This is a genomic window from Sphingomonas sp. ASV193 (assembly GCF_040203355.1).
Taxonomy (GTDB): Bacteria; Pseudomonadota; Alphaproteobacteria; order Sphingomonadales; family Sphingomonadaceae; genus Sphingomicrobium.
Window position 1 is genome coordinate 219445 of sequence record NZ_JBEHBW010000003.1, and the last position, 108998, is coordinate 328442.

The following is a 108998-nucleotide window of genomic DNA, read 5'->3' on the forward strand; positions in this document are numbered from 1 at the left end:
TCGGCCGACACCGCCCCGGTGCCGCGCAGCGACGCGCGGCGCGAATAGTCGGCGCGCGCCTTGGCGAGATCGCTCGCGGCGGCGTCATATTGCGCGCGCGCCTGCCCGACCGCCGCGCCCTGCGCCGCCGCCTGCTTCGACTGCGCATCGCCCTGCGCGCGGATGGCGAGGAACTGGCGCTGCGCGGCGGCGAGGTCGGCCTCGGCCTTGGCCACCGCCAGCTTCTGGTCCTGGTCGTCGAGCTGGAGCAGCAGCTGCCCCTTCCTGACCATCTGGGTCTCGACCACCGGGACGGCGATCACCTGACCGTTGGTCAGCGGGGTGACCATCGCGTTCTGGCCGTTGACGTAGGCATTGTCGGTCGAAACGCTGCGCGCGCCGACGATGCTGCTGTAGGCGAACCAGGCGATCCCGACGAGCACGACGACGATCGCCAGCCGGATCAGCAGCGACTTGCGCTTCGACGGGTCGACCACCGGCTGCTTGTCGGCCGGCGCTTCTTGATCGGGCGCGGGCGTGTCGGCGTCGGCGGCGGGCGCGTGCTCGGCGGTGGTGCTCATTTGGAATCGCTCCGGGTCGAGGTCATGGGCGCGTCGGGGCCGGCGAAGCCGCCGCCGAGCGCGCGAACCAGTTGGATGTCGGTGAGAAGCAGGCGCGAGCGGGTGTCGAGCGCGACGCGCTGCGCCTCGAGCAGGGTGGTCTGCGCGGTCAGCACGTCGAGATAGGTGGTCAGCCCCGACTTGTAGCGCAGCTCGGCCAGCCGGTAGCCCTCGGCCGCCGATTGCGCCGCCTTTTCGGCCTGCGCGCTCTGCAGCTCGACGCTCGCCCGGCTGTCGACCGCGTCGGCGACTTCCTTCAATGCCTGGACCACGGTCGCGTTGTACGACGCGACCAGCTCGTCATATTTGCCGCGCGCCTGGACGAAGGCGCCCTTGCGCCGGCCGCCGTCGAAGATCGGCAGGCTGAACGCCGCGCTGGCGGTGCCGAAGCTGCTGCCCGGATCGAACAGCTTGCCGATGCCGAGGGACATCAGCCCGACCAGCCCCGACAGCGACACGTTGGGCATGAAGTCGGCCTTGGCCGCGTCGATCCGCCGCCCCTGCGCCTCGACCCGAAGCCGCGCCGCGACGATGTCGGGACGACGCCCGGCGAGCGCGATGCCGGCATCGGCGGGCAGCGGGATGCGCGCGAACGGGCCGGTCCGCGCCGGGCGATGGATCGACAGCCCGCGATCGGGCCCCGCGCCGAGCAGCGCCGCGAGGACGTGCTTTTCGAGCGTGATCTTTTCGTTCACCGATTCGAGGTTGGCGGCGGTCGTCGCGACCGCGGCGTTCGCCTGGGTCAGCGGCAACTGGCTGTCGAGCCCCGCCTTGTAGCGCTTGGCGTAGAGGTCGGCGCTCTGCTGGCGCGCCTTCAGCGAGGCGGCGAGCAGGTCCTGCTCGGCATAGAGCACCCCCATCGAGGCATAGGCTTCGACCACGTTGCTGACCAGCGCGGTCGCCGCCGCCCGGGCATCGACCGCGGTCGCGACCGCTTCCGACGTCGCGGCGGCGAGCAGCGCCTTGTTCCTGCCCCACAGGTCGAGGTCGAAATCGCCGCTCAGCCCGAGCTGCCCGTAGGACTTCCACCCGTGGGGGACGAACTCGGCGGGGATGCCGTTGTTGTAGCTCTGCTTCTTGAACCCGGCCTCGCCCGATCCCTCGACCTGCGGCAGCAGCGCCGAGCCCGACTGGTAGGCGACCCCCTTGGCGGTGCGGATCTTGGCGACAGCCTGCGCCAGCGTCGGCGAATTGGCGAGCGCCTCCTCGACCAGCGCGTTGAGCTGCGGGTCGTCGTAGCGGGTCCAGAACTTGTCGCCGAGCCACTCGTTCGAGACCGGCCCGACCGCGAGCGACTGGCGCGAGGCGAGCGAGGCGGGCTGGACCAGCGTCGGGCGCGGGCCGAGGTCGGGCGCGCACGCCGCCAGCGCCAGCGCGACGGCGGTGAGGGTCGTCAGGCGGCGGAACCGGCGGCCTCGGTCGAACGTCTTCATCGTCTACCCCATCTGACCGCGCGCGACTCGCGAGGGTCAACGTCCGTTGAACTAGCCGCCGATTTGATTTTGTCAACGCTTGTTGATATTCTCGCGCCATGCAGTGTGACAGCGTGAAATGCGATCGCGCGAAGCGACGCGGCGCGGCGGATACGCAGGCGGCGATCCTGGTCGCGGCGCGCAAGTCGTTCGCCGAGCGCGGGTTCGACCGGACGACGATCCGGCTGGTCGCGGCCGAGGCGGGGTGCGACCCGGCGCTGGTGATGCGCTATTTCGGAAGCAAGCGCGGGCTCTTCTTCCAGGCGGTCGAGGTCGAGCTCGAGCGCATGCCCGACGCCCAGCCGGGCAGCCCTGTCGACCTCGTCGCGGCGGCCGAAAACCTGCTCGAAAGCTGGCACCGCGACCGTACCTTCATCAGCGTCATTCGCTCGGCCGCGTCGAACGAGGACGCCGCCGACATGATGCGCGACTTCTTCGAACAGCGGGTGCGCAAGCACCAGGCGCGGGTGTTCGGGCTGCCCCCAGACCAGGCGGTCTGCTTTGGCGCGATGCTGCTCGGGATCGCCTTCGCGCGCGAGATCTGCCGGGTCCCGCCGATCGCGTCGATGAGCTCGCGCGCGCTCGCCGAGCTGGTCGGCCAGCTCGTCACCGGCGGCAGCCGCGTTCCCGCCTAGAGCGAGCGATCCGCCCCGATCGTGCGGTAGAGGTCGATCAGGTTCTGGAGCGCGGCGAGGCGCACCGCGACTTCGCTTCGCTGGGTGCCGTAATAGGTGCGGCTGGCGTCGAGCACGGTGAGGAACGGGTCGATCCCGCCGCGGTAGCGCGCGTCGGTCAGCCGCGCAGTGTCGGCGGCGGCGGCGCGGTTGGCGGCAGCCGAGCGCAGCCGCTCGGCCATCACCCCGCGGCTGGCGAGCGCGTCGGCGACCTCGCGGAACGCGGTCTGGATCGCCTTCTCGTACGTGAACAGCGCGGCATCGCGCTCGGCCTTCGACTGGGCGACCCGCGCGTGACCCGCGCCGCTTTGGAAGATGGTATAGCTCGCGTTCGCGCCCGCCGACCAAGCGAACGCGCCCGCGCTGAACAGCGAGCCGAGCGCGTCGCTGGCAAAGCCGAGCAGCCCGGTCAGCGAAATGGTCGGGAACAGCGCCGCGCGCGCCGCGCCGATCTGCGCGTTGGCGGCGCGCATCTCATATTCGGCCTGGATCACGTCGGGACGGCGCAGCAGCACTCGCGAATCGAGCCCGGCGGGGAGCGCGGCGAAGCTGGCGAACACCTGGTCGATCGAGGCGGGGAGCAAGTTCGTCGCGACCGGCGCACCGACCAGCAGCTGAAGCGCGTTGATGTCCTGCGCCCGCGCCGCGCGCGCCACCGCGAGGTCGCCGCGCGCGGTCTCGAGGATCTGGGTCGCCTGGTCGAGGTCGGTGCGCGGCGCGATCCCGCCCTCCAGCCGCTCGCGGGTCAGCGTGATGCTCTTCGCCGCCGCCGCCGCGGTCGCTTCGGCGATCGCGAGGTCGCTCGAATCGGCGGCATATTGGACCCACGCGTCGGCGATGTTGGCGACCAGCGACAGCTTGGTCGCGCGCGCCCCCGCCTCGGTCGCCAGCAGCCGCTGCCGGTCGGCCTTGGTGAGCGAGCGAAGTCGTCCGAACAGGTCGAGCTCGAACGCGGGCACGCTCGCGTCGAGCGCATAGGACTGGGTCGTGGTGCCCTTGCCGTCGCCGCTGATCGAGGCCTTGCCGGTGGCATCCACCGTCGGAAGCTGGTTGGCGCGGGTGATCCGCACCTGCGCGCGCGCCGCATCGATATTGGCGGCTGCGACCAGCAGGTCGCGGTTGTTGACCATCGCCTGCGAAATTAGGGCCTGCAGCCGCGGATCCCTGAACAGGTCGCGATAGGTGACCGACGGCAGCGGCGCCTCGGCCGCGGCGAGATAGGCATCGCCCGCGGGCCACGACGGCGGCACCGGCAGCGCCCGGTTCGGCACCGGCGGTTCCATCGAGCAGGCGGTCACGCTCAGCGCCGCGACGAGGCCGACAATCCGCTTCATGCCTGCGCCTCGCTCGCCGGGCGGCGCCGCGCCATCCGCTCCTTGATCGCCTTGATCCCGTCGCGCGCGCCGCGCCGGACCAGCACGAAGAACAGCGGGATGTAGAATACCGCGAGGATCGTCGCGGTCAGCATCCCGCCGATCACCGCGGTGCCGATCGCGATCCGGCTGTTCGCGCCCGCGCCGCTCGCGATCGCCAGCGGCAGAACGCCGAAAATGAACGAGAAGCTGGTCATCAGGATCGGGCGAAGCCGGATCCGCGCCGCCTCGAGCGCGGCGTCGATGACGCGCTTGCCCTTCTTCTCTTCCTGCTCGGCGAATTCGATCATCAGGATCGCATTCTTCGCCGCCAGCCCCATCGTCGTCAGCAACCCGATCTGGAGATAGACGTCGTTCTGCAGTCCGCGCAGCGTCACCGCGATCACCGCCCCGACCAGGCCGAGCGGGATGACCAGCATCACCGCGAGCGGGATCGACCAGCTCTCGTACAGCGCAGCGAGGCACAGGAACACGACCACCAGCGAGATGGTGTAGAGCAGCGGCGCCTGTCCCGACGACAGCCGCTCCTGGTAGGACTGGCCGGCCCAGGCGACGGTCGTCCCGGGAAGCTGGGCGGCCATCGTCATCATCTCGTCCATCGCCTGGCCCGAGCTGACCCCCGGCGCGGGCTGGCCGGAAAATTCGAAGGTGGGCAGCCCCTCGAACCGCGACAGGCTGCTCGGCGCGGTCTGCCAGCTTTCACGCGCGAAGCTGTCGAACGGGGTCATGTCGCCGCTCGACCCGCGGACATACCATTGGCCAAGGCTCTGCGGGTCCGACCGGTAGGGCGCGTCGCCCTGGACGTAGACGCGCTTGACCCGGCCGTTGTCGACGAAGTCGTTGACGTAGCGCCCGCCCCACGCGGTCGACAGCGTGCTGTTCACGTCGTTCTGGTTGAGCCCTAAGGCGGTCAGCTTCTGCTCGTCGACCGAGACCTTGAGCGTCGGGACGTCGGGCAGGTCGGTCAGCCGCACCCCGGTCAGCTTCGGGTTGGCCATCGCCATCCCCAGCAGCTTGTCGCGCTCGGCCGAAAAGGCCTCGCGGCTCATCCCCGAGCTGTTCTGGAGCTCCATGGTGAAGCCGTTCGACTGGCCGAGCCCGCGGATCGCGCCGGGGACCAGCGCGAACACCTGCGCGTCGCGCAGCCCGCGAAACGCCCCGGTGGCGCGCTGGACGATCGAATCGGCGCTGTTCTCGCTCCCCTTGCGGTCGGCCCAGTCGCTCAGCGCGACGAATCCCTGGCCGGTGTTCTGCCCGCTCGCGCCGCCGCCGCCGCCGCCCGACACGGTGAACAGCGTCGCGACGTTCTTGCCCTCATGCTCGCTGAAATATTTCTCGATCGCCGACTGGACCTCGAGCGTCCGCTGCTGGGTCGCGCCCGCCGGCAGGCGAAACTGGATCTGCACCGCGCCCTGGTCCTCGGTCGGCAGGAAGCCGGTCGGAAGCCGCAGGAACAGCAGCGCGAGCAGCGCGACCGTGCCGAGGTAGATCAGCAGGAACAGCCACTTGCGATCGATTACCTTGACGATCGAATCGCGGTAGCCGTTGCTCATCCGGTCGAAGCCGCGATTGAACTTCTGCTGGAAGCCGTGGATTCGCCGCGCGGCCCCGGGAAAGCGGCGGTCGAACCAGCCGCCCTCGGCCTCGCCGTCCTTGCTGGGCGGCTTGAGCAGGGTCGAGGTCAGCGCCGGGCTGAGGATCAGCGCGACCAGCACCGACAGCACCATCGCCGCAATGATGGTCAGCGAGAACTGGCGATAGATGACCCCGGTCGATCCGCCGAAAAAGGCCATCGGCAGGAACACCGCCGACAGGCTGAGCGCGATCGCGACCAGCGCGACCTGAATTTCCTTCATCGATTCGATGGTCGCGTCGTGCGCGCTCATCCCCGGATTTTCTTCCATCAGGCGCGACACGTTCTCGACCACCACGATCGCGTCGTCGACCAGTAGCCCGACTGCCAGCGTCATGCCGAACAGGGTCAGCGTGTTGATGGTAAAGCCGAACAGCTCGAAAATGCCGAAGGTGCCGAGCAGCACGACCGGAATGGCGATCGCCGGCACCAGCACCGCGCGCCAGCTCTGCAGGAAGACGAAGATGACGATGATGACGAGGACGATCGCTTCGATCAGCGTCTTTTCGACCTCGCTGACCGACAGCTTGATGAAGTTGGTGGTGTCGAAGGCGTAGGCATATTTCAGCCCGTCGGGGAACGACTTGGACAGCTCGTCCACCTTCGCCTTGACCAGCTCGGCGGTGCGCAGCGCGTCGGCCCCTGGCGCGAGCGAAATGGCGATGCCCGCGCCGGGATGGCCGTTGACGTGGGTGATGCTCGAATAATTGTCGGCGCCGAGCTCGACCCGGGCGACGTCGCCCAGTGTCACCGACGCGCCCGACGAATCGGTCTTGAGCACCACCGCCTTGAACTGGTCGACCGTCTGCAGCTTCGACTGCGCGGTCACCGTCGCGTCGAGCATCTGGCCCTGCGGCTGCGGCAAGCCGCCGACCTCGCCCGCCGCGACCTCGGTATTCTGCGCCTGGATCGCGTTGATCACGTCGCTCGGCATCAGCGAAAAGGCCGCCAGCCGCGACGGGTTCAGCCAGATTCGCATCGCGTGCGGCGCGCCGAACACGTTGACGTCGCCGACGCCCTCGACCCGCGACAGCGGGTCCTGGATGTTCGACGCCAGATAGTCCGACACGTCCATGTTGGTGCGCTGGTTGGTCTCGTCGTAGACCGCGGTGATCAGCAGGAAGTCGGGGTTCGACTTGGTCACCACCACGCCCTGCTGCTGGACCTGGGTGGGAAGGCGCGGAAGCGCCTGCTGGACCTGGTTCTGGACCTGCACCTGCGCGGTGTCGGGGTTGGTCCCCTTGGCGAACACCGCCGAGATGCTGACCGACCCGCGCGAGCTCGAGGTCGAGGAGAAATAGAGCAGGTTGTCGATCCCGGTCAGCTGCTGCTCGATGATCTGGGTGACGCTGTTCTGGATCGTCTCGGCCGACGCGCCGGGATAGGTGGCGCGGATGTTGACCTGCGGCGGGGCGACGTCGGGATATTGCTCGACCGGCAGCGAGCGGAGCGCGAACACCCCGACCAGCATGACCACGACCGCCAGCACCCAGGCGAAGATCGGTCGGTTGATGAACAGCTTCGACAAGGGCTAGCCGCCGCTGCCGCGCGCGCCGCTCTTCTTGGCCGCCTTCATCTGCTCGGGCGAAGGCGGCGCGACCTTTTGCGGGGCGCTGGCCGGGACCGCCTTGACCGGCGTGTTCGGCTTCAGATTGTTGAGCCCCTGCGTGATCACCTTGTCGCCCGGCTTCAGACCGCCGTCGATCACCCACGACTGCTGGTAGGTGCGGGTCGCGTTGACGTTGCGCCGCATTGCCTTGCCGTCGGCGCCGACGACCATGACATAGGCCGCGCCGCCCATGTCGCGAAGCACCGCCTGCTGCGGCACCAGATAGACCCCGGTGTCGACCGCCTGGTCGAACGTCGCGGTGACGAAGCTGCCCGGAAGTAGCAGCCCCTGCGGATTGGGGAAGCGCGCGCGCAGCGTCACCGTCCCGGTCGCCTGGTTGACCACCATCTCGCTGAACTGGACGGTGCCGGCAAAGCCGTAGATCGACCCGTCGTCCATCTTCAGGTGGACCTGCGTGCTGCCCGGCGCGACCCCGCCGACCATCAGCGATTTCTTCAGCGCGGTCAGGTCGGCGGCCGATTCCTGCATGTCGACATAGACCGGGTCGACGCTGGTGATCACCGCCAGCGGGTCGGTCTGGTTGGCGGTGACCAGCGCGCCGACGGTGAACAGCGACCGCCCGATCCGCCCGTTGATCGGGGCGGGGATGGTGGTGAAGCGGAGGTTGATCTGCGCGGTCCGCAGCGCCGCGGCGTTCTGCGCGACCGACGCGCGCGCCTGCCGCGCGGCGGCGGCGGCGTCGGTATAGTCCTGCTTGGAAATCGCCTCCATCGCCGCGAGCGGGCGATAACGGTTGGCCTTGACCTGCGCCGCCTCGGCCGAGGCGCGCGCGCTCGCCAGGTTGGCGGCGGCCTGAGCGGTCGAGGCCTGGTAGAGGCTCGGGTCGATCTGGAACAACGGCTGTCCCTTGCGGACGAACCCGCCCTCGACGAAGCGCCGCGCGCGGATCAGGCCGTTGACCTGCGGTCGAACCTCGGAGCTCTGGAAGGCGACGATCCGCCCGCCGAGCTCGGTTGGCCGCGCGACCGACGACGGCTGCACGACGACATAGCCGACCGTCGGGGTCGGGCGCTTCTGGTCCTTCGACGAATCCTTCGAGCACGCGGCGAGCGCGAGCGCGGAAACGAGGGCGAGGGTCAGCCTTTTTTGCAAAGCAGCATCGGCCTAGGTAGCGAAACGGGACCGGTCAATCGGCCGTGTCGCCGGATCGACGAACGGTCGTTCCGCGTCGATGGAACCGCTTCCGAACCGATCGGCCCGAACCGCCTCAGCGAGCGACGCGCGCCAGCACCGTGGCGATCGTCCTTTCCATGATCGCATAGCCCTTCGCGTTCGGGTGGACCCCGTCGCTGGCAAGGTCGGCGGGGAGCCCGCGTTCGGGGGTCGCCAGCGCGCGGTAGAAATCGACCGTCGCGATTCCCCGCCGCCGGGCGTAGGCGCGGATCCAGTCGTTGACCTGGCTGATCCGCGTCGCCGGGTCGGCGGCGGGCGCCCACGGGTAGCGCGCGGCGGGCACCAGCGTCGCCAGCACCACCCGGATCCCGTTGGCCCGCGCCAGTTCGGCCATCGAGGCGATGTTGCCCTCGATCTCCTCGTTGCTCGCCGGGCCGGTATTGCCGGCGATGTCGTTGGTTCCGGCCAGGATCACCACCGCGCGCGGCTTCAGCGCGATCACGTCCTGGCGAAAGCGGACCAGCATCTGCGGGGTGGTCTGGCCGCTGATCCCGCGATTGACGTGATGCGGGTCGGCGAAGAAGCCTCTCTTGTCGTGGTCCCACCCCTCGGTGATCGAATCGCCCATGAACACGATCCGGCGCGGATCGGCCGTGGCGGCCAGCGCACGATCGGAGTCGCGATATTTGGCGAGGTTGCCCCAGTCCGGCGCCGCCTGCGCCTGCGCGCTCGCGGGGACCAGCAGCGCCGCGATCAGCGCCGCGCGGAAGAATGTCGTCATGGGCTTCTCCTCGTTCGTCGCATCCTCGTTGCCCTGTCCGCCGGGGCTTGCCAAGGAGGGACCGTGAACCGGGGAAGCGCGACGATCGACGATGTGGCGGCGGCGGCGGGGGTCGCGCGCGTCACCGTGTCGCGCGTCCTCAACAACGCCGCGAGCGTCCGCGCCGAGACTCGCGAGCGGGTTATGAGGGCGGTCGAGTCGCTCGGCTATTCGGTCAACCACCAGGCTCGCGCGCTCGCCAGCGGCGGCGCCCAGCCGATCCTGCTGGTCCACGCGCACAACCCCGATCGCGAACCGAACAGTTACTATCACTCGGCGCTGGAGCTCGGCGCGATGCGCGGCTGCGCCGGGGCCGGGCTCGACCTCGTCACCGCCTCGATCGACCCCGACGGCGACGATCCCGCGGGGCAATTGCGGCGGCTGGTCGAACGGCAGCGCCCGGCGGGGATCATCCTGTGCCCGCCGCTCGCCGACCAACCGGCGGTGCTCGCGCTGGCGGCCGAGACCGCGACGCCGCTGTTCGCCATCTCGGCCGGCCCCGAGGCCGCAGAACTGGTCCCGGCGATCGGCATCGACGAGCGCGCGGCCGGGCGCGCGGTCGGCGAGCACCTGCTCGCGCTCGGCCACCGGCGGATCGGGTTCATCAAGGGTCCGCCCGACCATCGCGCGGCGGCGCTGCGCTTCGACGGGCTGCTCGACGCGCTCGCCGCCGGGGGAGTCGCCGATCCGCCATGGACCGCGGTCGGCGATTTCAGTTTCCGCTCGGGGATCAATGCGGCCGAGCGGCTGGTCGAGCAGCAGGTCCCGATCACGGCGCTGGCCTGTGCCAACGACGACATGGCGGCGGGGGCGATGCTCGCGCTGCACCGGGCGGGGCTCGACATCCCGCGCGACATGTCGGTGTCGGGGTTCGACGACACGCCGTTGTCGGAAGTCATCTGGCCGCCGCTGACCACGGTTCGCCAGCCGATCAAGCAATACACCGAGCGCGCGGTCCAGCGGCTCGCCGACATCCGCGCCGGGCGCGCCGACGAGGCCGGGTTCGAACGCGTCGCGCACCGGCTGGTCGTCCGCGAGTCGACCGGGGCTGTTACCCAACCGCAACGGTGACCCCAAATCCGCGCGACGCCGGTTGACAGGAAAAGGACGGAAGCGCACCAATGGAAGCGCTTCCATCGACCCGGCATACCGGGCACCGCGAAGCATGACCGAGCGCGCCGTTCAAGAGCGCGCCGTTGGAGGGGAGACAGCCATGACCGATCGTTCGATTCGCCGCCGCCGTGCGTCCTTGCTCGCCGGAGGCTGCGGCACGTCGCTGCTGGCGCTGTTCGCCGCCGCGCCCGCGCTCGCGCAGGACGCCGCGCCCGCGCCGGCCACCGCCGCGACTCCCGCCCCGGCAGAAAGCGAAGGTCAGGCGATCGTCGTCACCGGCGTGCGCGCCAGCATCCGCAACTCGATCGCCATCAAGCGCCGCGAGAGCAGCATCGTCGAGGCGGTCAGCGCCGAGGACATCGGCAAGCTCCCCGACCAGTCGATCGCCGAATCGATCGCCCGCCTTCCCGGCCTCGCCGCGCAGCGCACCAACGGGCGCGCCAACATCGTCTCGGTCCGCGGCTTCGGCCCCGACTTCAGCACCGTCCTCCTCAACGGCCGCCCGCAGGCGAGCTCGGGCTACAACCGCGCGGTCGAGTTCGACCAATATCCGTCCGAGCTGCTGTCGTCGGTGGTGGTTTACAAGTCGCCCGACGCGGCGATTTCGGGGATGGGGCTCGCCGGCACGGTCGACCTGCGCACCGTCCGCCCGCTGTCCTACGGCAAGCCGGTGGTGGCGGTGAACCTGCGCGGCCAGCTCGACAGCGGCGGCGGGCGCAACGGCATGTCCAAATATGGCTGGCGGGGAAGCGCCAGCATCATCGGCAAGAACCATGACGGCACGATCGGCTGGTCGCTCGGCTACGCGCACCTCGACGCGCCGAGCCACGTCAACCACACCAAGGACTGGTTCTACGGCGACTACGGCAACGGGGTGCAGACGCTGTCGGGGCAGGAAATCCGCTCGTCCAACTCGCGCGACATTCGCGACGGGGTGATGGGCACGCTCGAATTCCGCCCGAGCGACCGCGTCCACAGCGTGCTCGACCTTTATTATTCGCGCTTCAAGCAGCGCACCACCACGCGCGGCGCCGAATGGTTCTCGTCGGCGTGGACCGACGGTGTCACCTACAGCGACGTCCAGACCAAGAACCGCGGCGGGGTGATCTTCGACGTCGCCGACCATGTCACCAACGTCGCCCCGGTGATCCGCTGGGACGAGGCCGACCGCACCGACCATTTGTTCTCGGCGGGCCTCAACAACGATTTTCGGGTCGCCGAGCACACCCACCTGCTCACCGACCTGTCTTACTCGTCGAACAAGCGGGTCGACCACGACGTCGAGATTTTCGGCGGCTACGGCGTCGGCCCGGCGATCACCCGCGTGTTCGACAGCTATGACCGCACCATCCCGCAGGACGGCTTCCTCCAGGTCAGCAACTTCGGGCTCGACTATGCCGACGCCAACCAGGTGTCGCTCGGCGACCGCTCGGCGTGGGGCGGCTACGGCTCGGACGGCCATTACAAGGCGCCGCGGATCAAGGAGACGGTCGTCTCGGGCGAGGCGCTGATCCGGCAGGACCTGCAGGGCGGCTTCTTCAGCTCGATCGAGGGCGGCTTCGACTACACCCACCGCAACAAGCACAAGACCGTCGACGAGCTCGACCTGTTCCTCAAGAACGGTCGCCAGCAGCAGCTGATCGACTCGCAATATCTGACCGACCCGACCTCGCTCAGCTTCGCCGGCGACATGAGCGTGCTCGGCGTCAACGTCGACCAGCTGCTCAACAGCGGCCGCTACTACGACATCGTCCAGCTGCAGGACGCCAACCACTACGACAAGTCGTGGCAGATCAAGGAAGGGCTGCTCACCTTCAAGGTCAAGGCGAACATCGATTCGGGCAATCTCCACGGCAACGTCGGCGTCCAGTATGTCGACGAACGCCAGTCCTCGTCGGGGCTTCGCATCGACGGGACCGGCGGCAACGGGCTGGTGGTCACCCCGCAGACGATTACCGCCCATTATCACGACGTGCTGCCCAGCCTGAACCTGTCGTACGACCTCGACGACAAGAGCAAGCTGCGCTTCGCCGCGGCGCAGGTGATGGCGCGCCCGCGGATGGATGACATGCGCGCCAACCTCGTCCCCGGCTACAACGGCAGCGTCTGCTCGAGCGGCAACGTCTGCACGCCCGGGCAGGTGGTCCACCCCTGGTCGGCTAGCGGCGGCAACCCCAACCTTCGCCCGTGGCGCGCCAAGGAGCTCGACGTCGCCTACGAATGGTACAGCGGCAAGGCGACCTATTTCAGCGTCAACGCCTTCTACATGCACCTCGACAATTACATCTACCAGCAGGCGATCGAGGCCGACTTCTCGAACTTCACCATCCCGCCGACCGCCCCGGCGCTGCCCGCGGGCGTGGTCTACAGCCCGATCGGCCAGCTCACCACCAACGCCAACGGCAAGGGCGGGCGGGTGCTCGGGGTCGAAATCAGCGGCGCGCTCGAGCTCAACCGCTTCCTCCCCGCGCTCGACGGCTTCGGCCTGCTCGGCAGCATCTCGCTCAGCGATTCGAAGGTGAAGCCCGAGGTCGCCGCGCAACTGCCGCGCCTCCCCGGTTTCTCGAAGACGGTCTACAACATCACCGCCTATTACGAGAAATACGGCTTCCAGGCGCGCGCCAGCTATCGCTACCGCTCGGCGTTCGAGGGCGAGGCGCCGTCGCTGTTCGCCAACCTCGGCTTCCCCAGCATCCTCGCCGACAAGCAGCTCGACGCGCAGGTCGGCTATACCTTCGCCGACAACGGCCCGCTGCACGGGCTCGGGATCCAGCTCCAGCTCAACAATGTGCTCGATTCTCCGTACCGGACCGCTTACGATGTGAACGGTATCAGGACGCTCGAAAACTATGAAAAATACGGGCGTCAGTGGTTGCTCGGGTTCAGCAAGCGTTTCTAGGGAGAGAATGATGGCGCATCGGTACGGGCGGCGGATCGCGGCCCTCGGGCTACTCGTGTCGGCGATTGCGCTGGCGTCGCCGGCGGGGAGCAAGCCGCGCGCGGCGACGCGCGCCCCCGCCATGTCGGTCGATGCCCGGGCCCGCGCGATCGTCGCGGGCATGACGCTCGAACAGAAGGTTGGGCAGATGACCCAGCCGAGCATCCTTGCCATCACCCCCGACGAGGTGCGCCGCTACTATATCGGATCGATCCTCAACGGCGGCGGCGGCTGGCCGAACAAGAACAAGCATAGCACCGTCGCCGACTGGCGCGCGCTTGCCAGCCAGTATCGCCAGGCCTCGCTGTCGACCGACATGAAGGTGCGCGTCCCCGTCGTGTGGGGCACCGACGCGGTCCACGGGCATAACAATATCTTCGGCGCGACGCTCTTCCCGCAGAACATCGGGCTCGGCGCCGCGCACGACCCGGCGCTGGTCCGCCGCATCGGCCGCGCCACCGCCGCGCAGGTCCGCGCGACCGGCATCCAGTGGGCGTTCGCGCCGACGCTCGCGGTCGTCCAGAACCCGCGCTGGGGCCGCACCTACGAAAGCTATTCGTCCGACCCGCGCGAGGTCGAGGCCTATGCGCAGGCGATGGTCGACGGGCTCCAGGGAACGCTCGGCTCGTCGACCAGCGTGCTCGCCACCGCCAAGCATTTCCTCGGCGACGGCGGCACCTGGCACGGCATCGACCAGGGCGAGACGCGGACCAGCATGGCCAACCTCGTCGCGACCCACGGGGCGGGCTATCGCGGCGCGATCCGCTCGAACGTCCAGACGGCGATGATCAGCTATTCGAGCTTCACCGACACCGCCACCGGCAAGGCGTGGGGCAAGATGAGCGCCAACCGCGCGCTCGTCACCGGGCTGCTGCGCGACAAGATGGGCTTCGACGGGCTGGTGGTCAGCGACTGGAACGCGATCGGGCAGGTCCCCGGCTGCACCGACTGGCACTGCCCCGCGGCGATCAACGCCGGGATCGACCTGATGATGGTGTCCGACGAGTGGAAGAAGTTCATCGAGTCGACCATCGCCGACGTGAAGTCGGGCGCGATCCCGATGAGCCGGATCGACGATGCCGCGCGGCGGATCATCGCGGTCAAGCTGCGCGCCGGGCTGTTCGACGAGAAGCCGGGGCCGGGGGCCGAGGTGATGAACTCGCCCGCGGTCGAGGCGCTCGCGCGCGAGGCGGTGCGCAAGTCGGTCGTCCTCCTGAAAAACGATCGCGGCGTGCTCCCGCTGCGGCCCGGCGGGCGGATCCTCGTCGTCGGGCGCGGCGCCGACAGCCTTCCGCTCCAGACCGGCGGCTGGTCGCTGACCTGGCAGGGGGACCAGACCGACAACCGCGACTATCCCAACGCGCACACGCTGCTCGCCGCGCTCCGCCAGCAGCTCGGCGCGCAGGCGGTCGATTACAGCGTCGACGGCACCGGGGTCGATCCGCGCCGCTATTCGGCGATCGTCAACGTCGCCGCCGAAAATCCCTATGCCGAGATGAAGGGCGACGTGGTCTTCCCCGCGCCGTTCGCGCACACCGCGCGCTACCCGCAGGACCTCGCCGCGCTCGAACGGGTCAGCGGCAAGGGCGTGCCGGTGGTGACGCTGCTGTTCTCGGGCCGCCCGGTGCCGGTCAACGACCTCATCAATCGCTCGGACGCGTTCGTCGCCGCCTTCCTTCCCGGCACCGAGGGCGAGGGGCTGACCGACCTGCTGCTCGCCCCGCGCGGGGGCCGCTCGCGCTTCGACTTCACCGGGCGGCTGTCGTTCGACTGGCCGGCGGGTCCGTGCCTGCCGCAATCGGGCGGGGTCCAGTTCCGCCGCGGTTACGGCCTGTCGCTCGCCTCGCGCACCAGCCTCGGCCAGCTGCCGGTCGCCCCGATCCCCGTGGAATGCCCCGCCGACAGCCGTTAGGCTGCCGGCGATGCGCAGGATCCTGATCGTCGGCGGCGGCACTGCGGGCTGGATGGCCGCGGCGCTGTTCGGCAAGCTGTTCCAGGGCCTGTACGACGTCGCGCTGGTCGAAAGCGAGGCGATCGGCACGGTCGGGGTCGGCGAGGCGACGATCCCGGCGATCAAGAAGTTCAACGAGCTGCTCGAGCTCGACGAGCCCGAGTTCATGGCGCGCACCCAGGCGACCTTCAAGCTCGGCATCGAGTTCGCCGACTGGTGGAAACCGGGCGAGTCCTACGTCCACGGCTTCGGGGTCATCGGGCAGGACTGGGAATGGCTGCGCTGCCACCATTACTGGCTCCGCGCGCGGGGGCGCGGCAACGCCCCCGCGTTCGACCGCTTCTCGATCAACACCGCCGCCGCCAAGGCGAACAGGTTCATGCACCCGCGCGCCGACATGGCGGGCTCGCCGATCGGCCAGATCGCGCACGCCTTCCACTTCGACGCCGCACTCTACGCGCGCTACCTGCGCGGTTTCGCCGAGGACCATGGCGTCGTCCGGCACGAAGGCAGGATCGGCGAGGTCCGGCTGACCGCCGACGGCGACATCGCCGGGGTGACGCTCGACGACGGGCGCGCGCTCGACGCCGACTTCTTCATCGACTGCTCGGGCTTCCGCGCGCTGCTGATCGGCGAAGCACTCGGCGCGGCTTACGAGGACTGGAGCCACTGGCTGCCATGCGACCGCGCGATCGCGGTCCCGTGCGCGCGAACCGAGCCGCTCGCCCCCTACACCCGCTCGACCGCGCGCGAGGCTGGGTGGCAGTGGCGCATCCCGCTCCAGCACCGTACCGGCAACGGCCATGTCTATTGCAGCCGCTACGTCGACGACGCCGCGGCCGAAGCGGTGCTGCTCGCCAACCTCGACGGCGAACCGCTCGCCGAGCCCAACCGGCTGCGATTCACCACCGGCAAGCGGGTCGGCGCGTGGACCCGCAACTGCGTCGCGCTCGGCCTTTCCGCGGGCTTTCTCGAGCCGCTCGAATCGACCAGCATCCACCTCGTCCAGTCGGCCGCGATCCGCCTCGTTCGGCTGTTCCCAGATGGCCCCGCCGACCCCGCGACGATCGCCGAGTACAACCGCCAGACCGACTTCGAATGGGCGCGGGTGCGCGACTTCATCATCCTCCACTATTGGGCGAACGACCGCGACGGCCCGTTCTGGGAATATTGCCGGACGATGGAACTGCCCGCCACGCTCGAGCGCAAGATCGACCTGTGGCGCGCCAACGCCCGCATCTTCCGCGAGGACGACGAGCTGTTCGCCGAGGAAAGCTGGATCCAGGTCCTTATCGGCCAGCACGTCATCCCCGCCGCGCCCGACCCGCTGGTCGCGATCAAGTCCAATGGCGAGATCGACCAGTTCCTCGGCAACATCGCCACGACGATCGACCGCTGCGTGTCGGTGATGCCCGGCCACGACGACTACCTCCGCCGCTATGTCGCAGGGGCAACCGCCGCATGAAACGCTTCGCACCGCTCCTCCTCGCGCCCCTGCTCGCCGCCTGCGCGACGCTCGGCGCGCCCAGCCCGCCCGCTGGGCAGGCGTGGCTGACCACCGCCGACGAAACCGCGAAGCTCGCCCCGCAACCCGCGCTCCGCCCGCTCGGGCCGGCAATCGGCGACGAGGACATCCGGCTCGATCCCGCGCGCCGGTTCCAGCCGGTGCACGGCTTCGGCGCGGCGATGACCGACGCCTCGGCCGAGCTGCTCAGCCGCCTTCCCGAGGCGAAGCGCCGCGCGCTGATGGCCGAGCTGTTCGGGCGCGCCAACGGCGGGCTCGGCCTCTCGTTCATGCGGCTGACGGTCGGCGCGTCGGACTTTTCGCGCACCCACTACAGCTTCGACGACAGCGACACGCCCGACCCGACGCTGTCGAAATTCACCATCGACCACGCCCGCCAATATATGCTCCCGCGCACCCGCGAGGCGCTGGCGATTAATCCGCGGCTGCTGGTCATGATCAGCCCGTGGAGCGCGCCGGCGTGGATGAAGACCAGCCGCAGCCTCATCAAGGGCCACCTCGACCCCGCCGCCTACGCCCCCTTCGCCGCCTATCTGGCGCGCACCGTCGAGGCATTCGGGCGCGAGGGCGTGCCGGTGTCGATGCTCACCATCCAGAACGAGCCCGACTTCGAACCCGCCGACTATCCGGGGATGCGGGTCGACCCGGCCGAGCGCGCGGCGATCGTCGGCGGCTTCGTCGGCCCGGCCTTCGCGAAGGCCGGAATCAGGACGAAAATCCTCGACTACGACCACAACTGGGACAAGCCGCAGCTCCCGCTCGGCACGCTCGCCGACCCGGCCGCGCGCCGCACCATCGCCGGGGTCGCGTGGCACTGCTACGCGGGTGACGTCGATGCCCAGTCGAAGGTCCACGACGCCTGGCCCGACAAGGAAAGCTGGTTCACCGAATGCTCGGGCGGCAACTGGTCGCCGAAGTTCGGCGAAGTCCTCGGCTGGATGACCGACAAGCTGGTGATCGGCGCGACCAACAACTGGTCGCGCGGCAGCCTGCTGTGGAACCTCGCGCTCGATCCGGCGCACGGGCCGCACAAGGGCGGCTGCGGCGACTGCCGCGGGGTCGTCACCATCGACCCGGCAAGCGGAGCAGTCACTCGCAACGTCGAATATTATGTCCTCGGCCACGCCAGCCGCTTCGTCCTTCCCGGTGCGGTCCACATCGCCGCCGACCGGCGCGGCGGCGACGTCGAGGCGACCGCCTTCGTCAACCGCGACGGCAGCCGCGTCGCGATCGTCCACCGCACCAAGGGTAGCGGCGCGGTCAGCTTCGCGGTCGACGGCCGGCGCTACCAGTTCGACCTTCCGCCCGGCGCGGTCGCGACGCTGCGCTGGCCCGGATGAGCCGCGCCGGACAGCGCCTCGCCTTCTGGACGGTCGCCGCGCTGTTCTTCGCTTGGGGGTTCGTCACCGCCAACAACGACCCGCTGCTGGTCGCGCTCAAGACCGCCTTCACGCTCAGTTACAGCCAGGCGCTGCTGACCCAGATCGTCTTCTTCCTCGCCTACGGGCTGCTCTCGCTCCCCGCGGCATGGCTCAGCGCGCGGATCGGCCCCGCCGACGCGATCATCGGCTCGCTCGCGGTGATGGCGGCGGGCTGCGCGGCGGTCGCGCTCGGCACCGGCGCGGGCGGATACGGGCCGATCCTCGCCGCCCTGTTCGTGATCGCCGCGGGGTTCACCGCGCTCCAGGTCGCCGCCAACCCGCTCGCCGCCGAACTCGGCGACGCCAAGGGCCGCCACTTCCGCCTCAACCTCGCGCAGGCGCTCAATTCGCTCGGGGTGGTGCTCGGGGTTCACTTCGGCTCACGGCTGATGCTCGGCGGCTCGCCGGACGTAGCCGGCGCCGCTTCCCGCGCCGCGCTGCTCGGCGCGGTCGCCAGCGCCTTCTGGACGATGGCGGCGATGCTCGGTGCGCTGCTGCTGCTGTTCGCGCTCCTTCGCCGACGGATCGCCGCCACCGCGCCGGTCCAGCCGGTCCCCGCGGGCATGTTCGACGCGCTCCGCTCGCGCTGGGCGATCGCCGGGGCGGTGGCGATCGGGCTCTACGTCGGGGCCGAGGTGTCGATCGGCAGCATCCTCATCAATTTTCTCGGGCAGCCGTCGATCCTCGGCGTGTCCGCCGCCGCCGCCGGCGCGCTTGCCGCCAACCTCTACTGGGGCGGCGCGCTGGTCGGGCGGATCGTCGGCACCGCGCTGCTCACCCGGCTCGCCGCCGCCCCGCTGCTCGCCGGCTGCGGAGTCGCGGCGGCGGCGCTCAGCCTCGTCGTGCTCGTCGCCGACGGGCCGGTCGCGGGCTATGCCGCGCTCGCGATCGGGCTCGCCAACTCGATCATGTTCCCGACCATCTTCAGCCTGACGCTCGAACGCTCGGGCGTCGCGCAGAGCGCGACTTCGGGGCTGCTCTGCCTCGCCATCTTCGGCGGCGCGCTGCTGCCGTGGACCGTCGGCCGGATCGCCGACCGGCTCGGGCTCGGCGCGTCGTTCGCGGTCCCGCTCGCCGCCTATCTGGTCATCGTCGCCTTCGCCCTCGCCGCCAACCGCCGAAAGGAAAGCCCATGCTGAGCCTCGCCCTGCTGATCGTCGCCCAATCCTCGTTCACGGTGACCAACGCGGTCTATCGTGGGCCGGTCGATCGCCCGCGCGGGGCGAAGCTGGTGTGGCACGACGAATTCTCCGGCGCGTCGCTCGACAAGCGAAAGTGGCGTTACGACACGTCCCACAACAAGACCGGCTGGTTCAACAACGAGAAGCAATATTATGCCGCCGACCGGCCGCAGAATGTGAAGGTCGCGAACGGGCTGCTCACCATCACCGCGCGCAAGGAAGACCTCGACCCGCGCCGCTACCCCGACTGGGGCGGGCAGCATTATACCTCGGGCAAGCTCGTTTCGCGCGCCGCCTGGACCTACGGCTATTACGAGGTTCGCGCAAAGCTGCCCTGCGCGCGCGGCACCTGGCCGGCGATCTGGATGCTCCCGCAACAAATGGTCAAATGGCCCGACGATGGCGAGATCGACATCATGGAACAGGTCGGGGCCGAGCCGAACCTCATCTATTCGACCCTCCACACCGGGCTCTACAACCACACCCGCAAGACCCAGCGCAGCGCACAGCTCGCGGTACCGACCAGCTGCACCGCCTTCCACACCTACCAGCTCGACTGGCGCCCCGACCGGATCCTGATCGGGGTCGACGGCAAGGGAATCCTGCAGGTCGCCAACGACAAGCCCGCCGAAGGGAAGGGGGCGTGGCCGTTCGACGTCCCGTTCGACATGATCCTCAACCTCGCGATGGGCGGCGACTGGGCGGCGGCCAAGGGGATGGACGACGCCGCGCTGCCGCAGCGGATGGAGGTCGATTACGTGCGCGTGTGGAAGGCGCCGTCCAGCAGCCGTTGAGCGCGACGCGGGGAGGGGCCATGGTGGCGGCGATGTCGACCCACGCGTTCCTCGCCGCGCTGCTGACGCTGGTCCACTTCGCGGCGATCGTCCGCGCGCTGCTGGTCGACGGGCGCGATCCCTATACCCGCGCGGCCTGGGTGATGGCGCTGATGCTGTTCCCGGTGCTCGGCGTCGTCGCCTATTTCCTGGTCGGCGAGGCCTGGGTGTCGCGCGGCTTTCGCAAGCACGCCAACGCGGTCACCCGGCGGCTCGCCTGGCTCTGTCCCAGCCCGCTCCATGCCGAGGCGCTCGATTCGATCCCTCCCGAATATCGCACCGCCTTCCGCACCTGCGAGGGGATCGCGCGGACCGCGGTCGCGGCCGGCAATCGCGCGACGCTCGCCGCCGATTCGAATGCCGCGATCGAAGGCATGGCCGACGACATCGCCGCTGCCCGAGTGCACGTCCACCTGTCGACCTACATCTGGCTCGAGGACCATAACGGGCTGGCGATGGTCGAGGCGCTTTGCGCCGCCGCCGCGCGTGGAGTGACCTGCCGGGTGTCGGCCGACGCGATCGGCTCGCGCGCGATGATCGCTTCGGACCATTGGCGGCGGATGGAGCGCGCCGGGGTCCGGCTCTGCCCGTCGCTCACTCCGCCCAAGCTGCTCGGCCCGCTCGGCGCGCACCGGCTCGACCTGCGCAACCACCGCAAGCTGATGGTGGTCGACGGGCGCGTCGCCTGGTGCGGAAGCCAGAACCTCGCCGACCCCGAGTTCCGGGTGAAGCCCAAATATGCCCCGTGGGTCGACCTGATGGTCAGGCTCGAAGGCCCGGTCGTCGCGCAGCAGCAGCTGATCTTCGCCGCCGCCTGGACGGTCGAGACCGACGAGGATCTCGGCGCGCTGGTCGCCGCCGCGCACCCCGGAGCGCTGCCCGGCGGCTTTCCCGCCATCGCTTTCGCCACCGGCCCGCTCACCCCGCGCGGCGCGCGCAGCAACGCCTTCGTCGCGGCGATCGACGCGGCGCAGGCGCGGCTTACCGTCACCACCCCCTATTTCGTCCCCGACCCGCCGCTGCTCGCCGCGCTGGTCGGCGCGGGCCGGCGCGGGGTCGCGGTCCGCCTCGTCGTCCCTGCGCGCAACGACAGCCGGATGATCGGCGCGATCAGCAAGGCGCTCTACGCGCAACTCGTCGACGCCGGCATCGACCTGTTCGAATATCGGGGCGGCCTGCTTCATTCGAAGACGCTGGTCGCCGACGAGGCGCTGGTCATGCTTGGCTCGTCGAACATGGACCGCCGCAGCCTCGAGCTCAATTTCGAGAACGACCTGCTGCTCTGGTCGCCCGCCTTCGCCGCCGAGATCGCGCGGCGGCAGGAAAGCTACATCGCCCACGCGCGTGCCGTCGACCCCGACCGCGTCGCGCACCGGTCGATCGCCAAGCGGCTGGTCGAAAATCTGCTGACCATCGCCGGCGCGATTTTCTGACACGAAAACGGCGGCCCCCGCGCGGGCGCCGCCGTCGTTTCGTATCCGATCGACCGTCCTTAGTTGACGTTGACCTGGATCTTGTCGGGAATGTTGACCTCGGTCTTCTTGCCGAAGCCGAGCTGGTCGCGGAACAGGAACAGCAGCACCAGCACGACGATGATCAGCAGCACGACGGCGAGCACGCCGCCACCGCCGCCACCGCCACCGGTTTCGACGATCGTCGTATGCTCGCGGGGGGTGTTGTCGTCACTCATTACGCGTCTCCCTGTTGGATCTTCTGATTATGCTGGCGAAACGAACGAACCGTGTCGACGCCGGTTCCAATTCGCGTCCCCGTGCGTTGTCGGGACATCAACATCAAATGGGGACCGATAATGGCTGGATTCGAAGACATTCGCGAACATATGGAAGTGATCGGCGCCGACGGCGTCCACGTCGGTACCGTCGACGGGATCGAGGGCGACCGGATCAAGCTGACCAAGAAGGACAGCGGGATGGGCAGCCACGAAGGCCACCATCACTACATCAGCCGCGGCCTCGTCGCCGACGTCGAGGGCGACAAGGTCCGCCTGTCGGCCAATGCCGACGTCGCGGTGACGTTCGAGGAAGAAGGGCAGGGCTAAGCCTGCCCGCGTTCAGCCGATCGAGTCGATCGCGTTCTTGAGGTTCGATTCGTCCTGGTTGGTAACGGGATCGCCGAGCTGGTCGACCGTCTGGTCGTCGTTCTCGGCGGTCCCCTGTGCGTTGTCCGGCTGTGCGTCGTCCGGCTGTGCGTCGACCTGCGCGGCACTATTCGCCGACGCCTGGGCCACCTTGGCATGGCTGTCGTCGACCCCGACAAACTGGACCGCCAGCACGACGATGCCCGTCGCCCACGCGATCGCGGAATAGCGGCTGGTGAAGACCTTGGTGATCCCGCGCATGTCGTGATTGTTGCGTTTTCCGGTTAACTTCGCGTCAACATCGCCGCTTCCAAAATCGGAACGGCTGCGGCACTATCGGACCGATGGGGGACCGGGCCAAGCAGGCGCGCCGCAAGCGCTATCTCAAGATCCGCTACGTCGTGCTGCTGCTCGCGCTGGCCGTCGCGGGCGCGCTGATGGACCCCTATATCCTCGCCCCGCGCCCGCCGCTGTCGCAGCCGCCCGAGCGGGTCGTCACCCGCTTCACCCGCTGCAACGCGTCGGGCGATGCCGCCTGCGTGCTAACCGGCGACAGCTTCCGCCTCGGCAGCCGGACGATCCACATGCTCGGGCTGCGCGCCCCGGCGATCGACAAGGCCGACTGCCCGGCCGAGGCGGCCCGCGGCCGGCGCGCCGCCGACCGGCTGGTCGAGCTGCTCAACTCCGGCCCGTTCGACCTCATCGCCCATCGCTTCGTCGACCAGGACGGCGCCGGCCGCGACCTGCGCCTCGTCGTTCGCGGCGACCGGCGGATCGGCGACACGCTCGTCGCCGAAGGGCTGGCCCAGCCCTATGTCGGGCTGCGCCGCGGCTGGTGCTGAGCTAGGCCGCCGGACGCGCTTTACCCAAAATTCAGTCCCCCGCGCTATCGATCGACCGCGACGAAAGGCGATCGACGATGAAGCGACTGGGGACGGTGATGGCGATGGGATGCGCGCTCGGCGCCTGCGGCAAGGTCGGCGGGTCCGCCGACACGCCGGTCACGCTGCGGCCGGGCCAGTATGAGGTCACGATTACCGGCAACACGCTGGTCGAGCTCCGCAGCCACCGCCAGACCGACCAGGTCTGCCTCGGGCAGGACGCCGCCGAAAGCTTCGCCGACAACCCGCTCGGCCATGTCGCGCTCGACGGCGACGGCTGTTCGGACTCGGCCGACCCGGCGGGCGCCAACGGCTTCACCGGCAAGCGCAGCTGCGACGTCAGCGACATCCGCCACGCCAGCGCCGACATCGCCTATACCGGCGCCCACACGGCGGACTCGTTCGAGCTTCACGGCCATGTCAGCCAGGGCAACGACAAGCAAAGCGGCGGCGCCGACAACGGCTCGGGCGACTTCGCGATCACCGGCCACCGCACCGGCGACTGCCAGGGCTGAGGCGCGGCGCGCGGCGGGATCGCCCACCGCTCCTCAGTGCGCCCAGGCGTAGCGGACGAGCCCCATGCTTAGCGCGAAGGCGAAGGCGTAACCGAAGCGGTCGAGGCCGACGAGGTCCTGCCCCCGCTTCGCGCGCGCCCTCCCGATCAGCACCATCGCCGCGCCGACCAGGATCGGCGTGACGAGCAGGTTCACCAGCCGGAGCGTCGGATCGTGGATCGCGGAGTGGGGAAGGACCAGCAAGCTGACACCCCCTGCCGCGCTTCCCCAGACGATAAAGAGGACGGTCGAGGCGAACCGGTTCGTCGATCGCCTGAACAGGTCGCGCGCCCCGTGCAGCCCGAGTTCGGCAAGAAGCTCGAACAGCGCCTGAATCAGGATTTCGCCGAGGATCTGGAAAAGATATTCGAGGAGGAGTTCCACCAACAGCCTCAGCTCTCGGCCACGATTCTCGCCCACTCGGCCTCGGTCGCGACGCGGACGCCCAGCTCTTCGGCCTTTTTCAGCTTCGATCCCGCCCCCGGCCCGGCGACGACCAGGTCGGTCTTGGCCGAAACGCTTCCCGCCGCGCGCGCGCCGAGCCGCTCGGCCTGCGCCTTGGCCTCGTCGCGGCTCATCGTCTCGAGCGTGCCGGTGAACACGATCGTCTTGCCGGTCCACGCGGTCTCGCGCGCGCTCGACACGAAGGCGGCGGGGCGGGCGAGCGCGAGCAGGTCGGCCAGCTCCTCGCGGTTGTGCGGCTCGTGGAAGAAGTCGACCAGCGCCTCGGCGACCACCGGGCCGACGCCCTCGACCGCCGATAGCTGCGCCGCCCCGTCCTCGGCGCGCGCCGCCGCCTCGAGCGCCTCGACCGTCCCGAACGCCTTGAGCAGGTCCTTGGCGGTGACGATCCCGACGTGGCGGATGCCCAGCCCGAACAGGAAGCGCGCGGGGTCGAACCCGGTGCGCACGTCGATCGCCGCCAGCAGCTTGTCGACGCTCACCGCCTGCCAGCCCTCGCGCCCGACCAGTTTGTCGCGATGCGCCTTCAGTCGCCAGATATCGGCCGGGCCGTGGAGCCAGCCGAGCGACAGGAATTCGGCGATCGATTTCTCGCCCAGCCCGTCGATGTCCATCGCCCCGCGCGAAGCGAAGTGGCGCAGCCGCTCGAACCGCTGGGCGGGACAGATCAGCCCGCCGGTGCAGCGGACGTCGACCTCGCCTTCCTCGGCGACCGCCTCGCTGCCGCACTCGGGGCAATGGTCGGGAAAGACGAACGGCGCGCGCGGCGCGTCGCGGGTGAGGTTCTCGACCACCTGCGGAATGACGTCGCCCGCGCGCTGGATCCGCACCCGGTCGCCGACGCGAAGGCCGAGCCGCGCGATCTCGTCGCGGTTGTGGAGCGTGACGTTGCTGACGATCACCCCGCCGACCCCGACCGGTTTCAATCGCCCGACGGGGGTCAGCTTGCCGGTCCGCCCGACCTGGATGTCGATGCCGACCACCTCGGTCTCGGCCTGCTCGGCGGGGAATTTGTGCGCCAGCCCCCAGCGCGGCGCCCGCGCGACCTGTCCCAGCCGCTCCTGCCAGTCGAGCCGGTCGACCTTGTAGACCACCCCGTCGATGTCGAACGGCAGCTCGGCGCGCGCCGCCTCGATCGCGCGGTAATGCGCCAGCGCGTCGTCCAGCGTCACGCACCGCTTCAGCAAATCGCTCACCGGGATTCCCAGCGCCGCGATCGTCGCCATCGCCTCGGCCTGGGTTGTGCCAAGCGGCGCGTCGAGCTCGCCCCAGCCATGCGCGAGGAAGCGCAGCGGCCGCGCCGCGGTAACCCCCGCGTCCTTCTGGCGAAGCGAGCCCGCCGCGGCGTTGCGCGGGTTGGCGAAAATCTTGCCCCCCGCCGCCTCCTGCCGCGCGTTGAGCGCGGCGAAGTCGGCCTTCGACATATAGACTTCGCCGCGCACCTCGATCACGCCGGGCCGGTCGATCGCCTGCGGAATATCGGCGATGGTGCGCACGTTCGGCGTAACGTCCTCGCCCACCGCCCCGTCGCCGCGCGTCGCGGCAAGCACCAGCGCGCCGTCTTCGTAGCGCAGCGAACAGCTCAGCCCGTCGATCTTCGGCTCGGCGGTCAGCACGACCTCGGCCTCGGCGGGCAGCGACAGGAACCGCCGCACCCGCGCGACGAACTCAGCGACCTCCTCGTCGGCGAAGGCATTGTCGAGGCTCAGCATCGCCTTCGCGTGCGGCACCTTGGCCAGCGCCGAGGTCGGCGCGGCGCCCAGCCGCCGCGACGGCGAATCGGCGCGCACCAGCTGCGGGAACGCGTCTTCCAGCGCCCGGTTCTCCCGCACCAGCGCGTCATAGTCGGCGTCCGAAATCTCGGGCGCGTCGCGGTCGTGGTAAAGCCGGTCGTGCCGCGCGATCTCCTTCGCCAGCCGCATCAGCCGGTTGGCCGCCTCGGCCTCGGTCATCGCCGGCGTGTCGCTCAACCGAACAGCTCGCCCAGATAATCCTCGAGCGCGGCCCAGCTGCGCCGTGCCGCTGCTTCCTGGTAGAACACCCCGTCGATGCCGATCGCCTTGGCGTTGGGGTTGGTGAAGCCGTGCCCGGTGTGGCCGTAGGCGTGGATCTGCCAGTCGGCCCGGGCCTCGGTCAGCTCCTTGCCCAGCGCGACCACCGCCTCGGGCGGGACCATCGGATCGTCCCAGCCGTGATAGGCGGCGACCTTGGCCCTGATCGGCTGCGGGTCGAGCCCCGGCGGGTCGAACAGCCCGTGGAAACTCGCCACTCCGCGAACCTCGGCGCCCGAACGCGCGAGGTCGAGCGCGCACAGCCCGCCGAAGCAATAGCCGATCACCGCGACCCGGCCCGCGTCGACCCCGGCCTCGCCGCGCATCGCGTCGAGCAGCGCGACGACCCGCCGCCGAAGCGCCGCGCGGTCGCCCTTCAACCGCCCGAGGTGCTCGAACATCGCGTCGCGCGCCTGGCCGCGCGTCGCGGTTCCGAACAGGTCGCCGACCATCGCGTGATAGCCGAGCGCGTTGAGCTTTTTCGCGAACCCGATTTCGAGGTCGCTGACCCCCATCACCGTCGGGAAGATCAGCACCGCCGGCGCGCTGCCCTCGCGCGCGGCAAGGAAGGGGCTCGACAGTTCTTCGCCGTCGAAGTCGATCGTCACGTCGCGGGTCTCGCTCATTCCAGCTCCTCGGCCATCGCGGCCAGTTTCGTCACCGTGTTCATGTTGCGCGCGGTGCCGTGGGCCATCGCCGGCAATCGCAGTTTCGATTGGCCCATGCCCGCCTTGCCATAAGCGATAAACAGTTCGCGCGTTCCCGGCGCCAGCCGCTCGTCGTCGATGCCCCGCGCCGCCTCGACCATCGCCCTGCTCGCACGCTCGGCGAGGAACAGCACCGCGACGCGGTTGCCCGGCGCGTCGGCGAAGGGGTTGGCGTCGACGATCGCGCGCATCTGCGCCGCGCTCCGAACCATGACGTCCGTGTCGAGCCCGGCGCGTTCCTTGAGCGCCGAACGCAAGCTCCCCGCGATCGCGGCCTCGTCGCGGTTGGTCGAAAAGACGAGGTTGCCGCTGGCGATATAGGTCCTGGCGTTCTCGAAGCCGACCTCCCCGGCCAGCGCCGCCAGCGCCTTCATCGGCAGCTTGCCGGCCCCGCCGACGTTGACCGCGCGAAGCAGCGCGACCCACCCTTTCACGCCACCTCCAGCAACTTCGCCGCCTGCGCGCGCGCCTCGTCGGTGACTTCGGCCCCCGACAGCATCCGCGCGATTTCCTCGCGCCGCTCCTCGGCGGAGAGCCGGCGGACGCTGGTGCGGGTGACGGTGCCGTCGTGGCTCTTCTCGATCCGGTAATGATGCGCCGCGCGCGCCGCGACCTGCGGGCTGTGGGTGACGACCAGCAGCTGGCTCTTGGTGGCCAGTCGCGCCAGCCGCTCGCCGATCGCGCTCGCCACCGCGCCGCCGACCCCGCGGTCGATCTCGTCGAAGATCATCGTCGCCGCCGCCCCCGCCTCGGCCAGCGCGACCTTCAGCGCCAGGATGAAGCGCGACAATTCGCCCCCCGAAGCGATCCGGGTCAGCGCCCCGAACGGCGCGCCGGGGTTGGTCGATACCTCGAACTCGGCGCGGTCGACCCCACCCGCGCCCGGTTCGCCGGCTGACAGCGCGGTGCGGAACCGGGCGGCGTCGAGCTTGAGCGGGGGAAGCTCGCGCGCCACGGCCTCGTCAAGCCGCGCCGCCGCAGCGTGCCGCTCGGCCGACAGCGCCGCCGCCGCCGCGTCGTAGCGCGAGCGGGCCGCCGCCAGCTCGGCCTCGAGCGCCGCGATCGTCTCGCCCCCCTGTTCGATCGCCTTGAGCTTGGCCGCCATCTCCTCGCCGAGCGCGGCGAGCGCGTCGGGCTCGACCCGGTGCTTGCGCGCCAGCCCGCGAATGTCGAACAGCCGCGCCTCGACCGCGTCGAGCCGCCCGGGGTCGTGCGCCAGCGCCTCGGCGGCGCGCGCCACCCGGTCCTCGGCCTCGTGCCCCTCGATCAGCGCGCGGTCGAGGCTCGCCAGCGCCTCGGCGAGCAGCGGGTGGTCGGCCGCGCCGCGCTCGATCTTTCGCGCCGCCTGCCGCAGCTGGCTGAGCGCGCCGTCGGAGCCGCTCAGCAACTCGTCGATCCCGGCCAGTGCCTCGCCCGCCTTGGCCCCCGCCTGGATCCCCGCGCGCTCCTCGGCCAGCGCGCTTTCCTCGCCCGGTTCGGGGGCCAGCGCGGCGATCTCGGCATGGGCGTGGGAAAGGTAATCGCGGTCGCGTTCCGCCGCCTCGGCCTCGGCGCGCGCGCCCGCCAGCGCCGCCTCGATCCGGCTCAGCTCGGCCCACGCCGCGCCGGTCGCCGAACGGTCGATCCCGCCGAACCGGTCGAGCAGGTCGCGGTGCCCGCGCGGATTGAGCAGCCCGCGGTCGTCGTGCTGGCCGTGAATCTCGACCAGCTCGGCGGCGATCTCGCGCAGCGCGGACGCGCTGACCGCGCTTCCCCCGGCGAAGGCGCGGCTGCCGCCGTCGGCCTTGACCGTCCGCCGCACCAGCAGCGGCTCGCCCGGCTCGCGCTCGATCCCCTGCTCGTCGAGCGCGGCGAAGGCGGGGTGGGAAGGGGACAGCTCGAACGACGCGCCGACGCTCGCCTGCGGCTGCCCGGCGCGGACCAGCCCGGCCTCGGCGCGCGCGCCGAGCGCAAGCCCCAGCGCGTCGAGCAGGATCGACTTGCCCGCCCCGGTCTCGCCGGTCAGCACGCCCAGCCCCGCGTCGAACTCGAGGTCGAGCGCCTCGATCAGCACCACGTCGCGAATCGAAAGGCCGGTCAGCATCGGCCCGCCCGATCAGCCCTGCGGCATCGGCGCGTATTTGCGGACCAGGTCGTAGCTGTGCTTGTACCAGATGGTGTTGGGATAGTTCTTCGCCAGCACCGCCGCTGCCTTGGCCGCTTCCTCCTTCATCCCGAGGTGGAGGTAGCTTTCGACCAGCCGCTCGAGCGCCTCGGGCGTGTGGCTGCTGGTCTGGTACTGGTCGATCACCGTGCGGAACCGGGTCGCCGCGGCGAGCCACAGCCCGGCGCGCTCGTAATAGCGGCCGACTTCCATTTCCTTGCCCGCCAGATGGTCGTTGAGCAAGTCCATCTTCAACCGCGCGTCGGCGGCGTAGCGGCTCTCGGGATAGCGGCGGACCAGCTCGCCGAACGCGTCGGCCGCCTGCTGGGTGATCTTCTGGTCGCGGGTCACGTCGGCGACCTGCTGGTAATAGCTCATCGCGATGATGTAGCTGGCGTAGGGCGCGTTCTCGTTGCCCGGGTGGATCGTCAGGAAGCGCTGGGCCGAGCTGATCGCGTCGGGATATTGCTGCGCCATGTAATAGGAAAAGGCGCTCATCAGCTGCGCGCGGCGCGCCCACACCGAATAGGGATGCTGGCGCTCGACCTCGTCGAACAGTTTGCCCGACTTTTCGTAGTCGCCCTTGTCCATCGTCTCCTTCGCCAGCGAATAGAGCGTGTTGACGTCGCGGGCGATGTAGGCGGTATCGCTCGGCTTCTTGCCGCCGCCGCACGCGGCGAGGCCGATCGCGATGGCGGTGATCAGGAGCGGGCGGAGCGGGGCGCGAAGCGAGGAGATCGACATGGGGTCTTCCTTATCCGCCCCGGACGCCGAGGCCAAGGTGCTGCGGTTAGGCCTTGCCGGCTACGGCGGGGTCGCTGTCGTCCGCCTTAACGAAACTGTCGCCGGTCACCCCCAGCCACACCAGGATCGGGGCCGAGATGTAGATCGACGAATAGGTGCCGATGAGGACGCCGAGGAAGATCGCGATGGCGAGCCCGAAGATCACCGACGGCCCGATCGCCATCAGGATCGCCAGCGCGATCAGCACGGTCAGCGAGGTGACCACGGTGCGCGCCAGCGTCTCGTTGAGCGACTGGTTCAAAAGCGGCAGGATCGCCATCCGGCGATATTTGCGCAAATCCTCGCGGATTCGGTCGTAGATGACGACCGTGTCGTTGAGCGAATAGCCGATCACGGTGAGGATCGCCGCGACCACGTTGAGGTCGACCTGCAGCCGGGTGATCGAGAAGAAGCCGACGATCATCACCACGTCGTGGAACAGCGTGACCAGCGCGCCGACCCCGAACTGCCATTCGAACCGGAACCAGATGTACACCGCGATCCCCAGCATCGCGAAGCCGATCGCCATCGCGCCGTCGCGGCCGAGCTCTTCCGACACCTTGCCCGACACCGATTCGCCGGTGCCGACGTTGGCGCCGGGATAGGTCTGGGCAAGCATGGTGCGGACCTTCGACACCACCGCGTTCGACGCCGCGTCGCCGCCGCTCTCGGGCTTCGACAGGCGCACCTCGTAGGTCTTGCCGTCGCCGAACTGCTGGATGCTCGCCTCGCCAACGCCCAGCCCGTCGACCTTGGCGCGAAGCTGCTCGATCGGCACCGGCTGGGCGAAGGTCACGCGGACCATCTGCCCGCCGACGAAGTCGATGCCCAGGTTCAGCCCGCGCACCGCGGTCACCCCGATCGCCGCGACCGTGACGATCAGCGACAGGATCAGCGCGACGTTGCGCCACTTCATGAAGTCGAGGTTGGTGTTGTCGGGGACCAGCTTGAGCAGTTTCATGACGCCGCCTCAGATATTGATCGTGCGCGGGCGCGCCTTGCGCAGCCACAGCACCACCAGCATGCGGGTGAAATAGACCGCGGTGAACACCGAGGTGACGATGCCGATCGCCAGCACCACCGCGAAGCCGCGCACCGGGCCCGAGCCGAAATAGGCCATGATCGCGGCCGAGATGGCGTGGGTGATGTTGGCGTCGAAAATCGCGCGGAACGCTTCGCGATAGCCGTTCTCGACCGCGTCGAGCAGCTTTCGCCCGCGCCGGATTTCCTCGCGGATACGCTCGTTGATCAGCACGTTGGCGTCGACCGCCGCGCCGATCGTTAGCACGAAGCCGGCGATGCCCGGAAGCGTCAGCGTCGCGCCGAACACCGCCATCACCGCCAGGATCAGGAAGGCGTTCACCACCAGCGCGATGTTCGCATAGATACCGAAGCGGCCGTAGGTGACGAGCATGAAGATCATCACGGTCAGCACCGCGACGCCGCTGGCGATCGCGCCCTTGTGAATCGAATCGCGGCCGAGGTCGGGGCTGATCGTGCGCTCCTCGATCGGCACCAGCTTCACCTTGAGCTGGCCCGAATTGAGACTGATCGCGAGGTCCTTCGACGATTCGACGGTGAAATTGCCGCTGATCCGCGCCTGCCCGCCGAGAATCGGGCTCTCGATGTTGGGCGCACTCAACACCTTGTCGTCGAGGATGATCGCGAACGGCTTGCCGACATTTTCCTGAGTCGCGCGCCCGAACTTGCGCGCGCCCTCGGCATTGAAGGTGATGTTGATGTCGGGGCGGCCGTTCTCGTCGAAGCTCGGGCTGGCGCTGACCAGCTGGTCGCCCGACACCATCACCCGCCGCTTGACCGCGATCTTGCCCTTGCCGTCGGCCATCGGCAGCACCTGGCTGCCCGGCGGGGCATGGCCCTGCTGGACCTGGTTCGGGTCGGCGTTGAGGTCGACCAGCTTGAATTCCAGCCGCGCGGTCTGCCCGATCAGCGCCTTCAGCGCCTCGGGGTTCTCGACGCCCGGCACCTGCACCAGGATGCGGTTGTCGCCCTCGCTGATGACCGTGATTTCCTTGGTCCCGGCGGGATCGATCCGGCGCCTGACGACGTCGCGCGCGACGCTCATCGCGTCCTTCAGCGCCTGGTTGGTGCCCGCCGCGTTGGGCGTCAGCACGACCCGGGTCGAATCGACCACGCCGACGTCCCAGTCGCGCGTGCCGGTCAGCCCGCGCGGGTTCGACAGCGCGCGCATCCGCTCGACTGCCGCGTCGACCTGGGTCGGGTCGCGAACCATGAAGCTCAGCACCCCGTTCGCGGTCGACAGGTCGCCGGCGTCGATCTTGGGGTCGCGGCCCAGCTCGGCGGTGACCTCGTCTTCCTTGGCCTGCAGCCGGTGCTTCATCAGGTCGCCGGCGTCGGCTTCCATCAGCAGGTGGCTACCGCCGGCAAGGTCGAGCCCGAGGTTGATGTGGCTCTTGGGCAGGACGCTCCACAGCGGCCCGTTCTGGTAGGCGGGGGGAACCAGCGAGGGAATCGAGAACCACACCCCCGCCAGGATCACCAGCAGGACGGTCCACACCTTCCACTTCGGGAAATCGAGCATCGCGCGGCGGTCCTAGTCGTTCGCCGGCTTGGCTTTGGGGTCGATCACGTCGCTCAGCGTGCCCTTGAGCGCGGTGACGCGCATGTTGGGGCCAAGCTCGACCTCGACCTCGCCGTCGGTGACCCGAGTCACCCGGCCGATCAGACCGCCCCCGGTGACGACCTTGTCGCCCTTCTTGACCGCGTCGATCAGCGCGCGGTGATCGCGCATCCGCTTCTGCTGCGGGCGGATCATCAGCACCCAGAACACCACGAAGATCAGCACCAGCGGCGCGGTCTGCACCAGGAACGCGGTGGTCGACGACGGCGCGTCGGCGGCGGCTGGAGCTTGGAGGAGAGTCATCGGCGGTGCGAACTTCCAAAAAAGACGAAATGGTCGGGGCGACTGGATTCGAACCAGCGACCCCCACACCCCCAGTGTGATGCGCTACCAGGCTGCGCTACGCCCCGACCGGAACCGCGCCGCGCCTCGGTCCCGTGGGGGACTGGCCGCGCGGACGGCGCTGCGGCATCTAGTGGGGCATGGTCAGGAAGGCAAGCACGCGCCGCGCCCCCCGCCGCAGCCCGCCGCGCGCCGGGACGCGAAGGCGCGGCCGTCGCGGGCGGCGAATCGCGCTCGCGCTCGCCGCGATCCCCGCGCTCTACCTCCTCCCCGCGATTGTCGCCGCGCTGCTTCCCGCCAACCGCTCGTGGGCCGAGACGCCGGGCGGGGTGACGCTGTTCGTCGCCGACAACGGCATCCACACCGACCTCGTCCTCCCGGTGCGTGCCGCCGGGATCGACTGGACGCGGGCGTTCGACCCCGCCGATGCCCCGCGCGCCCCGCCCGCGCCCGCCTATGTCGCGATCGGCATGGGCGAAAAGGAGGTCTATCTCGACACGCCGCGCTGGCGCGACATCCGCCTGTCGACGATCTGGCACGCGCTCGCGGGCGGGGACCGGACGATGCACGTCGAATGGCTCGCCGCGCCGTGGGCCGCCAGCCGGACGCTGACCGTCTCGCCCGACGAATACCGACGCCTCGCCGCGGCGATTCGCGCCGACATCGCGCGCGACAGGGCGGGGCGGCCGATCCTCATCGACCACCCCGGCTATTTCGGCGACGACCGTTTCTACGCCGGGCTTGGCCGGGCGAGCGCGCTCGTCACCTGCAACCAGTGGACCGCCTCGCGCCTCCGGCTCGCGGGGATCAGGGCGCCGCGCTGGGCGCCCTTCCCGTTCGGAGTGACTCGGCAGTTCCGCCCGTCGCCGGCGGCTACTTAGCCCCGGCCTTGGCCTTTGCCGCGGCTTCGAACTCGGCCTTGGTCACCGCGACCACCAGCCCCTTCGCGTTCATGCCAAGGCTCGCATAGGGAAGCCGCGCGGTCACCGCGCCGGTCTTGATCGACACGCTGGTCGAATCGCGCGCGGTCACGGTGCCGAGCTTGTCGCCCGCCGAATCGTAGACCGCCGCCCCGACCTTCACGTCCGCCCGGCTGACCGCCTTGACCGCCTCGGTCGTGGTGGTCGTCGCGCTCGCTGTCGCGGGCTCGGCGGTCGGGGCCGCCGCAGCTGGGGGCGTGGCGGTGGTGGTGGTCGTGCTGCTCGTCACCGTCTCGGCCGGGGGCGGGGGCATCGACGCGTCGGTCGTCGGTGCGGCGGGAACCGTCGCCTGCGTGGTCGTGGTGGTCGAACTGGTCGTTGCCCCGCTGCTGTCGGTCGTGGTCGTGGTGGTCGCGGTCTCGCCCGCGGAGGCGGCGCTGGCCGACGCGGTTCCAGCCTTGTCGCTGGCGCAGCCGCCGAGCGCGATCGCCAGCGAGGCGGCCCCGGCGAGGATGATGGTCTTCGACGTCATGGTCTATCCTCCATTTGTTGATGGTCGGTTCGACCAACGAGGAGGAACGGCCGGGGCTGCCCGATTCACGGCGAACCGGGCAAAGGGGGCGGTAATCCGCCGCTTTTCTAGAGCACGTAGCGGCTCAGATCGGCGTTTTTCGCGATCCCGCTGAGCTGCGCGTCGACGAAGGCGGCGTCGATCCGCACCGTCTGCCCGGCGCGGTCCTCGGCGGTGAAGCTCACCTCCTCGAGCAGCTTTTCCATCACCGTCTGCAGCCGCCGCGCGCCGATATTCTCGAGCGCGTCGTTCACCTCGGCGGCGATCCGCGCCAGCGCGGCGATCCCCTCGTCGGTGAATTCGACCGTCACCTCCTCGGTTTTCAGCAGCGCGCGATACTGCTCGGTCAGGCTCGCGCGCGTGTCCTTCAGGATCCGCACGAAATCGCCTTCGGTCAGCGCCGACAGTTCGACCCGGATCGGCAGCCGCCCCTGAAGTTCGGGCAGCAGGTCGGCGGGCTTGGCGACATGGAACGCGCCCGAGGCGATGAACAATATATGGTCGGTCTTGATCGGCCCGTACTTGGTCGCGACCGTCGTCCCCTCGATCAGCGGCAGCAGGTCGCGCTGCACGCCCTCGCGGCTGACCGACCCGCCGCGCACGTCCGACACCGCGATCTTGTCGATCTCGTCGAGGAACACGATCCCGTTCGCCTCGGCATCGGCCAGCGCGACCCGGCTGACGTCGTCGGCGTCGACCCGCTTGTCGGCCTCCTCCTCGACCAGCTTGGCGAAGGCGGCGGGGACCTTGAGCTTGCGGCGCTTTTTCGGCGGCCCGCCGGTCATCTTGGCCATCATGTCGGTGAGGTTGATCATCCCGACCCCGTTGCCGGGCATGTCGAACGGCATCGCCGGCGCCTCGGCGACCTCGATCTCGACTTCGGCCGAATCAAGCGCCCCGTCGGCGAAGCGCTGGCGAAAGCTCTCGCGGGTCGCCTCGCTCGATCCCTTGCCGGTCAGCGCATCGAGCAGCCGTTCCATCGCCGCGCCCTCGGCGCTTCCCCGCACCCGCTCGCGCCGCCGCTCGCGCTCGAGCCGAACCGCCTCCTCGACCAGGTCGCGCGCGATCTGCTCGACGTCGCGCCCGACATAGCCGACCTCGGTGAACTTGGTCGCCTCGACCTTGACGAACGGCGCATCGGCAAGCTTCGCCAGCCGCCGCGAAATCTCGGTCTTGCCGCACCCGGTCGGCCCGATCATCAGGATGTTCTTGGGGGTCACCTCGTCGCGCAGGTCCGCCCCCAGCCGCTGCCGCCGCCAGCGATTGCGAAGCGCAACCGCCACCGCCTTTTTCGCCTCGGTCTGCCCGACGATGTGCGCGTCGAGCGCGGCGACGATCGCCTTGGGGGTGAGGCCCTTGTCGCGGACTGGAGTCACGGGGCGCTCGGCGGTGATGGTGTCGGTCATCGCCGCTATGTTGGAAAGCGCGCCCCCGCCTTCAAGCCACGCAGCGAAACCCGTCGAACAGTGCCTTCTGGCTCTTGAGGATGCCGGCGATCGCCGCCGGGTCGACCGACGTGTCCCACACGTCGCGCTGGTAGGTGCCGCCGAGCACGATCCCGTCGGGCCGCGGGAACATGTAACCCGCCCTGCCCTGGAAGGCGTAGCGCACCTCGGGCTGCGGCTCGAGGATCGCCAGCTGCCCCTTGACCGGGAACAGCAGCGTATCCCCGAACAGGTCGCGGGCGCCGATCCCGGTGCAATTGAACACCAGCCGCTCGGGCAGCGCGGCAAGGTCGGCGGGCGCGGCGAACCGGCGCACCGCGAAGGTCCCGCCCGCCTGCATCACGTCGCGAATCATCTGCCGCAGATAGCGCCCGACCTCGACGTACATGGTGTCGAACCGCACCACGCTGTCCAAGGGGAAGGGGTGCTCGCCTCGGCCCAGCAGCCGGTTGACCGGCGGGAAGCTCGCGATCGGCTTCGCCTCGGGCGCGTCGCTCTCGATATAGGTCGGCAGCCAGCGGATCCCGTAATCGTCGCCGACCATGATCTGGAACCGCCGCCAGCTATAGTCGAGCGCTCGCGCGAACTGGGCGCGGAAGGCGTCGTCGACATAATCCTCGCTGTAGACTCGGAACGGGTGGAACTGCCCGCCCGCGACATTGCTCGTCGTCTCGGGCGGAAGCGCGGCGGCGTAGACGGTGACCGGCAGCCCCGCCTCCTGCACCAGCCGCGCCATCGACAATCCCACGACGCCGCTGCCGATCACCGCGACCGGCCCCGAATGGCCCGGCAGGCCCAGCTCGGCGGCCAGCTTCGACGTGCCCCAGCTCATCGTGATGCCGCCGCCGCCGTGCCGGTAATTATGGACCAGCGCCTTGTCGCCCAGCGGCTCGCGCTTGACCACGAACCCCTGCCGTCGGACCGGCCGCAGCCCCGCCACGGTGCGAATCACCCGCGACGGATCGACCTCGACCCGCGCCAGCGGCGAACAGTCGGCGATGCGCGGCGTGCCGACCGTCGCGCACCCGCCCAGCACGGCGGTCGACGAGAGGGCGAACTGGCGGCGATCGAGGAGCACGGGCGCAGCCTAGCCGGATCGCGCCTCGCTTCAATGGGCGGCGAGAAAGCGCACCATGTCGCCCAGCGCCGGGGTCGATCCACGGAACAGCGGCGACAGCGACTTGATCGTGTCGATGTGGCTCTTGCCAGGATATAGCGCGAGCTCGACCGGCGCGCCCTTGGCGCGCAACGCCGCCGCCAGCGCCTCCGAATTGCGCGGGCGAACCACCTCGTCGGCGGTGCCGTGGACCAGCAGCATCGGCGGCGCGTCGCGGCGGGCGTAGTGCACCGGCTGGGTCGCCGCCGCGTCGGGCCAATTGCCGAATGCGGCGATGCTGCGCGGATCGTCGAACGGCGCGAAATCGTAGGGTCCTGACAGCAGCGCCGCCGACTCGATCGGCCCCGCCGCGAAGTCGCGGTCGAGCGCCAGCATCGCGGCAATGTAAGCCCCCGCCGAATGCCCCGACAGGTGGATCCGCCGCGGATCGCCCCCGTGCCGCGCGATGTTCGCGCGCACCCAGCGCACCGCCGCCGCCCCGTCCTCGACGAACGCCGGATAGCGCACCGCCGGGACCAGCCGGTAATCGGGAACGACGGTGACGAACCCGCGTGCCGCCAGCGCCCGCCCGACGAAGCCGTAGTCGCCCCGCTCGCCCGAATTCCACCCGCCGCCGTAGAAGAAGACCACTACCGGCCGCCCCGCGCCGCCGCCCTCGGGCACCCAGATGTCGAGCCGCTGGCGCGGGTCGGGGCCGTAGGCGATGCCGTCGCCCACCTGCCGCGCCCGGTCCCCGGCGACCCGGCTCGCCCCGTTGAGCAGGCTCACCGGCGAACATCCGCCCAGCCCGACCGCCGCCAGCGCCGATCCGAGCAGCGTTCGCCGGGGCATCATTCGCCGACGCGCTCGACGGTCAGCCGGTCGTTGGTGAACACGCACACCTCGGCGGCGATTCCCATCGCCTTGCGCGCCAGCACCTCGGGGTCGGGCTCGTAATCGACCAGCGCCCGCGCCGCCGCCAGCGCGTAATTGCCGCCGCTGCCGATCGCCGCGATGCTTGCCGTCTCCTTGGCCTCGGGCTCGAGCACGTCGCCGTTGCCGGTCAGGATCAGCATCGTCTCGGCATCGGCGACGATCATCATCGCCTCGAGGTTGCGAAGATATTTGTCGGTCCGCCAGTCCTTCGCCAGCTCGACCGCCGCCCGAAGCAATTGCCCCCGGTGCGCCTCCAGTTTCTTTTCCAGCCGCTCGAACAGCGTAAAGGCGTCCGCCGTCGCGCCGGCGAACCCGGCGATCACCCCGCCGTCGCCCAGCCGGCGGACCTTTTTCGCATTGGGCTTGATCACCGTGTTGCCGAGCGAGACCTGCCCGTCCCCGGCGATGACCGTCACCGCGCCCTTCTTCACCCCGATGATGGTGGTGCCATGATAATTTTCCATCGCCGCCATGTGGGGAGGGGCGAGGCCGCTAATCAAGACTTGCCGACGAACATGAACCCGGCCGCCCCGACCAGGCAGGCGAACGCCCCGGCATAGCGCCAGCTCAGCGGCTCCTTCAAATAAAGGATCGCGAAGCCCGCGAAGATGGTCATGGTGATCACTTCCTGGATCACCTTCAGCTGCCCGCCCGACAGCCCGTGGGCATAGCCGAGCCGGTTGGCGGGTACCGCGAAGCAATATTCGACGAAGGCGATCGCCCAGCTGGCGACGATCACCACCGGCAGCCTGGCGTCGGGAAACTTGAGGTTGCCGTACCAGGCGATGGTCATGAATGTGTTCGAGATCAGCAGCAGGCCGATGGTCGGGAGTGCGTTCACTTGGCGCCTTTCCTGGACGAGCCGCGCTTGTCGCGGATGACCTGCTTTTCGATCCGCGGGTCGGGGATGATCCACGCGATCACCACCGCGACATAGACCGCGATCGCGAGCCACACGCTGACGAAGGCGAGCCCGATCCCCGACGCGAAGCCGAGCATCGACAGCTTGCCCTTCCAGTCGTCGCCGATCGCCTTGGCCAGCGTCCCGTCGTCGCCGTGTAACGCCACCAGCGCGCGCTCGATCAGCTGGTAGGACAGCCCCGCGCCGAGCAGGATCGCGCCGTAGGCCGCGACCGGCAACGCGCCGAAATGCGCCTTGTCGATCCAGCGGATGTCGAACGGCACCAGGCTAAGGAAGAACAGCATCGCGAGGTTGGGCCACATCACCCGCCCGTCGATATGCTCGGCGGTCATCATCACATGGTGATGGTTGTTCCAGAAAATGCCGATGTTGATGAACGACAGCAGATAGGCCGACAGGATCGGCAGCACCTCGCGTACCCCCGCCCAGCCCGCGTCGCGCGGCACCGGCAGCTCGAGCACGACGATGGTGATCGCGATCGCGACCACCCCGTCGGTCAGCGCGTTGAGGCGGTCGGGCTTCATCGGCTCCCCGGCTAGCGCGGACCGCGCCGGTCGTCGAGGGGGGCTTGCCCCGCGCGCCGCGCCGCCGCAGGGAAGGGCGATGCCGACCCGCGACCCGTTCCTCGTCCGCCTCGGGGCGCTGCTCGCCGGGCTTGGCGTCGCGCTCGGCGCGTTCGGCGCGCACGCGCTGAAGGCGCGGCTGTCGCCCGAAGCGCTCGGCTGGTGGCACACCGGGGTCGATTACCAGCTGTGGCACGCGCTCGCGGTCCTCGCGCTCGGGCTGGCGGGCGGGCGCCCGGCGCGCGCCCCCGCGCTGATGATGGCGGGGGGCAGCGCGCTGTTCGCCGCCAGCCTCTACGCGCTCGCGCTCGGCGCGCCGCGCTGGTCCGGGGCGATCACCCCGCTCGGCGGGCTGGCGATGATCGCCGGCTGGGCGCTGCTCGCGTGGCGCGCCCCCAGCCTCGGACCCCGCCTCGGGCGCCCGGCGGCGCGCGACGAGGCTTGATCGGACGCGAATTTCGACCCAAAGCCTTGCGCCGGCGCCGCTTCCCCCTGCCGGACGCCGACTGATAGGAGTTTCGATGACCCGCACCGCCATTGTCGCCGCGCTGCTCGCCATGACCGCGCTCACCGCCTGCAAGAAGGAGGCGTCGGGCCCGACCGGCACCCCGGTCGACGACAGCGTCAACGTCACTCAGGCCGCCCCGCCCCCGGGCGGAAGCTGGGCCGACGTCGCCAACGCCACCGCCGCGGGCGGGGTGATGATGGGCAATCCCAACGCCAAGGTGAAGCTGATCGAGATCGGCTCGCTGAGCTGCCCGCACTGCAAGAAGTTCGACGACGAGGGCGTTCCCCCACTGATCGCCAACTACGTCAAGACCGGGCAGGTCAGCTGGGAACTGCGCCCCTACGTCATCCACGGCGCGCTCGACGTGACGCTCGACCTCATCGCCCGCTGCAACGGGACCAAGGGCTTCTTCCCGCTGGTCCAGGCGCTCTACCACGACCAGGACAGCCTGCTCGGCAAGCTGCAGACCGCGGACAAGGCCAAGCTCGACCAGATCCAGAACCTGCCCCCCAACCAGGCGTTCGTGGCGATGGCCGGGGTGCTCGGGCTCCAGGAATGGGCGGCGCAGCGCGGCGTCCCGCGCGACCAGAGCACCAAGTGCCTGACCGACCAGAAGGGGATCGACCAGGAGGTCAAGGTCGCCGCCGACGTCGGCAGCCAGTATCCCGACTTCTCGGGCACCCCCTCGTTCATCATCAACGGCAAGATGCAGCCCAACCCGCCGGTCGGCGAATGGGCGCAGCTCGAGCCGCTGCTCAAGGCCGCGCTCAAGTGAGGCTCGCCGCCGCGTTCGCCGCGCTAATCCTCTTTACAAGCGCCGCCTTGGCCCGGCCCGCGCACGTGCAGACGCACGCCGCCGTGCGCGACTGGTCGCGCACGGTCGTCGCGACGCCCGAAGGCGGGATGCGGATGGGCAACCCGGCGGCGCGCGTCCGGCTGGTCGAATATGGCTCGCTGTCGTGCCCGCACTGCCGCTATTTCGAACAGACCGGCTATCCGAAGCTGGTGAAGGACTATGTCCGCACCGGCAAGGTCAGCTACGAATTCCGCAACCTGCTGCTCGACGCCGCCGACATCGCGGTCAGCCGCCTCGCGCAATGCGCCGGCCCGGCGCGCTTCTTCCCGATGGCCGCCGCGGTGTTCGACGCCCAGCCGGGCTGGCATGCAAAGGTCGCGGCGCTCGACGATTCGGCGCTCGCCAAGCTGTCCGACACCGACCGGCTGGTGACGATCGCCAATACCGCCGGCTTCTTCCCGCTCGCCGCGCGCTTCGGGGTCAGCCCGGCCCGCGCCCGCGCCTGCCTCGCCGACCAGGCGGGGCTCGAGAAGCTCTACGCGGTCACCCGCGCCGCCTCGGGCATGGGGGTCGACGGCACCCCGACCTTTTTCGTCAACGGCAAGATGGTCGGCGCCCGCGCGTGGGAGCAGCTCGAACCGCTGCTGAAGTAGCGGCTTAGCCCAGCAGCCTCCCAAGCCAGCCGCGCCGCGCCCGCTTGACCGCGGCGCGGTCGCGCGCCTCGCACCGCTCGACGATCCCGATCGCGTCGCGGGTTCGCCCGTTGGCCATGTCGAGCCGCCCGGTCTGCGCGTCGGCGAAGGCGATCCAGTCCCCCGCGCTCGCCGCGTCGGGGGGCAGCGGCGCCCCCGCCACCCCCGCCTTCCACTCAGCGGGCAGCAGCCCCGCGCAATCGGCAGCGTTCGCCGTCACGATAGGCGGCGCGCCGGCACAGCCCGTCGATCCCGGCCCGAGTAACAGCATCGTCAACCCGATCGTTCGCCCCGCGCGCATTCCTGATCTCCTTCTCATTGGTCCGTGTCAGCGCCTCGTCGCCGGCATCGCGCGCGGCGGCGTTGGCGACCGTCTCGATCGCGTCGTGGCCGCTTTCGGTGGCGGCCGAATGCTGGCCCGCCTCGACCCGCGCCGCCTCGGCGCGGACCGCGCGGTGGCGGCATGACGTCACCCCCGCGACCAGCGCCAGCAGCAGCGCCAGCGTCAGCCCGGCGACCCAGCGCGGCGGGACGGCGATCACTTGCCCGCCCCCGCCGCGCCGCCCGCATGAGCGTCTGCGCCCACACCCGTCTCCCCCGCCTCGCCCCCGTCGGCCTCGACCAGCGCGCCGAACGCGCTCGCCCGGATCGATCGCCGGTTGATCGCGAGCCCCAGGCTCAGCAGCACCGTGCCGATGATCCCCAGCAGCCCGTAATTGCTCGCCGCCAGCGCCTCGACCACCGCGCGGCGCACCTCGCCATGCTCGCGCCCGAACCGGTCGAGCAGCCGCACCACCCACGCCGACAGCCCGGTCAGCACCGCCGCCCCGCCGATCGAGGCGATGAGCGCGATCCCCGCGCGCCGGTCGCGCGGGGCCATCGCCCGCCAGCTCACGACGTCGACCCCAGCCGGTTCGCCAGCCAGCCGTAGAGGAACGCCTCGTTGGCGGGCCGCTTCTCCGCGAGCCGCAGGTAGCGCTCGCCCTGCAGCGCCTCGAGCGAGCGAAGCAGCACCGTCTCGCCCCCCGCCCTGCCGCGAAGCGCGAGGAACGCGTCGAGCGCCGCCAGCGTCGCCGGCCCGACCCGCCCGTCGGGCACCAGGTCGGCATAGTCGCGCCCGCCGCGGTTGAGCGCGGTCAGCGCGCGCTGGAGGAAGGTCGCCGCCACCGCCGGGCCCATGTTGACCCCGGTATCGAACAGCTCGCCGGCCAGCCGCGCGCTCCGCTCGGCGATCCGGTCGAACCCCGGCCGCTGCCAGAACAGCCGCCGGTAGATCGCCTTGGCCTCCTCGCGCGGGAAGCTTCGCATCGCTCCACCATAGCCCTGCGCCCGCGCCACCGCCTCGCTGATCCCGAAACAGGTCGGCCCGCCGCGATCGGCCGGGTGGTTCACATAGCCCCCCTCGCGCTCGACCAGCGCCTCGACCAGCCCGTCGACATCCACTCTGTCCGCCTGCACCTCGTTCATCGCGCCTCCTTTCCCGAGTCGCGTGGAACAAACCAGAACGGTTAAATGTAGGAAAGCGAAAAGTTCCAATTCAAAGAGTGAGAAACGGCTTCCGACACCGCCGCCCGACTCAAGTTTTCAAGCCACTGTGGCTTTGGGGTGACTTGTGTTGCCCGTTCCGCCGACGCAGAATCCGCGCCACAGGATGCGCCGCCAACGGCGCCCGGGGAGAGGGACATCAACATGACCAGCCGTACGCTCATGGTCCGTGCGCTTGCCGCCGCGACCGCACTCACCGCCATCGCCGCGCCCGCCAGCGCGCAGCAGGTCGACCGCATCGTCTCGTTCGGCGACAGCTACGCCGACACCGGCAACGCGCTCTACATCATCGAGAACAACCCGCTCACCCCGGCCTCGACCGTCACCTTCCTCAAGACGATCTACCCGCAGGGCCGCTTCTCCAACAGCACCAACTATATCGACAGCCTGTCGCAGATCCTCAACGCGCCGGTGGTCAACTACGCGGTCGGCGGCGCCACCACCGGCACCTACAACAACGGCTTCCCCGGGCTTCCCGGGCTGACCCAGGAAACCGCCATCTTCCTGTCGAACACGACCCCGGCTGGGACCAACTTCCCGCGTGCCGGCGGGTTCAAGCCCGGCGACCTGCTCGCGCTTTCGATCGGCGGCAACGACGGCCGCGCCTTCGCCACCAACAGCGCCTCGACCGTCGCCGGCGCTTCGGCGGCGGCGGCGGTGTCGGTCGCGCAGGCGACCGCCAACCTCAACGCGCTGGTCGCTGCCGGCGCGCCGACGATCAGCTACCTCGCGCTCAACTCGGGCGGCTCGCCCGACTTCATCGGCAACACGACCTACCAGCAGCTCGGCACCGCCTTCTCGACCGCGTTCAACACCGGCCTGCAGTCGACGCTCGCGGGCTATGCCGCCAAGGGCGTGACGGTCCATTACCTCGACGGCACCACGGTGCTGAACAACATCCTCGCCAACCCGTCGGCCTATGGCATCACCAACACCTTCTGCCCGGCGTTCAACCCCTACAGCGTGCCGACGCTGGCCTGCGCGTTCAACGCCTCGGGCTACCTGTTCTACGGCGACGGGGTCCACCTCACCGCCGACGGCTTCCGCATCCTCGCCCAGTATACCGCGGCGCAGCTCGAAGCCCCGCTGACGCTCCAGGCGACCTCGGACAATGCGCTCGACACCGCCAACCAGTGGGGCCGCACGCTGACCACCCGGCTCGACACCAGCGCCCCGCACGACGGCGGCGAAGCGCTCGGCACCCACTTCTATGTGGTCGGCGACGAGGTCCAGCGCACCAGCCGCCAGAACGAGATGCACGACCAGTATCGCTCGTCGAGCGTCGGCGCGACCGCCGGCTTCGACGTCGGGCTCGGCAACGCCACGATCGGCGCGGCGGTCAACTATTCGCGCCCGCGCGCCAGCTTCAACAACCACGCCTTCCGCGCCCACGGCGACACTTTCCAGGTCGGTGCCTATGGCGCGGCCGGGTTCGCCGGCGGGTTCATCCAGGGCTATGCCGGCTATGGCTGGGACAAGCACAAGCTGACCCGCACCGGGGTGGTCTCGCCGATGACCGCCTCGCCCAAGGGCAACCACCTCGTCGCCGGCGCCAAGGCGGGCTATTTGCTCCCGCTCGGCATCGTCCGGGTCGGACCGGTCATCGGGCTCGACTACGCCCGCGCCAAGGTCGACGGCTATACCGAGGCCGGCGACGCCGCGCTCACGCTCAACGTCGACAGCGTCAAGGTCCACTCGCTGCGCGGCGATCTCGGGCTCGAACTGCGCGGCGATTCGGCGCCCGGCGGTCTCAAGTTCCGCCCCTATGGCGGGATGTTCCTCGAAAAGGACCTCGCCGGCGACGATCGCGCGATCTATTACTCGCAGACCGACGCGCCGATCATCGTCAACCACTGGGACGTCGCCAATTCGAAGAAGCTCTACGGCCGCTTCACCGTCGGCGCCGCCGCCGACCTCGCCAGCGCGGTCAGCCTCAACGTCAGCCTCTCGACCACCGCGGGCAAGCCCGAGGGGAACGAGAGCTCGGCGCACCTCGGCTTCCGCTTCGGCTTCTAACGCAGCACCTTAAAGGGGGGAGGGGCGGTCCGGCCGATGCCGGGCCGCCCTTTTTTCGTGTCGCGACCGGAAAGCGCCTAGCGACAGGCCGCGAACAGCCGGGTCACCATCGGTTCGGGCGACACGACGAGGTCGCCCGTGCCTGCCAACGTAATTTCGACCGGGCCGCCGCCGAACGCCTTTTCCAGCCCGCTGCGAAGATCGCCCATCGCCTCGGCGCGCCACACCCGCTCGGTGCCCGCGCCGCTGGCGACCATCGGCAGCGAGGCGACGTGCCCGCCCCCGGTCAGGCTCAGCGTCCCGACCCCCTTGTCGGGCGCCGCCGCCCCGCGCACCACGACCAGCCGCGCCGGCCCGGCGGCGCAGGCGATCGACAGCGCGGGGACCGCGCCGGGCGCGCCATAATCGACCTGCTTGCCGCCCGCGCTCGCGGTCCAGCGCATCCCGTCGGTCACCGGGGGCAGCGCCGACTTCTTCGCGACCTCGGCCGCGGCGGCATTGGCGGGGGCGGCAAGCCCGGTCGCGCTCGCGTCGCCGACGACATTGTCGGGCGGCGCGACCGCGTTCTTGGCCACCGGGTCGTTGTTCTTGCACGCGGCGACAAGCGCCAGCGCGATCCATAGGGTCCACCGCATCCCGCACGCAACGCGCGAACCCGCCCGAGTTTCCGGCCGGTCGATTGACATCCGAAACGAAAAGGCGCGCAATCGCCCGGTCATTCGAAGGGGGAAAGACGATGAACGAACCGCTCGAATCGCGCCGCGCGCCATGGCACCTGTGGCTCGTCGGCGCGCTGGCGCTGCTGTGGAACGGCTTCGGCGCGTGGGACTATGCGATGACCCGGACGCGCGGCGCGGCCTACATCCGCGATTCGATGCCCGGCGTCGATGCCGACCGGGTGATGGCGTACATCGACGGCTTCCCGCTGTGGGCGAGCATCGGCTGGGGGCTCGGCGTCTGGGGCGGGCTCGCGGGCGCGCTGCTGCTCCTCGGCCGGCATCGCTGGGCGGTCCCGCTGCTCGCCCTGTCGTTCGTCGGCGCGCTGCTCGGCATCGGCTACCAGATCGTGCGCCCGATCGACCTCGCGCAGGCGAAGCAGGGCTTCAATGCGGTGGTGCCCTACCTGATCATCGTCGTTGCTGGCGTGCTCGCCTGGTATGCCTCCGGCCTGCGCGCGCGGGGCGTGCTCCGCTAGCCGCTGACGACGACGCTCGGCACCCCAAGGCCGCGCCCCGGCAGGCTAAGGCCTTCCCCCGGTCGCCTAAGGGCGACCGCCCATCTTCTTGTAGCGCGTCTTGCCGAACCGGTCGCGCCGGGTCCCCGGCTTGCCCTGCGTCGCATTGCCGATCGGGCGCACCCGCTCCATCGGCTCGGAAATCCCCAGCTCGTCCTCCTCGAGCTTGCGGATCTCGTCGCGAAGCCGCGCCGCTTCCTCGAACTCGAGGTCCGCCGCGGCCTTGCGCATCCGCTCCTCGAGGTCGCTGATGTAGGCGCGAAGATTGTGCCCGACGAGGTGCGGCCGCTCCGCGTCGCCGGTATCTACCTGCACCGAATCCTTGTTCGACACGTGCGCGATGATGTCGCTGATGTCGCGCTTGATCGTCGCCGGGGTGATCCCGTGCTCCTTGTTGTAGGCTTCCTGCTTCTCGCGCCGCCGCTGGGTCTCGTTGAGCGCGCGCTCCATGCTCCCGGTCATCCGGTCGGCGTAAAGGATGACCTTGCCGTCGACGTTGCGCGCCGCGCGCCCGATCGTCTGGATCAGCGAGGTCTCGGACCGCAGGAAGCCTTCCTTGTCGGCATCGAGGATCGCGACCAGTCCGCACTCGGGAATGTCGAGCCCCTCGCGCAGCAGGTTGATCCCGACCAGCACGTCGTAGACCCCGAGGCGCAGGTCGCGGATCAGCTCGATCCGCTCGAGCGTCTCGACGTCCGAATGCATGTAGCGGACCTTCAGCCCCGCCTCGTGGAGGTATTCGGTCAGGTCCTCGGCCATCCGCTTGGTCAGCGTCGTGACCAGCGTGCGATAGCCCTTGCGCGCGGTCTCGCGCGCCTCGTGGACGAGATCGTCGACCTGGTCCTCGACCGGCTTGATCTCGACCGGCGGGTCGATGAGGCCGGTCGGGCGGATGACCTGCTCGGAAAAGACCCCACCGGTCTCCTCCATCTCCCAGCTTCCGGGCGTCGCGCTGACGAACACCGATTGCGGGCGCATCGCGTCCCACTCGTTGAAGCGCAGCGGGCGGTTGTCGATGCAGCTCGGCAGGCGGAAGCCATATTCGGCCAGCGTGATCTTGCGCCGGTGGTCGCCGCGCGCCATCGCCCCGATCTGCGGCACCGTCTGGTGGCTCTCGTCGACGAACAGCAGCGCGTTGTCGGGAAGATATTCGAACAGCGTCGGCGGCGGCTCGCCCGGCAGCCGCCCGGTCAGGAAGCGCGAATAATTCTCGATCCCCGCGCAGCTCCCGGTCGCGGCGATCATCTCGAGGTCGAAATTGGTCCGCTGCTCGAGCCGCTGCGCCTCGAGCAATCGCCCGTCCGCGACCAGCTCCTTCAACCGCTCGGCCAGCTCGTGGCGGATCGCCTCGCTCGCCTGCTTCAGCGTCGGCCCCGGGGTAACATAGTGCGAATTGGCGTAGACCCGCACGTCCTTCAGGCTCGCGCTCTTCTTGCCGGTCAGCGGGTCGAACTCGACGATGTCCTCGATCTCGTCGCCGAAGAACGAGATGCGCCACGCGCTGTCCTCGTAATGCGACGGGAAGATCTCGAGATTGTCGCCCTTCACCCGGAAATTGCCGCGCGCGAACGCCTGGTCGTTGCGCTTGTACTGCAGCGCGACGAGCTTCCTGATGATCTCGCGCTGGTCGACGCTCTGGCCCTTCTTCAGGTCGAAGATCATCGCCGAATAGGTCTCGACCGAGCCGATGCCGTAGAGACAGCTGACCGAAGCGACGATGATCACGTCGTCGCGCTCGAGCAGCGAGCGCGTGGCGCTATGCCGCATCCGGTCGATCGCCTCGTTCACCGAGCTTTCCTTCTCGATGTAGGTGTCGGTCCGGGGAACGTAGGCCTCGGGCTGGTAATAGTCGTAATAGCTGACGAAATATTCGACCGCGTTGTTGGGGAAGAAGCTCTTGAACTCGCCGTAGAGCTGCGCGGCGAGGATCTTGTTCGGCGCGAGGATCAGCGCGGGCCGCTGGGTCGCCTGGATCACCTGCGCCATGGTGTAGGTCTTGCCCGATCCGGTCACGCCCAGCAGCACCTGGCTGACCTCGCCCGAATCGCGGATGCCCTCGACCAGCTCCTTGATCGCGGTCGGCTGGTCTCCCGACGGTTCGAAGTCGCTGACCAGCTCGAAGCGCTTGCCGCCCTCGGCCTTGTCGGGGCGCGCGGGGCGGTGCGGGACGAAGTTCTCGCCGGTCTCGGGCTCGGCAAGGCTGGTGCGGATCTGGATGGCCATCGCCCCCGATATGGGGAGGGGCAGGGGGGCTGGCAATCGCCGCGCCGCGCGCTAGGCTCGCGCGCCACAGGGGAGCCTCGCCATGCACCGCATCATCGTCGCCGCCGCGCTGCTCGCCTCGCTCGGGGCCTGCAAGAAGGCGTCGGTCGACGTCCGCAACGCCAGCCCCGCCGAGGTCCAGAACGCGGTCGCGGTCAGCGGCGCCACCGACGACATCCGGCCGGGCAAGTGGCAGTATCGCCGCACCCTGCTCGACGTCGCCTCTCCGGGCCTCTCGCCCGAAATCGTCGACCATATGAAAAAGATGATGGGCGCCGCCCCGCCGACCGAACGCTGCCTCACCGCCGACGAGGCGAAGAAGCTCGACGCCGCGATCGCCGACGCCCCCGACAATTGCCGCTACGACCATTACCGCATGGCCGGCGGCCAGCTCGACGGCGCGATGCGCTGCACCAACCCCCACGGTTCGCAGGAACTGAGCTTCAAGGGCAGCTACTCGCCCGATTCGACCGACGTCACCGTCACCAACCGGATCGTCAACGCCGCCGACCCGTCGGGCAGCCTCGCGATGACCGTCAACATGAAGGGCAAGCGGGTCGGCGCGTGCGACGCGCCCCCTGTCCGGCCCGCCACCCCGGCCAGGCCCGCCAAATGACCTCCCGCGTAAAGGATAATCTCATGAACAAGCCGTGGTTGATCGCCGGCGCCCTCCTGCTCTCGCTGTCGGCCTGCGGCGACGATGCCGCTCCCGCCAACCAGGCCGAGGAAGCGCCTCCCACCCCGGTCGCCGGCCTCTACAAGGTGAATGCCGAAACGACCGTCGTCCAGCCCGCCGACAAGGGCAAGCCGCGCACCACCGCCAAGGTCGGCGACAAGCAGACGGTCGACAGCTGCGTCGCCGCCGACGGCTCGTTCGACCCGTCGCTGTTCGCCGAAAAGGGCGACCGATGCACCGCGCGCGGCACCCACTTGTCGGGCGGGATCATCTCGCTCCAGTACGACTGCAAGCGCGGCTCCGAAGGGGTCACGCTCAACGTCGCCGGCGAATATGGCAAGGACAAGTTCGAAGTGCTGGTCAATTCGGCGACCGGCTTCCGCGGCGACGGCGACTATACCCTCACCCGCCACCTCGTCGCGAAACGGGTCGGCAACTGCCCGGCCAAGGCCTGACCACCGCGCTCCACGGATGATCGGTCGGCTGAACCCGCGCGCCCCCCGCGCGTTGCGGGCGGCATGAAGGCGATCATCCTCATCAACCGCGGCGGCGGCAGCGCGGGCGACGACGCGAAGGACAAGGTCGCCGCCGCGCTGAAGAAAGTCGGCATCACCGGCAAGGTCGAGCTGCTCGACGGCGAGGGCGTGGTGAAGCGCGCCACCGCCGCGGCCAGGGCCAAGGCCCCGCTGGTCATCGCCGGCGGCGGCGACGGCACGATCAGCGCGGCGGCGGGCGCGCTCGCGGGCAGCGAGACGCGCCTCGGCCTGCTCCCGCTCGGCACGCTCAACCACCTCGCGCGCGACCTCGGCATCCCGTTCGATCTCGACCAGGCGGCCCGGATCATCGCCGACGGCAACACCAGCGAGATCGACGTCGCCGAGCTCAACGGCCGCACCTTCGTCAACAACAGCGCGGTCGGCCTCTACCCGCTGATGGTGCTCGACCGCGAATCGCAGCAGCAGAAGCTCGGCCGCTCGAAGAAGCTGGCGATGCTCGTCGCCTCGCTCCGCACCCTGTCGCGCTTCAGGCACCAGCGCCTGTCGCTGACCATCAACGACGGCGAAAAGGCGGTGATCGAAACCCCGCTGCTGTTCGTCGGCAACAACGATTATCGCCTGTCCTTTCCCTACGCCGGCCAGCGCGAGACGCTCGACGACGGCAAGCTGTGCGTGATGGTGCTGCGCAAGAACGGCCGGCTCGGGCTGTTCGCGGCGATGGCGCGCGCGCTCGTCGGCCGCGCCCGCGACAATGACATGATCCGCCTCGACGACGTCCAGCGGCTCAAGGTCACCGGCCACCGCAAGCACCTCACCGTCAGCCTCGACGGCGAGACCTGCGTGTTCGCCTGCCCGCTCGACTATCGAATCCGCCCCGGCGCGCTGACCGTGCTGGCCCCGCGCGCCGGGGCGAACGCCGCCCGGGCCTAGTCGAACAGCTCCTCGAGGAAGCTCTTGCGCCGTTTGTGGCCGCGATGGCCGAAGCGGTGGTCGTCATAGCCGTGGGGGATCGGCGCGGCGGGGCGCTCGGCGACCTGGACGGTCGCGCCGACGCTCCGCTCGATGATCTTGTCGAGCTCGCCGCGGTCGAGCCACACCCCGCGACACGAAGGGCAATAATCGATCTCGATCCCCTGGCGCTCGCTCATCGTCAGCACCGCCTGGCACGCGGGGCACTTCATCGCCCAGCGCTCCCCGCGCCAGCTCCACGGGCGACCCGCGCCGCAATCCGGTCCTTGATCGCCAGCTTCAGCTTCTTCAGCCGAAGCGTCAGCAACGGGTCGGGCAGCCGCCGCCGAAGCTCGCGGCGAAGCGCCTCGTCGAGCCGCGCGTGCCGCTCGAGCAGCTGGTAGTGGGTCATGCTCATCATCCGTCTCCTCGGTCAAACCATGGGTTCGATCGGGGGCGCCGGCGGGTCGGGGGAGGGCGGTCTGGCCCATCGAATCGCACCGGTTCTCCCGATGCGGTCCGACATCACGGGTGCCTCGCCATTAGTGGCGCGACGCCCGCCAGAGGGGCCCGGTCCGCGTGATGAAGATGCGAGGGCGCGCGGCCGGTTTCAAGCGGCTTGCGAGCCTCGTCGACGGGACGTGGCGCGGCGGCGGCGAAGCGTTTGTCGATCCGTTGCCCGTCCGCCACAGCGCGCCTTCGCGGACCCGTCCCGGACCATTAATTTTGCATGAACGATGATTTTGCCTCTTGTGTCTCCACGCGGTTGTGACACTATATATGGCGTTCCGGTGGGGGCCGTTCTCAATCTATTGTGGTTGGGGCTGAAGATGCCTATCTTCAGCAGGCACGCCCGTGCGCGCTGTGGATATCGGGGACAGCGCCCACAAAAGCCCCCGCGGGACGCGATTTTGGGCTAGGGTCGGACCCATGGCACCGAGTCGAACATTGCAAGAACAAGCGGTCGTCGAACCGCCGCAGATACGGGGACGGGATATGGATTTTTCGAGCTCGAGCAACGTCACCGCCGACGACCTGGTCGCGACTCCTGCCGCGCCCGCCAAGGAAGATTCGAAGACCGTCCACGCGCGCGCGTTCGACGTCGTCACCGACACCTCGCGCGACGCGCTGCTGACCGACTTCGGCAAGGACACGCTGACCGACCGCTACCTGCTCCCGGGCGAAAACTACCAGGACCTGTTCGCGCGCGTCGCGTCGGCCTATGCCGACGACGCGGCCCACGCGCAGCGCATCTACGACTATATCTCGAAGCTGTGGTTCATGCCCGCCACCCCGGTCCTGTCGAACGGCGGCACCGGCCGCGGCCTGCCGATCTCCTGCTACCTGAACTCGGTCAGCGACAGCCTCGACGGCATCGTCAACACCTGGAACGAGAATGTCTGGCTCGCCTCGCGCGGCGGCGGCATCGGCACCTACTGGGGCAACGTCCGCGGCATCGGCGAAAGCGTCGGGCTCAACGGCAAGACCAGCGGCATCATCCCCTTCGTCCGGGTGATGGACTCGCTCACCCTCGCCATCTCGCAGGGCTCGCTCCGTCGCGGCTCGGCCGCCTGCTACCTCGACGTCTCGCACCCCGAGATCGAGGAGTTCCTCGAGATCCGCAAGCCCAGCGGCGACTTCAACCGCAAGGCGCTCAACCTCCACCACGGCGTGCTGATCACCGACGAGTTCATGGAAGCGGTGCGCGAGGGCGCCGACTTCGACTTGAAGTCGCCGCGCGACGGCAGCGTCCGCGGCAAGGTCAACGCCCGCGCGCTGTTCCAGAAGCTGGTCGAGACCCGCCTCGCGACCGGCGAGCCCTACATCATCTTCGCCGACACGGTGAACCGGACGATGCCCAAGCATCACCGCGACCTCGGGCTAAAGGTATCGACCTCGAACCTCTGCTCGGAAATCACCCTGCCGACCGGGCGCGACCACCTCGGCGCCGACCGCACCGCGGTCTGCTGCCTCTCGTCCCTCAACCTCGAGACGTGGGACGAATGGAACGGCGACCGGCAGTTCATCGAGGACGTGATGCGCTTCCTCGACAATGTCCTCAGCGACTATATCGCCCGCGCCCCCGACGAGATGGCGCGCGCCAAGTACAGCGCCGAGCGCGAGCGCAGCGTCGGGCTCGGCGTGATGGGCTTCCACAGCTTCCTCCAGGCCCGCGGAATCCCGTTCGAGGGCGCGATGGCCAAGTCGTGGAACATGCGCATGTTCAAGCATATCCGCGCGCAGGTCGACGAGGCCTCGATGATGCTCGCACAGGAACGCGGGCCGTGCCCCGACGCCGCCGACATGGGGGTGATGGAACGCTTCTCGTGCAAGATGGCGATCGCCCCGACCGCGTCGATCTCGATCATCTGCGGCGGCACCTCGGCGTGCATCGAGCCGATCCCGGCCAACATCTACACCCACAAGACGCTGTCGGGCAGCTTCGCGGTCAAGAACCCCTATCTCGAAAAGCTGCTGACCGAAAAGGCGAAGAACAGCGACGCGGTGTGGAACTCGATCCTCGAGCGCGGGGGCAGCGTCCAGCACCTCGACTTCCTCACCAGCGAGGAAAAGGACACCTACAAGACCAGCTTCGAGATCGACCAGCGCTGGCTGCTCGAACTCGCCGCCGACCGCACCCCCTACATCGACCAGGCGCAGTCGCTGAACCTGTTCATCCCCGCCGACAGCGACAAGTGGGACCTGATGATGCTCCACTTCCGCGCGTGGGAACTGGGCATCAAGTCGCTCTACTATCTCCGCAGCAAGTCGGTCCAGCGCGCCGGGTTCGCCGGCGGCGTCGAGGCCGACAACACCCCCGACCTCAAGGAAATCCAGCTCGCCAGCACGACGGATTACGACGAGTGCTTGGCCTGCCAATGACGCTCGCCAACCGCATCATGATGGGCGTCGGCGCGATCGCGCTGGCCAGCGGGGGCACCATCCTCGCCGCCAGCCGCCACGGCACCGAGCGGCAGCGCTACGCCCGGCGCATCGGCGGGATGATGGGCTTCACCCTCGGCCTGCTGCTCATCCTGTTCGCCTTCGTCCTGTCGGAGCCCGCCCATGCGTAAGTGGCACCGCTCGCTCGCGATCGTCTTCGGGATCCTGCTGATCTGGATCGCCGCCACCGGCGTCGCGATGCAGGCGCTCGAGCTGTTCGCCGACGACGACCATGATTCCCCGCCCGCCGCCACCGCGGCGCGCGAGGGACGGCCGCCTGGCGCGGCACCTGCCCCCGCAGCGACAGGCGGCCCAGTAGCCCCCGCCGCCCGGCCGAAGCGCACCCCGATGCAGGAGCTCCACCACACGCTCCAGCACCTCCACTCGGGCGAGGCGATCGGCCCGGTCGGCCTGTGGCTCAGCTTCCTCGCCGGCCTCGCGCTGCTCTTCTTCGCCGCCTCGGGCCTCTACATGTACATCCAGATGTACCGCGGCCGCCTGGTCCGCGTCGAACAGGGCAAGACCGTCCGCGGCGGAAGGTTCTTCTGGTGAGCGGCTACGATCTCGACGCTGGCGAACGTTCCAGTGATCCGGTGCGTCGCTCCTATGGGCACCAAGAGATCGGCATCGCGCTCGTCGCAGCAGGGCTTCTGTCTTTCGTCGCCTCGCACTTTGGCTGGCTCCCAACTCGCTTCGCGCATTTCGGTGTCGCCTTGCCGCTTGTGCTTGTCGGCAGCATCCTCATTAATAGCCGACGCTTCTTTGCCGCAGCGCCGTTGATCGCCGCCGTCCTCACTCTCACCGCCATCCTGACTCTCAAAGGAGCCTGACCCATGTCCCTCCTCCAGGCCTCGCGCCAGTACAAGCCGTTCGAATATCCCTGGGCCTTCGAATATTGGAAGCGCCAGCAGCAGGTCCACTGGATGCCCGAGGAAGTGCCGCTGGGCGAGGACTGCCGCGACTGGGCGCAGAAGCTCAACGATAGCGAGCGCAACCTCCTCACCCAGATCTTCCGCTTCTTCACCCAGGCCGACGTCGAGGTGCAGGACTGCTACCACGACAAGTACGGCCGCGTGTTCAAGCCGACCGAGGTCAAGATGATGCTGACCGCGTTCAGCAACATGGAAACCATCCACATCGCCGCCTACAGCCACCTGCTCGACACCATCGGCATGCCCGAGAGCGAATACAGCGCCTTCCTCCAGTACAAGGAGATGAAGGATAAGCACGACTATATGAGCAGCTTCGGGGTCGACAACGACCAGGACATCGCCCGCACGCTCGCCATGTTCGGCGGCTTCACCGAGGGGCTCCAGCTGTTCGCCAGCTTCGCGATGCTGATGAACTTCCCGCGCTTCAACAAGATGAAGGGCATGGGCCAGATCGTCAGCTGGTCGGTCCGCGACGAAAGCCTCCACTGCGAAGGGATCGTCCGGCTGTTCCACGCCTTCGTCAAGGAACGCGATTGCCTCACCCCCGCGGTCCGCGACGACATCATCGACTGCTGCCAGAAGGTGGTGCGCCTCGAAGACGCGTTCATCGACCTCGCCTTCGAAATGGGCCGGGTCGAGGGCATGGATGCCAAGTCGATCAAGAAATACATCCGCTACATCGCCGACTGGCGGCTGGGGCAATTGGGCTTCAAGCCGATCTACATGGTCGACGACCACCCGCTGCCGTGGCTGACGCCGCTGCTCAACGGCGTCGAGCACGCCAACTTCTTCGAGACGCGCGCGACGGAGTATTCGAAGGCCGCGACCAAGGGCGACTGGAACCAGGTCTGGGATGCGTTCGATCGGCGGCAGAAGGCGAAGGCGGCTAATGATGCGCCGGTCGCGGGCGAGGCGGATACGGGGGATATGTTTGCCAGCGCTGGCGTGGCGGCGGAGTGAAGCCTCGGCGTCCTTCTTGGGGCGTAGCCGACTTCAAGGCTTCAGTGGCGCGTAGCGCCGCTGGCGAAGGCAGGCTTCAAGGCTCCGGGCGCGCTTGCGCGTCTGGAATGTCTGCCGAAGGAATGTCGGCGGAGGGGGCGGCGGAGTAGGGGGGCGGACCTGGCTGGCGCGTGGTTAGGTTTGCGACTTCGAATGCATTCCGCCCCTGCGGATGACAATCGCGCTCGAGATTACGTATTATGTCGTTGAATTGGGCTGATCAGCATAAAAAAATTTACGCCTCAATCGCGAAAGCTCTTTCATTTATTAAAAAGCACTGGCTCGTCATTGGCACGACTTTAGTTCTGTTTTTTGCCTCAGCTATCTGGTATAGAAATGGCGAGAACGATGCAGCTAGTATCGCCACATTCATCTCGGGTTTTGCTACTGCTTTAGCCTTTTTATGGCTTGCCGCAGGATTCCGGCTACAAACCGAGGAACTGAGCCTACAAAGACAAGAACTGCAACTCCAGAGAATTGCCGCGCAACAGCAAGCGACCGAACTTTTAAACGCGTCGAAGCTGTCGAGTCTTGGTCAAGTCCACACTCTGATCCGCGACGCCGAAGAGGTTGTGCGAATGTCTCCCCTCGACATTTCCGTCACCGATCTACCTGGCATATACATGTCCGCCATTGAGTATTGGACGGCCACAGAAAAGAGTAAAGATCCAAAGACCGTTATAAACAACTACAATGAGTGGCTAAAACGAGAGGTCGTCTGCAAGAACTACATAAAAAATATAGCTTCTGCTATGAAAATATACATAGAACATCATTGTCGTTCTCTCGTGATACAAGAAAGAGAGAAAGACGAGGAGTTCGTATATATTCACGAGTCCTGGGTCAGGAAGGCTCCATACATCTCGCAGCATATCGGAGTCGCTTCTCTACTCGGGAATTTCATGTTCATGCTATCTCCCGGTGTCGAACGTGCGCTTCTGGCTTTCTCGGTAGCTAACGCGAAATTAATCGGAATGGACATGTTCAAAGAAGGCGCTCTTGAAAGTATGCGTGACAAAGTCCTGGAAAGGAGCGAGTCATTGCCTGCAATTTGCGACCCATGGCCCAATCAAAAGTAATTGCATCAAAAAATTCGAATTCTAATAGTCTCTCGCGGGATTCCACAAGCCTATTGGCGCAGCGTAGCTAAGGACTTTTCGTTTCGGTTGCTCATTCCAACTTATATTGAATGCAAATCGCTTTGTTTCATTGAAGAATTCTAGCTCAGAATAGGGTAAGTTGTAGTGGACCCATTCCGCTATAATTCGCCAGTCTCCAGAATTCCGGTATGCATCCCAAAATGACGGCACTACGACGCACGCTGTCGCTCCGAGGCACTTATTCTCGTCTCGCCAATCCCAGATATGGCCAGCCCGGTTGGCTTCGTTCGATGAGCAACTGTAACCCTTTTCGTTGCCCAATTGGTTGACCAGGCGACTGCGGTAGGCGGACCGGATAGCGATGCGTCCCCAGTGATCCTGCAACGGCTCCAGCAGTTCTTGGCACAAGTGCCGCCCCGCCTCGATGGCCAAGTCTGGGTCATCGGGGACATTCACCAGCCCGTGGATTTGCGCGATCTCGGAATAGAGCATGTCGCGCATGAAGAAAGTCTTCGACAAGCGTACACGGCCTAGCGTTTCAAGCGTCGCGACACTCGTTGGCTTGCGCATGAAGATCCCCTTGTCGGGAGGCTATCACAGACCGTCACGGAGTAAATCCGTGACGTCGATCCGGTCGCTTCGCGCCGGTCGGCCGGACTTCGCCGTCTCTTCGACGGAAGCTCCCGATTGCTGCGCAATCGCTCCCTTCCGCTCGGCGGCTTAGCCGCCCAACGCCTTCAGCACTTTTCCCTTGATCGCGGCTCGCCACGCCTCGCGTCGGCGCTTCTCTCGCAGCCGCACCTTGTCGACGACCGGCCGATTGGCGAGGAGGCGGTTGCAGGGCGGGTGGCACAGCGCGAGGTTTTCGAGCTTCTCGGTCCCGCCATATTCCTTCGCCAGCAGATGCTCGACGCTCCATGCCTTCGCCGAGTTCGGCGTCGCGGCAAAATCGATCACCGCGCCACACAGCCAGCAATGGTCGCCATCCCTCGCGCGCAGGCGATCGATCTTGCTCAGATTGTCGGGGCCGGACATTGGGACAGGATAAACCGGGGCGACTTTCGGAATCGTTAGTCGTGGCGAGGGCAGGGGCCGCCACGGAGTAAATCCGTGACGTCGATCCGGTCGCTTCGCGCCGGTCGGCCGGCCCTCCGCGTCTCTTGCCTAAGCTCCCGATTGCTTCGCAATCGCTCGCTTAGGCGCGGCGCTTCGGGCTAGCACCAACCCTCCTTATACCCGCGATACTCATGCGCGAGGCCTTCTTGCACTAACACCTCGCCGACGTCGGTGCCGTTGACGGCGACGTTGCGCAGTAATCGGCCGTAGACGTCGCGGTCGCGGTCGATGGGGGTCAGGACGAGGGGGCCGCTGTTGAGCAGGTCGCGCAGCCGCGCCGCCGCTTTTTCGCCCAGCGCCAGCTCGCTTCGGCATTTGTAGAGGTCGTGGGTCTCGGGCGCGTCGATCCCGGCGATGCGGATCTTCTCGCCGTGCCAATAGAAAGTGTCGCCATCGACCACGCAGTCGGTCCGCCCGCCCCATTCGCACGACCCGAAATCGCCGCGCTCGCCCGCGCTTGGCCCTGGACTGGCGCGCGTCCCGGCGTCGCTCGCCGCGCTGGCCTCGGCGCCAGGCGCGGGGGCGGGGTGGCGGGTGGGGGTCAGCGTGTAGGCACCGATCCCCGCCGCCGCGATCGCCAGGCCGGTCGCCGCCCCGGCCCAGCCGCGCCGCCGCTGCCGCTTTGCCTTGCGGGCCAGCCACAGCGCGCGCTTCTCCTCGCCCGACAGCGAATCATAGTCGGCAGGGGTCATCCACCGCCCGTCGTTCCGGTCTCGCCCGTCGTTCCAGTTTCGATGGTCCAACGTCCCTCCCGCTCGGCGCGCAAAGCCTAGCAGGCGCCCGCGCGCAGGAAAGCCTGTCCTATTCGCCCCGCCTCTGCCACCATCCTCACACCCGGCCCCGAGTCGACCTCGCCGTCGTCCCCGCCGACGACCCGCTCCGGGAAGTTCGCGCGCCGTCCCCCTCGCTTAAGGTCACGAAAATGTCCGGGGTAACGCTGGCTTTTGCGACCTTAAGGCCTAGCGCCGCGCGGGCTCGCTATAGCTGAGCTTCCAGTCGGTGATCTTCTGGATTCCCGACGTGTTGAGCCCCAGCAGGATCGCGAACAGCGCGATCGCCACCCCGCCGATCCCCATGATCATCCGCCTCTGGTCGTGCTCGCGGATCTCGGCGCGCGACAGCACCCGCTCGGGCTTGGGCGGCGGATCGCGCCGGATCCGCGACCCGCGCACCCGCGGCGCCCCCATGTCGACGGATTTCTTCAAAGCGGCCATCCGCCCGATCCTAGGCGGCGACGCTTACCAATCTCTTATCGCGCCGCCCCGCGCGCCACCCCAGCCAGCTCGCCCCCGCGCCGATCGCCATGCCGACCGCGACCACCGCCGCGCTCGGCGCCGCGCCGATCGCCAGCAGCAGCGGGTCGAACAGTCGCGACCCCGCGGCCATCGTCATCACCACCATCTGCACCGCGATGAACGCCCCGGTGACGAGGAACGGCCGCGCCCGCTCGCGAAACCGGAACCACAGCCACGCCACGAACAGCAGCTCGAGCGCCATCGACCAGACGATCCCCGGCAGGATCCGGTCGAACGTCGCCGGCCCGGTGACCACGAATCCCGGCACGAACATCCCGAGGACCCGGCTGAACGGGCTTTCGAACAGGATCAGCGGGGTCGACAGCATGTAGCCCGCGTGGACCCACACCTTTCGCCGATATTTGAGCGCGCGGAAGAACACGGTGACATAGGCCGCCGCCGCGATCAGCATCCCAGTCGCGAAGGCGCCCCCGAGCATCGTCTCGACCGGGTCGTGGCTGCGGCTGAAGCTCTTGCCCGAATAATCGACGATCGCGAACAGCCCGCCGATCAGGAAGGGAAACAGGAACAGGCTCGCCGTCCCGATCGCGCGGTGGAGCGGAAGCTGCGCCTTGCCGATCAGGATCGACTGCGCCAGCACCATCGCCACCCACAGGCTCGCGGCGATGCCGTGGACGTGGAATTGCCACGGCACCCGGCCGACCGCCCCGAAATAGCTCGGCCAGAAACCGACCAGGATGACCGCGACGGTCAGCCCGACGAACCACGGCGCGCGGCGATACGGCATGTCCTCAAATCCCCCTGCCGCCTCGCATACACGCATCGCGCGGCAAGGTCACGGACCCGGCGCGCCCCGCGGACCGTTTGGGCGGCAGAAGGAGAGCATCATGTCGGACGAAAAGGGCCACGGCAGCCATGCCGCGAAGCGCGCCAACGCGGCGGCGGCGAAGGAAGGGAAATCGAATCCGCGCACCTCGTCGAAGGCGCAGTCGATCCTCGGCAAGAAAGGCGCCGCCGCGAAGAAGAAGGGCTAGTTCGCGCGAGCGAACTAGCTCGCCAGCGCCTCGGCGATCAGCCTGCGCGTATTGTCGATCCCGTAAAGCGCGATGAAGCTGCCCATCCGCGGCCCCTGCGCCGAGCCGAGCAGCGTTTCGTAGAGCACGCCGAACCAGTCGCGCAGCCGTTCCTTGCCGTAGTGCGCCTTGCCGACCTCGAACACGATGTTCTGCAGCGCCTCGGCATCGGCCTCGCCCGCGTTCGCCAGCTCGGCATCGAGATCGCGCAGCGCCGCCGCCTCGTCCTCGGTCGGGGCGCGGCGCTTCAGCGTCGGGACGACGAAGTCGCGCGCATAGTTGACCGCCAGCCCGATCAGCGCGTCGAGTTCGGGATTTTGCTCGGGCGAGGTGTCGGGTGCGTAGCGCTGGACGAAGCGCCACGCGACCGTCTTGTCCTGCACCCCGGGGAGCGAGACGAGGTTGAGCAGCAGTGCGAAATTCAGCGGCAACGCCCCCGTCGGCACCGCGCCGCCGTGGATATGGTGGACCGGGTTGCCGAGCCGCTTGTCGATTTCCTGACCGGCGTAGGCATCGCGGAACTGGTGATATTCGTCGACCGCGCGCGGGACGAGGCCGAGGTGGAGGTTCTTCGCGCGCTTGGGCTCGCGATAGAGGTAGAAGGCGAGGCTGTCGTCGCTGCCGTACTTCAGCCAGTCCTCGATGCTCAGCCCGTTGCCCTTCGACTTGGAGATCTTCTCGCCCTTTTCGTCGAGGAACATCTCGTAGATCATCCCCTCGGGCTTGCGCCCGCCGAGCACCGCCGCGATCCGCCCCGACTGGACCCCGCTGTCGGTCAGGTCCTTGCCGTACATCTCGTAATCGACCCCGAGCGCGACCCAGCGCATCGCCCAGTCGACCTTCCACTGGAGTTTGGAGAGACCGCCGAGCGCCGACTGCTCGACCTCGGTCCCGTCCTCGTCGGTGAAGGCGATCGTCCCCGCTTCGGCATCGACCACCCGCACCGGCACCTGGAGTACGCGGCCCGAGGTCGGCGAGATCGGCAGCACCGGCGAGTAGGTTAGGCGCCGCTCCTCGCGAAGCGTCGGCAGCATGATGTCGAGGATCGCCTGGTAGCTGCGCAGCACCCCGCGCAGCGCCTCGTCGAACGCGCCGCTGTTGTAGCGTTCGGCGGCCGAGACGAACTCGTATTCGAAGCCGTACTGGTCGAGGAAGCGGCGCAGCAGCGCATTGTTGTGCGCGGCGAAGCTTTCGTCTTCGGTGTCGAACGGGTTGGGGATGCGGCTCAGCGGCTTGCCGAGATTGGCCTCTAGCAATTGCGGGTTGGGGACGTTGTCGGGCACCTTGCGCAGCCCGTCCATGTCGTCGCTGAACGCGACCAGCCGGGTCGGGCGTCCGCCGCTCAGCTCCTCGTACGCCCTTCGCACCATCGTCGTGCGAAGCACCTCGGTGAAGGTGCCGATGTGCGGCAGCCCCGACGGGCCGTAGCCGGTTTCGAAGACGATCGCCGACCCGTCGGGCTTGCCCTCCGGCCAGCGCTTGAGCAGCCGCCGCGCCTCTTCGTAGGGCCATGCCTTCGAGGCCTGGGCCGCCGCGCGGATCGTCTCGTCGCTCGATGCGTCGCTCAACTGTTGCCCTTTCGTTCCGGTCCGCCCAAGGTCGCGCCGCCGATGGCCGCTCCTTTGCCCCTTCCCGCGCTCCATGCAACCCACGCCGGTATCTGGATCGCGCACGACGGCGTCACCCGCGAGGTCGATCGCGGGCAGGCGATCGCGCGGCTGGCCGAGACTCCGCACGTGCTGATCAACGCGCCGCTGGTCGGGCAGCGGCTCGGCTATGGCGACGTCAGCGGGCTCGACCTGCTCGAGCTGTTCGCCTTCGTCCACCCCGCGCGGTTCGCGGTGCCGACCGTGACCGGCATGGCACGCGCGGCGGGGGTCGCGGCGCCGGCAAGCGATTCGGACGGGGCGGGGGCGCTGCTCGCCATCGCAAGCGCGTTGCTGGCGCGGCTCGGCGAGGAGGATTGGCCCGAGCGCGAGGGGGCGTGGACCTCGGCGCAGACGCTGTGGCGGCTGGGCTGGGGCTGGTCGCCGCTGGTCGCCGAGCGGATCGCCAAGCCCGAGCGCGGCGAGCGGATGTTGTTTTCGCGCCTGCCGCAATGGGAGGAGCAGGCCGAGCGCGCGCCGCCGCGAACCGTGTCGGTCGCCCCCGAAGCCGCCGAGGCGAAGCTCGCCGATTTGACCGGGCGGGGGAGCGAGCCGCGCGAGGGCCAGAAGGCGATGGCGCGCGAGGCGGCGGCGATCTTTTCCCCGCGCCGCGCCGCGGGCGAGCCGAACCTGCTGCTCGCCGAGGCGGGGACCGGGATCGGCAAGACGCTCGCCTATCTCGCGCCCGCCTCGCTGTGGGCGGCGGAGGCGGGCGGGACGGTGTGGGTGTCGACCTTCACCAAGGCGCTCCAGCGGCAGCTCGACGGCGAAGGGGTGAAGCTGTTCGCCGATCCGGAAACCCGCAAGCGGCGGATCGTGGTTCGCAAGGGGCGCGAGAATTACCTCTGCCTGCTTAACCTCGAGGACGCGATGCAGGGCGCGTTCGCCGGGCGCGCGGCGGTGCTGGCGCAGCTGGTCGGGCGCTGGGCGGCCTACACCAAGGACGGCGACATGGTCGGCGGCGACCTGCCCGGCTGGCTGACCAGCCTGTTCCGCCGCGCGGGCGCGACCGCGCTGACCGACCGGCGCGGCGAATGCGTCTACGCCGGCTGCCCGCACTATCGGAAATGCTTCATCGAGCGCGCCGAGCGAGCGGGGCGCGAGGCCGATCTCGTCATCGCCAACCACGCGCTGGTGATGGTCAATGCCGCCCGCGCCCGCCCCGACGCGCCGACTCGGATCCTGTTCGACGAGGGGCATCACCTGTTCGACGCCGCCGATTCGACCTTTTCGGCGGCGCTGACCGGGCAGGAGGCGATCGAGCTTCGCCGCTGGATCGTCGGGCCCGAGGGCAAGGCGCGCGGGCGGCGGCGCGGGCTGTCGGCGCGGCTGCTCGACGTGATGAGCTATGACGAGCAGGGCGCCGAGGCGCTCGACGCGGCGGTCGAGGCGGCGCGCGCGCTGCCCGGCGACGGCTGGCTCGGGCGGCTCGGCGAAGGCGACCCGTGGGGGCCTCTCGAGACGCTATTCGGCGAAGTGCGCGGCACGGTCTATGCGCGCGCCAAGGCGCAGGAAGCGGGATACGGGCTCGAGACCGAGCTCGCCGATCCCGACGGCAAGCTGGTCGAGGCGGCGGCGAAGGCGCTGGCGGCGCTCGACGCGCTGGCACGGCCGCTGGCGGCGCTGTCGCGGCGGCTCGAGGCGATCCTCGAAGACGCGCCCGACTGGTTAGACGCGGCGGCGCGGGCGCGGGTCGACGGGGCGATCAACGGCCTGTCGTGGCGACGCGAGACGCTGGCGGCGTGGATCGCGATGCTCGGACGGATCGGCGGGAGCGCCGACCCCGACTTCGTCGACTGGCTGGCGATCGACCGGGTCGAGGGGCGCGAGTACGACATCGGGCTCCACCGCCACTGGCTCGACCCGACGCGGCCGCTGGCCAAGGCGGTGATGGCCCCGGCGCACGGGGTGCTGGTGACCAGCGCGACCCTGCGCGGCGGCGAAGGCTGGGCGGCGGCCGACGCGCGGACCGGGGCGGCGCACCTCGGCAGCGCGGCCGGCCATTTCGAGGCGGCGAGCCCGTTCGACTATGCCGCCCAGTCGGAGGTGCTGATCGTCACCGACATCGGACGCGGCGACATTCCCGCGCTGGCGGGCGCCTATGCCCGGCTGATCGAGGCGGCGGGGGGCGGGACGCTGGGGCTTTTCACGGCGATCCAGCGGCTGCGCGCGGTCCATGCGCGGATCGCCGACCGGCTGGCGCGCGAGGGCTTCCCGCTGCTCGCGCAGCACGTCGACCCGATCGATACCGGCACGCTGGTCGACATCTTCCGGGACGATCCGCGCGCCAGCCTGCTCGGCACCGACGCGCTTCGCGACGGGGTCGACGTGCCGGGCGAGAGCCTGCGGCTGGTGGTGATGGAGCGGGTGCCGTGGCCGCGGCCAACCGTGCTCCACGCGGCGCGGCGGCTGGCGGGCGGCGGCTCGGCCTACGACGACCGGGTGGTGCGCGCGCGGCTTGCGCAGGGGTTCGGGCGGCTGATCCGGCGAAGCCAGGATCGCGGCCAGTTCGTGCTGCTGTCGAGCGCCTGTCCGTCGCGCCTGCTCAACGCCTTTCCGCCCGGGGTCGAGGTCGTGCGGCTGCCGCTCGACGCTGCGGTTGCACGGGTACGTGCGTTCCAGCTTGGCGGAGGGGAGGGAATTACGAGCGCCCCGTCGGCGCTCGACGACGCGCTGCCCCCGGGCTGCTAGCCGCGCAGCGCGCTGACCAGCCGGTCGCGGAGCGCGGCGATCCGGTCGAGGTCGACGCCGGGCGAGGGCGGCGCGGCCGGTTCGTCGGACCTGGCATCCGACGGGAAGGCGAACGGGGCGGACGTCGGCGGGGGAGTAGCCGGTTCGTCAACCGCCGACTTGTCGCCGAGCAACTTCTGCACCCCGCGCACCGTATAGCCCTGTTCGTTGAGCAGCCGGTGGATCCGCCGCGCGAGCGCGACGTCGTCGGGGCGATAGTAGCGGCGGTTGCCCGCGCGCTGGAGCGGGCGGAGCTGGGGAAACTTGGTCTCCCAGTAACGCAATATGTGCTGGGCGACGCCGAGCTCGGCGCTCAGTTCGCCGATGGTGCGGAAGGCGTCGGGGGACTTGCCGTCGGCCAAGCCCGCGCGCCTTACTTCGAAATCCGGTCGCGCATGATCTGGCTGGCGCGGAAGGTCATCACCCGCCGCGGCGCGATCGGCACCTCGATCCCGGTCTTGGGATTGCGCCCGACCCGCTGCCCCTTGTCGCGCAGGATGAAGGTGCCGAAGCCCGAGATCTTCACATTTTCGCCGAGGCTCAAGGAATGGCACATGTGATAGAGCACGCGCTCGACCAGCCCGGCGCTTTCGGCGCGCGACAGGCCGAGGCGATTGTGGACCGTGTCGGCGAGGTCGGCGCGGGTCAGCGTGCCCTGGTGGATGTCGTTCTTACGCGCGATGCCGGCGTCGGCCATGGAAAACTCCGCCCCCTTGTGCGCCATTGCCCCCGGCGCGGTGATGATGCCGTCGCCACGAATGTCATGTCGACGAATCGACTTTTGCCAATTTTTTGAACGGGTTCAATAGCGAACTGCAGCCGCGCCCCAGGTAAAGCCGCCGCCCATCGCCTCGAGCACGAGGAGATCGCCGCGCCGGATCCGCCCGTCGCGGACCGCGACGTCGAGCGCGAGCGGCACCGAGGCGGCCGAGGTATTGGCGTGTCGGTCGACCGTCACCACCACTTTTTCCGGCGGGAGTCCGAGCTTCTTGGCGGTCGCGTCGAGGATGCGCGCATTGGCCTGGTGAGGGACCACCCAGTCGACCTCGGCGGCGGTCAGCCCGGCATCGGCGAGCACTTCGTTCATCACCTGCGCGAGGTTGACGACCGCGTGGCGAAATACCTCGCGCCCCTTCATGCGGAGCTTGCCGACCGTGCCGGTGGTCGAGGGGCCGCCGTCGACGTAGAGCAGGTCGTTGTGGCGACCGTCGGCGTGGAGCCGGGTGGCGAGGATGCCCTGGTCGCCCTCCACCGCTTCCAGAACCAGCGCGCCGGCGCCGTCGCCGAACAGGACGCAGGTGGTGCGGTCCTCCCAGTCGAGGATCCGCGAGAAGGTCTCGGATCCGATCACCAGCGCACGCCGCGCCGAGCCGCCGCGGAGCATCGAATCGGCGACGGTCAGCGCGTAGAGGAAGCCGGTGCACACCGCGTGGACGTCGAGCGCGATGCAGTCGGGGATGCCGAGCGCGGCCTGGACCTTGGTCGCGCTCGATGGGAAGGTCTGGTCGGGGGTCGCGGTGGCGAGGACGATCAGCCCGATTTCGGACGGGTCGAGCCCGGCGGCATCGAGCGCGCGGCGCGCGGCGGCGGTGGCCAGCGTCGCGGTGGTCTCGCCGTCGCCGGCGATGAAGCGGTTGCGGATCCCGGTGCGCTCGACGATCCACTCGTCGGAGGTGTCGACCTCAGCGGCGAGTTCGGCATTGGGCACCGATCGCGCGGGCAGCGCCGATCCGGTGCCGCGAATGACCGAGCGCAGGCTCAACGGCCCGACCCGTTGGCGAAGGCGCGGGCACGGAATTCGTCGAGATCCTCGCCGATGCGGCGGGTGATGTCGGCGCGGACCATCCGCGCGGCGACCGCGACCGCGTTGGCGACGCCCTTCACATTGGCGCTGCCGTGGCTCTTCACCACCAGCCCGTTGAGCCCGAGAAAGACCGCGCCGTTGTGGTTGTTGGGGTCGAGGTGGACCTTGAGCAGGTTGAGCGCTGGGCGCGACAGCGCGAACCCGGCCTTCGAGCGGAGCGAGGAGGTAAAGGCGCGGCGCAGCAGGTCGGTGACGAAGCGCGCGGTGCCCTCGGCGGTCTTGAGCGCGACATTGCCCGAAAAGCCGTCGCACACGACCACCTCGATGTCGCCGCGGGCGAGCTTGTCGCCCTCGGTGAAGCCGTCGAACTTGAGCGGAAGGTAGGTCGCCTCGCGAAGCATCGCGGCGGCTTCCTTCAATTCGTCGGTGCCCTTGAGCTCCTCGGTGCCGATGTTGAGCAGCTTGACCCGCGGCTTCTCGCGCCCGAGCACCGAGCGCGAATAGGCCGCGCCCATCACTGCGAACTGGACGAGGTTCTGCGCGTCGCACTCGGTGTTGGCGCCGAGGTCGAGCATGACGAGGTCGTGCTCCATCGTCGGCAGCAGCGCGGCGAGCGCGGGGCGGTCGATCCCCGGCATGGTGCGAAGCGCGAGCTTGGCCATCGCCATCAGCGCGCCGGTGTTGCCGCCCGACAGCGCGGCGTCGGCATGGCCGTCCTTCACCGCGTTGATCGCGAGGCCCATCGAGGTCGTCTTGGCGCGGCGGATCGCCTGGCTCGGCTTTTCCTCGGCGCCGATCGCGTCGCTGGCGTGGCAGACGGTGACCGCGTCGGCGAGCCCGCGATGCTTGGCGAGCTCGGTGCGAATCGCCGCCTCGTCACCGAACAGGGTGAAGGCGAGCGCCTTGTCCTTGCGATGCGCGCGCGCGAGACCGGCGACGATCGGGGCCGGCCCGGCGTCGCCTCCCATGGCGTCGATCGCGATCCGCGGGCCCACCTCTTGCGGGGTTCGCGCCACGGTCGTGAAGCCGCTCAGGCCTCGGTCGAGATGATTTCGCGGCCGTTATAGTGGCCGCACGCCGCGCACAGGTTGTGCGGCAGCTTGAGCTCGCCGCAGTTCGGGCATTCCTGGAACGCGGTCGCGGTCAGCGCGTGATGGCTGCGACGCATGTTGCGCTTCGAGGGCGACGTTTTTCTCTTCGGAACGGCCATTTCGGCTCAACCTCAATCTTGTGCACAAAAAAATCGGCGACTCTCCTCGCCCGGCTCATCGGAAGGATCCGAAGGCGGCGGATGGATCGTCGCAAGCGAGTGCGCCCTATAGCGAAAAGCGGTGGCGACGCAAGCGCCTAGGGCGCGGCGGCGAGCACCTCGTCGGCGACGAACGGGTTGGTGGCGCGTTCGCGGGCAAAGCTCGACATTGGCCCGTGCCCGGGAATGAAGGCGGTGTCGCCGCCCATCGGCCACAGCCTTTGGGTAATCGAATCGAGCAGTTGCTGGTGATTGCTGCGCGGGAAGTCGGTGCGGCCGATGCTGCCCTGGAACAGCACGTCGCCGACGATCGCCAGCTTCGATTCGGGATGGTGGAGGACGACATGGCCCGGGGTGTGGCCGGGGCAGTGGCGGATATCGAACGTCACCTCGCCCACGCTGACCGTATCGCCGTCGACCAGCCAGCGGTCGGGCTCGAACGGCTTGCCCGGCACGCCATAGGCGCGCCCGTCCTCGTCAAGGCGCGCGATCCAGAAACGGTCTTCCTCGTGCGGCCCCTCGATCGGCACGCCGAGCTCCTCGGCGAAGATGCCCGCCGCCCCGCAATGATCGATGTGACCGTGGGTGACGATAATCTTCTCGATCGTCACCCCCGCCTGCTCGGCGGCGGCGCGCAGGCGCGGCAGGTCGCCGCCGGGATCGACGAAGGCGCCGCGCATCGTCTTCGTGCACCAGACCAGCGAGCAATTCTGCTGAAGCGGGGTGACGGGGAGGATCGCGACCTTGAGCGGCGGGGTGTCGGGCATGGTCCCGAGCTAGGGAGCGGGGGGCAGCTTGTCCATTGCGGGCCCGACGCCCTGCATCGCGCGGGCGGTGGCCTCGGCGCCGCGCATCACCCGGAGCAGGTTGCCGCCCGCCAGTTTCGCGAGGTCGGCATCGGACCAGCCCCGGCGGATCAGCTCGGCGAACAGCGCGGGATAGCCGCCGACGTCGTTCAGTCCCTCGGGAGTCGCCTCGATCCCGTCGAGGTCGCCGCCGATGCCGACATGGTCATGGCCGGCGACGCGGGCGATATGGTCGATATGGTCGGCGACCTGGGCGACGGTGACCAGCGGCCTGGGGTGCGCGGCCTTCCACGCGGCGATGGCGGCGTCGCGGCCTGCGGGGTCGCCGGCGTGAAGCGACTTCTGCCGCGCTTCTTCGGCCGCCTCGTCGGCGTTCCAGCGCCAGAAGGCCTCGCTGACGTAGCCGGGGTAGAAGTTGACCATCACCAGTCCGCCGTTGGCGGCGAGGCGGCGGAGCACGCCGTCGCCGACGTTGCGCGGATGGGGGTCGAGCGCCTTCGCGCTCGAGTGCGAGAAGATCACCGGGGCGCGGCTGGCGGCGAGCGCGCCGAGCATCGTCGCCTCGCTGACGTGGCTGAGATCGACCAGCATGCCGAGCCGGTTCATCTCGCGCACCACCGCGACGCCCTCGGGCGAGAGGCCGCCGTGCTTCGGATCGTCGGTCGCGCTGTCGGCCCAGCCGGTGGTCGCGAAATGGGTCAGCGTCATGTAACGCGCGCCGAGCCGGTAGAACTGGCGAAGCGCGGCCATGCTCTCGCCGATCTGGTGCCCGCCCTCGATCCCGATCAGCGAGGCGATTCGGCCCGCCCCGTGGATTCGGACGATGTCGTCGGCGGTGGTCGCCGCCTCGAGGTCGCGCGGGTAGGCGGCGATCAGCCGCTCGACGAGGTCGATCTGCTCGATCGTGCGGCGGATCGCCTCGTCGCCGTGGACGCTTGCGGGGATGTAGACCGACCAGAACTGCCCGCCGACCCGTCCGGCGCGGAGCCGGGCGATGTCGGTCATCAGCGGCGGGTCGAACCGCGCGGCGCCGCTCGCCAGCCCGTCGACCCGCGACTGGCGGTGCTCGGCGAGTTGCTCGGCGAGGTCGTTGTGACCGTCGATCAGCGGGGTCGCCCTGAGGATACGGTCGATCCGCGCGCGGATGGCGGGGGTGGCAGGCGTGGCTTCTGGGGCCGCCGCGATCAGGGCCAGCGCGATCAGCATCTCTTCGTCTCCCCCTTGCCAGCATCCCAGGGTTTACGAGTCGGCGGCGGCGGGTCAATGGCGGGGCATGGAGCCGCCCTACCTGCTGTTCGACGACGCGCGCGAGGGCGGGGCGCGGCCGCGGCTCTATCGCGCGCCACACCGGGTGATCGAAGCGCGGACGATCGACGAGGTGCGCCCCGCGCTCGCCGCGCTCAAGGCGGCGGTGGCGGCGGGGGCGCACGCGGCGGGCTATCTCGCCTACGAGGCGGGGTACGCGCTCGATCCCAAGCTCGCCGCCGCCGCGCGGCAGGGGGCGGGGCCGCTGCTGTGGTTCGGGCTGTTCGAGCGCTACGAGACGCCCGCGATCGACGGCGACGGCCCGCCGCTCGACATCGGCGCGCCGCGCCCGCGGATTGGCTGGGCGGCCTATCGCGACGCTGCCGCGCGCGTGCGCGAGGGGCTGTTCGCGGGTGATTATTACCAGGCGAACCTCACCTTCGGGTGCGACGTGGCGGTCGTGCCGGACCTCGATCCGCTCGCCCTGTTTCGCCAGCTTCGCCGCCGCAGCCGCGCGGGGTGGGGCGGGGTGATCGACATCGGCGAGCGGTGGATCGTCTCGCTGTCGCCCGAGCAGTTCTTTTCGATCCGCGGCGGGAAGATCGAGGCGCGGCCGATGAAGGGCACCGCGCCGCGCCGCGCCGACCCCGCCGCCGACGCCGCTGAGGCGCTCGGTCTTGCCGCCGACCCCAAGCAGCGCGCCGAGAACATGATGATCGTCGACCTGATGCGCAACGACCTCGCCCGGCTTGCCGAGACGGGGAGCGTCGCGGTGCCCGAGCTGTTCGCGGTCGAAAGCTACCCCACCGTCCACCAGATGGTCAGCCGGATCGTCGCGACGCTCCGCCCGGGCATCGGCGCGGTCGACGCGCTCGAGACGATCTTTCCCTGCGGGTCGGTCACCGGGGCGCCCAAGATCGCGGCGATGCTCGCGCTTCGCGACCTCGAGCCCGAGCCGCGCGGCGCCTATACCGGTTCGATGGGCTGGATCGAGCCGGGGGCGCATGGCGACGCCGCGTTCAATGTGCTCATCCGGACACTCGCGGGTGAAAAAGGCGCATCGGTCGCGCGGCTGGGGCTCGGATCGGGGCTTGTGGTCGACAGCGTGGCGCGCGAGGAATGGGGCGAGTGCCTGCTCAAGGGGGAATTTCTGCGCGTGACATCCCGGCCGTTCGACCTGATCGAGACGATGCGGTTCGACCCGCATGAAGGCATTGCCGACCTCGACCGCCACCTCGCCCGGCTGACCCGCGCGACCGGCGATCTCGGCTTCCGGTTCGACCGCCACGCCGCGCGCAACGAGCTGCAGGCGGCGACCTTCGGGCGCAAGGAACGGGCCATGGTCCGGCTGCTGCTGTCGAAAACCGGGGCGATGGCGATCGAGGTCAAGGGGTTCGACGATCCCGACGCGGTGCCGGTAAGGGTGGCGCTTCGGCCGCTGCCGGTGCCGGCGGACGACTTCCGGCTGCGCTACAAGACCAGCGACCGTGGCTTCTACGACCGCGCGCGGCGCGAGGGCGGCGCCTACGAGACGGTGTTCGTCGACCCCGACGGCCGGATTACCGAGGGCAGCCGCACCAACGTTTTCGTCGAACGCGACGGGCGGCTGCTGACGCCGAGGGGCGGGGCGCTGTTCGCCGGGGTGCTCCGCGAAAAGCTGATCGAGGAAGGGCGGGCCGAGGAGGCCGAGCTGACCGCCGACGACCTGAAGGGCGGCTTCTTCGTCGGTAATATCGTCCGCGGGCTGATCCCGGCGGTGCTCGCCGACTAGGCCGCGATCGGGAAGCGGAGCAGGCGGCCGGTCACCGGCACCAGCGCCGCGGCGCCGGGGCCGACCTTGCGCACGATCTCGGGATGCGCGGCGTCGAGCCCGCCGGTAAGCGAGCCGAACGCGGGCAGGATCAGCTTGGTCTCGCCCGCGACGAAGCAGCGGCGGGCGACGTGGCGGCCCTTGAGATTGACCCGCAGCTTGGGGTGGTAATGGCCGCTCATCTCGGGTCGCGCCTCGCCTCGTTCGGCCTCGTGGCGAAGGACGATTCCGTCGATCACGCACTCGACCTCGATCCGCCCGCCGCAATGGTCGACGAAGCCGGAGTCATGGTTGCCGGTGATCCATACCCAGTCGAGCCGCGCGGTCAGCGCGGTGAGCAGCGCGCGCGCGTCCTCGGGCAGCCGGTCGCAACCGAACCTGTCGTGGAACGAATCGCCAAGGCAGTAGAGCGTGGTCGCGCCGGTCCGCTCGACCTCGCGTGCCAGCGCCTGGAGCGTGGCGAGCGAATCGTAGGGCGGCAGGAACTGGCCCAGCCGCGCGAACCAGCTCGCTTTCTCGAAATGCAGGTCGGCGACCAGCAGCGCGTTGCGCGCGGGCCAGTAGAGCGCGCCGTCGGCGCTGGGGACGAAGGACTGACCGCCGAACGAAAAGGGAACCATGGCCCGCTGTAACGCGCTCAATCGAGCGCGGTCAAATGGTCGCGGAGCGCGCGCGCGTCGTGGAGCGCATTGTGCGGGACGGCGCTGTTGGCGGCGGTCGAGAAGCCCGGCATCGGCACGAAGCGGAGCAGCAGCCCGGGCACCGGCAGCATCTGGCCGGGGCCGGTGACCAGCAGCATCGACAACTGGGCGAGGTCTTCGGGCCAGTCGGCGATGATCTCGGCGCCCTCGTCATAGGCGAGGTAATGCGCCAGCGCCTCGGCCGCCGCGGCGCGCGGCAGGCGCGGCGATTGAAGCGAGTCGGGGACATGGTCGAGATAGGGGACGACATGCCGTTCGACCCACGGGTGGGTCGCGGGCGCGTCGAGCGTCACGTAAAGCTCCTCGCCGCCGTCCTCGGGCACCAGCGCGAGGCTGAGCAGCTTGCCGCCAAACCCGTCATATTCGGTATCGAGGAAATAGCGCATCGCCCGCGGCCTTAGCGGCTGGGGACGGTCGCGGAAAGGTTGGCGCCCGGCGGCGGGGGCGGGCAGGGTCGCACCTCGGCCTGGAGCTTGCGGCACTGGTCTTCCCACAGGCGGGCGTTGCGGCCCGCCTCGCGCTCGGCCTCGATGATCTTGCGGCCGCGCGCCTCGTCGGCCTTGCGCTGGCTCGGGGTCAGCGCGTTGACCCCCGCGCCGACCGCCTTGACCGGGAGTGAGACGACGTCGACCGCGGTCTCGGCGACCTTTTCGACCACGCAGGCGCCGAGCAGGATCGGCAACGGCGCGAGCAGGAGGAGGATAGGGGGGCGCATGCCTCCTTGTACGCGGGCCGCCTTGCGGGGCGATGACTAGCCGACGCGCATCGCTTCCTCGACCAGCGCTTCGGCCTCGACCAGCAACGCCTCGTCGGCGGTGCCGGCGGGCGCCGCCTCACGGCCGATGACCACCATCAGCGGGATGGCGAGCGGGGTGACGCGGTCGGCCTCGACGTGGATCATCGTCGCCGCGGCGCGATCGACGAGGCGCGCGAGGCGGCCAAGCTCGGTCATCCGCCCGCGCGCATCGTCCCACGCGGCCTTCAGGAGCAGATGCTCAGGCTCGTACTTGCGCAGCACGTCGTAGATCAGGTCGGTCGAGAAGCTGACCTGCTTGCCGGTCTTGCGCTTGCCCGGGTGCTGGCGCTCGACCAGCCCACCGATCACCGCCACTTCGCGGAAGGCGCGCTTCAACAGGTGCGACTGCTCGACCCACTCGATGAACTCATGTTCGAGGATGTCGGGCGAGAACAGCGGGCGCGGGTCGGTCACCGGCTCGAGGCTGTAGGCGGCGAGCGCATAGTCGTTGGCGACAAAGCCGAGCGGCTTCAGCCCCGCCGTCTCCATCCGCCGGGTGATCAGCATGCCGAGCGACTGGTGCGCGTTCCACCCCTCGAACGGATAGACGCACATGTAGTGGCGGCCCTCGCGCGGAAAGGTCTCGACCAGCAGCTGGTCGGGCTGCGGCAGGATCGAGCGGCGCGCCTGGATCTCGAGCCATTCGCGCACGTCGTCGGGGAAGCGGTGCCAGTCGCGGTCGTCGGCGAGGAAGGCGCGCACCCGGTCGGCGAGGTGGGTGGTCATGCTCATCCGCTGCCCGCCGTAGGTGACAAGCCGCGCCTGCTTGGCCGAGGCGCGGACGACGATGTCGGTGTCCTGGAAGCGGATCACCTCGAGCCCCAGCCCGGCGAAAAAAATGTGGTCGCCGATGCTCAGCGTCGCGCCGAACCCTTCCTCGACCCGGCCGAGCATCCGCCCGTTCTGGAAGCGGACGTCCATCATCGGGTTGTCGACGATCACCCCGGCGTTGAGCCGGTGCTGGGCAATCACCGCGGGGCGGGTGATCCGCCACTTGCCGGGTTCATATTCGACCAGCCGCTTGAACTTGTCGTAAGCGCGGAGCGAGTAGCCGCCGGTGGCGATGTAATCGAGCACGCGCCGCCAGGCCTCGTCGGTCAGCCCCGCGTAGGGCGCGGCGCTGCGCACCTCGGCGAGCAGCTCGGCCTCGTCGAACGGCCCGGCGCAGGCGATGCCGAGGATGTGCTGGGCAAGCACGTCGAAGGTGCCGGGGCGGAAGATCTCGGGGTCGAGCTCCTTCGCCGCGACCGCGTCGAGCGCGGCGCGCGCTTCCAAATATTCGAAACGGTTGCCGGGGACGATCATGCCCTTCGACGGCTCGTCCATCCGGTGGTTGGCGCGGCCGATCCGCTGCAACAGGCGCGAGCTGCCCTTGGGCGCGCCCATCTGCACGACGAGGTCGACGTTGCCCCAGTCGATGCCGAGGTCGAGGCTGGCGGTGCAGACCAGCGCGCGTAATCGCCCATCGCCCATCGCCGCCTCGACCTTGCGCCGCGCCTCGAGCGCGAGGCTGCCGTGGTGGATGCCGATCGGCAGCGACTGGTCGTTGATCGCCCACAGCTCCTGGAAGATCAGCTCGGCGAGGCTGCGGGTGTTGCAGAAGACGAGGGTGGTGGAGTGCTGCTCGATCAGCCGCATCACCTCGGGCACCGAATGGCGCCCGCTGTGCCCGCCCCACGGCATCCGGCCCTCGGGCAGCAGGATCGACAGGTCGGGCTCGGCGGCGTCCTCGCCGCGGACTAGCGCGACCGTATCGAGGTCGGCGTCGGGCGCGAGCCAGCTGCGGTAGGCGTCGGGGTCGCTGACGGTGGCGCTCAGGCCGACGCGGCGCAGGTTGGGCGCGAGCGTCTGCAGCCGCGCCATCGCCAGCGCGAGCAGGTCGCCGCGCTTCTCGCGCGCGAAGGCGTGGATCTCGTCGACGATGATCGTCGAGAGATTCTCGAACAGCAGCGCGCTGTCGGGATAGCTGAGCAGCAGCGACAGCGATTCGGGGGTGGTCAGCAGCATCTGCGGCGGGCGCACCCGCTGGCGCGCCTTGCGGTCCGACGGGGTGTCGCCGCTGCGGGTCTCGACCCGGATGTCGAGCCCCATCTGCTCGATCGGGGTGAGGAGATTGCGCTGGACGTCGACCGCCAGCGCCTTCAGTGGCGATACGTAGAGCGTGTGCAGCCGGTCGGTCGGCGCCTCGATCAGCTCGACCAGGCTGGGCAGGAAGCCGGCCATGGTCTTGCCCGCCCCGGTCGCCGCGACCAGCAGCGCGTGATGGCCGGCGCGCGCCTCGTCCAGCATCGCCAGCTGGTGCCGCCGCGGCGTCCAACCGCGCGAGGCGAACCAGTCGGCAATCACGGGCGGTAAGGCAGTCAGGCGGCTTTCCTTCGGAACAGGCGGGCAGGCTCGTCCGTCATAACCCCCTGATGGCCCGCCTCGGTTCCTGGATCGAGCCTTTTCCCGAAGGCATTTACGTCAAGCCCGCCGATGCGTGGGTCGATCCCTCGCGCCCGAAGGACAAGGCGCTGGTCACCCACGGTCATGCCGATCACGCGCGCGGCGGGCATGGCGCGGTATGGGCGACCGCCGAGACGCTGGCGATCATGGACGTTCGCTACGGGCAGCAGAACGCCAATCCGGTCGCTTACGGCGAGAGCGTGCGGCTGGGCGAGGTCGACATCAGCTTTGTCCCCGCCGGCCATGTGCTCGGCAGCGCGCAGATCGTGCTCGATTACCGGGGCGAGCGGGTGGTGGTCAGCGGCGACTACAAGCGCCGTCCCGACCCGACCTGCGAGCCGTTCGTGGTCACCCCGTGCGACATCTTCATCACCGAGGCGACCTTCGGGCTGCCGGTGTTCCGCCACCCCGATACGGGGAGCGAGATCGACCGGCTGCTCCACCGCCTCCACGCCGAGCCCGAGCGGTGCGTGCTGGTCGGTGCCTACGCGCTGGGCAAGGCGCAGCGGGTGATCGCCGAATTGCGCGGGCGCGGGCACGATGCGCCAATCTATTACCATGGCGCGATGGAGCGTCTGTGCCGGCTGTACGAGAGCCTCGGGGTCGAGCTTGGCGAGCTGCGTCCCGCGACCGGCGCGTCGAAGGACGAGATGCGCGGGCATATCGTCATCTCGCCGCCGAGCGCGCTCAACGACCGCTGGTCGCGGCGACTGCCCGACCCGATCACCGCGATGGCGAGCGGCTGGATGCGGATCCGCCAACGCGCGCGGCAACGCAATGTCGAGCTGCCGCTGGTGATTTCCGACCATAGCGACTGGGACGAACTCACCCAGACGATCCGCGACGTCGCGCCCAAGGAAGTGTGGATCACCCACGGACGCGAGGACGCGCTGATGCACTGGTGCATGACCCGCCAGATCAAGGCGCGAGAATTGAATTTGGTGGGCTATGAGGACGAGGATGAATGAGTTCGACGAAAAGCTCGCGGCGGCAACCGACTGGCGCGGGGATGTCTTGCGCAAGGTCCGCGCGGCGGTGCGGGCGGCGGTCGCGGACGTCACCGAGGAGCTCAAGTGGAAGAAGCCGTCGAACCCGGCGGGGGTGCCGACCTGGTCGAAGAACGGCGTGCTGCTGACCGGCGAAACCTACAAGGACAAGGTCAAGCTGACCTTCGCGCACGGGGCGAAGATCGACGATCCCGACCGGCTGTTCAACGCCAGCCTCGACGGCGGCACGCGGCGGGCGATCGATCTTCGCGAGGGCGACCCGCTCGACGCCGGAAAGCTGGAGGCGCTGGTCGCGCGCGCGGCAGCGTTCAACGCGGCGAAGTCGTGACGCGCGCGCACTGACGGGAACGGGGGCGGCGCGCCGGACATTGGGTCGGCAACTCAAGTCCCGAAAGGTTTCCCGATGCACGTCCATGGTTATGCCGCCCTCAAGAAGGGCGGCGCGATGCAGCCCGTCCAGTTCGACCGCAAGCCGCTGTCCGCGGGCGAGGTCGCGATCGACAGCACCCATTGCGGCGTGTGCCACAGCGACCTCCACCAGGTGAACGACGACTGGAAGAACAGCCTCTACCCTTGCCTGCCCGGGCACGAGATCGTCGGCACGGTCCGCGAGGTCGGCGAGGGCGTGACCAAATATAAGGCGGGCGACCGGGTCGGGGTCGGCTGCATGGTCAACAGCTGCCAGCAATGCGATTATTGCAAGGCGGGCGAGGAGCAATATTGCAGCGGGCCGAAGAGCTGTACGCTGACCTACAACGGCCCCAAGGTGCCCGACGGGACCAACAGCTATGGCGGCTATTCGAACGGGATTATCGTGCGCGAGGAGTTCGTGCTCAGCATCCCCGAGGCGATCAGCTCGGAGGAAGCCGCGCCGATCCTGTGCGCTGGGGTCACCACCTACCAGCCGATGAAGCATTTCAAGGTCAAGGCGGGCGACACGGTCGGCGTCGCCGGGATCGGCGGGCTCGGCCACATGGCGATCCAGACCGCCAAGGCGCTCGGCGCGACGGTGGTGGCGCTGTCGACCTCGCCCGAAAAGGCGGAGGAGGCCGAGAAGCTGGGCGCGAGCAAGCTGATCGACATGGGCGACAAGAAGGCGGTCGAGGAGGCCAAGCAGAGCCTCGACTTCCTCATCTCGACCATCCCCTATCCACACGACCTCAATCCCTATGTCGGGATGATGAAGACCGATTCGACGATCGCGGTGGTCGGCAACCTGATCGAATTTCCGACGATCGAGAGCGGGCCGCTGGTGATGAACCGGATCCGCATCGCCGGGTCGCTGATCGGCGGGGTCGCCGATACGCAGGAAATCCTCGACTTCGCGGCGGAGAAGGGCATTCGGCCGGAGATCGAGCTGATCGACATCGCCACGATCGACGACGCGTTCAAGCGGATGAAGGACGAGGACGTCCGTTTCCGCCACGTGATCGACATGGCGACAATCAAGACCGATGGCGAGGCCGAGGCGATCGCGACGCCCGAGCGCGGCGAGGTGGTCGGCTAGACGCTACGCGAACGCCGCCGGCTCAGGCGTAGTCGGCGGCGTCGTCCCAGGGATCGAAATCGATATCGAAGGCGAGCGCGCGCCGCGCCGCCCACAAGCCGAGCCCGGCGAGCATCACGCCGCCAAGCCATTTGACCGATCTGCCGTTGAGGTAGCGCTGCACCGTTCGTCCTCCCCCGCTTTCGCCTAATAGCAGGATTTGGCGCGGGGGAGAACAAACGGTGGCAGTTCGGCGACAGTCCTTCTCAAGACCATTGCCTAATCGCAACGATTCTAGTGCGCGGCCTCGACCGCCGCGATGCCGCTGGCTTCGAGCTGGGCGTTGATCGCCGCGACCAGCCGGTCGAGCCCGGCCTGGTCCTTCGCCTCGGCGCGCGCGACCAACACGTCCTGCGTGTTCGACGCGCGCAGCAGCCACCAGCCGTCGCCGGTCTTGACGCGCACGCCGTCGGTCTTGTCGACCTCGGCCCCGCTGTCGGCGAGCCGCTGCGCGACTTCCTCAATCACCGGCCTTTTCCGGTCTTCGTTGACTTGGAAGCGAAGTTCGGGGGTGGCGATGCTGACCGGCATCTCGCCCTTGAGCTCGGTCAGGCTTTTGCCCGAGGCGCTGACCGCGCGGATCAGCCGGACGGCGGCGTAGAGCGCGTCGTCGAACCCGTACCATTCATGCTTGAAGAAGATGTGCCCGCTCATCTCGCCGGCGAGCGGGGCGTGGGTCTCCTTCATCTTCGACTTGATCAGCGAGTGGCCGGTCTTCCACATCAGCGGGGTGCCGCCCATTGCCGCGATCGTGTCGAACAGCGTCTGGCTCGCCTTCACGTCGGCGATGATCGTCGCGCCCGGCTCGTCCTTCAGCACCGGGGCGGCGAGGATGATCAGCAGCTGGTCGCCCCAGATCACCCGGCCCTCGCTGTCGATCGCGCCGATCCGGTCGGCGTCCCCGTCGAAGGCGATGCCGAAGTCGAGGTTCTTGTCGGCGACGAGCCGCTTCAGATCCTCGAGGTTCTTTTCGACGGTCGGGTCGGGGTGGTGGTTGGGGAAGCGGCCGTCGACCTCGGTGAAGATCGCGTGATGCTCGCCCGGCAGAATCCTGAGCAGCTTTTCGAGCACGGGCCCGGCGGCGCCGTTGCCCGCGTCCCAGCCGATCCGGTAGGCCTTGCCGTCGAACCCCTTGACCAGCGCGGCGACATAATCGTCGGTGATTTCGTACTCGGTGACCGTCCCCTGGCCCTCGCTCCAATCGCCGTCGGCGGCGCGGCGGCCGAGGTCCTGGATCTCCTCGCCGAACACCGACCGGCCGTTCAGCAGCATTTTGAAGCCGTTATAGTCGGCCGGATTGTGGCTTCCGGTGACCTGAATGCCGCCGTTCACTTCCATCGTCGCCGCCGCGAAATAGAGCATCGGTGAGGGGCCGAGTCCGATGCGCACGACGTCGAGGCCGCCTTCGGTGAGGCCCTTGACCAGCGCGGCCTCGAGCTCGGGCGAGGAGACGCGCCCGTCGCGTCCGACCGCGACGCGGGTCGCGCCCTCGGACCGGGCCAGCGCGGCGTAGCTTCGGCCGAGCGCCTTGGCATCGGCGGGGAACAGCGTGTCGCCGACCACCCCGCGGACGTCATATTCGCGCAGGATGGTGCGGTTGAAAATGTGGCTCATTGATGATCCCAAAGACAGAGTGACGCCTCAGCCCGCCGCCGCGATCGGGGCGGGTGTGTCGGCCTCGGCTGCCGGGATGGCGAGACCAGAGACCATTTCGCGCAACTCCTGACGGGCGGCAATGTGTCCAAGCCCGACCTCGCCGAGGTCCGAAAGGTCGAGCAGCGTGAGGCCTTTGGGAAACAGCTCGCGGTAGATGACGCGCTCGCCGAGGCCGGGGATGACGCGGAAGCCGACCCGCCGCGCCAGTTCGTCGAGCGCCGCGCCGACGCGCACGAGGTTGTGCGACTGGATATGCTGGAGGCGGTTGCGAAGCACGACCCAGTCGACCGACTTGCCGCTGTGCTTGGCGCGCTGGGTGCGGCTGTTCCAGATCAGCTCGGCATAGAAGCTCGGGCGGGTCACCTTGAAGGTGTCGGGGTGGACCTGCCCGATCAGATCGAGGTCGACGAAGCTGTCGTTCATCGGCGTGACCAGCGTGTCGGCCTTGAGGATCGCGGCGCGCGCGACCGGGTCGTCGCGGCCCGGCGTGTCGATGACGATGATCTCGGCGTCGTTCGACAGCCGCCCAATCGCGGCGTCGAGCCCCGCCTCGTCGAGCTGGGCGAGCACTTCGTATTTCGCCATCGGCAGCGCCTTGCCCAGTCGGTCGATCGTCGCGGCGCGGTTTTCGAGATAGCGGCCGAAGGTGCGCTGGCGGGTATCGAGGTCGAGGCCGGCTACCTTGCGCCCCGCCGCGGCGAGCGCGATCGCGGTATGGACCGCGGTGGTCGACTTGCCGGTGCCGCCCTTTTCGTTGGCGAAGACGATGAAATGCGGCTGGCCCATGCCCGCTTGGCCCCTTATTCAAACCCCGGCACGCCAGGTCGGCGCGCTCCCTCGTGAAGCTCTACCCAAGGCCGGAATCGCATGCAAACCGTTCGTGAATCCATCGGCTTGCGCGCGGCGGTCGCGGCCTGGAAGGCGCAGGGGCTGCGCGTCGCGCTGGTGCCGACGATGGGCGCGCTCCACGCCGGTCACCTCGCGCTGGTCGCGGCGGCCAAGGAGCAGGCGCACCGCGTGGCGGTTAGCATCTTCGTCAACCCACTGCAGTTCAACGACCCCGCCGACCTCGATCGCTATCCGCGCACCGAGGAGGCCGATGCCGAGGCGCTTCGCGAAGCCGGTGCCGACCTGCTGTGGCTGCCGACGCCCGACAGCCTCTACCCCGAGGGTTTCGCCACGACCGTCCACGTCGCCGGAGTCAGCGACCGCTGGGAGGGCGAGCATCGGCCCGGCCATTTCGACGGGGTCGCGACCGTCGTCGCCAAGCTGTTCGTCGCCGCCGCGCCCGACGTCGCGCTGTTCGGCGAAAAGGATTACCAGCAGCTCGCCGTGATCCGGCGGATGACGAGCGACCTCGGGCTTCCGGTCGACATCGTCGGCCATGCCACGGTGCGCGACAGCGAGGGCCTCGCGCTGTCGTCGCGCAACGCGCTGCTCGACGAGGCGGGACGCGCCGCCGCCCCCACGCTCGGCGCCGCGCTGCGCGAGGCGGGCGCGGCGATCCTTGCCGGGGAGCGGGTCGAGGCAGCGCTGTCGGCGGCGAGGGCGCGACTGGACGCCGCCGGTTTCGGCCCGGTCGACTATCTCGCCTATGTCGACGCCGACACGCTCGAGCCGCTCGCCGAGAGGCGCGAAAACGGTCGGCTGATCGTCGCCGCTTTTCACGGGAAGATCCGCCTGATCGACAATATCTGTGTCGATCCGGACACAGTCGACGGGTCATGGTCACCGCGCCGTTAACCATTTCTTCGCGATCGCCCGCGAATTCTCGGCCCAGGATCAGACAGGGGACACAAAATGGCGATCAGTCAGAAAAGCGCCGACTTCCTACTCCAGAGCCGGCTTGCCGATGCCGACGCGGGCAGCATCGAGGCGCTATTCGAACTCGGCGTGACCTATTCGACCGGGCGCGAGGGGGTCGGGATCGACCTCATCGAGGCGCACAAATGGTTCAACCTCGCCGCGCTCAACGGCGACACCCGCAGCCAGGCGTGCCGCGCCGACATCTCGATCGAGATGACCGCGCGCGAAATCGCCGAGGCGCAGCGCCAGGCGCGCGCGTGGCTCGGCTGCCACGCGACGGAGGCCCGACGTTTCGCGGCCTAGCGCCCGGACCCGACACGCGTGAAGCGTGCCGGGTCTCCGGCTCAGCTCCCGAAGCGTGCCGGGTCTCCGGCTCAGCTAACGAATAATCACCGTCACTTCGCGGCGGTTCTGGGCCCAGGCGGACTCGTTCGACCCGGTCGCGACCGGCTTTTCCTTCCCCCAGCTGGTGACCACCAGCTGCGCCGCCGGGACACCCTGCGAGAGCATGAACTCGCGCACCGAATTGGCGCGCCGCTCGCCGAGCGCCTGGTTGTACTCGCGGGTGCCGCGCACGTCGCAATGGCCCTCGAGGCTGGCGCGGACCTGCGGATGCGCGATCAGCCAGCGCGCCTGCGCCGCCAGCGTCGTTCGCGCAGGCATGTCGAGCGTATATTCGTCGGTCCCGAAATAGACGGTGTCGCTGCCCGCCTTGGCGACCATGTCGGCCTGCATGGCGGGGAGCAGCGTCGTCTCGAGCGAATTGGGGTCGGTCGAGTTGGGGTCGACCACCGGCGCGGGCGGAAGCGGCGGGGCGACCGGCGGGGGCGGCGCCTTCTGCCCGCACGCGCCGAGCGTCAGCGCGAGGGCGGTGAAGCCGATCAGGAAGGACTTGGTCATCATCTACTCCTTGGAAATCAGTTGAGCGGGGACCAGCTCGGGTCCGATCCGCCGGTGGGGGTTGGCAGCAGGCGCGGGTCGCCGCCGTCGACCGACACCGCGTAGAGCCGGCTCGCGCCCGAGCCCTGCGAGATTCGGTTGAACATCACGAACTGGCCGTTGGGCGCCCAGCTCGGCTGCTCGTCGTCCCACGCGTCGGTCAGCAATTTCTCGCCGCCGCCGCTGGGCGACATCACGCCGATGCGGAAACCCGCGCCGATCTTGGTGAAGGCGATGAGGTCGCCCTTGGGGCTCCATGCCGGGCTGGCGTAGCGGCCGCCGCCGAAGCTGATCCGCCGCTGGTCGGACCCGTCGGCGTTCATCACGTAGAGCTGCTGGGTGCCGCTGCGGTCGCTTTCGAACACGATCTTGCGCCCGTCGGGCGAATAGCTGGCGGCGGTGTCGGCCCCCGGGGTGACGGTCAGCCGGCGCGGCGCGCCCCCGGAAAGGCTGACCGAATAGAGGTCGGTATTGCCGTTCTGCGCCATCGAGAAGACGACCTGCCGCCCGTCGGGCGAAAAGCGCGGGGCGAAGCTGATGTGGTCGCCGGGGATCAGCAGACGCTCGGTAAGGTTGTCGGTATTGAGCAAAATCACGCGCGGCTTGCGCCCGATGTAGCTGGTGTAGACCAGCTGCGAGCCGTCGGGCGAGAAGCGCGGGGTGATGACGGTGCGGTTGCCGCCGGTCAGGAAGCGCTGGTTTGACCCGTCGGCGTCCATGATCGCGATCCGCTTGACCCGGTTGTCCTTGGGTCCCGTCTCGGCGACGTAGACCACCCGCGTGTCGAGATAGGCCTGGTTTCCGGTCAGCCGCGAATAGGCCATGTCGCTGCACTTGTGCGCCGCCTGCCGCCACTGGGTCGGGTCGACCGCATAGCCCTGGTGGGTAAGCTCGCTCTGCCCGGTGAGGTCGAACAGGTAGCAGCCGACGGTCAGACGCCCGTCCTGCCGCGCCTCGACGAAGCCGGTCAGCAGGGTCGAGGCGCCGACCGAGGTCCAGCGCGCGTAGGACGGGCGCGGCGCCTCGGCATAGCCGACCGCGGGAATGCCGTCGGGGCCGACCGGGTTGAACTTGCCGGTCGAACGCAGGTCGGAGGCAATCACCTGCGCGATCTGCTGGCCGATCGCCGAGGTGCTGCCGCCGGTGGTCTGCGCCTCGGCGGCGGGGGCGAAGACGGGGACGGCGATGACGCTCGGCGCGTTGGTGCCGCCGGTGACGCTCACCTCGACCGGCTGGCCGGGTTGCGGCGCGGCGTCCTGGGCCAGTGCGGGCATCGCCAGCGCAACCGCGGTCAACAGGGCGAACTGGAGCTTCACGGAATGTCTCCTCAGGGCAGGTTGTAGGTCAGGTTGATGTTCGACCAGCCGTTAGCATAGAACTCTTGCGGCAGGCCGGTGAGCGGGGCGCAGCCGGTGAAGGCGGCGACCGCGAGATCCTTGACCCGCTGTTCGAAGCGAGCGTTGTCGTCGGTCACGCCGCTGGTGCCGATGACCTGAGGCCGCCCCTTGAGCGCGCCGTTGGGGAACAGGCGGACGTTGAGTTTGACCTTGATCGCGCTCGCGCCCGGGCCCGGATTGATCTGGCGGTCGGCGCACGGCTGGACCTGGCGGCGGATCGCCTGCGCGATGCCCGCCATCGCCGAGGCGCTGACCGTCGGGGCCGAGGGGCGGGCGGGCGCGGCGGCGGGGCTGGGCGAGGCGATGCCCTTGAGGAAATCGGCGCCTAGCCGGCTCGCGCGCGGCGGGGTCGGTCGGGCGACCGGCGGGGCGGGTTTCGCGGGCGGCGACGGAGAAATACGCGGCAGCGGCCTCGGCGCTGGAACGGGGGCCGGGCTCGGCGCGGGGGCGAGGACCGGCACCGGCGCGGCGGGGTCGGGCAGCGGCGCGACGTCTGGCGCCTGCTCTTGCGGCGGGGGCGTGGGGGCGGCGGTTGGCGCGGCCGGGGCGAGGCCGACATTGTCGACGAATTCGACCTCCATCGCCGGCGGCTCGGGCACCTTGGCGACATGCGCGAGGCTGAGCGACAGCGCGGCGATCACCGCGAGGTGAAGCAGCAGCGCCGCGCCGGTCCCGGCGGCCTCGGCCCGGTCGATCCTCATGGCCCGGTCGATCCCGACGGTCCGTCGGGTCCGACCGAGACCAGCGCCACTCGGTTGAGCCCGGCGTGGTTGAGTTCGCCCATCACCCGCATCACCCGCCCGTAATCGAGGCTGCGGTCGGCGCGCAGGTAGATTCGGCGGCCGCCTTCTGGCTGCGGTCCGGCGGCGATTTTCGCCAGCGCGGCGGGAAGCGCGGGCTCGGCCACCACCGCGTCGTCGAGCGTGATCGTGCCCTTGCCGTCGATCGCGAGCTGGACCGGCTTGTCCTGCTGGTCGAGCGCGCCCGCCTCGCTCTTGGGCAGGTCGATCGGCACGCCGGTGACGAGCAGCGGTGCGGTGACCATGAAGATGATCAGCAGCACCAGCATCACGTCGACCAGCGGGGTGACGTTGATCTCGGCCATCGGCGCGCGCCGTCCGCGTGCCCCGCCGCCGCGCCGGCCATGGACGCCCATCGCCATCAGTGGCCGGCCCCGATCTCGCTTTCGAGCTCGCGGCTCAGCGTCGCGTGGAACCGGTCGGCGAAGCGGCCGAGCCGCGCCTCGAGCCGGTCGATGCCGTGGGTCAGCCGGTTGTAGGCGATCACCGCCGGGATCGCCGCGAACAGCCCGATCGCGGTGGCGAACAGCGCCTCGGCGATCCCCGGCGCGACCACCGCGAGCGAGGTGTTGTTCGCCCCGGCGATCGCGGTGAAGCTGCGCATGATCCCCCACACCGTCCCGAACAGCCCGACGAACGGCGCGACCGAACCGACCGTGGCGAGGATGTTGAGCCGGTCGGCGAGCGTCTCGATCTCGGCGGCGATGGCGAGGTTCATCCGGCTCGCCAGCCGCTCGCGGGTGCCCTGCCGGTCGACCTGCACCGCCTTGGTCGAGCGGCGCCACTCGTCGAGCCCGGCCGACAGCACCGCCGCGCTGGGCAGCTTCTCCTCGCCGCGGCGGGCAGCAAAGGCGTCGATGTCGCTCGCCTTCCAGAAATCGGCCTCGTAGGCGGCGACCTTGCGGTTGGTGCGGCGGATCCGGGTGGCGTAGGTGAAGATGATCGCCCAGGTCCACACGCTCGCCAGCAACAGGCCGGCCATCACCAGCTTCACCACGATGTCGGCGTGAAGGAACAGGGTGAGCGGGCTCATCAGGTCGGTCGAGGGAGTCAGCGTCGGCATCATTTTCCTTGCGTGTCGGCGATCGCGCGGAAGCGCTCGATCCAGTCGGCGGGCTGGCGGCGGGGCCGTCCGTCGGGGGTCAGGAACGCGGCGCGCACCGTCGCCTCGGCCAAGAGTTGGGTCCCGCGCATGACCCTTTGGTGAATGAGGCAGGTCGCGGCGCGCACCTCGGTCACGCGGCTGACGACGACCAGCGCATCGTCGAGCTTGGCGGGCGCGCGCCACGCGATGTCCATCGCGCTCACCGCATAGGCGCCTTCGCCGGCGTCGACCGCGGCGCGCTGGTCGATCCCCGCCGCGCGCAGCATGTCCGAGCGCGCGCGCTCCATGAACCGCAAATAGTTGGCGTGATAGACGATGCCCGACAGGTCGGTGTCCTCGAAATAGACGGTCAGCGCGAAGCGGTGCGCGCCGCTTTCGTCGAAGCCGCCACGATAGGGTTGGTCGAGGGCCGAAGGGTCCATCCGGGCCGCCTTAACCAATTGCGGACTCGCGGGGCAAGTCCGCCACGGCAAAGCGCCGCTTGACAGCGATGTAACGCTAAGGTTACCAGTAACCTAGAGGTTACATCAGGGGACCGCGCATGACCGAATCGACATTATCAGCCCAGGCTGAGCGACTAAGTCGCCGACGGGCGCGGATGCTGCCGGTGCTTGCGATTTTCTATCTTGCCCAACAGGCCGCCTATTTCAGCCAAACCGAAACCGGGCGCCCAGTCGATCATGTCCGGGTCGGCGCGTGGGTAATGATGTCGGCGGTGCTGCTTTTGGCGCTTGTCACCGGCGGCTTCTGGCTCCGATCGCGTGAAGTGCGGGCGATGCTGGACGACGAATCCACCCGGGCCCATCGCGCCTCGGCGATCGGCACCGGCTTTCTGTTTGCGATGGCAGTCGGCATCGGACTTTACCCGTTCGTTTCCGTTCTCGACATCAGCGCCCAGGAGGCCATCCATCTCATCGTCTCGTTCGGCATCGCCGCCGCCCTGATCCGCTTTGGCATGCTCGAAAGGCGCGCGGCCCAATGAGCTACCGCAAGCTTCCCCGCTTCGATACGCCGACCGCCGAGGATGTCCAGCGCAGTCGCCGCACGCTGATCTGGATTATGCCGCTGGTGATTATCCAGCAGGGCTTCGCCATCTTCGGTGCGTCGGACCCTTTTTCCGGCACGGTTTCGATGCTTGCGTGGGCGGCCGTCTCGCTCACCATCCTCAGCATGCTGATCGGGATGCGTTACCGCTGGCTCAGCGATCGGGACAATGCGCTGCTCAACGACGAGTGGCACCGGGAAACGTCGGCCGACGCGATGCGGTGGGGCGTGATCGCGCTGGTCGTGATCGGGATCGGGCTTGCCGGCCTTCATCGGTGGCGCCCGCTGGACGCTGGCGTGGCGGTCTATGCGCTGGTCAACAGCGTGCTGCTCATCGCGTCCGTTCGCTATGCCTGGCTCAATCGCCGCGAGCCCGACGAGGATGAATGACCGGCTGGCTAACCGGATCAAGGAGCGGCGGACTGAGCTTGGGCTGACCCAGGCCGAGCTGGCCGAGCGGTGCGGGGTGACGCGCAAGACCGTCAACACGGTCGAGAACGGGGTCTTCGTGCCCTCGGCGCTGCTCGCGCTGAAGCTCTCCGAGGCGCTCAGCGTTGGGCCGGCGGACCTGTTCTGGATCGAGCGGGGCTGAGCGCGCCGACGGTTTCCACGAGGTTGCCGAGCGCGGCGTTGACGTCGATCAGGTGCATCCCCCAGCCGGGCAGGAAGAAGCCCATTACGCCGACCTCGCCGCCGACTCGGTCGGTGCGCTTGTCGTTCGGGTCCGCGTTGGTGCGGACCGACAGATAGCCACGCGGACCGTCGTTGACGCAGCGGGCGGAGAGCAGGCCCGAGACGCTCAGATATTCCGCCGGGGGCGCTCCGGCACTCGACCAGCTGATCGGGCCGCCGGGAACCGGGTAGCGCCAGCTCGTATCGAAGATGCTGTCGAGCGGCTCCCACTCGGTCGAGCCGGGGCGCGCGGGGTTGGTGCAGCCGACCGTCATCCCCGGCTTGTCGGCGATGCCGAACAGCGCGCCCTCGGGCGGCACGTTGCGCTCGCGATAGCTGGTCCAGGTCAGGATGCAGCCAGTCTCGCCCGGCCGCCCGCACAGCGGGATCGACCGGAAGGTGCCGCCGACCAGCCGCCCCTGCGGCACCATCACGTTGAAGCCGGGGACGATCGCCAGCCGCAGCTGCTTCTGCACCGGCTTGCCGTCGATGTCGGCCGCCATCAGCCGGTCGAGCATCAGCGAGCCCTGGCTGTGCCCGATCAGCACGAACGGGCGGCCGTGGTTGTCGTGGTCGAGATAGTAGCGGAACGCCGCGCGGACGTCGCCGAGCGCGAGCAGCGCGGGCTCGGTCACGTCGAGCCCGATCGCGGCGGCGGCGACCGCGTTGGTGGTCATCTGCCGGTAGAGCGGGACATAGGTCCGGCAGACGCCCGAAAAGCGCGCGAACTGCGCCTCGACCGAGGCGATTTCCTCATATTTCGACGGGGCGAGGTCGCTGTTCATCCCCGGATCGTTCGACACCGTCGGGTAGACGATGAAGCAGTCAATCCCCGTATCGGCCTTCGCCACGGCGGATAGGCGGACCGGGCCATAGTCGTTCGGGTTGAGCGCGGCGGTCGGCTGCGGGGTCGAGCAGGTGTCGGCGCGGCCGGGGCGGCAGATCCAGCTCGACGCCTTCGAATAGTCGACGGGCTGGGCGCTGAGCGCGGCGGGGAGGGCGGCCAACGCCCCGACGCTGGCCGCGATCGGCAATAGGAAACGCGTCACTCAGCTCTCCGGATCGAACAATCCATTCTGGCTGCCCGAAGGCGGGTCGAGGCCGAGGTGGGTCCAGCCGCGCCCGTTCAGGCAGCGCCCTCGTGCGGTGCGGGCGATGAGGCCAAGCTGAATGAGATAGGGCTCGATCACTTCCTCGATCGTGTCGCGCGGCTCGCTGAGCCCCGCCGCCAGCGTTTCGATCCCGACCGGGCCGCCGTTGTAGAGCTCGGCGATCATGGTGAGGTAGCGCCGGTCCATCGCGTCGAGCCCGAGCCCGTCGATCTCGAGCCGGTGGAGCGCGCGGTCGGCGGTGGCGGCATCGATTTCGCTCGCCCCGGCGGCATGGGCGAAGTCGCGCACCCGGCGGAGCAGCCGCCCGGCGATGCGCGGGGTGCCGCGGCTGCGCCGGGCGATCTCGCGCCCGCCGTCCTCGGTCACCGGCGCGCCGAGCAGGCGGGCGGCGCGCGCGACGACCTGCTCGAGCTCGGCGACGGTGTAAAAGTTGAGCCGGACCGGGATTCCGAAGCGGTCGCGCAGCGGGGTGGTCAGGAGCCCCTGCCGCGTCGTCGCGCCGACCAGCGTGAACTTGGGCAGGTCGATGCGGACACTGCGTGCCGACGGCCCCTCGCCGATCATCAGGTCGAGCGCGCGATCCTCCATCGCCGGGTAGAGCACTTCCTCGACCGCCGGGTTGAGCCGGTGGATTTCGTCGATGAACAGGACGTCGCCGTCCTCGAGGTTGGTGAGCAGCGCGGCGAGATCGCCCGACTTGGCGATCACCGGGCCGCTGGTGGCGCGAAAGCCGACCCCCATCTCGCGCGCGAGGATCCCCGCGAGCGTGGTTTTGCCGAGCCCCGGCGGCCCGAAGAACAGCACATGGTCGAGCGCCTCGCCGCGCGCCTTGGCGGCGGCGACGAAGATGCGAAGGTTCTCGCGCGCGCCCTGCTGCCCGACGAATTCGTCGAGGCTCTTGGGCCGAAGCGCGGCGTCGGCGTCTTCCGACGTGCGTTCGGGGGTGGTGAGGCGGGCTGGGTCGGTGGCCATCGCCGCGACCTTATCGAACCCCCGCGCCGAGGGAAGCGTTTTGCACGCCGGTCAGGCCAGAAAGCCGGCGATCCGGTCGAGCCCGAGATCGATCGACAGGAAGCCCGCCAGCCCCATCGCCACCCCGAACGCGCCGAACGCCCAGGTGACGAACAGCAGCCACGGCAGCTCGATGAGCGCGGTCACCGCCGCGACCGAGATGGCGGTGGTGATCGCCGCGTCGGCAAGGTCGAACTGGTCGTGGCGCTGGTCGAGCCGGTCGTAATCCTCCTGCGCGGCGGTCGCCTGCCGGGCGAGCCGAGGCTCCTCGGCGGCATATTTGGCGACGTCCTTCGTGTCGGCGGCGACCAGTTTAGCGCTTCGCGCCGGGTCGGTGCTGAGCGCGGCGATCTCGTCGGCCGAAGCCTGCGACAGGTGGCGCTTGGTCTTGGTCGCCTGATATTCGTTCCACAGGTCGATCGCCTGCGCCTGGTCGCGGCTCATGTCCTTGGTGATGTTCCGGTCCTTGATCCCCGCGAAGGCCATGAACACCGATAGCAGGACGACGGTGATCGCGATCCGGCGATTGAGGGCCTTGTCCTTGGCCTCGGCGCTGACTTCGAGTTCCATGCGCCGCGCGGTGCGACCGCGATGCTGTCGCGCCGATGAACGGTCAGTCGTGCTCGATGTCGCCGACGATCTCGATCCACGGATGCTTGCGATTCTCGTAGACCGAGACGGTCGGCGCGAAGGCGAATGGATCGTCGAAACAGCCGAGCGGGATCGCGACCGTGCCCGGCGAATGGTCGGAGACGAAATAGACGGTCGAGCCGCAGGTTGGGCAGAAATGGAAGTCGGTGCCGTTGCCGCTCGGCCCGGTAAAATGCCAGATGTTCGAGGCGCCGTGTGTCGTGACGTCCGCGGCGTCGAACCGCACCTGCGCGTTCATCGGCGAGCCGGTCCGGCGTTGGCAATCGAGGCAATGGCAGGTCGAGATGCGGACCGGGGTCCCGCTGGCGTCGGCGCGAAGCTGGCCGCAGCGGCAGGCGGCGGAATGAGGAGGATCGGTGGCAGTCAATTGGTGATCAATTCGTTCGAGTTGATGTTGTAGCCCGCCAGCGTCGAATGACTGCCGTTGATCCTGAAGACGAATTGCTCCTTCGCCGTGCCGCGTTCGAATTGCGCGTTGCGGTTCAAGGTCAGGAAATGTCCATTCGTCGTGCTGTTGTCGTTCCATCCGACGGTCTTGCCGCTCTCGAAGTTTCCGAGTTTGCGATGGATCGCGTCGAGGAGCTTTCTCATCGCGTCCGTTGTGGTCGACGCTTTCATTTCGGCATCTGACGAAGCGTAGATCTGATCGAATTTGCCCGCGTTCAAGGCGGCATGGAACGCCTCGACACCCTTCTCGCCGGCGGCCATATCGGCCCTCGGCGAGCAAGCCGCCACGAATAACAGGGACGCCGTCAAAAGAGCTTTTCTCATTTCCATCTCCTATTTCGCCGCCTTCCTGAGCGCCAGCCGGACGAGCGCGTCGAGGCCGGCGCCGTCGCCGAGTTCCTCGACCGCCGCCGCGACCGCCGCGCTCGCCTCGGCGGGCTTGAAGCCGAGGTTGGCGAGCGCGGAGAGCGCATCGTGCGCGGCGCCGCCGCGGGGCGCGGGGGCGCCGGCGGTCCCGGCGAGCGCGGGGCTGCCGAGCTTGCCCGCGAGCTCGTTGACGATCCGCTGCGCCAGCTTGGGGCCGACCCCGTTGGCGCGCGCCACCATCGCCTTGTCGCCGCGCGAGACGGCGGCGGCAAGCTCGGCCGGGTCGAGCACGCCGAGGATCGCCAGCGCGACCCGCCCGCCGACCCCCTGAACGCCGGTCAGCGCGCGAAAAGCCTCGCGCTCGCCGGCGGTACCGAAGCCGAACAGCATCCACCCGTCCTCGCGCACCTGCAGTTCGGTCAGCAGCGTCACTCCCCCCCCGGCGGGGCCGAGCGCGTCGAGCGTACGCGCCGACAGCTGAACGAGGTAGCCGACCCCGCCGACATCGACGATGGCGTGGTCGGCGGCGGTTTCGATGAGGGTTCCGGCGAGGCGCGCGATCATGCCGTAAAGTCTTGGGGCCGAGCGCGACCCGGTGCAAGCGCTCTTGCGCGCGGCCGCCGCGTCGGGAACAAGCCGGGCGATGCGGGCGCACAGCTTCGATCGGCATGGCGCGCGACGCTGGTTCTGGGCCCTGCTCGCGATCGCCGCGCTGCTTCGCGCCCTCGCGTTCAACCCATGGTCAGCGCACCATCCCGACGAGCTGTTCCAATATGTCGAGCAGGCTTACCGGATCGTGTTCGGCGACGGCATCGTGCCGTGGGAATATCGCTTCAGGATCCGCAACATGGCGATGCCGTGGCTGCTTGCCGGACCGATGGCGCTGGGCAGGGCGATCGATCCGGGCGGGATCGCCTACCTCGTCCTGCCGCGCGCGCTGATCGCGGGAATCGGGCTGGTCCCGGTGGTCGCGGCGTGGCGGATCGGGCGGCGTCATTCGCCGCGGCACGCGATCGTCGCGATGGCGGCGATGGCGGTGTGGACCGAAAGCGTGATGTTTTCGGTCCAGACGCTGAGCGAAATTGTCGCGGTGGCGGCGTTCCTGGCGGGCGCAGCGCTGTTTCGACGCGACGCGACGCGCTGGCGGATCGCGGCGGTCGGCGCGCTCATGACGGCCGCCTGCGTGTTCCGTTTCCAGTCGGGCCCGGCGCTGCTGGCATGGGCGCTCGTCGCGGCGGGCCGCGACCGGCGGGCGTGGGGCTGGCTGGCGGCGGGGGCGATACCGGTGATCGCGACTGGCGGACTGTTTGATCTGTCCGGTGGGCAAATTCCCTACACTTGGATTTGGCGGAACTATCAGTTCAACATCGTCGCGGGGCGGATGAAAGAAATTGGGGGCGTTAGCCCTTGGACTTACCTGCTGACCTGGCCTCAGGCGTGGGGAATTCCTTCACTTCTAGTAATCTTTCTAGCGATTAAGGGTTGGCGACGTGAACCAGCGCTGGTCATCGCGGCACTGGCAAACCTCGTGCTTCATCAATTTGTCGGGCACAAAGAGCAGCGCTACCTGCTGCTGACCACCCAGCCGCTGCTCATCGTCGCCGCGCTCGGATCGGTCGACCTAATGCGGCGCTGGACCCTCGTTCGGCTCGTCGCGGCGTGGGCCGCCGCGTCGGCGAGCCTGTGGCTGATCCCCTATTACTGGGTCGATTTTCGCGAAAACGGCGCGCGGACGCGGTTGGCGCGCGCGGTCATCGCCGACCCGGCGGTGTGCGGGCTGGTCATTCCCGGCGAGGAATATTTCTATTTCGGACGCGCGATGGTGCAATCGTCCAAGCCGATCTACCTCCTGCCGACGGGCGGCCCGCCGGTCACCTTCGACCGGCCCCACCCCCCGCGGCCCGCCGCGCCGCTTCGCGCGGCCAATGCCATGCTCGACTATGCGATCGAGGGGCCGCCCGCTGCGCCCTGGGTCGCCGGGCGCTGCGTCGGGAACGACGACCACCGTCTCTGCGCCTATCGTCGGCCGGGCGGCTGCGACGCGATCGGGCAGGCGCGGCCGCACCTGTTCCAGGAACAGCTCGACAGCCGCGGGATGTGAGGTTCAGCCCCCGCGCCGTGCGCTGGCGAGGTGATGCGCGTGGGTGATGGCGATGGCGAGCGCGTCGGCGGCGTCGGGGCCGGCGATCGCCGCGCCGGGGAGCAGCAGCTGGACCATCGCGTGGACCTGCACTTTTTCCGCCGCTCCGGTGCCGACCACCGCCTTCTTGACCAGCCGCGCGGCATATTCGGTCGGGTCGAGGCCGGCGCGCGCGGCGATCATCAGCACCACCCCGCGCGCCTGCGCCAGCTTGAGCGTCGACTGGGCGTTCTTGTTGACGAACACTTCCTCGACCGCCGCGGCATCGGCGGGACGGTCGGCCAGCAGCGCCTCGAGCTGGGTCGCGAGGTGCGACAGGCGCGCCGGGAGAGGCTCGGTGGTCGCGGTCTTCAGCTGGCCGTTGGCGATGTGCGACAGGCGATTGCCCTCGGCGCGGATCAGCCCCCAGCCCGTGCTGCTGAGCGAAGGGTCGAGGCCGAGAATGATCATCGGCGCGGGGTCAGCCGAGCTTCTCCAGCTCCTCGTCGGAGATGTCGTAATTGCCCCACACGGTCTGGACGTCGTCGTCGTCCTCGAGCGTGTCGACCAGCTTCATCAGCGTCGCGACGTCGTCGCCCGCGACCGAGACCTCGAGCCCCGGCTTCCACGCCAGCTTGACCGCCTCGGCCTCGCCGAGCGCGCCCTCGAGGCTCTTCGCGACGTCGTGCATGCCCTCGACCGGGGTCCAGATGCGGTGGCCGCCCTCGTCGCTCTCGACATCGTCGGCGCCGGCCTCGATCGCCGCTTCCATCACCTTGTCCTCGTCGCCCGCGCTGGCCGGATATTCGATCAGCCCGAGCCTCTCGAAGCCGTGGCTAACGCTTCCCGACGCGCCGAGGTTGCCGCCGTTCTTGCTGAACGCGGTGCGGATGTTGGTGGCGGTGCGGTTGCGGTTGTCGGTCAGCGCCTCGACGATCAGCGCGACCCCGCCGGGGCCGTAGCCCTCGTAGCGGACCTCCTCGTAATTCGCCATGTCGCCCATCGACGCCTTGTCGATCGAGCGCTGGATATTGTCCTTGGGCATCGACTGCGCCTTGGCGGCGAGCACCGCGGCGCGAAGCCGCGGATTCATGTCCGGATCGGGCAACCCCATCTTCGCCGCGACGGTGATTTCGCGGCTGAGCTTGGAGAACATCGCCGAGCGCTTCTTGTCCTGCGCGCCCTTGCGATACATGATGTTCTTATATTTGGAATGGCCGGCCATCGCCGAGCTCCTTAGGAAATGCCGAGGGCGTTGCGGTAGGTTTCGAGCAGCGCGTCCATCTCGTCGCGCGCGTTCTTTTCCATCTTGCGAAGCCGGACAATCGATCGCATCGTCTTGGTGTCGTAGCCGTTGGCCTTGGCCTCGGCATAGACGTCCTTCACATCGTCGGCGATGCCCTTCTTTTCCTCCTCGAGCCGCTCGATGCGCTCAATGAACAGGCGCAGCTGGTCGGCCGACACATTACCGTCACTCATGGGGGTCCTTGCTCCGATTCCCTGGGTTGGCCGCTCGATAGGCGAGGGCGCCCCGGCGCTCAACCCGGTTGAACCCACTGGCCCAAGCGACTAGGCCAGCCCACTTCCCGCCCCGGTTACGTAAGGAAAACATGTCGATCGCGATGAGCCCCCGCGGCCGTAAGGTCAAAGTGCTGGCGACGCTCGGTCCCGCCTCCTCGACCCCGGCGATGATCGAGACGCTGATGACCGTCGGCGCCGACGCCTTCCGCATCAACATGAGCCACGGCACCCAGGCCGAAAAGGCCAAGCTGGTCGAGGCGATCCGCGGGCTCGAGAAGAAGCTGGGTCGGCCGACCACGATCGTGTTCGACCTGCAGGGGCCGAAGCTTCGCGTCGGCGATTTCGAGGGCGGCAGCGCGATGCTGAAGGAAGGGCAGAAGTTCGTCCTCGACCGCGATCCCGCGCTCGGCAGCGACAAGCGGGTCGAGCTTCCGCATCCCGAGCTGTTCGACACGCTGTCGGCCGGCGACCGGCTGCTGATCGACGACGGCAAGGTGCGGCTGAAGGCGACCAAGGTCACGCCCGAGCGGATCGAGGCCGAGGTGATGGTCGGCGGCAAGGTCAGCAACCACAAGGGCGTCAACGTCCCCGACGTGGTGGTGCCGATCCCGGCGCTGACCGAAAAGGACCGCGACGACCTCGCCTTCGCGCTGTCGCAGCATACCGACTATGTCGCGCTGTCGTTCGTCCAGCGGCCCGAGGACGTCGCCGAGGCCAAGAAGCTGGTCGGCGACAGGGCCGGGGTGATGGCCAAGATCGAAAAGCCGCAGGCGATCGAGCGGTTGGGCGAAATCCTCGAGCTGGCCGACGCGGTGATGGTCGCGCGCGGCGACCTCGGCGTCGAGCTACCGCCCGAGAGCGTGCCGCCGCTGCAGAACCGGATCGTCGCCGCCGCGCGGCAGGCGGGCAAGCCGGTAGTGGTCGCGACCCAGATGCTCGAATCGATGATCGTGTCGCCGACTCCGACCCGCGCCGAGGTCAGCGACGTCGCCACCGCCATCTACGACGGCGCCGACGCGGTGATGCTGTCGGCCGAAAGCGCGGCGGGCGCCTACCCGGTCGAATCGGTCACGATGATGGACCGGATCGCCGTGTCGGTCGAAACCGACCCGGCCTTCTACGGCCGGATCCACTTTACCGAGACTCCCCCGCAGGCGACTACCGCCGACGCGCTGGCGCGCTCGGCGCGCGACATCGTGCGGACGGTCAACGCGGTGGCGATGGCCTGCTACACCGCGTCGGGCTCGACCGCGCGGCGGATCGCGCGCGAGCGGCCGCGAGTCCCGATCATGGCGATGACCAGCAGCATCAAGGCGGCGCGGCGGCTGGGACTCCAGTGGGGGGTCTACGCGGTCCACACCCGCGACGTCGGAAGCTTCGAGGAAATGGTCGGCAAGGCGCGGCGGATGGCGCTCCGCCACCACCTCGCCGGGGCGGGCGATAGGGTCGTGATCATGGCCGGCGTGCCGTTCAAGACCAGCGGCTCGACCAACGTCATCCATATCGTCCGGCTCGACGGCGACGAGCTCGAAACCTACCTCAACGAGGGCTGATCGCAATGGCGACCAAGATCGACCAACTCGAGGCACGGCGGGACGCGGCGCGGCTCGGCGGGGGGCAGAAGCGGATCGACGCGCAGCACGCCAAGGGGCGACTGACCGCGCGCGAACGGCTCTCGGTCCTGCTCGACCCCGACTCGTTCGAGGAAGTCGACATGTATGTCGAGCATAACTGCGTCGACTTCGGGATGGAGAGCCAGCACGTCCCGGGCGACGGGGTGGTCACCGGCAGCGGCACGATCAACGGGCGGCTGGTCTATGTCTTCGCGCAGGACTTCACCGTGTTCGGCGGCTCGCTGTCGGAGCGTCACGCGCAGAAGATCTGCAAGGTGATGGACGCGGCGATGAAGGTCGGTGCGCCGGTGATCGGCCTCAACGACAGCGGCGGCGCGCGCATCCAGGAAGGCGTCGCCAGCCTCGGCGGCTATGCCGAGGTATTCCAGCGCAACGTACTCGCCTCGGGCGTCGTGCCGCAGCTTTCGCTGATCATGGGGCCGTGCGCGGGCGGGGCGGTCTATTCGCCGGCGATGACCGACTTCATCTTCATGGTGAAGGATAGTAGCTACATGTTCGTCACCGGGCCCGAGGTGGTGAAGACCGTCACCAACGAGGTGGTGACGCAGGAAGAACTTGGCGGCGCGGTCACCCACACGACCAAGTCGGGCGTGGCCGATGTCGCGTTCGAGAACGACATCGACGCGCTGCTGGCGGCGCGCGACTTCTTCGACTTCCTGCCCCTGTCGAACCGGCACGATTTGCCCGAGCGGCCGACCGAGGACCCGTGGGACCGGCTCGAGGAAAGCCTCGACAGTCTCGTCCCGCCGTCGGCGACCACGCCCTACGACATGCACGAGCTGATCCGGAAGGTGGCCGACGAAGGCGACTTTTTCGAAATCCAGCCGAACCATGCCGGCAACATCATCGTCGGCTTCGCGCGTGTCGAGGGGCGGACGGTGGGCATCGTCGCCAACCAGCCGACGGTGCTGGCGGGCTGCCTCGACATCAACGCGTCGAAAAAGGCGGGGCGGTTCGTCCGCTTCTGCGACGCGTTCGACATCCCGATCGTGACCTTCGTCGACGTGCCGGGGTTTTTGCCCGGCGTCGGGCAGGAGCATAACGGCATCATCAAGCATGGCGCCAAGCTGCTGTTTGCCTATGCCGAGGCGACGGTGCCCAAGATCACGGTGATCACGCGCAAGGCCTATGGCGGGGCGTATGACGTTATGGCCTCGAAGCATTTGCGCGGCGACTTGAACTATGCCTGGCCGACCGCCGAGATCGCCGTGATGGGGGCCAAGGGCGCGGTCGAGATCATCTTCCGCAGCGAAAAGGACGATCCCGACAAGATCGCCGAGCGCACCAAGGAATATGAAGACCGCTTCGCCAACCCGTTCGTGGCCGCAAGCAAGGGTTTCATCGACGAGGTGATCTACCCGCACTCGACGCGCAAGCGGGTGGCGCTGGGGCTACGCAAGCTTCGCGACAAGCAGCTTGAGAACCCGTGGAAAAAGCATGACAACATTCCTCTTTAGTGTTCTAATCTTTTCGACCCAAATCTCAACTTTCGAGGACCGAAAGCTGAGCGAAGGATCTTTCTTTAGTGGTCGTGACGTGATTAAATTATGCACTTCGAGCGAAGCAATTCTGACTGCTGAATGCGAAGGCTATCTGAAGGCCGTTTACGACGGTCGTACGATTATATTTCCTAGCAATCATCCGATGGCGTGCTTGCCAAAGGATATTTCGATCATCGACGTTAAATCAAAGGTTGTAGAATATCTGATATCAGCTGAAGATCAGCAAAATTATCCGGGTACTGTTTCAGTCTATAATGCAATGATCTTTTATTTTCCTTGCGAAATCAGTCGATGAAACTCGGACGCCTCAACCATGTCGGGGTGGCGACCCCGTCGATCGAGAAGTCGGTCGCGCTGTATCGCGAGACGATGGGGGCGACGACGGAGCATGACCCGTTCGACCTTCCCGCGCAGGGGGTGCGCGTGTGCTTCGTCGATGCGCCGAACATGCAGGTCGAGCTGATCGAGCCGCTTGGGCCGGACTCGCCGATCGTGAAATTCCTCGAGCGCAATCCCGACGGCGGCCAGCATCACCTCTGCTTCGAGGTCGCCGACATCGACGAAGCCCGCGCCTGGTACGAGGGCAAGGGCGTGCGCATCCTCGGCCCGACGCGCATCGGCGCGCACGGAACGCCGATCTTTTTCCTGCACCCGAAGGACATGGGCAGCGTGCTGACGGAAATTATGGAAACGCCACGCCAAGCACATTGATGCCCAAGCACAGCGCCACCGTCGCCTGGTCGAACCCCGACCCCGCCGCCTTCCGCGAAGGCCGCTACAGCCGCGCTTTCACCTTCCATTTCGACGGCGGCGCGGCGGTCGCCGGGAGCGCCTCGCCCGACGTGGTGAAAGCGCCCTGGTCCGACCCGGCCGGCGTCGATCCGGAGGAAGCCTTCCTCGCCTCGATCGCCAGCTGCCACATGCTCTGGTTCCTCGACCTCGCCAAGCACGCCGGCCACGCGGTCATCGCCTACGACGACACCGCCGAGACGAAGCTGGTGCGGAGCGGGGACGGCAAGGTGCGGATCGAGACGGTGACGCTGCACCCGCGCATCGCCTTCGCCGACCCCGTGCCCGACGCGGCGGCGATCATGGCCTTGCATGAGGCGGCGCACGACAAATGCTTCATCGCCAATTCGGTCAGCGCGAAAATCCTGATCGAGCCCGCCTGATTGGCAGGCGCGCGCGGCGGCGCTAGGGCCGGTCGCATGTCGAACGATCTCGATGCCTGGAAAGCCCTCGCCGACAAGGAGTCGAAGGGGCGCGACCTGACGCGCCAGACGCCCGAACATATTACGCTCAAGACCGTCTACGGCCCCGAGGACGGGCGCGATAGCGGCTATCCCGGGGTCGCGCCCTACACGCGTGGGCCCTATGCGACGATGTATGCCGGGCGGCCCTGGACGATCCGGCAATATGCGGGCTTCTCGACCGCCGAGGAATCGAACGCCTTTTACCGTCGCAACCTCGCCGCCGGGCAGAAGGGTCTGAGCGTCGCCTTCGACCTCGCCACCCACCGCGGATACGACAGCGACCATCCGCGCGTCGCGGGTGACGTCGGCAAGGCGGGCGTGGCGATCGACAGCGTCGAGGACATGAAGCTGCTGTTCGACGGCATTCCGCTCGGCGAGATGTCGGTGAGCATGACGATGAACGGCGCGGTGCTGCCGGTGCTGGCGTTCTACATCGTCGCGGGGGAGGAGCAGGGGGTGCCGCGTGCCGCGCTGACCGGCACGATCCAGAACGATATCCTGAAAGAGTTCGCGGTCCGCAACACCTATATCTACCCGCCCGAACCCTCGATGCGGATCGTCAGCGACATCATCGCCTACACCAGCGCCGAGATGCCGAAATTCAACAGCATCTCGATCTCGGGCTACCACATGCACGAGGCCGGGGCGACCGCGGTGCAGGAGATGGCCTACACGCTCGCCGACGGCATGGAATATGTCCGCGCCGCGATGAAGTCGGGCCTCGACATCGACGCGTTCGCGCCGCGCCTCAGCTTCTTCTGGGGCATCGGCATGAACCTGTTCATGGAAGTCGCCAAGATGCGCGCCGCGCGCACGCTGTGGGCGCGGATCATGACCGACCTCGGCGCCAAGTCGGAGAAGTCGAAGCTGCTGCGCACCCATTGCCAGACGAGCGGCGTGTCGCTGACCGAGCAGGACCCATACAACAATATCGTCCGCACCACGATCGAGGCGCTTGCGGCGGTGCTTGGCGGCACCCAGTCGCTCCACACCAATTCGTTCGACGAGGCGATCGCGCTGCCGACCGATTTTTCGGCGCGGATCGCGCGCAACACCCAGCTGATCCTCGCCGAGGAAAGCGGGGTGACCGCGGTCGCCGATCCGCTCGGCGGGAGCTATTATGTCGAGGCGCTGACCCGCGAGCTCGAGGCGCGCGCCTGGGCGCTGATCGAAGAGGTCGAGGCGCACGGCGGGATGGTCAGGGCGGTCGCCGAGGGACTGCCGAAGCGGCGAATCGAGGAAGCCGCCGCCGAGCGTGCGGCCAAGGTCGATACGGGCGAGACGGTGATCGTCGGGGTCAACAAATATCGACTGGCCGAGGAGCCCGAGATCGACATTCTTGAGGTCGACAACGACAAGGTTCGCGGCGGGCAGATCGCGCGGCTGGCGGCGATGCGCGGGAGCCGCGACGAGGCGGCATGCCGCGCGGCGCTCGACGCGTTGGAGGCGGGGGCGCGCAGCAACGCGAACCTGCTCGCGCTGTCGGTCGAGGCGGCGCGGGCGCGCGCCTCGCTCGGCGAGATTTCGGACGCGCTCGAACGCGCCTTCGGGCGCTATGCGACCACGCCCGAGCCGGTCAGCGGCATCTACGGCCAGCGCGCCGACGCGCGGTGGAAGGAAGCGGTCGCGGGGACCGCGGCAGTGGCGACGCGGCTCGGCCGCAAGCCCCGCATCTTCGTCGCCAAGATGGGGCAGGACGGGCACGACCGGGGGGCCAACCTCGTCAGCTCGGCGTTCGGCGACCTGGGCTTCGAGGTCATCCCGGGCGCCTTGTTCCAGACCCCGCGCGAAACTGCCGAGCAGGCGGTGGCCGACAACGTCGACGTGGTCGGTGCCTCCTCCCTCGCGGCGGGGCACAAGACGCTGATCCCCGAGCTGATTGGCCACCTCCGCGACATGGGCCGCGCCGACATCAAGGTCGTCGCCGGCGGCGTTATCCCACCGCAGGACTACGACTTCCTGCGCAAGGCGGGCGTGCAGGCGATCTTCGGCCCCGGCACCAACCTCGCCGACGCGGCGGACGAGGTGCTTCGGCTGCTCGGGCACAACAAGCCGCCGGTCGAATGATGATCGCGGCGGCGCTCGCGGCGCTGGTTGCGCAGCCGTCGGCGGGGACGCCGATCGTGCTCGGGCAAGGTTACACGATGGCCGCCCCGACGCTCGGCGGGCGCTATGCGGTGAATGTCGTGCTGCCCGACGGCTATGCGACGAAGCCGGGCGCGCGCTATCCCGTGCTTTACATCATCGACGGCGGGGTGGCGCAGGACCTGATCCACATCGCCGGGGTCGAGAAGCTGGGGGCGGCGTGGGGCCGGTCGCGCGACGCGATCGTGGTCGGCATCGAAACCAAGGACCGTCGCCGCGAGCTGACGGGGCCGGTCGGCGACCCCGAAACGCGCCGCAAATATCCGACCGCCGGCGGGTCGGCGGCGTTCCGCGCCTTCATCGCCGAGCGCGTGAAGCCGTTCGTCACGCGCAGGTTTCGCACCAACGGTCAGGATGCCGTGATCGGGGAATCGCTCGCCGGCCTGTTCATCGTCGAAACCTGGCTGCGCCAGCCGGCGCTGTTCGGCGCCTATGGCGCGATCGACCCGAGCCTGTGGTGGGACAAGGAGGCGCTGTCGAAAGTGTCGGCGGGCCTGCTGGCGGGTCGCGCGACGACGCCTCCGCTGTACCTCGCGTGGGCTCGGGAGACGAGCGAGGAGCCGGGCGGCCTGAACCGTTTTCTCGGCAGTCTGGACGCGCATGGCGGGCGGCGCTGCCTCAACCAGCGGCTCGACCTCGGCCATTCGACGATTTACCAGCAGCTGTCGCCCCAGGCGCTGCAATTCCTTCTTCCCCCGGCGAGCCCACCGCCGCCCGAGTTCGGTTTCGAGGTCCAATGTTCAAAAAAATCCTGATTGCCAATCGCGGGGAAATTGCCTGCCGCGTCATCAAGACCGCGCGGCGGATGGGGATCGCGACGGTGGCGGTCTATTCCGACGCCGACGCGCGCGCGCCGTTCGTGAAGATGGCGGACGAGGCGGTGCATATCGGGCCGCCGCCCGCCGCGCAGAGCTATCTCCTCGCCGACAAGATCATCGCCGCGTGCAAAGCGACGGGCGCGGAGGCGGTGCACCCGGGCTATGGCTTCCTATCCGAACGGACCACCTTCGCCGAGGCGCTGGCCGCCGAGGGCATCGCCTTCATCGGGCCGCCGGTCGGCGCGATCGCGGCGATGGGCGACAAGATCGAGTCGAAGAAGCTGGCCAAGGCGGCCGGGGTCAACGTCGTCCCAGGCTTCGTCGGCGAGATCGCGGACACCGAGCATGCGGTGCGGATCGCGGGCGAGATCGGCTATCCGGTGATGATGAAGGCCAGCGCCGGCGGCGGCGGCAAGGGGATGCGGCTGGCGTTTTCGGAGAAGGACGTCCGCGAGGGGTTCGAGGCGACCAAGCGCGAGGGCCTCGCCAGCTTTGGCGACGACCGCGTGTTCATCGAGAAATTCATCGAGGACCCGCGCCACATCGAGATCCAGATCCTCGGCGACAAGCACGGCAACATCCTCTACCTCAACGAGCGCGAATGCTCGATCCAGCGCCGCCACCAGAAGGTGGTCGAGGAAGCGCCGTCGCCGTTCGTCACGCCGGAAATGCGGAAAGCGATGGGCGAGCAGTGCGTCGCGCTGGCGCGGGCGGTGGACTATCATTCGGCGGGGACGGTCGAGCTGATTGTGTCGGGCAAGGACCCGACAGGGAAAAGCTTCTACTTTCTCGAGATGAACACCCGCCTCCAGGTCGAGCATCCGGTGACCGAGGCGATCACCGGCATCGACCTGGTCGAGCAGATGATCCGCGTCGCCTACGGCGAGAAGCTGCCGTTCACGCAGGACGATATCGGCATCGACGGCTGGGCGATCGAGAACCGTGTCTATGCCGAGGATCCCTACCGCGGCTTCCTGCCCTCGACCGGGCGGCTGGTGCGATACGAGCCGCCGGTGCCGGGCTGGACCGACGACGGCTCAGCCAACGGGCGCCGCGGGATCGACGGGGTGCGGGTCGACGACGGCGTCTACGAGGGCGGCGAGGTTTCGATGTTCTACGACCCGATGATCGCCAAGCTGGTGACGTGGGGCGCCACGCGCGACGAGGCGGCGGACCGGCAGGTCGCGGCGCTCGACGCCTTCCGCATCGAGGGGCTCGGCCACAACGTCGATTTCCTCAGCGCGATCATGCAGCATCCGCGCTTCCGCTCGGGCGAGCTCACCACCGGCTTCATCGCCGAGGAATATCCCGACGGCTTTGCCGGCGCGCCGACCGACGAGGCGCTGGCCACCGACCTCGCCGCGCTCGCCGCGATCGCCGAGCTGACGCTGCGCACCCGCGCTGCGCTGGTCGACGGGCAGCTCGGCGACGAGCAGTTTCCCGACGCGACGCAGATCGTCCGCCTCGGCAAGCGCGACCATGAGGTCACCGTCACGCCCTATGACGGGGGCAACCTCGTCAGCGTCGATGACGGCGACGAGATCGACGTGGTCGGCGACTGGGCGCCGGGGGATTGGCTGATGATCGCCGACCTCGACGATCGCCGCCGCGTCGTTCAGGTCGCGCGCGACGGGCGCGGCTGGACGCTGACCACGCGCGGGGCGAAGCACCGGGCGACGGTGCTGGCGCCCCACGTCGCGGCGCTTACCCAGCACATGATCGAAAAACTGCCGCCCGACCTCAGCAAATATCTGCTCGCGCCGATGCCGGGGCTGCTCTCGCGGCTCGAGGTCAAGGCGGGCGACAGCGTCGAGGCGGGGCAGCCGCTGGCGGTGGTCGAGGCGATGAAGATGGAGAATATCCTGCGCGCCGAAAAGGCCGCCACCGTCAAGGCGACCCCGGTCGCGGCGGGCGAGAGCCTCAGCGTCGACCAGGTGATCGTCGAGTTCGAATAGGAACAATGTCCGCCGCCTCACCGTTGGGGCGGTCATGGAGGCGAACGGCAGATCGGCGTGGAAGGGCGCTGCCGCGGGGCTCGCCGGCGGCCTCGTCGCCAGCTTTGCGATGGACAGGTTCCAGGCGCTGTGGGCGCGGCAGGTCGATATGCCCAAGGGCGGCGACCCGGCGACGGTAAGGGCCGCGCAAAAGGTCAGCCGCGCCGCCACCGGCGAATATGTCGCCAAGGCGAACAAGCAAAAGGCCGGACAGGTCGTGCATTATCTCTTCGGGGCGGCGCTCGGAACGGCGTACGGGCTCGTCGCCGAATATCGGCCAGGGGTGACGAAGGGGTTTGGCAGCCGCTTCGCGCTGGCGGCGGCGACGGCCTTCGACGAACTGGCGGTGCCTGCGGCCGGGCTGGGCACGGCGCCGACCGAGGCGCCGGCAAAAAGTCATGCTTACGGTTACGTCTCGCACCTCGTCTTCGGCGGGGTGACCGAGGGCGTCCGGCGCTTGCTTCGCCGGCGCTGAACGCCCTCGCTCGCGTCGATCAGAATTCGAAGCCGAACCCCGCGTTCGCGCCGATGTGGCTGCTGCTGTCGTAGGTCACGCCGACCTTGTACGCCGACTGGCCGTTGGGCGCGCGGTAGGATCCCCCGATCGCGAAGCCGACCCGGCCGCGATAGGTGCCGACCCCACCCGCGATCATCGTCCTGCCCGGGTCCATTGCCTGCGGCATGCCCGCCGCGGCGAGCGCCGCCGAGGTTCCCGCCCGCGCATCGCGGTCGACCCGCGCGACCTGCTGGTCGAGCAGGTTGAACTTGAGGTCGGTATAGCTGTTCGCGCTGTTCAGCGTGGTCATCGACACCGCGTTGAGCTGCCCGACGTTGACCGCGTCGGTCGCCGCGGTGCCGGCCGCCACATTGTGGATCGTCGTCGCCGCGCCGCCCGAATTAAGCGTGATCGCGGTATGGCTGCTGTCGTCGTAGAGGACGGCGTTGGGATTGGCGCCGAGGATCGCCTCGTAGAGCTGGCCGCCGTTGACCGCGTCGGTCGAGCCCGCCCCGATCACCCCGTCGGCGACGTTATGGAGACCGACGCCGCCGGCCGCCGCGCCGACCAGCGTGACGTCGTTGGTCGGCGTGCCGCCGTTGGGCACGGTCGGCGTCGCCGGGTTGCTGTACTGCACCGGGCCGATCGCCCCGTTCTCGACCGCGACCTGGAGGTTGGTGACCGCCGTGGTGTTGGCATTCACTTGGGTGGTGAGATTGGTCACCGCCGTGGTGTTGGCATTCACCTGGGTAGTAAGGTTGGTGATCGCGGTAGTGTTGTTGTTGGTGGTCGTCGTCAAATTGGCGATCGCCGTTGTGTTGGCGTCGACCTGGGTCTGAACGGCATAGAGCTGCGACCCGTTGACCGCGTCGGTGGACGTCGCGGTGACCGCGCCCGCCTTGACGTTGGTGAGGGTCGTGCCGCCGACGCCGTCGAAGGTCACCGTGCTGTGGGTCGAATCGTCGTACTGGACGGCGTTCTGGGTCGCGGCGGTGAGCTGGCCGAGGTTGACCGCGTCGGTCGCGAGCGTGCCCGCGGCGACATTGGCGATGACCCGTTCGCTGCCGACCGCGCCGACCGACACCGTGTTCGGACGGTCGGCGATCGAGCCGGCGCCGAGCGCGACCGAATTGGCTCCGGTCGCCGCGACGCTCGCCCCGGTGCCGATCGCGACCGAGTTGGTCGCCAGCGCGTTGGTGGCGGCATTGTTGCCGATCGCGATCGAGTTGATTTCGCCCGCGACCGCCTGCTGGCCGGTCGCGCCGAGACCGGTGATCTGGTTGCCGCCGATCGAGACGCCCGCCGGGGTGTCGAGCGTGTAGCTGCTCGCGCTGGCGTCGCACTGCGAGGAGGGGCCGACCAGCGTCCCGTTCTGCGAAACGACCGACAGGCTGATGTCGCTGCCCGACGCAGCCGTGGTGAGCAGACCGGTCGTGTCGAAGCTAAGCGGCGAGGGGAGGCCGATGATGCCCGGCAGCGGGCCGAGCGCGGTCAGTGTCCCGTTCACCGTCGTTTCGAGCGGGTCGACCGTCCCGATGAGCACCGGCGCGATGATCCCGGTGACGACCGACGGCGGCAGCTTGACGCCCGAACAGACGCTGACGAGCGTGCTCGGCGTCGGCTGCGACGCCGCGACGGCGGGCTGCGCGGAAAGCAGGGCGACCAGCGAAGCCGAAACGCCGGCGAGCAGGCGATACCGCGACGAAACGAAGTTGGAAAAAAGGGCATCATGAAGATCAAGATCTGTAACATCATAACTAAACATCATTACTCTCCCTGTTTGATTACGGAAAAAACTTGGGAGATTAATCGCCTCTAATCGTGAAATTTGCTTTGGTACTGATTGATACAAAGACGATTCGAGTTAAGTATTGAGGAATACTTCGTCGTTGTCGGATTTTTGTAACCTAGGTTACAATATACTATTCCTTGCCGCTTCAAAATGCGTTATTCCCACCTCGCTCGGGTCAGGAGAACGGTGGTGAACGGCCTCGTCGAGACCTTTACCCCGGCGGTCCGGAACGAACTCCGGCTCGCCGGATCTGAATTTTTCTACCCGCCGGGCGCGGCGATTCCGACTGCCGAGCTCGACGGGAGCTACGTGTTCGTCGTCGACCGCGGCATCGCCAGCAAGGCGATGCGATCGGACGCCGGGATCATTTCCGAAGTCGGGTTGATCGGCGCGGAAGGGATGTTTCCGATCGGGGCCCTGCTTCGCGTTCCCAGCGCCTGCCGGACGATGGTCTCGCAGGTCGGCGACCTCGTCGGTCGCCGGATCCGCGCGCGCGAATTCAATTCGATCGTCGACGACGGCCCGCGCTCGGCGCGCGAAACGATCGTCCGCTTCGCCTACAGCTTCCTCACCCAGGTCAGCTGCAACATCATGAGCAGCGACCAGGACTCGGTGCGCAAGCGGCTCGCCCGCTGGCTGTTGATGTGTCACGACCGGATCGAGGGGGACACGATCACGATCACCCACGACATGCTGGCGATGATGATCTCCGCCCAGCGTCCGACGACCAGCAACGCGCTACAGGAAATGAAGCGCGAAGGGCTGGTCGAGCTCCTGCGCGGAGCGACGCGGATCCTCGACCGCGACGGGTTGTTCAGGATCGCCGACGGCAGCTACGGGCTCGCCGAGGCCTATTATCGCGACCAGATCGCGCCGTTCGGCAAGGCGGTCGCGCCGCGCGAGGACGATCCGCTGATCGGTTTCGCGTGACTCGTCAGGCGGTCGTCCCGCCGTCGATCGCCAGCGCCGCACCAGTGACCGACCGGCTCGACGGATGGCATAGATAGGCGATCGCCGCCGCGACCTCCTCGGACGAAATCAGCCGGCCATTGCGATTCATCGCCGCGAGCGAGGCGCGCGCCTCGTCCTCGCTGCGCTTCGCGGCGCGGGCGATGCGCGCCACGCTGTCGTCGACCATCGGCGTGTCGACGAACGCCGGGCAGACCACGTTGACCGTCGGCCCGGTCGCGGCGAACTCGACCGCGAGGCTCCGCGCGAGCCCGACCGCGCCATGCTTCGAGGCGGCGTAGGGCGCGGCGAAGGGCGCACCCTTCAATCCCGCCACCGAGGCGACGATCACCAGCCTTTTGTCGAGATCGCCGACGAGGTCGGGGAGCGCGAGCTGCGCGCCGTCGAACAGCGCGGTGAGATTGGTGGCGATGATCGCGTCCCAGCTTTCGCGCCGCGTCTTCAGGAACGGTGCGCTGTCGCCGATCCCCGCGTTGAGCACGACATAGTCGAACGGTCCGTTTGCCGCGCGCGCGGCGGCGAAGGCGGCCTCCATGGTGGCGCGATTGACGACGTCGCAGGGAAAGGCGCGGCCGCCGGTTTCGGCCGCGACCGCCTCGATCGCCTCGGGCCGGCGACCGAACAGCGAGACGTTGGCGCCCTCGGCGGCGAGCGCGCGCGCCGTCGCGGCGCCGATCCCGCTGCCGCCGCCGGTGATCAATGCGTGCCTGCCCGCTGCCCAGCCCAATCGATCCTCCTCGCTGCAATCGGGCATTGGCGGATGGCGCGGGGCGTGGCAAGCGGCGGGCAAAGGAGACGCCCATGAAGACCCGCGCCGCCGTCGCATTCGAAGCCAAGCAGCCGCTTGAGATCGTCGAGGTCGATCTCGACGGCCCGCGCGCGGGCGAGGTGCTGGTCGAGATCATGGCGACCGGCATCTGCCACACCGACGCCTACACGCTCGACGGTCTCGACAGCGAGGGGCTGTTCCCCTCGATCCTCGGCCACGAGGGCGCGGGCGTGGTGCGCGAGGTGGGCACGGGGGTGACCAGCGTCGTCCCCGGCGACCATGTCATCCCGCTTTACACGCCCGAGTGCGGCAGGTGCAAAACCTGCCTTAGCGGCAAGTCGAACCTGTGCACCGCGATCCGCGCGACGCAGGGCAAGGGGGTCATGCCCGACGGCACCTCGCGCTTCAGCTACAAGGGGCAGCAGATTTTCCACTACATGGGCTGCTCGACCTTTTCGAACTTCACCGTGCTGCCCGAGATCGCGGTGGCGAAGATCCGGCCCGACGCCCCGTTCAAGACCAGCTGCTACATCGGCTGCGGGGTGACCACCGGGGTCGGCGCGGTGACCGAGACCGCCAAGGTCCAGCCGGGCGACAATGTCGTCGTGTTCGGGCTGGGCGGGATCGGGCTCAACGTCATCCAGGGCGCGAAGCTGGCGGGCGCGGCGAAGATCGTGGGCATCGACCTCAATCCCGACCGAGAAGCGTGGGGGCGGCAGTTCGGAATGACCGACTTCCTCAACACCAGGGGCATGACCCGCGAGGAGATCGTCGCGAAGATCGTCGAGCTCACCGACGGCGGCGCCGACTACAGCTTCGACGCGACCGGCAATACCGAGGTGATGCGCACGGCTTTAGAATGCTGCCACCGCGGCTGGGGGACCAGCGTGATCATCGGCGTCGCAGAGGCGGGCAAGGAAATCTCGACCCGCCCGTTCCAGCTGGTCACCGGGCGCAACTGGCGCGGCACCGCGTTCGGCGGGGTCAAGGGCCGCAGCGGGGTGCCGGGGATCGTCGATATGTACATGGACGGCAAGATCGCGATCGACCCGATGATCACCCACGTCCTGACGCTCGACGAGATCAACAAGGGGTTCGACCTGATGCACGCGGGCGAATCGATCCGCAGCGTCGTCATCTACTGAAGGAGGAGCAAGCGATGTTCAGCCACATCATGGTCGGCACCAACGACCCCGACCGCAGCCGCGCGTTCTACGACGCGCTGTTCGAAAAGAAGGGCGGCACCGACG

Annotated in this window: 120 protein-coding genes and 1 tRNA gene (2 of these 121 only partly in view); 51 read left to right on the forward strand and 70 right to left on the reverse strand. The window is 68.8% G+C overall.

Going from position 1 to position 108998, the window contains the following annotated elements; translation table 11 throughout:
• Both ABDK56_RS07300 and ABDK56_RS07305 read right to left on the reverse strand, forming a co-directional pair.
• On the reverse strand, positions 1-560 hold the 5' portion of the coding sequence (locus ABDK56_RS07300; RefSeq protein WP_349807543.1) for an HlyD family secretion protein. Its footprint begins 625 nt before the window's first position; 560 of the gene's 1185 nt are visible here — the first part of the coding sequence; it begins with the start codon at positions 558-560; its stop codon lies off the left edge, out of view.
• Positions 557-2032: an efflux transporter outer membrane subunit gene (locus tag ABDK56_RS07305; protein ID WP_349807544.1), complete on the reverse strand. Its 1476-nt coding sequence runs from the start codon at positions 2030-2032 to the stop codon at positions 557-559. The genes ABDK56_RS07300 and ABDK56_RS07305 overlap by 4 nt, the downstream gene beginning before the upstream one ends.
• A gap of 113 nt (positions 2033-2145) precedes the next feature.
• On the opposite strand from ABDK56_RS07305, the gene ABDK56_RS07310 reads away from it, so the two are divergent.
• Complete coding sequence (locus ABDK56_RS07310) at positions 2146-2706, forward strand: TetR/AcrR family transcriptional regulator (protein ID WP_349807545.1); 561 nt, start codon at positions 2146-2148, stop codon at positions 2704-2706.
• Here the strand turns inward: ABDK56_RS07310 and ABDK56_RS07315 are convergent.
• The 4 genes from ABDK56_RS07315 to ABDK56_RS07330 all read right to left on the reverse strand — a co-directional run bounded on the left by ABDK56_RS07315 (position 2703) and on the right by ABDK56_RS07330 (position 9275).
• The gene (locus tag ABDK56_RS07315) at positions 2703-4079 is read right to left on the reverse strand and encodes an efflux transporter outer membrane subunit (protein ID WP_349807546.1); all 1377 of its coding nucleotides are present in this window, start codon (positions 4077-4079) and stop codon (positions 2703-2705) included. The two genes, ABDK56_RS07310 and ABDK56_RS07315, sit on opposite strands and share 4 nt — an antisense overlap.
• Positions 4076-7279, reverse strand: coding sequence for an efflux RND transporter permease subunit (locus ABDK56_RS07320; RefSeq protein WP_349807548.1), 3204 nt, complete (start codon positions 7277-7279; stop codon positions 4076-4078). Before ABDK56_RS07320 ends, ABDK56_RS07315 begins: the two co-directional genes overlap by 4 nt.
• Positions 7280-7282: 3 nt before the next feature.
• The gene (locus ABDK56_RS07325; protein WP_349807549.1) at positions 7283-8473 is read right to left on the reverse strand and encodes an efflux RND transporter periplasmic adaptor subunit; all 1191 of its coding nucleotides are present in this window, start codon (positions 8471-8473) and stop codon (positions 7283-7285) included.
• Positions 8474-8588: 115 nt separating this feature from the next.
• On the reverse strand, positions 8589-9275 hold the full coding sequence (locus ABDK56_RS07330) for an SGNH/GDSL hydrolase family protein (protein WP_349807551.1): 687 nt from the start codon (positions 9273-9275) through the stop codon (positions 8589-8591).
• A 63-nt stretch (positions 9276-9338) separates the two neighbouring features.
• Between ABDK56_RS07330 and ABDK56_RS07335 the strand changes: the two genes are divergently transcribed.
• From ABDK56_RS07335 to cls, 8 genes are all read left to right on the forward strand, one after another.
• Entirely contained in the window at positions 9339-10385 is a 1047-nt protein-coding gene (locus ABDK56_RS07335; protein WP_349807552.1) for a LacI family DNA-binding transcriptional regulator, read from the forward strand.
• A 142-nt stretch (positions 10386-10527) separates the two neighbouring features.
• The gene (locus ABDK56_RS07340; protein ID WP_349807553.1) at positions 10528-13326 is read left to right on the forward strand and encodes a TonB-dependent receptor; all 2799 of its coding nucleotides are present in this window, start codon (positions 10528-10530) and stop codon (positions 13324-13326) included.
• A 7-nt stretch (positions 13327-13333) separates the two neighbouring features.
• Positions 13334-15277, forward strand: a complete 1944-nt coding sequence (locus tag ABDK56_RS07345) for a glycoside hydrolase family 3 protein (protein WP_349807554.1) — start codon at positions 13334-13336, stop codon at positions 15275-15277.
• A 10-nt stretch (positions 15278-15287) separates the two neighbouring features.
• On the forward strand, positions 15288-16781 hold the full coding sequence (locus ABDK56_RS07350; protein WP_349807555.1) for a tryptophan halogenase family protein: 1494 nt from the start codon (positions 15288-15290) through the stop codon (positions 16779-16781).
• A complete protein-coding gene (locus ABDK56_RS07355; RefSeq protein WP_349807556.1) occupies positions 16778-18181 on the forward strand; it encodes a glycoside hydrolase family 30 protein in 1404 nt (467 codons plus the stop codon). Before ABDK56_RS07350 ends, ABDK56_RS07355 begins: the two co-directional genes overlap by 4 nt.
• Entirely contained in the window at positions 18178-19401 is a 1224-nt protein-coding gene (locus ABDK56_RS07360) for an MFS transporter (protein ID WP_349807557.1), read from the forward strand. Before ABDK56_RS07355 ends, ABDK56_RS07360 begins: the two co-directional genes overlap by 4 nt.
• Positions 19395-20237, forward strand: coding sequence for a glycoside hydrolase family 16 protein (locus ABDK56_RS07365; protein ID WP_349807558.1), 843 nt, complete (start codon positions 19395-19397; stop codon positions 20235-20237). Before ABDK56_RS07360 ends, ABDK56_RS07365 begins: the two co-directional genes overlap by 7 nt.
• Positions 20238-20269: 32 nt before the next feature.
• Positions 20270-21709 carry a cardiolipin synthase gene (gene cls, locus ABDK56_RS07370; protein WP_349807559.1) on the forward strand — a complete coding sequence of 480 codons (1440 nt, stop codon included), beginning with the start codon at positions 20270-20272 and terminating at the stop codon, positions 21707-21709.
• Between the two features lie 59 nt (positions 21710-21768).
• Here cls and ABDK56_RS07375 read toward each other — a convergent pair whose 3' ends face one another.
• Complete coding sequence (locus ABDK56_RS07375; RefSeq protein WP_349807560.1) at positions 21769-21966, reverse strand: hypothetical protein; 198 nt, start codon at positions 21964-21966, stop codon at positions 21769-21771.
• A 120-nt stretch (positions 21967-22086) separates the two neighbouring features.
• Between ABDK56_RS07375 and ABDK56_RS07380 the strand changes: the two genes are divergently transcribed.
• Positions 22087-22335, forward strand: coding sequence for a DUF2171 domain-containing protein (locus ABDK56_RS07380; protein ID WP_349807561.1), 249 nt, complete (start codon positions 22087-22089; stop codon positions 22333-22335).
• Between the two features lie 12 nt (positions 22336-22347).
• Here the strand turns inward: ABDK56_RS07380 and ABDK56_RS07385 are convergent, their stop codons facing one another.
• Positions 22348-22635 (reverse strand): hypothetical protein, encoded by a 288-nt coding sequence (locus ABDK56_RS07385; protein WP_349807562.1) that lies wholly within the window; start codon positions 22633-22635, stop codon positions 22348-22350.
• Positions 22636-22718: 83 nt separating this feature from the next.
• On the opposite strand from ABDK56_RS07385, the gene ABDK56_RS07390 reads away from it, so the two are divergent.
• Together ABDK56_RS07390 and ABDK56_RS07395 are read left to right on the forward strand one after the other, a co-directional pair.
• A complete protein-coding gene (locus ABDK56_RS07390) occupies positions 22719-23216 on the forward strand; it encodes a hypothetical protein (RefSeq protein WP_349807563.1) in 498 nt (165 codons plus the stop codon).
• Between the two features lie 77 nt (positions 23217-23293).
• Positions 23294-23770, forward strand: coding sequence for a DUF3617 domain-containing protein (locus ABDK56_RS07395; protein WP_349807565.1), 477 nt, complete (start codon positions 23294-23296; stop codon positions 23768-23770).
• A gap of 33 nt (positions 23771-23803) precedes the next feature.
• On the opposite strand, the gene ABDK56_RS07400 is transcribed toward ABDK56_RS07395, so the two are convergent.
• From ABDK56_RS07400 to ABDK56_RS07445, 10 genes are all read right to left on the reverse strand, one after another.
• On the reverse strand, positions 23804-24193 hold the full coding sequence (locus ABDK56_RS07400) for a hypothetical protein (protein ID WP_349807802.1): 390 nt from the start codon (positions 24191-24193) through the stop codon (positions 23804-23806).
• An 8-nt stretch (positions 24194-24201) separates the two neighbouring features.
• Complete coding sequence (gene ligA, locus ABDK56_RS07405; RefSeq protein ID WP_502959283.1) at positions 24202-26223, reverse strand: NAD-dependent DNA ligase LigA; 2022 nt, start codon at positions 26221-26223, stop codon at positions 24202-24204.
• Between the two features lie 14 nt (positions 26224-26237).
• A complete protein-coding gene (locus ABDK56_RS07410; protein ID WP_349807569.1) occupies positions 26238-26948 on the reverse strand; it encodes a dienelactone hydrolase family protein in 711 nt (236 codons plus the stop codon).
• Positions 26945-27463 (reverse strand): DUF1697 domain-containing protein, encoded by a 519-nt coding sequence (locus tag ABDK56_RS07415; RefSeq protein ID WP_349807571.1) that lies wholly within the window; start codon positions 27461-27463, stop codon positions 26945-26947. The genes ABDK56_RS07410 and ABDK56_RS07415 overlap by 4 nt, the downstream gene beginning before the upstream one ends.
• Positions 27460-29112: a DNA repair protein RecN gene (gene recN / locus ABDK56_RS07420; protein WP_349807572.1), complete on the reverse strand. Its 1653-nt coding sequence runs from the start codon at positions 29110-29112 to the stop codon at positions 27460-27462. Before recN ends, ABDK56_RS07415 begins: the two co-directional genes overlap by 4 nt.
• A gap of 12 nt (positions 29113-29124) precedes the next feature.
• Positions 29125-29916 (reverse strand): outer membrane protein assembly factor BamD, encoded by a 792-nt coding sequence (locus tag ABDK56_RS07425; RefSeq protein WP_349807574.1) that lies wholly within the window; start codon positions 29914-29916, stop codon positions 29125-29127.
• A 46-nt stretch (positions 29917-29962) separates the two neighbouring features.
• A complete protein-coding gene (secF, locus tag ABDK56_RS07430; protein ID WP_349807576.1) occupies positions 29963-30916 on the reverse strand; it encodes a protein translocase subunit SecF in 954 nt (317 codons plus the stop codon).
• Positions 30917-30925: 9 nt separating this feature from the next.
• A complete protein-coding gene (secD, locus tag ABDK56_RS07435) occupies positions 30926-32518 on the reverse strand; it encodes a protein translocase subunit SecD (protein WP_349807578.1) in 1593 nt (530 codons plus the stop codon).
• Between the two features lie 12 nt (positions 32519-32530).
• Positions 32531-32860: a preprotein translocase subunit YajC gene (gene yajC, locus ABDK56_RS07440; protein WP_349807579.1), complete on the reverse strand. Its 330-nt coding sequence runs from the start codon at positions 32858-32860 to the stop codon at positions 32531-32533.
• Between the two features lie 30 nt (positions 32861-32890).
• Positions 32891-32967: transfer RNA gene (locus ABDK56_RS07445), tRNA-Pro, on the reverse strand.
• 72 nt (positions 32968-33039) lie between these two features.
• Here ABDK56_RS07445 and ABDK56_RS07450 point away from each other — a divergent pair.
• Positions 33040-33780, forward strand: coding sequence for a TIGR02117 family protein (locus ABDK56_RS07450; RefSeq protein ID WP_349807580.1), 741 nt, complete (start codon positions 33040-33042; stop codon positions 33778-33780).
• Here the strand turns inward: ABDK56_RS07450 and ABDK56_RS07455 are convergent.
• The 7 genes from ABDK56_RS07455 to ABDK56_RS07485 all read right to left on the reverse strand — a co-directional run bounded on the left by ABDK56_RS07455 (position 33773) and on the right by ABDK56_RS07485 (position 39313).
• Positions 33773-34351, reverse strand: coding sequence for a hypothetical protein (locus tag ABDK56_RS07455; protein WP_349807582.1), 579 nt, complete (start codon positions 34349-34351; stop codon positions 33773-33775). The two genes, ABDK56_RS07450 and ABDK56_RS07455, sit on opposite strands and share 8 nt — an antisense overlap.
• A gap of 107 nt (positions 34352-34458) precedes the next feature.
• Positions 34459-35796, reverse strand: coding sequence for an ATP-dependent protease ATPase subunit HslU (hslU, locus tag ABDK56_RS07460; protein ID WP_349807584.1), 1338 nt, complete (start codon positions 35794-35796; stop codon positions 34459-34461).
• A gap of 31 nt (positions 35797-35827) precedes the next feature.
• Positions 35828-36913 (reverse strand): FAD-dependent oxidoreductase, encoded by a 1086-nt coding sequence (locus ABDK56_RS07465; protein WP_349807586.1) that lies wholly within the window; start codon positions 36911-36913, stop codon positions 35828-35830.
• Between the two features lie 30 nt (positions 36914-36943).
• On the reverse strand, positions 36944-37786 hold the full coding sequence (locus ABDK56_RS07470; protein ID WP_349807588.1) for an alpha/beta hydrolase: 843 nt from the start codon (positions 37784-37786) through the stop codon (positions 36944-36946).
• Positions 37783-38331, reverse strand: coding sequence for an ATP-dependent protease subunit HslV (gene hslV / locus ABDK56_RS07475; protein WP_349807589.1), 549 nt, complete (start codon positions 38329-38331; stop codon positions 37783-37785). Before hslV ends, ABDK56_RS07470 begins: the two co-directional genes overlap by 4 nt.
• A 32-nt stretch (positions 38332-38363) precedes the next feature.
• Positions 38364-38708 carry a DMT family protein gene (locus ABDK56_RS07480; protein ID WP_349807591.1) on the reverse strand — a complete coding sequence of 115 codons (345 nt, stop codon included), beginning with the start codon at positions 38706-38708 and terminating at the stop codon, positions 38364-38366.
• Positions 38705-39313 carry a TMEM175 family protein gene (locus tag ABDK56_RS07485; protein WP_349807594.1) on the reverse strand — a complete coding sequence of 203 codons (609 nt, stop codon included), beginning with the start codon at positions 39311-39313 and terminating at the stop codon, positions 38705-38707. Before ABDK56_RS07485 ends, ABDK56_RS07480 begins: the two co-directional genes overlap by 4 nt.
• Positions 39314-39392: 79 nt before the next feature.
• Here ABDK56_RS07485 and ABDK56_RS07490 point away from each other — a divergent pair, with 79 nt between their 5' ends.
• The 3 genes from ABDK56_RS07490 to ABDK56_RS07500 all read left to right on the forward strand — a co-directional run bounded on the left by ABDK56_RS07490 (position 39393) and on the right by ABDK56_RS07500 (position 41309).
• The gene (locus tag ABDK56_RS07490; protein ID WP_349807595.1) at positions 39393-39797 is read left to right on the forward strand and encodes a DUF423 domain-containing protein; all 405 of its coding nucleotides are present in this window, start codon (positions 39393-39395) and stop codon (positions 39795-39797) included.
• A gap of 76 nt (positions 39798-39873) precedes the next feature.
• On the forward strand, positions 39874-40635 hold the full coding sequence (locus ABDK56_RS07495) for a DsbA family protein (protein WP_349807597.1): 762 nt from the start codon (positions 39874-39876) through the stop codon (positions 40633-40635).
• Positions 40632-41309 carry a DsbA family protein gene (locus ABDK56_RS07500; RefSeq protein WP_349807598.1) on the forward strand — a complete coding sequence of 226 codons (678 nt, stop codon included), beginning with the start codon at positions 40632-40634 and terminating at the stop codon, positions 41307-41309. Before ABDK56_RS07495 ends, ABDK56_RS07500 begins: the two co-directional genes overlap by 4 nt.
• Positions 41310-41313: 4 nt before the next feature.
• On the opposite strand, the gene ABDK56_RS07505 is transcribed toward ABDK56_RS07500, so the two are convergent.
• Genes ABDK56_RS07505 through ABDK56_RS07520 form a run of 4 tightly spaced genes read right to left on the reverse strand, consistent with a single transcriptional unit; the run spans position 41314 to position 42815 of the window.
• On the reverse strand, positions 41314-41511 hold the full coding sequence (locus tag ABDK56_RS07505) for a hypothetical protein (protein ID WP_349807599.1): 198 nt from the start codon (positions 41509-41511) through the stop codon (positions 41314-41316).
• A gap of 13 nt (positions 41512-41524) precedes the next feature.
• Positions 41525-41890 carry a hypothetical protein gene (locus ABDK56_RS07510; protein WP_349807601.1) on the reverse strand — a complete coding sequence of 122 codons (366 nt, stop codon included), beginning with the start codon at positions 41888-41890 and terminating at the stop codon, positions 41525-41527.
• Positions 41887-42243 carry a hypothetical protein gene (locus ABDK56_RS07515; RefSeq protein ID WP_349807603.1) on the reverse strand — a complete coding sequence of 119 codons (357 nt, stop codon included), beginning with the start codon at positions 42241-42243 and terminating at the stop codon, positions 41887-41889. Before ABDK56_RS07515 ends, ABDK56_RS07510 begins: the two co-directional genes overlap by 4 nt.
• Complete coding sequence (locus ABDK56_RS07520) at positions 42240-42815, reverse strand: glycoside hydrolase family 108 protein (protein ID WP_502959277.1); 576 nt, start codon at positions 42813-42815, stop codon at positions 42240-42242. The genes ABDK56_RS07515 and ABDK56_RS07520 overlap by 4 nt, the downstream gene beginning before the upstream one ends.
• Before the next feature lie 222 nt (positions 42816-43037).
• Between ABDK56_RS07520 and ABDK56_RS07525 the strand changes: the two genes are divergently transcribed.
• Positions 43038-44909: an autotransporter domain-containing protein gene (locus ABDK56_RS07525; protein WP_349807605.1), complete on the forward strand. Its 1872-nt coding sequence runs from the start codon at positions 43038-43040 to the stop codon at positions 44907-44909.
• Positions 44910-44986: 77 nt separating this feature from the next.
• Here ABDK56_RS07525 and ABDK56_RS07530 read toward each other — a convergent pair whose 3' ends face one another.
• The gene (locus ABDK56_RS07530; RefSeq protein ID WP_349807607.1) at positions 44987-45544 is read right to left on the reverse strand and encodes a hypothetical protein; all 558 of its coding nucleotides are present in this window, start codon (positions 45542-45544) and stop codon (positions 44987-44989) included.
• A 101-nt stretch (positions 45545-45645) separates the two neighbouring features.
• Between ABDK56_RS07530 and ABDK56_RS07535 the strand changes: the two genes are divergently transcribed.
• Positions 45646-46104, forward strand: a complete 459-nt coding sequence (locus ABDK56_RS07535) for a hypothetical protein (protein WP_349807608.1) — start codon at positions 45646-45648, stop codon at positions 46102-46104.
• 66 nt (positions 46105-46170) lie between these two features.
• Here ABDK56_RS07535 and uvrB read toward each other — a convergent pair whose 3' ends face one another.
• Entirely contained in the window at positions 46171-48366 is a 2196-nt protein-coding gene (gene uvrB, locus ABDK56_RS07540) for an excinuclease ABC subunit UvrB (RefSeq protein WP_349807609.1), read from the reverse strand.
• A gap of 82 nt (positions 48367-48448) precedes the next feature.
• Between uvrB and ABDK56_RS07545 the strand changes: the two genes are divergently transcribed.
• The 3 genes from ABDK56_RS07545 (at position 48449) to ABDK56_RS07555 (ending at position 50508) form a co-directional block, all read left to right on the forward strand.
• Positions 48449-49021, forward strand: a complete 573-nt coding sequence (locus tag ABDK56_RS07545) for a DUF3617 domain-containing protein (RefSeq protein ID WP_349807610.1) — start codon at positions 48449-48451, stop codon at positions 49019-49021.
• 23 nt (positions 49022-49044) lie between these two features.
• Positions 49045-49536 carry a DUF3617 domain-containing protein gene (locus ABDK56_RS07550; protein ID WP_349807611.1) on the forward strand — a complete coding sequence of 164 codons (492 nt, stop codon included), beginning with the start codon at positions 49045-49047 and terminating at the stop codon, positions 49534-49536.
• Between the two features lie 63 nt (positions 49537-49599).
• Positions 49600-50508 (forward strand): diacylglycerol/lipid kinase family protein, encoded by a 909-nt coding sequence (locus ABDK56_RS07555; RefSeq protein WP_349807612.1) that lies wholly within the window; start codon positions 49600-49602, stop codon positions 50506-50508.
• Here the strand turns inward: ABDK56_RS07555 and ABDK56_RS07560 are convergent.
• Together ABDK56_RS07560 and ABDK56_RS07565 are read right to left on the reverse strand one after the other, a co-directional pair.
• A complete protein-coding gene (locus ABDK56_RS07560; protein ID WP_349807613.1) occupies positions 50505-50759 on the reverse strand; it encodes a TFIIB-type zinc ribbon-containing protein in 255 nt (84 codons plus the stop codon). The genes ABDK56_RS07555 and ABDK56_RS07560 overlap by 4 nt on opposite strands.
• Positions 50756-50944, reverse strand: coding sequence for a DUF465 domain-containing protein (locus ABDK56_RS07565; protein ID WP_349807614.1), 189 nt, complete (start codon positions 50942-50944; stop codon positions 50756-50758). Before ABDK56_RS07565 ends, ABDK56_RS07560 begins: the two co-directional genes overlap by 4 nt.
• Before the next feature lie 578 nt (positions 50945-51522).
• Here ABDK56_RS07565 and ABDK56_RS07570 point away from each other — a divergent pair.
• The 6 genes from ABDK56_RS07570 (at position 51523) to ABDK56_RS07595 (ending at position 56479) form a co-directional block, all read left to right on the forward strand.
• Complete coding sequence (locus ABDK56_RS07570) at positions 51523-53409, forward strand: ribonucleoside-diphosphate reductase subunit alpha (protein ID WP_349807615.1); 1887 nt, start codon at positions 51523-51525, stop codon at positions 53407-53409.
• The gene (locus ABDK56_RS07575; protein WP_349807616.1) at positions 53391-53600 is read left to right on the forward strand and encodes a hypothetical protein; all 210 of its coding nucleotides are present in this window, start codon (positions 53391-53393) and stop codon (positions 53598-53600) included. The genes ABDK56_RS07570 and ABDK56_RS07575 overlap by 19 nt, the downstream gene beginning before the upstream one ends.
• The gene (locus tag ABDK56_RS07580; RefSeq protein WP_349807618.1) at positions 53593-54021 is read left to right on the forward strand and encodes a PepSY domain-containing protein; all 429 of its coding nucleotides are present in this window, start codon (positions 53593-53595) and stop codon (positions 54019-54021) included. Before ABDK56_RS07575 ends, ABDK56_RS07580 begins: the two co-directional genes overlap by 8 nt.
• Positions 54018-54299: a hypothetical protein gene (locus ABDK56_RS07585; RefSeq protein WP_349807619.1), complete on the forward strand. Its 282-nt coding sequence runs from the start codon at positions 54018-54020 to the stop codon at positions 54297-54299. Before ABDK56_RS07580 ends, ABDK56_RS07585 begins: the two co-directional genes overlap by 4 nt.
• 3 nt (positions 54300-54302) lie before the next feature.
• Positions 54303-55361, forward strand: a complete 1059-nt coding sequence (locus ABDK56_RS07590; RefSeq protein WP_349807620.1) for a ribonucleotide-diphosphate reductase subunit beta — start codon at positions 54303-54305, stop codon at positions 55359-55361.
• A 245-nt stretch (positions 55362-55606) separates the two neighbouring features.
• Positions 55607-56479 (forward strand): hypothetical protein, encoded by an 873-nt coding sequence (locus ABDK56_RS07595; protein WP_349807621.1) that lies wholly within the window; start codon positions 55607-55609, stop codon positions 56477-56479.
• A 21-nt stretch (positions 56480-56500) separates the two neighbouring features.
• Here the strand turns inward: ABDK56_RS07595 and ABDK56_RS07600 are convergent, their stop codons facing one another.
• From ABDK56_RS07600 to ABDK56_RS07620, 5 genes are all read right to left on the reverse strand, one after another.
• Entirely contained in the window at positions 56501-57070 is a 570-nt protein-coding gene (locus tag ABDK56_RS07600) for a hypothetical protein (protein ID WP_349807622.1), read from the reverse strand.
• Positions 57071-57220: 150 nt separating this feature from the next.
• A complete protein-coding gene (locus tag ABDK56_RS07605) occupies positions 57221-57535 on the reverse strand; it encodes an HNH endonuclease (protein ID WP_349807624.1) in 315 nt (104 codons plus the stop codon).
• 179 nt (positions 57536-57714) lie between these two features.
• Positions 57715-58359 carry a thermonuclease family protein gene (locus ABDK56_RS07610; RefSeq protein WP_349807625.1) on the reverse strand — a complete coding sequence of 215 codons (645 nt, stop codon included), beginning with the start codon at positions 58357-58359 and terminating at the stop codon, positions 57715-57717.
• Between the two features lie 216 nt (positions 58360-58575).
• Entirely contained in the window at positions 58576-58830 is a 255-nt protein-coding gene (locus tag ABDK56_RS07615; RefSeq protein ID WP_349807627.1) for a hypothetical protein, read from the reverse strand.
• Between the two features lie 10 nt (positions 58831-58840).
• On the reverse strand, positions 58841-59659 hold the full coding sequence (locus ABDK56_RS07620) for a hypothetical protein (RefSeq protein ID WP_349807628.1): 819 nt from the start codon (positions 59657-59659) through the stop codon (positions 58841-58843).
• 100 nt (positions 59660-59759) lie between these two features.
• On the opposite strand from ABDK56_RS07620, the gene ABDK56_RS07625 reads away from it, so the two are divergent.
• Positions 59760-59906 carry a hypothetical protein gene (locus ABDK56_RS07625; RefSeq protein WP_349807629.1) on the forward strand — a complete coding sequence of 49 codons (147 nt, stop codon included), beginning with the start codon at positions 59760-59762 and terminating at the stop codon, positions 59904-59906.
• A gap of 14 nt (positions 59907-59920) precedes the next feature.
• Here the strand turns inward: ABDK56_RS07625 and ABDK56_RS07630 are convergent, their stop codons facing one another.
• Positions 59921-61513: a lysine--tRNA ligase gene (locus ABDK56_RS07630; protein ID WP_349807631.1), complete on the reverse strand. Its 1593-nt coding sequence runs from the start codon at positions 61511-61513 to the stop codon at positions 59921-59923.
• Between the two features lie 42 nt (positions 61514-61555).
• On the opposite strand from ABDK56_RS07630, the gene ABDK56_RS07635 reads away from it, so the two are divergent.
• The gene (locus ABDK56_RS07635) at positions 61556-64282 is read left to right on the forward strand and encodes an ATP-dependent DNA helicase (RefSeq protein WP_349807633.1); all 2727 of its coding nucleotides are present in this window, start codon (positions 61556-61558) and stop codon (positions 64280-64282) included.
• Here the strand turns inward: ABDK56_RS07635 and ABDK56_RS07640 are convergent.
• From ABDK56_RS07640 to ABDK56_RS07670, 7 genes are all read right to left on the reverse strand, one after another.
• Positions 64279-64683: a MerR family transcriptional regulator gene (locus tag ABDK56_RS07640; RefSeq protein WP_349807634.1), complete on the reverse strand. Its 405-nt coding sequence runs from the start codon at positions 64681-64683 to the stop codon at positions 64279-64281. The two genes, ABDK56_RS07635 and ABDK56_RS07640, sit on opposite strands and share 4 nt — an antisense overlap.
• Positions 64684-64694: 11 nt before the next feature.
• Complete coding sequence (locus ABDK56_RS07645; protein WP_349807635.1) at positions 64695-65018, reverse strand: integration host factor subunit alpha; 324 nt, start codon at positions 65016-65018, stop codon at positions 64695-64697.
• 105 nt (positions 65019-65123) lie between these two features.
• Positions 65124-66083, reverse strand: coding sequence for a beta-ketoacyl-ACP synthase III (locus ABDK56_RS07650; protein WP_349807637.1), 960 nt, complete (start codon positions 66081-66083; stop codon positions 65124-65126).
• Complete coding sequence (gene plsX, locus ABDK56_RS07655; protein ID WP_349807638.1) at positions 66080-67120, reverse strand: phosphate acyltransferase PlsX; 1041 nt, start codon at positions 67118-67120, stop codon at positions 66080-66082. The genes ABDK56_RS07650 and plsX overlap by 4 nt, the downstream gene beginning before the upstream one ends.
• 35 nt (positions 67121-67155) lie before the next feature.
• Positions 67156-67335 carry a 50S ribosomal protein L32 gene (rpmF, locus tag ABDK56_RS07660; RefSeq protein WP_349807639.1) on the reverse strand — a complete coding sequence of 60 codons (180 nt, stop codon included), beginning with the start codon at positions 67333-67335 and terminating at the stop codon, positions 67156-67158.
• A gap of 137 nt (positions 67336-67472) precedes the next feature.
• A complete protein-coding gene (locus tag ABDK56_RS07665; RefSeq protein WP_349807640.1) occupies positions 67473-68141 on the reverse strand; it encodes an MBL fold metallo-hydrolase in 669 nt (222 codons plus the stop codon).
• A gap of 9 nt (positions 68142-68150) precedes the next feature.
• Positions 68151-69386: a dipeptidase gene (locus ABDK56_RS07670; protein ID WP_349807641.1), complete on the reverse strand. Its 1236-nt coding sequence runs from the start codon at positions 69384-69386 to the stop codon at positions 68151-68153.
• Positions 69387-69453: 67 nt separating this feature from the next.
• Between ABDK56_RS07670 and ABDK56_RS07675 the strand changes: the two genes are divergently transcribed.
• A complete protein-coding gene (locus tag ABDK56_RS07675; RefSeq protein WP_349807642.1) occupies positions 69454-71196 on the forward strand; it encodes a chorismate-binding protein in 1743 nt (580 codons plus the stop codon).
• On the opposite strand, the gene pdeM is transcribed toward ABDK56_RS07675, so the two are convergent.
• The 4 genes from pdeM to ABDK56_RS07695 are packed head-to-tail and all read right to left on the reverse strand — an operon-like array spanning position 71193 to position 75096.
• A complete protein-coding gene (gene pdeM / locus ABDK56_RS07680) occupies positions 71193-71855 on the reverse strand; it encodes a ligase-associated DNA damage response endonuclease PdeM (protein WP_349807643.1) in 663 nt (220 codons plus the stop codon). The two genes, ABDK56_RS07675 and pdeM, sit on opposite strands and share 4 nt — an antisense overlap.
• 17 nt (positions 71856-71872) lie before the next feature.
• Entirely contained in the window at positions 71873-72322 is a 450-nt protein-coding gene (locus ABDK56_RS07685; protein ID WP_349807644.1) for a hypothetical protein, read from the reverse strand.
• An 11-nt stretch (positions 72323-72333) separates the two neighbouring features.
• Complete coding sequence (locus ABDK56_RS07690) at positions 72334-72651, reverse strand: hypothetical protein (protein WP_349807646.1); 318 nt, start codon at positions 72649-72651, stop codon at positions 72334-72336.
• A gap of 36 nt (positions 72652-72687) precedes the next feature.
• The gene (locus ABDK56_RS07695) at positions 72688-75096 is read right to left on the reverse strand and encodes a ligase-associated DNA damage response DEXH box helicase (RefSeq protein WP_349807804.1); all 2409 of its coding nucleotides are present in this window, start codon (positions 75094-75096) and stop codon (positions 72688-72690) included.
• Between the two features lie 50 nt (positions 75097-75146).
• Here ABDK56_RS07695 and ABDK56_RS07700 point away from each other — a divergent pair, with 50 nt between their 5' ends.
• The 3 genes from ABDK56_RS07700 to ABDK56_RS07710 all read left to right on the forward strand — a co-directional run bounded on the left by ABDK56_RS07700 (position 75147) and on the right by ABDK56_RS07710 (position 77691).
• The gene (locus ABDK56_RS07700; protein ID WP_349807647.1) at positions 75147-76145 is read left to right on the forward strand and encodes a ligase-associated DNA damage response exonuclease; all 999 of its coding nucleotides are present in this window, start codon (positions 75147-75149) and stop codon (positions 76143-76145) included.
• Complete coding sequence (locus ABDK56_RS07705) at positions 76138-76512, forward strand: DUF1801 domain-containing protein (RefSeq protein ID WP_349807648.1); 375 nt, start codon at positions 76138-76140, stop codon at positions 76510-76512. Before ABDK56_RS07700 ends, ABDK56_RS07705 begins: the two co-directional genes overlap by 8 nt.
• Before the next feature lie 75 nt (positions 76513-76587).
• Complete coding sequence (locus ABDK56_RS07710; protein ID WP_349807649.1) at positions 76588-77691, forward strand: NAD(P)-dependent alcohol dehydrogenase; 1104 nt, start codon at positions 76588-76590, stop codon at positions 77689-77691.
• 22 nt (positions 77692-77713) lie between these two features.
• Here the strand turns inward: ABDK56_RS07710 and ABDK56_RS07715 are convergent, their stop codons facing one another.
• The 3 genes from ABDK56_RS07715 to ABDK56_RS07725 all read right to left on the reverse strand — a co-directional run bounded on the left by ABDK56_RS07715 (position 77714) and on the right by ABDK56_RS07725 (position 80172).
• Positions 77714-77854 carry a hypothetical protein gene (locus ABDK56_RS07715; RefSeq protein WP_349807650.1) on the reverse strand — a complete coding sequence of 47 codons (141 nt, stop codon included), beginning with the start codon at positions 77852-77854 and terminating at the stop codon, positions 77714-77716.
• Positions 77855-77964: 110 nt separating this feature from the next.
• The gene (gene pgmG / locus ABDK56_RS07720; RefSeq protein ID WP_349807651.1) at positions 77965-79344 is read right to left on the reverse strand and encodes a phosphoglucomutase/phosphomannomutase PgmG; all 1380 of its coding nucleotides are present in this window, start codon (positions 79342-79344) and stop codon (positions 77965-77967) included.
• Positions 79345-79371: 27 nt separating this feature from the next.
• Positions 79372-80172 (reverse strand): division plane positioning ATPase MipZ, encoded by an 801-nt coding sequence (locus ABDK56_RS07725; RefSeq protein WP_349807652.1) that lies wholly within the window; start codon positions 80170-80172, stop codon positions 79372-79374.
• Positions 80173-80253: 81 nt separating this feature from the next.
• Between ABDK56_RS07725 and panC the strand changes: the two genes are divergently transcribed.
• Positions 80254-81129 carry a pantoate--beta-alanine ligase gene (panC, locus tag ABDK56_RS07730; RefSeq protein WP_349807653.1) on the forward strand — a complete coding sequence of 292 codons (876 nt, stop codon included), beginning with the start codon at positions 80254-80256 and terminating at the stop codon, positions 81127-81129.
• Positions 81130-81186: 57 nt separating this feature from the next.
• Positions 81187-81495, forward strand: coding sequence for an SEL1-like repeat protein (locus tag ABDK56_RS07735; protein WP_349807654.1), 309 nt, complete (start codon positions 81187-81189; stop codon positions 81493-81495).
• 75 nt (positions 81496-81570) lie between these two features.
• Here the strand turns inward: ABDK56_RS07735 and pal are convergent, their stop codons facing one another.
• The 6 genes from pal to ABDK56_RS07765 are packed head-to-tail and all read right to left on the reverse strand — an operon-like array spanning position 81571 to position 85855.
• The gene (gene pal, locus ABDK56_RS07740) at positions 81571-82092 is read right to left on the reverse strand and encodes a peptidoglycan-associated lipoprotein Pal (RefSeq protein WP_349807655.1); all 522 of its coding nucleotides are present in this window, start codon (positions 82090-82092) and stop codon (positions 81571-81573) included.
• 17 nt (positions 82093-82109) lie between these two features.
• Entirely contained in the window at positions 82110-83405 is a 1296-nt protein-coding gene (gene tolB / locus ABDK56_RS07745; RefSeq protein ID WP_502959284.1) for a Tol-Pal system beta propeller repeat protein TolB, read from the reverse strand.
• 53 nt (positions 83406-83458) lie between these two features.
• Complete coding sequence (gene tolA / locus ABDK56_RS07750) at positions 83459-84229, reverse strand: cell envelope integrity protein TolA (protein WP_349807656.1); 771 nt, start codon at positions 84227-84229, stop codon at positions 83459-83461.
• Positions 84226-84690 carry an ExbD/TolR family protein gene (locus ABDK56_RS07755; RefSeq protein WP_349807657.1) on the reverse strand — a complete coding sequence of 155 codons (465 nt, stop codon included), beginning with the start codon at positions 84688-84690 and terminating at the stop codon, positions 84226-84228. Before ABDK56_RS07755 ends, tolA begins: the two co-directional genes overlap by 4 nt.
• A complete protein-coding gene (gene tolQ / locus ABDK56_RS07760; protein WP_502959278.1) occupies positions 84690-85394 on the reverse strand; it encodes a protein TolQ in 705 nt (234 codons plus the stop codon). The genes ABDK56_RS07755 and tolQ overlap by 1 nt, the downstream gene beginning before the upstream one ends.
• The gene (locus ABDK56_RS07765) at positions 85391-85855 is read right to left on the reverse strand and encodes a YbgC/FadM family acyl-CoA thioesterase (RefSeq protein ID WP_349807659.1); all 465 of its coding nucleotides are present in this window, start codon (positions 85853-85855) and stop codon (positions 85391-85393) included. The genes tolQ and ABDK56_RS07765 overlap by 4 nt, the downstream gene beginning before the upstream one ends.
• Positions 85856-85974: 119 nt before the next feature.
• Here ABDK56_RS07765 and ABDK56_RS07770 point away from each other — a divergent pair, with 119 nt between their 5' ends.
• From ABDK56_RS07770 to ABDK56_RS07780, 3 genes are read left to right on the forward strand one after another with little or no spacing between them, the layout of a single operon-like run.
• The gene (locus tag ABDK56_RS07770) at positions 85975-86415 is read left to right on the forward strand and encodes a hypothetical protein (protein WP_349807660.1); all 441 of its coding nucleotides are present in this window, start codon (positions 85975-85977) and stop codon (positions 86413-86415) included.
• Positions 86412-86867 carry a hypothetical protein gene (locus ABDK56_RS07775; protein ID WP_349807661.1) on the forward strand — a complete coding sequence of 152 codons (456 nt, stop codon included), beginning with the start codon at positions 86412-86414 and terminating at the stop codon, positions 86865-86867. Before ABDK56_RS07770 ends, ABDK56_RS07775 begins: the two co-directional genes overlap by 4 nt.
• Positions 86860-87069, forward strand: a complete 210-nt coding sequence (locus ABDK56_RS07780; protein WP_349807662.1) for a helix-turn-helix transcriptional regulator — start codon at positions 86860-86862, stop codon at positions 87067-87069. The genes ABDK56_RS07775 and ABDK56_RS07780 overlap by 8 nt, the downstream gene beginning before the upstream one ends.
• Here the strand turns inward: ABDK56_RS07780 and ABDK56_RS07785 are convergent.
• From ABDK56_RS07785 to ruvA, 6 genes are read right to left on the reverse strand one after another with little or no spacing between them, the layout of a single operon-like run.
• Positions 87026-88198, reverse strand: a complete 1173-nt coding sequence (locus ABDK56_RS07785; RefSeq protein WP_349807663.1) for a DUF3089 domain-containing protein — start codon at positions 88196-88198, stop codon at positions 87026-87028. The genes ABDK56_RS07780 and ABDK56_RS07785 overlap by 44 nt on opposite strands.
• Positions 88199-89233 (reverse strand): Holliday junction branch migration DNA helicase RuvB, encoded by a 1035-nt coding sequence (ruvB, locus tag ABDK56_RS07790; protein ID WP_349807664.1) that lies wholly within the window; start codon positions 89231-89233, stop codon positions 88199-88201.
• A 51-nt stretch (positions 89234-89284) separates the two neighbouring features.
• Complete coding sequence (locus ABDK56_RS07795) at positions 89285-89842, reverse strand: DUF4337 domain-containing protein (protein ID WP_349807665.1); 558 nt, start codon at positions 89840-89842, stop codon at positions 89285-89287.
• Positions 89843-89885: 43 nt separating this feature from the next.
• The gene (locus ABDK56_RS07800; protein WP_349807667.1) at positions 89886-90290 is read right to left on the reverse strand and encodes a GFA family protein; all 405 of its coding nucleotides are present in this window, start codon (positions 90288-90290) and stop codon (positions 89886-89888) included.
• Entirely contained in the window at positions 90287-90694 is a 408-nt protein-coding gene (locus tag ABDK56_RS07805) for a DUF3887 domain-containing protein (protein WP_349807669.1), read from the reverse strand. The genes ABDK56_RS07800 and ABDK56_RS07805 overlap by 4 nt, the downstream gene beginning before the upstream one ends.
• A gap of 9 nt (positions 90695-90703) precedes the next feature.
• Complete coding sequence (gene ruvA, locus ABDK56_RS07810; protein WP_349807670.1) at positions 90704-91300, reverse strand: Holliday junction branch migration protein RuvA; 597 nt, start codon at positions 91298-91300, stop codon at positions 90704-90706.
• Between the two features lie 79 nt (positions 91301-91379).
• Between ruvA and ABDK56_RS07815 the strand changes: the two genes are divergently transcribed.
• The gene (locus ABDK56_RS07815; RefSeq protein ID WP_349807671.1) at positions 91380-92837 is read left to right on the forward strand and encodes a glycosyltransferase family protein; all 1458 of its coding nucleotides are present in this window, start codon (positions 91380-91382) and stop codon (positions 92835-92837) included.
• A 3-nt stretch (positions 92838-92840) separates the two neighbouring features.
• On the opposite strand, the gene ruvC is transcribed toward ABDK56_RS07815, so the two are convergent.
• Genes ruvC through ABDK56_RS07830 form a run of 3 tightly spaced genes read right to left on the reverse strand, consistent with a single transcriptional unit; the run spans position 92841 to position 94334 of the window.
• Positions 92841-93326, reverse strand: coding sequence for a crossover junction endodeoxyribonuclease RuvC (gene ruvC / locus ABDK56_RS07820; protein ID WP_349807672.1), 486 nt, complete (start codon positions 93324-93326; stop codon positions 92841-92843).
• Positions 93327-93336: 10 nt separating this feature from the next.
• Positions 93337-94080, reverse strand: coding sequence for a YebC/PmpR family DNA-binding transcriptional regulator (locus ABDK56_RS07825; RefSeq protein WP_349807673.1), 744 nt, complete (start codon positions 94078-94080; stop codon positions 93337-93339).
• 11 nt (positions 94081-94091) lie between these two features.
• Positions 94092-94334, reverse strand: a complete 243-nt coding sequence (locus tag ABDK56_RS07830; RefSeq protein WP_349807674.1) for a DUF2312 domain-containing protein — start codon at positions 94332-94334, stop codon at positions 94092-94094.
• 131 nt (positions 94335-94465) lie between these two features.
• Here ABDK56_RS07830 and pyk point away from each other — a divergent pair, with 131 nt between their 5' ends.
• Genes pyk through ABDK56_RS07870 form a run of 9 tightly spaced genes read left to right on the forward strand, consistent with a single transcriptional unit; the run spans position 94466 to position 104197 of the window.
• Positions 94466-95929, forward strand: coding sequence for a pyruvate kinase (gene pyk, locus ABDK56_RS07835; protein ID WP_349807675.1), 1464 nt, complete (start codon positions 94466-94468; stop codon positions 95927-95929).
• 5 nt (positions 95930-95934) lie between these two features.
• Positions 95935-97467: an acyl-CoA carboxylase subunit beta gene (locus tag ABDK56_RS07840; RefSeq protein WP_349807676.1), complete on the forward strand. Its 1533-nt coding sequence runs from the start codon at positions 95935-95937 to the stop codon at positions 97465-97467.
• The gene (locus ABDK56_RS13140) at positions 97448-97807 is read left to right on the forward strand and encodes a Rap1a/Tai family immunity protein (protein WP_502959279.1); all 360 of its coding nucleotides are present in this window, start codon (positions 97448-97450) and stop codon (positions 97805-97807) included. Before ABDK56_RS07840 ends, ABDK56_RS13140 begins: the two co-directional genes overlap by 20 nt.
• Positions 97804-98223, forward strand: coding sequence for a methylmalonyl-CoA epimerase (gene mce, locus ABDK56_RS07845; RefSeq protein ID WP_349807678.1), 420 nt, complete (start codon positions 97804-97806; stop codon positions 98221-98223). The genes ABDK56_RS13140 and mce overlap by 4 nt, the downstream gene beginning before the upstream one ends.
• Positions 98223-98684: an OsmC family protein gene (locus ABDK56_RS07850; protein ID WP_349807679.1), complete on the forward strand. Its 462-nt coding sequence runs from the start codon at positions 98223-98225 to the stop codon at positions 98682-98684. Before mce ends, ABDK56_RS07850 begins: the two co-directional genes overlap by 1 nt.
• A gap of 36 nt (positions 98685-98720) precedes the next feature.
• On the forward strand, positions 98721-100832 hold the full coding sequence (gene scpA, locus ABDK56_RS07855) for a methylmalonyl-CoA mutase (protein WP_349807680.1): 2112 nt from the start codon (positions 98721-98723) through the stop codon (positions 100830-100832).
• A complete protein-coding gene (locus tag ABDK56_RS07860; protein ID WP_349807681.1) occupies positions 100829-101665 on the forward strand; it encodes an alpha/beta hydrolase in 837 nt (278 codons plus the stop codon). The genes scpA and ABDK56_RS07860 overlap by 4 nt, the downstream gene beginning before the upstream one ends.
• Positions 101647-103683: an ATP-binding protein gene (locus tag ABDK56_RS07865; RefSeq protein WP_349807682.1), complete on the forward strand. Its 2037-nt coding sequence runs from the start codon at positions 101647-101649 to the stop codon at positions 103681-103683. The genes ABDK56_RS07860 and ABDK56_RS07865 overlap by 19 nt, the downstream gene beginning before the upstream one ends.
• Positions 103684-103717: 34 nt before the next feature.
• Positions 103718-104197: a DUF1440 domain-containing protein gene (locus ABDK56_RS07870; protein WP_349807683.1), complete on the forward strand. Its 480-nt coding sequence runs from the start codon at positions 103718-103720 to the stop codon at positions 104195-104197.
• Positions 104198-104216: 19 nt separating this feature from the next.
• On the opposite strand, the gene ABDK56_RS07875 is transcribed toward ABDK56_RS07870, so the two are convergent.
• On the reverse strand, positions 104217-105986 hold the full coding sequence (locus ABDK56_RS07875) for a YadA family autotransporter adhesin (protein WP_349807684.1): 1770 nt from the start codon (positions 105984-105986) through the stop codon (positions 104217-104219).
• Between the two features lie 174 nt (positions 105987-106160).
• On the opposite strand from ABDK56_RS07875, the gene ABDK56_RS07880 reads away from it, so the two are divergent.
• Positions 106161-106940 carry a Crp/Fnr family transcriptional regulator gene (locus ABDK56_RS07880; RefSeq protein WP_349807685.1) on the forward strand — a complete coding sequence of 260 codons (780 nt, stop codon included), beginning with the start codon at positions 106161-106163 and terminating at the stop codon, positions 106938-106940.
• 4 nt (positions 106941-106944) lie between these two features.
• Here ABDK56_RS07880 and ABDK56_RS07885 read toward each other — a convergent pair whose 3' ends face one another.
• On the reverse strand, positions 106945-107706 hold the full coding sequence (locus ABDK56_RS07885) for an SDR family NAD(P)-dependent oxidoreductase (protein WP_349807686.1): 762 nt from the start codon (positions 107704-107706) through the stop codon (positions 106945-106947).
• Positions 107707-107780: 74 nt separating this feature from the next.
• Here ABDK56_RS07885 and ABDK56_RS07890 point away from each other — a divergent pair, with 74 nt between their 5' ends.
• Positions 107781-108893 (forward strand): S-(hydroxymethyl)glutathione dehydrogenase/class III alcohol dehydrogenase, encoded by a 1113-nt coding sequence (locus tag ABDK56_RS07890; RefSeq protein WP_349807687.1) that lies wholly within the window; start codon positions 107781-107783, stop codon positions 108891-108893.
• A gap of 14 nt (positions 108894-108907) precedes the next feature.
• On the forward strand, positions 108908-108998 hold the beginning of the coding sequence (locus ABDK56_RS07895) for a VOC family protein (RefSeq protein ID WP_349807689.1). Its footprint extends 281 nt past the window's final position; only the first 91 of its 372 coding nucleotides appear in the window; the start codon lies at positions 108908-108910; the stop codon falls past the right edge of the window.

Excerpts from the sequence above, each read along its gene's own strand:
- ABDK56_RS07305 (WP_349807544.1), bottom strand. The coding sequence starts at position 2,032 with ATGAAGACGTTCGACCGAGGCCGCCGGTTCCGCCGCCTGACGACCCTC.
- ABDK56_RS07315 (WP_349807546.1), bottom strand. The coding sequence starts at position 4,079 with ATGAAGCGGATTGTCGGCCTCGTCGCGGCGCTGAGCGTGACCGCCTGC.
- ABDK56_RS07330 (WP_349807551.1), bottom strand. The coding sequence starts at position 9,275 with ATGACGACATTCTTCCGCGCGGCGCTGATCGCGGCGCTGCTGGTCCCC.
- ABDK56_RS07340 (WP_349807553.1), top strand. The coding sequence starts at position 10,528 with ATGACCGATCGTTCGATTCGCCGCCGCCGTGCGTCCTTGCTCGCCGGA.
- ABDK56_RS07345 (WP_349807554.1), top strand. The coding sequence starts at position 13,334 with ATGATGGCGCATCGGTACGGGCGGCGGATCGCGGCCCTCGGGCTACTC.
- ABDK56_RS07350 (WP_349807555.1), top strand. The coding sequence starts at position 15,288 with ATGCGCAGGATCCTGATCGTCGGCGGCGGCACTGCGGGCTGGATGGCC.
- ABDK56_RS07355 (WP_349807556.1), top strand. The coding sequence starts at position 16,778 with ATGAAACGCTTCGCACCGCTCCTCCTCGCGCCCCTGCTCGCCGCCTGC.
- ABDK56_RS07360 (WP_349807557.1), top strand. The coding sequence starts at position 18,178 with ATGAGCCGCGCCGGACAGCGCCTCGCCTTCTGGACGGTCGCCGCGCTG.
- ABDK56_RS07365 (WP_349807558.1), top strand. The coding sequence starts at position 19,395 with ATGCTGAGCCTCGCCCTGCTGATCGTCGCCCAATCCTCGTTCACGGTG.
- cls (WP_349807559.1), top strand. The coding sequence starts at position 20,270 with ATGTCGACCCACGCGTTCCTCGCCGCGCTGCTGACGCTGGTCCACTTC.
- ABDK56_RS07375 (WP_349807560.1), bottom strand. The coding sequence starts at position 21,966 with ATGAGTGACGACAACACCCCCCGCGAGCATACGACGATCGTCGAAACC.
- ABDK56_RS07380 (WP_349807561.1), top strand. The coding sequence starts at position 22,087 with ATGGCTGGATTCGAAGACATTCGCGAACATATGGAAGTGATCGGCGCC.
- ABDK56_RS07385 (WP_349807562.1), bottom strand. The coding sequence starts at position 22,635 with ATGCGCGGGATCACCAAGGTCTTCACCAGCCGCTATTCCGCGATCGCG.
- ABDK56_RS07390 (WP_349807563.1), top strand. The coding sequence starts at position 22,719 with ATGGGGGACCGGGCCAAGCAGGCGCGCCGCAAGCGCTATCTCAAGATC.
- ABDK56_RS07395 (WP_349807565.1), top strand. The coding sequence starts at position 23,294 with ATGAAGCGACTGGGGACGGTGATGGCGATGGGATGCGCGCTCGGCGCC.
- ligA (WP_502959283.1), bottom strand. The coding sequence starts at position 26,223 with ATGACCGAGGCCGAGGCGGCCAACCGGCTGATGCGGCTGGCGAAGGAG.
- ABDK56_RS07410 (WP_349807569.1), bottom strand. The coding sequence starts at position 26,948 with ATGAGCGAGACCCGCGACGTGACGATCGACTTCGACGGCGAAGAACTG.
- recN (WP_349807572.1), bottom strand. The coding sequence starts at position 29,112 with ATGCTGACCGGCCTTTCGATTCGCGACGTGGTGCTGATCGAGGCGCTC.
- ABDK56_RS07425 (WP_349807574.1), bottom strand. The coding sequence starts at position 29,916 with ATGTCGATCTCCTCGCTTCGCGCCCCGCTCCGCCCGCTCCTGATCACC.
- secF (WP_349807576.1), bottom strand. The coding sequence starts at position 30,916 with ATGAAACTGCTCAAGCTGGTCCCCGACAACACCAACCTCGACTTCATG.
- secD (WP_349807578.1), bottom strand. The coding sequence starts at position 32,518 with ATGCTCGATTTCCCGAAGTGGAAGGTGTGGACCGTCCTGCTGGTGATC.
- yajC (WP_349807579.1), bottom strand. The coding sequence starts at position 32,860 with ATGACTCTCCTCCAAGCTCCAGCCGCCGCCGACGCGCCGTCGTCGACC.
- ABDK56_RS07450 (WP_349807580.1), top strand. The coding sequence starts at position 33,040 with ATGGTCAGGAAGGCAAGCACGCGCCGCGCCCCCCGCCGCAGCCCGCCG.
- ABDK56_RS07455 (WP_349807582.1), bottom strand. The coding sequence starts at position 34,351 with ATGACGTCGAAGACCATCATCCTCGCCGGGGCCGCCTCGCTGGCGATC.
- hslU (WP_349807584.1), bottom strand. The coding sequence starts at position 35,796 with ATGACCGACACCATCACCGCCGAGCGCCCCGTGACTCCAGTCCGCGAC.
- ABDK56_RS07470 (WP_349807588.1), bottom strand. The coding sequence starts at position 37,786 with ATGATGCCCCGGCGAACGCTGCTCGGATCGGCGCTGGCGGCGGTCGGG.
- hslV (WP_349807589.1), bottom strand. The coding sequence starts at position 38,331 with ATGGAAAATTATCATGGCACCACCATCATCGGGGTGAAGAAGGGCGCG.
- ABDK56_RS07485 (WP_349807594.1), bottom strand. The coding sequence starts at position 39,313 with ATGAAGCCCGACCGCCTCAACGCGCTGACCGACGGGGTGGTCGCGATC.
- ABDK56_RS07490 (WP_349807595.1), top strand. The coding sequence starts at position 39,393 with ATGCCGACCCGCGACCCGTTCCTCGTCCGCCTCGGGGCGCTGCTCGCC.
- ABDK56_RS07495 (WP_349807597.1), top strand. The coding sequence starts at position 39,874 with ATGACCCGCACCGCCATTGTCGCCGCGCTGCTCGCCATGACCGCGCTC.
- ABDK56_RS07520 (WP_502959277.1), bottom strand. The coding sequence starts at position 42,815 with ATGAACGAGGTGCAGGCGGACAGAGTGGATGTCGACGGGCTGGTCGAG.
- ABDK56_RS07525 (WP_349807605.1), top strand. The coding sequence starts at position 43,038 with ATGACCAGCCGTACGCTCATGGTCCGTGCGCTTGCCGCCGCGACCGCA.
- ABDK56_RS07530 (WP_349807607.1), bottom strand. The coding sequence starts at position 45,544 with ATGCGGTGGACCCTATGGATCGCGCTGGCGCTTGTCGCCGCGTGCAAG.
- ABDK56_RS07535 (WP_349807608.1), top strand. The coding sequence starts at position 45,646 with ATGAACGAACCGCTCGAATCGCGCCGCGCGCCATGGCACCTGTGGCTC.
- uvrB (WP_349807609.1), bottom strand. The coding sequence starts at position 48,366 with ATGGCCATCCAGATCCGCACCAGCCTTGCCGAGCCCGAGACCGGCGAG.
- ABDK56_RS07545 (WP_349807610.1), top strand. The coding sequence starts at position 48,449 with ATGCACCGCATCATCGTCGCCGCCGCGCTGCTCGCCTCGCTCGGGGCC.
- ABDK56_RS07550 (WP_349807611.1), top strand. The coding sequence starts at position 49,045 with ATGAACAAGCCGTGGTTGATCGCCGGCGCCCTCCTGCTCTCGCTGTCG.
- ABDK56_RS07555 (WP_349807612.1), top strand. The coding sequence starts at position 49,600 with ATGAAGGCGATCATCCTCATCAACCGCGGCGGCGGCAGCGCGGGCGAC.
- ABDK56_RS07560 (WP_349807613.1), bottom strand. The coding sequence starts at position 50,759 with ATGAAGTGCCCCGCGTGCCAGGCGGTGCTGACGATGAGCGAGCGCCAG.
- ABDK56_RS07565 (WP_349807614.1), bottom strand. The coding sequence starts at position 50,944 with ATGAGCATGACCCACTACCAGCTGCTCGAGCGGCACGCGCGGCTCGAC.
- ABDK56_RS07570 (WP_349807615.1), top strand. The coding sequence starts at position 51,523 with ATGGATTTTTCGAGCTCGAGCAACGTCACCGCCGACGACCTGGTCGCG.
- ABDK56_RS07580 (WP_349807618.1), top strand. The coding sequence starts at position 53,593 with ATGCGTAAGTGGCACCGCTCGCTCGCGATCGTCTTCGGGATCCTGCTG.
- ABDK56_RS07590 (WP_349807620.1), top strand. The coding sequence starts at position 54,303 with ATGTCCCTCCTCCAGGCCTCGCGCCAGTACAAGCCGTTCGAATATCCC.
- ABDK56_RS07600 (WP_349807622.1), bottom strand. The coding sequence starts at position 57,070 with ATGCGCAAGCCAACGAGTGTCGCGACGCTTGAAACGCTAGGCCGTGTA.
- ABDK56_RS07605 (WP_349807624.1), bottom strand. The coding sequence starts at position 57,535 with ATGTCCGGCCCCGACAATCTGAGCAAGATCGATCGCCTGCGCGCGAGG.
- ABDK56_RS07615 (WP_349807627.1), bottom strand. The coding sequence starts at position 58,830 with ATGGCCGCTTTGAAGAAATCCGTCGACATGGGGGCGCCGCGGGTGCGC.
- ABDK56_RS07620 (WP_349807628.1), bottom strand. The coding sequence starts at position 59,659 with ATGCCGTATCGCCGCGCGCCGTGGTTCGTCGGGCTGACCGTCGCGGTC.
- ABDK56_RS07625 (WP_349807629.1), top strand. The coding sequence starts at position 59,760 with ATGTCGGACGAAAAGGGCCACGGCAGCCATGCCGCGAAGCGCGCCAAC.
- ABDK56_RS07635 (WP_349807633.1), top strand. The coding sequence starts at position 61,556 with ATGGCCGCTCCTTTGCCCCTTCCCGCGCTCCATGCAACCCACGCCGGT.
- ABDK56_RS07645 (WP_349807635.1), bottom strand. The coding sequence starts at position 65,018 with ATGGCCGACGCCGGCATCGCGCGTAAGAACGACATCCACCAGGGCACG.
- rpmF (WP_349807639.1), bottom strand. The coding sequence starts at position 67,335 with ATGGCCGTTCCGAAGAGAAAAACGTCGCCCTCGAAGCGCAACATGCGT.
- ABDK56_RS07665 (WP_349807640.1), bottom strand. The coding sequence starts at position 68,141 with ATGCCCGACACCCCGCCGCTCAAGGTCGCGATCCTCCCCGTCACCCCG.
- ABDK56_RS07670 (WP_349807641.1), bottom strand. The coding sequence starts at position 69,386 with ATGCTGATCGCGCTGGCCCTGATCGCGGCGGCCCCAGAAGCCACGCCT.
- ABDK56_RS07675 (WP_349807642.1), top strand. The coding sequence starts at position 69,454 with ATGGAGCCGCCCTACCTGCTGTTCGACGACGCGCGCGAGGGCGGGGCG.
- pdeM (WP_349807643.1), bottom strand. The coding sequence starts at position 71,855 with ATGGTTCCCTTTTCGTTCGGCGGTCAGTCCTTCGTCCCCAGCGCCGAC.
- ABDK56_RS07685 (WP_349807644.1), bottom strand. The coding sequence starts at position 72,322 with ATGCGCTATTTCCTCGATACCGAATATGACGGGTTTGGCGGCAAGCTG.
- ABDK56_RS07690 (WP_349807646.1), bottom strand. The coding sequence starts at position 72,651 with ATGCGCCCCCCTATCCTCCTCCTGCTCGCGCCGTTGCCGATCCTGCTC.
- ABDK56_RS07700 (WP_349807647.1), top strand. The coding sequence starts at position 75,147 with ATGGCCCGCCTCGGTTCCTGGATCGAGCCTTTTCCCGAAGGCATTTAC.
- ABDK56_RS07705 (WP_349807648.1), top strand. The coding sequence starts at position 76,138 with ATGAATGAGTTCGACGAAAAGCTCGCGGCGGCAACCGACTGGCGCGGG.
- ABDK56_RS07710 (WP_349807649.1), top strand. The coding sequence starts at position 76,588 with ATGCACGTCCATGGTTATGCCGCCCTCAAGAAGGGCGGCGCGATGCAG.
- pgmG (WP_349807651.1), bottom strand. The coding sequence starts at position 79,344 with ATGAGCCACATTTTCAACCGCACCATCCTGCGCGAATATGACGTCCGC.
- ABDK56_RS07725 (WP_349807652.1), bottom strand. The coding sequence starts at position 80,172 with ATGGGCCAGCCGCATTTCATCGTCTTCGCCAACGAAAAGGGCGGCACC.
- panC (WP_349807653.1), top strand. The coding sequence starts at position 80,254 with ATGCAAACCGTTCGTGAATCCATCGGCTTGCGCGCGGCGGTCGCGGCC.
- ABDK56_RS07735 (WP_349807654.1), top strand. The coding sequence starts at position 81,187 with ATGGCGATCAGTCAGAAAAGCGCCGACTTCCTACTCCAGAGCCGGCTT.
- pal (WP_349807655.1), bottom strand. The coding sequence starts at position 82,092 with ATGACCAAGTCCTTCCTGATCGGCTTCACCGCCCTCGCGCTGACGCTC.
- tolB (WP_502959284.1), bottom strand. The coding sequence starts at position 83,405 with ATGCCCGCACTGGCCCAGGACGCCGCGCCGCAACCCGGCCAGCCGGTC.
- tolA (WP_349807656.1), bottom strand. The coding sequence starts at position 84,229 with ATGAGGATCGACCGGGCCGAGGCCGCCGGGACCGGCGCGGCGCTGCTG.
- ABDK56_RS07755 (WP_349807657.1), bottom strand. The coding sequence starts at position 84,690 with ATGGCGATGGGCGTCCATGGCCGGCGCGGCGGCGGGGCACGCGGACGG.
- tolQ (WP_502959278.1), bottom strand. The coding sequence starts at position 85,394 with ATGATGCCGACGCTGACTCCCTCGACCGACCTGATGAGCCCGCTCACC.
- ABDK56_RS07765 (WP_349807659.1), bottom strand. The coding sequence starts at position 85,855 with ATGGACCCTTCGGCCCTCGACCAACCCTATCGTGGCGGCTTCGACGAA.
- ABDK56_RS07770 (WP_349807660.1), top strand. The coding sequence starts at position 85,975 with ATGACCGAATCGACATTATCAGCCCAGGCTGAGCGACTAAGTCGCCGA.
- ABDK56_RS07775 (WP_349807661.1), top strand. The coding sequence starts at position 86,412 with ATGAGCTACCGCAAGCTTCCCCGCTTCGATACGCCGACCGCCGAGGAT.
- ABDK56_RS07780 (WP_349807662.1), top strand. The coding sequence starts at position 86,860 with ATGAATGACCGGCTGGCTAACCGGATCAAGGAGCGGCGGACTGAGCTT.
- ruvB (WP_349807664.1), bottom strand. The coding sequence starts at position 89,233 with ATGGCCACCGACCCAGCCCGCCTCACCACCCCCGAACGCACGTCGGAA.
- ABDK56_RS07795 (WP_349807665.1), bottom strand. The coding sequence starts at position 89,842 with ATGGAACTCGAAGTCAGCGCCGAGGCCAAGGACAAGGCCCTCAATCGC.
- ABDK56_RS07805 (WP_349807669.1), bottom strand. The coding sequence starts at position 90,694 with ATGAGAAAAGCTCTTTTGACGGCGTCCCTGTTATTCGTGGCGGCTTGC.
- ruvA (WP_349807670.1), bottom strand. The coding sequence starts at position 91,300 with ATGATCGCGCGCCTCGCCGGAACCCTCATCGAAACCGCCGCCGACCAC.
- ABDK56_RS07815 (WP_349807671.1), top strand. The coding sequence starts at position 91,380 with ATGCGGGCGCACAGCTTCGATCGGCATGGCGCGCGACGCTGGTTCTGG.
- ruvC (WP_349807672.1), bottom strand. The coding sequence starts at position 93,326 with ATGATCATTCTCGGCCTCGACCCTTCGCTCAGCAGCACGGGCTGGGGG.
- ABDK56_RS07825 (WP_349807673.1), bottom strand. The coding sequence starts at position 94,080 with ATGGCCGGCCATTCCAAATATAAGAACATCATGTATCGCAAGGGCGCG.
- ABDK56_RS07830 (WP_349807674.1), bottom strand. The coding sequence starts at position 94,334 with ATGAGTGACGGTAATGTGTCGGCCGACCAGCTGCGCCTGTTCATTGAG.
- pyk (WP_349807675.1), top strand. The coding sequence starts at position 94,466 with ATGTCGATCGCGATGAGCCCCCGCGGCCGTAAGGTCAAAGTGCTGGCG.
- ABDK56_RS07840 (WP_349807676.1), top strand. The coding sequence starts at position 95,935 with ATGGCGACCAAGATCGACCAACTCGAGGCACGGCGGGACGCGGCGCGG.
- ABDK56_RS13140 (WP_502959279.1), top strand. The coding sequence starts at position 97,448 with ATGACAACATTCCTCTTTAGTGTTCTAATCTTTTCGACCCAAATCTCA.
- mce (WP_349807678.1), top strand. The coding sequence starts at position 97,804 with ATGAAACTCGGACGCCTCAACCATGTCGGGGTGGCGACCCCGTCGATC.
- ABDK56_RS07850 (WP_349807679.1), top strand. The coding sequence starts at position 98,223 with ATGCCCAAGCACAGCGCCACCGTCGCCTGGTCGAACCCCGACCCCGCC.
- scpA (WP_349807680.1), top strand. The coding sequence starts at position 98,721 with ATGTCGAACGATCTCGATGCCTGGAAAGCCCTCGCCGACAAGGAGTCG.
- ABDK56_RS07860 (WP_349807681.1), top strand. The coding sequence starts at position 100,829 with ATGATGATCGCGGCGGCGCTCGCGGCGCTGGTTGCGCAGCCGTCGGCG.
- ABDK56_RS07865 (WP_349807682.1), top strand. The coding sequence starts at position 101,647 with ATGTTCAAAAAAATCCTGATTGCCAATCGCGGGGAAATTGCCTGCCGC.
- ABDK56_RS07870 (WP_349807683.1), top strand. The coding sequence starts at position 103,718 with ATGGAGGCGAACGGCAGATCGGCGTGGAAGGGCGCTGCCGCGGGGCTC.
- ABDK56_RS07875 (WP_349807684.1), bottom strand. The coding sequence starts at position 105,986 with ATGATGTTTAGTTATGATGTTACAGATCTTGATCTTCATGATGCCCTT.
- ABDK56_RS07880 (WP_349807685.1), top strand. The coding sequence starts at position 106,161 with ATGCGTTATTCCCACCTCGCTCGGGTCAGGAGAACGGTGGTGAACGGC.
- ABDK56_RS07890 (WP_349807687.1), top strand. The coding sequence starts at position 107,781 with ATGAAGACCCGCGCCGCCGTCGCATTCGAAGCCAAGCAGCCGCTTGAG.